Annotated in this window: 97 protein-coding genes and 1 pseudogene (1 of these 98 only partly in view); 57 read left to right on the forward strand and 41 right to left on the reverse strand. The window is 68.6% G+C overall.

Going from position 1 to position 96,732, the window contains the following annotated elements:
- The 4 genes from ACWEKS_RS15280 to ACWEKS_RS15295 form a co-directional block, all read left to right on the forward strand.
- Nucleotides 1–22 carry the 3' portion of an APC family permease gene (locus ACWEKS_RS15280; RefSeq protein ID WP_452340654.1) on the forward strand. Its footprint begins 1,418 nt before the window's first position, so 22 of the gene's 1,440 nt are visible here — the last part of the coding sequence; its start codon lies off the left edge, out of view; its stop codon occupies nt 20–22.
- A gap of 5 nt (nt 23–27) precedes the next feature.
- Nucleotides 28–756, forward strand: coding sequence for an IclR family transcriptional regulator (locus ACWEKS_RS15285; protein WP_452340655.1), 729 nt, complete (start codon nt 28–30; stop codon nt 754–756).
- Nucleotides 757–859: 103 nt separating this feature from the next.
- Nucleotides 860–1,918, forward strand: coding sequence for an ATP-binding protein (locus ACWEKS_RS15290; protein WP_452340656.1), 1,059 nt, complete (start codon nt 860–862; stop codon nt 1,916–1,918).
- A 3-nt stretch (nt 1,919–1,921) separates the two neighbouring features.
- Nucleotides 1,922–3,751 (forward strand): vWA domain-containing protein, encoded by a 1,830-nt coding sequence (locus tag ACWEKS_RS15295; RefSeq protein WP_452340657.1) that lies wholly within the window; start codon nt 1,922–1,924, stop codon nt 3,749–3,751.
- A 31-nt stretch (nt 3,752–3,782) separates the two neighbouring features.
- Here ACWEKS_RS15295 and ACWEKS_RS15300 read toward each other — a convergent pair whose 3' ends face one another.
- Nucleotides 3,783–4,835, reverse strand: coding sequence for an MspA family porin (locus tag ACWEKS_RS15300; protein ID WP_452340658.1), 1,053 nt, complete (start codon nt 4,833–4,835; stop codon nt 3,783–3,785).
- A 27-nt stretch (nt 4,836–4,862) separates the two neighbouring features.
- Nucleotides 4,863–5,135 carry a hypothetical protein gene (locus ACWEKS_RS15305; RefSeq protein ID WP_452340659.1) on the reverse strand — a complete coding sequence of 91 codons (273 nt, stop codon included), beginning with the start codon at nt 5,133–5,135 and terminating at the stop codon, nt 4,863–4,865.
- A 182-nt stretch (nt 5,136–5,317) separates the two neighbouring features.
- Between ACWEKS_RS15305 and ACWEKS_RS15310 the strand changes: the two genes are divergently transcribed.
- Nucleotides 5,318–5,938 carry a DUF5134 domain-containing protein gene (locus ACWEKS_RS15310; RefSeq protein WP_452340660.1) on the forward strand — a complete coding sequence of 207 codons (621 nt, stop codon included), beginning with the start codon at nt 5,318–5,320 and terminating at the stop codon, nt 5,936–5,938.
- A gap of 105 nt (nt 5,939–6,043) precedes the next feature.
- Complete coding sequence (locus ACWEKS_RS15315) at nt 6,044–7,270, forward strand: aminotransferase family protein (protein ID WP_452340661.1); 1,227 nt, start codon at nt 6,044–6,046, stop codon at nt 7,268–7,270.
- Between the two features lie 26 nt (nt 7,271–7,296).
- Here ACWEKS_RS15315 and ACWEKS_RS15320 read toward each other — a convergent pair whose 3' ends face one another.
- Nucleotides 7,297–8,829, reverse strand: coding sequence for an MFS transporter (locus ACWEKS_RS15320; protein WP_452340730.1), 1,533 nt, complete (start codon nt 8,827–8,829; stop codon nt 7,297–7,299).
- Nucleotides 8,830–8,980: 151 nt separating this feature from the next.
- On the opposite strand from ACWEKS_RS15320, the gene ACWEKS_RS15325 reads away from it, so the two are divergent.
- A complete protein-coding gene (locus ACWEKS_RS15325) occupies nt 8,981–9,346 on the forward strand; it encodes a VOC family protein (RefSeq protein ID WP_452340662.1) in 366 nt (121 codons plus the stop codon).
- 45 nt (nt 9,347–9,391) lie between these two features.
- Here the strand turns inward: ACWEKS_RS15325 and ACWEKS_RS15330 are convergent, their stop codons facing one another.
- The 3 genes from ACWEKS_RS15330 to ACWEKS_RS15340 all read right to left on the reverse strand — a co-directional run bounded on the left by ACWEKS_RS15330 (nt 9,392) and on the right by ACWEKS_RS15340 (nt 11,402).
- Nucleotides 9,392–10,084, reverse strand: a complete 693-nt coding sequence (locus tag ACWEKS_RS15330) for a PhzF family phenazine biosynthesis protein (RefSeq protein ID WP_452340663.1) — start codon at nt 10,082–10,084, stop codon at nt 9,392–9,394.
- Between the two features lie 167 nt (nt 10,085–10,251).
- Nucleotides 10,252–10,791, reverse strand: coding sequence for a carboxymuconolactone decarboxylase family protein (locus tag ACWEKS_RS15335; protein WP_452340664.1), 540 nt, complete (start codon nt 10,789–10,791; stop codon nt 10,252–10,254).
- A 23-nt stretch (nt 10,792–10,814) separates the two neighbouring features.
- Complete coding sequence (locus ACWEKS_RS15340) at nt 10,815–11,402, reverse strand: peroxiredoxin (RefSeq protein WP_452340665.1); 588 nt, start codon at nt 11,400–11,402, stop codon at nt 10,815–10,817.
- 108 nt (nt 11,403–11,510) lie between these two features.
- Between ACWEKS_RS15340 and ACWEKS_RS15345 the strand changes: the two genes are divergently transcribed.
- The 4 genes from ACWEKS_RS15345 (at nt 11,511) to ACWEKS_RS15360 (ending at nt 15,439) form a co-directional block, all read left to right on the forward strand.
- Nucleotides 11,511–12,419 carry a hydrogen peroxide-inducible genes activator gene (locus ACWEKS_RS15345; protein WP_452340666.1) on the forward strand — a complete coding sequence of 303 codons (909 nt, stop codon included), beginning with the start codon at nt 11,511–11,513 and terminating at the stop codon, nt 12,417–12,419.
- Nucleotides 12,420–12,532: 113 nt separating this feature from the next.
- Complete coding sequence (locus ACWEKS_RS15350) at nt 12,533–13,309, forward strand: MBL fold metallo-hydrolase (RefSeq protein ID WP_452340667.1); 777 nt, start codon at nt 12,533–12,535, stop codon at nt 13,307–13,309.
- Nucleotides 13,306–13,809, forward strand: a complete 504-nt coding sequence (locus ACWEKS_RS15355) for a gamma-glutamylcyclotransferase family protein (RefSeq protein ID WP_452340668.1) — start codon at nt 13,306–13,308, stop codon at nt 13,807–13,809. Before ACWEKS_RS15350 ends, ACWEKS_RS15355 begins: the two co-directional genes overlap by 4 nt.
- A 34-nt stretch (nt 13,810–13,843) precedes the next feature.
- Nucleotides 13,844–15,439: an acyl-CoA synthetase gene (locus ACWEKS_RS15360; protein ID WP_452340669.1), complete on the forward strand. Its 1,596-nt coding sequence runs from the start codon at nt 13,844–13,846 to the stop codon at nt 15,437–15,439.
- Here ACWEKS_RS15360 and ACWEKS_RS15365 read toward each other — a convergent pair.
- The 3 genes from ACWEKS_RS15365 to ACWEKS_RS15375 form a co-directional block, all read right to left on the reverse strand.
- Nucleotides 15,401–15,877 carry an RpiB/LacA/LacB family sugar-phosphate isomerase gene (locus tag ACWEKS_RS15365; RefSeq protein ID WP_364624435.1) on the reverse strand — a complete coding sequence of 159 codons (477 nt, stop codon included), beginning with the start codon at nt 15,875–15,877 and terminating at the stop codon, nt 15,401–15,403. The genes ACWEKS_RS15360 and ACWEKS_RS15365 overlap by 39 nt on opposite strands.
- A gap of 33 nt (nt 15,878–15,910) precedes the next feature.
- Nucleotides 15,911–16,894 carry an aldo/keto reductase gene (locus ACWEKS_RS15370; RefSeq protein ID WP_452340670.1) on the reverse strand — a complete coding sequence of 328 codons (984 nt, stop codon included), beginning with the start codon at nt 16,892–16,894 and terminating at the stop codon, nt 15,911–15,913.
- 112 nt (nt 16,895–17,006) lie between these two features.
- Nucleotides 17,007–17,591, reverse strand: coding sequence for a TetR/AcrR family transcriptional regulator (locus ACWEKS_RS15375; RefSeq protein ID WP_379436634.1), 585 nt, complete (start codon nt 17,589–17,591; stop codon nt 17,007–17,009).
- Nucleotides 17,592–17,688: 97 nt separating this feature from the next.
- On the opposite strand from ACWEKS_RS15375, the gene ACWEKS_RS15380 reads away from it, so the two are divergent.
- The gene (locus ACWEKS_RS15380) at nt 17,689–18,726 is read left to right on the forward strand and encodes a beta-ketoacyl-ACP synthase III (protein WP_452340671.1); all 1,038 of its coding nucleotides are present in this window, start codon (nt 17,689–17,691) and stop codon (nt 18,724–18,726) included.
- Between the two features lie 113 nt (nt 18,727–18,839).
- Here ACWEKS_RS15380 and speD read toward each other — a convergent pair whose 3' ends face one another.
- The 4 genes from speD to ACWEKS_RS15400 form a co-directional block, all read right to left on the reverse strand.
- Nucleotides 18,840–20,054, reverse strand: a complete 1,215-nt coding sequence (gene speD / locus ACWEKS_RS15385; RefSeq protein WP_354837098.1) for an adenosylmethionine decarboxylase — start codon at nt 20,052–20,054, stop codon at nt 18,840–18,842.
- Nucleotides 20,055–20,066: 12 nt separating this feature from the next.
- Complete coding sequence (locus tag ACWEKS_RS15390) at nt 20,067–21,167, reverse strand: type III PLP-dependent enzyme (protein ID WP_452340731.1); 1,101 nt, start codon at nt 21,165–21,167, stop codon at nt 20,067–20,069.
- A gap of 228 nt (nt 21,168–21,395) precedes the next feature.
- Nucleotides 21,396–23,864: a DEAD/DEAH box helicase gene (locus ACWEKS_RS15395; protein ID WP_452340732.1), complete on the reverse strand. Its 2,469-nt coding sequence runs from the start codon at nt 23,862–23,864 to the stop codon at nt 21,396–21,398.
- A gap of 88 nt (nt 23,865–23,952) precedes the next feature.
- Nucleotides 23,953–24,906 (reverse strand): proteasome assembly chaperone family protein, encoded by a 954-nt coding sequence (locus ACWEKS_RS15400; protein WP_354837060.1) that lies wholly within the window; start codon nt 24,904–24,906, stop codon nt 23,953–23,955.
- Between the two features lie 226 nt (nt 24,907–25,132).
- Here ACWEKS_RS15400 and ACWEKS_RS15405 point away from each other — a divergent pair, with 226 nt between their 5' ends.
- Nucleotides 25,133–25,840 carry a sensor domain-containing protein gene (locus ACWEKS_RS15405; RefSeq protein WP_452340672.1) on the forward strand — a complete coding sequence of 236 codons (708 nt, stop codon included), beginning with the start codon at nt 25,133–25,135 and terminating at the stop codon, nt 25,838–25,840.
- Between the two features lie 71 nt (nt 25,841–25,911).
- On the opposite strand, the gene ACWEKS_RS15410 is transcribed toward ACWEKS_RS15405, so the two are convergent.
- On the reverse strand, nt 25,912–26,463 hold the full coding sequence (locus ACWEKS_RS15410) for a hypothetical protein (protein ID WP_452340673.1): 552 nt from the start codon (nt 26,461–26,463) through the stop codon (nt 25,912–25,914).
- A 124-nt stretch (nt 26,464–26,587) separates the two neighbouring features.
- Entirely contained in the window at nt 26,588–27,538 is a 951-nt protein-coding gene (locus ACWEKS_RS15415) for a helix-turn-helix transcriptional regulator (RefSeq protein WP_452340674.1), read from the reverse strand.
- Between the two features lie 97 nt (nt 27,539–27,635).
- On the opposite strand from ACWEKS_RS15415, the gene ACWEKS_RS15420 reads away from it, so the two are divergent.
- Nucleotides 27,636–28,043 carry a VOC family protein gene (locus tag ACWEKS_RS15420; RefSeq protein WP_452340675.1) on the forward strand — a complete coding sequence of 136 codons (408 nt, stop codon included), beginning with the start codon at nt 27,636–27,638 and terminating at the stop codon, nt 28,041–28,043.
- 308 nt (nt 28,044–28,351) lie between these two features.
- The gene (locus ACWEKS_RS15425) at nt 28,352–29,554 is read left to right on the forward strand and encodes a DUF4192 domain-containing protein (RefSeq protein ID WP_452340676.1); all 1,203 of its coding nucleotides are present in this window, start codon (nt 28,352–28,354) and stop codon (nt 29,552–29,554) included.
- A 22-nt stretch (nt 29,555–29,576) separates the two neighbouring features.
- Here the strand turns inward: ACWEKS_RS15425 and galE are convergent, their stop codons facing one another.
- Nucleotides 29,577–30,557, reverse strand: a complete 981-nt coding sequence (gene galE, locus ACWEKS_RS15430; protein ID WP_452340677.1) for a UDP-glucose 4-epimerase GalE — start codon at nt 30,555–30,557, stop codon at nt 29,577–29,579.
- A gap of 3 nt (nt 30,558–30,560) precedes the next feature.
- Entirely contained in the window at nt 30,561–31,247 is a 687-nt protein-coding gene (locus ACWEKS_RS15435) for a metal-dependent transcriptional regulator (RefSeq protein WP_354837046.1), read from the reverse strand.
- Between the two features lie 219 nt (nt 31,248–31,466).
- On the opposite strand from ACWEKS_RS15435, the gene ACWEKS_RS15440 reads away from it, so the two are divergent.
- The 6 genes from ACWEKS_RS15440 (at nt 31,467) to ACWEKS_RS15465 (ending at nt 39,834) form a co-directional block, all read left to right on the forward strand.
- Entirely contained in the window at nt 31,467–32,741 is a 1,275-nt protein-coding gene (locus tag ACWEKS_RS15440) for an acetoin utilization protein AcuC (protein WP_452340678.1), read from the forward strand.
- Nucleotides 32,734–35,436 carry a bifunctional acetate--CoA ligase family protein/GNAT family N-acetyltransferase gene (locus ACWEKS_RS15445; protein ID WP_452340679.1) on the forward strand — a complete coding sequence of 901 codons (2,703 nt, stop codon included), beginning with the start codon at nt 32,734–32,736 and terminating at the stop codon, nt 35,434–35,436. Before ACWEKS_RS15440 ends, ACWEKS_RS15445 begins: the two co-directional genes overlap by 8 nt.
- A gap of 77 nt (nt 35,437–35,513) precedes the next feature.
- Nucleotides 35,514–38,276, forward strand: a complete 2,763-nt coding sequence (ppc, locus tag ACWEKS_RS15450; RefSeq protein ID WP_452340680.1) for a phosphoenolpyruvate carboxylase — start codon at nt 35,514–35,516, stop codon at nt 38,274–38,276.
- Between the two features lie 230 nt (nt 38,277–38,506).
- On the forward strand, nt 38,507–38,893 hold the full coding sequence (locus tag ACWEKS_RS15455) for a hypothetical protein (protein WP_452340681.1): 387 nt from the start codon (nt 38,507–38,509) through the stop codon (nt 38,891–38,893).
- Between the two features lie 117 nt (nt 38,894–39,010).
- Nucleotides 39,011–39,367 carry an ArsR/SmtB family transcription factor gene (locus tag ACWEKS_RS15460; RefSeq protein WP_354837038.1) on the forward strand — a complete coding sequence of 119 codons (357 nt, stop codon included), beginning with the start codon at nt 39,011–39,013 and terminating at the stop codon, nt 39,365–39,367.
- Entirely contained in the window at nt 39,364–39,834 is a 471-nt protein-coding gene (locus ACWEKS_RS15465; RefSeq protein WP_452340682.1) for an SRPBCC family protein, read from the forward strand. The genes ACWEKS_RS15460 and ACWEKS_RS15465 overlap by 4 nt, the downstream gene beginning before the upstream one ends.
- A 26-nt stretch (nt 39,835–39,860) precedes the next feature.
- Here ACWEKS_RS15465 and ACWEKS_RS15470 read toward each other — a convergent pair whose 3' ends face one another.
- Complete coding sequence (locus ACWEKS_RS15470; protein ID WP_452340683.1) at nt 39,861–40,712, reverse strand: SDR family oxidoreductase; 852 nt, start codon at nt 40,710–40,712, stop codon at nt 39,861–39,863.
- A gap of 86 nt (nt 40,713–40,798) precedes the next feature.
- Here ACWEKS_RS15470 and ACWEKS_RS15475 point away from each other — a divergent pair, with 86 nt between their 5' ends.
- A complete protein-coding gene (locus ACWEKS_RS15475) occupies nt 40,799–41,611 on the forward strand; it encodes a helix-turn-helix domain-containing protein (protein WP_452340684.1) in 813 nt (270 codons plus the stop codon).
- 210 nt (nt 41,612–41,821) lie between these two features.
- On the opposite strand, the gene ACWEKS_RS15480 is transcribed toward ACWEKS_RS15475, so the two are convergent.
- Together ACWEKS_RS15480 and ACWEKS_RS15485 are read right to left on the reverse strand one after the other, a co-directional pair.
- Nucleotides 41,822–42,790, reverse strand: coding sequence for a sigma-70 family RNA polymerase sigma factor (locus tag ACWEKS_RS15480; protein ID WP_354837030.1), 969 nt, complete (start codon nt 42,788–42,790; stop codon nt 41,822–41,824).
- 438 nt (nt 42,791–43,228) lie between these two features.
- Nucleotides 43,229–44,746: a DUF7782 domain-containing protein gene (locus ACWEKS_RS15485; RefSeq protein WP_452340685.1), complete on the reverse strand. Its 1,518-nt coding sequence runs from the start codon at nt 44,744–44,746 to the stop codon at nt 43,229–43,231.
- Between the two features lie 213 nt (nt 44,747–44,959).
- On the opposite strand from ACWEKS_RS15485, the gene ACWEKS_RS15490 reads away from it, so the two are divergent.
- The 7 genes from ACWEKS_RS15490 to ACWEKS_RS15520 all read left to right on the forward strand — a co-directional run bounded on the left by ACWEKS_RS15490 (nt 44,960) and on the right by ACWEKS_RS15520 (nt 49,637).
- Nucleotides 44,960–45,298, forward strand: coding sequence for a DUF485 domain-containing protein (locus ACWEKS_RS15490; RefSeq protein WP_452340686.1), 339 nt, complete (start codon nt 44,960–44,962; stop codon nt 45,296–45,298).
- Nucleotides 45,295–46,908, forward strand: a complete 1,614-nt coding sequence (locus tag ACWEKS_RS15495; protein ID WP_452340687.1) for a solute symporter family protein — start codon at nt 45,295–45,297, stop codon at nt 46,906–46,908. Before ACWEKS_RS15490 ends, ACWEKS_RS15495 begins: the two co-directional genes overlap by 4 nt.
- A 274-nt stretch (nt 46,909–47,182) precedes the next feature.
- Nucleotides 47,183–47,452, forward strand: a complete 270-nt coding sequence (locus tag ACWEKS_RS15500; protein ID WP_364618754.1) for a hypothetical protein — start codon at nt 47,183–47,185, stop codon at nt 47,450–47,452.
- Nucleotides 47,449–48,243: a F0F1 ATP synthase subunit A gene (gene atpB / locus ACWEKS_RS15505; RefSeq protein ID WP_452340688.1), complete on the forward strand. Its 795-nt coding sequence runs from the start codon at nt 47,449–47,451 to the stop codon at nt 48,241–48,243. Before ACWEKS_RS15500 ends, atpB begins: the two co-directional genes overlap by 4 nt.
- A 49-nt stretch (nt 48,244–48,292) precedes the next feature.
- Nucleotides 48,293–48,550 carry a F0F1 ATP synthase subunit C gene (locus ACWEKS_RS15510; RefSeq protein WP_040810042.1) on the forward strand — a complete coding sequence of 86 codons (258 nt, stop codon included), beginning with the start codon at nt 48,293–48,295 and terminating at the stop codon, nt 48,548–48,550.
- An 8-nt stretch (nt 48,551–48,558) separates the two neighbouring features.
- The gene (locus tag ACWEKS_RS15515) at nt 48,559–49,065 is read left to right on the forward strand and encodes a F0F1 ATP synthase subunit B (protein WP_354837020.1); all 507 of its coding nucleotides are present in this window, start codon (nt 48,559–48,561) and stop codon (nt 49,063–49,065) included.
- Nucleotides 49,062–49,637 carry a F0F1 ATP synthase subunit B family protein gene (locus ACWEKS_RS15520; RefSeq protein WP_379389935.1) on the forward strand — a complete coding sequence of 192 codons (576 nt, stop codon included), beginning with the start codon at nt 49,062–49,064 and terminating at the stop codon, nt 49,635–49,637. Before ACWEKS_RS15515 ends, ACWEKS_RS15520 begins: the two co-directional genes overlap by 4 nt.
- An 84-nt stretch (nt 49,638–49,721) precedes the next feature.
- Here the strand turns inward: ACWEKS_RS15520 and ACWEKS_RS15525 are convergent, their stop codons facing one another.
- Nucleotides 49,722–50,465, reverse strand: coding sequence for a VOC family protein (locus tag ACWEKS_RS15525; protein WP_452340689.1), 744 nt, complete (start codon nt 50,463–50,465; stop codon nt 49,722–49,724).
- Complete coding sequence (locus tag ACWEKS_RS15530) at nt 50,462–51,388, reverse strand: GlxA family transcriptional regulator (protein ID WP_452340733.1); 927 nt, start codon at nt 51,386–51,388, stop codon at nt 50,462–50,464. Before ACWEKS_RS15530 ends, ACWEKS_RS15525 begins: the two co-directional genes overlap by 4 nt.
- A 199-nt stretch (nt 51,389–51,587) precedes the next feature.
- On the opposite strand from ACWEKS_RS15530, the gene ACWEKS_RS15535 reads away from it, so the two are divergent.
- Nucleotides 51,588–52,886 (forward strand): MFS transporter, encoded by a 1,299-nt coding sequence (locus ACWEKS_RS15535; protein ID WP_452340734.1) that lies wholly within the window; start codon nt 51,588–51,590, stop codon nt 52,884–52,886.
- On the opposite strand, the gene ACWEKS_RS15540 is transcribed toward ACWEKS_RS15535, so the two are convergent.
- On the reverse strand, nt 52,883–53,323 hold the full coding sequence (locus ACWEKS_RS15540) for a DUF3099 domain-containing protein (protein WP_452340690.1): 441 nt from the start codon (nt 53,321–53,323) through the stop codon (nt 52,883–52,885). The two genes, ACWEKS_RS15535 and ACWEKS_RS15540, sit on opposite strands and share 4 nt — an antisense overlap.
- A 78-nt stretch (nt 53,324–53,401) precedes the next feature.
- On the opposite strand from ACWEKS_RS15540, the gene ACWEKS_RS15545 reads away from it, so the two are divergent.
- Together ACWEKS_RS15545 and ACWEKS_RS15550 are read left to right on the forward strand one after the other, a co-directional pair.
- The gene (locus ACWEKS_RS15545; protein WP_354837011.1) at nt 53,402–53,635 is read left to right on the forward strand and encodes a DUF3039 domain-containing protein; all 234 of its coding nucleotides are present in this window, start codon (nt 53,402–53,404) and stop codon (nt 53,633–53,635) included.
- Between the two features lie 184 nt (nt 53,636–53,819).
- A complete protein-coding gene (locus tag ACWEKS_RS15550; protein ID WP_452340691.1) occupies nt 53,820–54,059 on the forward strand; it encodes a hypothetical protein in 240 nt (79 codons plus the stop codon).
- Nucleotides 54,060–54,122: 63 nt separating this feature from the next.
- On the opposite strand, the gene ACWEKS_RS15555 is transcribed toward ACWEKS_RS15550, so the two are convergent.
- Nucleotides 54,123–54,782, reverse strand: coding sequence for a TetR/AcrR family transcriptional regulator (locus tag ACWEKS_RS15555; protein WP_452340692.1), 660 nt, complete (start codon nt 54,780–54,782; stop codon nt 54,123–54,125).
- A 137-nt stretch (nt 54,783–54,919) separates the two neighbouring features.
- Here ACWEKS_RS15555 and ACWEKS_RS15560 point away from each other — a divergent pair, with 137 nt between their 5' ends.
- The 5 genes from ACWEKS_RS15560 (at nt 54,920) to ACWEKS_RS15580 (ending at nt 61,869) form a co-directional block, all read left to right on the forward strand.
- The gene (locus ACWEKS_RS15560; protein ID WP_452340693.1) at nt 54,920–56,053 is read left to right on the forward strand and encodes a VOC family protein; all 1,134 of its coding nucleotides are present in this window, start codon (nt 54,920–54,922) and stop codon (nt 56,051–56,053) included.
- The gene (locus tag ACWEKS_RS15565; RefSeq protein WP_452340694.1) at nt 56,050–56,988 is read left to right on the forward strand and encodes a fumarylacetoacetate hydrolase family protein; all 939 of its coding nucleotides are present in this window, start codon (nt 56,050–56,052) and stop codon (nt 56,986–56,988) included. Before ACWEKS_RS15560 ends, ACWEKS_RS15565 begins: the two co-directional genes overlap by 4 nt.
- Nucleotides 56,985–58,901 (forward strand): acyl-CoA synthetase, encoded by a 1,917-nt coding sequence (locus tag ACWEKS_RS15570; RefSeq protein ID WP_452340695.1) that lies wholly within the window; start codon nt 56,985–56,987, stop codon nt 58,899–58,901. Before ACWEKS_RS15565 ends, ACWEKS_RS15570 begins: the two co-directional genes overlap by 4 nt.
- On the forward strand, nt 58,898–59,254 hold the full coding sequence (locus ACWEKS_RS15575) for a DoxX family protein (RefSeq protein ID WP_452340696.1): 357 nt from the start codon (nt 58,898–58,900) through the stop codon (nt 59,252–59,254). The genes ACWEKS_RS15570 and ACWEKS_RS15575 overlap by 4 nt, the downstream gene beginning before the upstream one ends.
- Before the next feature lie 404 nt (nt 59,255–59,658).
- On the forward strand, nt 59,659–61,869 hold the full coding sequence (locus ACWEKS_RS15580; protein WP_452340697.1) for an MMPL family transporter: 2,211 nt from the start codon (nt 59,659–59,661) through the stop codon (nt 61,867–61,869).
- A 132-nt stretch (nt 61,870–62,001) separates the two neighbouring features.
- On the opposite strand, the gene ACWEKS_RS15585 is transcribed toward ACWEKS_RS15580, so the two are convergent.
- Complete coding sequence (locus ACWEKS_RS15585) at nt 62,002–63,705, reverse strand: FAD-dependent monooxygenase (RefSeq protein WP_452340698.1); 1,704 nt, start codon at nt 63,703–63,705, stop codon at nt 62,002–62,004.
- 109 nt (nt 63,706–63,814) lie between these two features.
- Between ACWEKS_RS15585 and ACWEKS_RS15590 the strand changes: the two genes are divergently transcribed.
- Both ACWEKS_RS15590 and ACWEKS_RS15595 read left to right on the forward strand, forming a co-directional pair.
- Nucleotides 63,815–64,426: a TetR/AcrR family transcriptional regulator gene (locus ACWEKS_RS15590; protein ID WP_452340699.1), complete on the forward strand. Its 612-nt coding sequence runs from the start codon at nt 63,815–63,817 to the stop codon at nt 64,424–64,426.
- Between the two features lie 143 nt (nt 64,427–64,569).
- Nucleotides 64,570–65,964, forward strand: a complete 1,395-nt coding sequence (locus ACWEKS_RS15595) for an FAD-dependent oxidoreductase (protein WP_452340700.1) — start codon at nt 64,570–64,572, stop codon at nt 65,962–65,964.
- A 40-nt stretch (nt 65,965–66,004) separates the two neighbouring features.
- Here the strand turns inward: ACWEKS_RS15595 and ACWEKS_RS15600 are convergent, their stop codons facing one another.
- Nucleotides 66,005–66,436 carry a type II toxin-antitoxin system Rv0910 family toxin gene (locus ACWEKS_RS15600; RefSeq protein WP_452340701.1) on the reverse strand — a complete coding sequence of 144 codons (432 nt, stop codon included), beginning with the start codon at nt 66,434–66,436 and terminating at the stop codon, nt 66,005–66,007.
- Nucleotides 66,437–66,493: 57 nt separating this feature from the next.
- On the opposite strand from ACWEKS_RS15600, the pseudogene ACWEKS_RS15605 reads away from it, so the two are divergent.
- Both ACWEKS_RS15605 and ACWEKS_RS15610 read left to right on the forward strand, forming a co-directional pair.
- Nucleotides 66,494–66,785, forward strand: a pseudogene (locus ACWEKS_RS15605) (glycosyltransferase); the annotation flags it as partial.
- Nucleotides 66,786–66,819: 34 nt separating this feature from the next.
- A complete protein-coding gene (locus tag ACWEKS_RS15610; protein ID WP_452340702.1) occupies nt 66,820–66,966 on the forward strand; it encodes a hypothetical protein in 147 nt (48 codons plus the stop codon).
- Between the two features lie 7 nt (nt 66,967–66,973).
- Here ACWEKS_RS15610 and ACWEKS_RS15615 read toward each other — a convergent pair whose 3' ends face one another.
- The gene (locus tag ACWEKS_RS15615; protein WP_452340703.1) at nt 66,974–68,035 is read right to left on the reverse strand and encodes a YihY/virulence factor BrkB family protein; all 1,062 of its coding nucleotides are present in this window, start codon (nt 68,033–68,035) and stop codon (nt 66,974–66,976) included.
- A 122-nt stretch (nt 68,036–68,157) separates the two neighbouring features.
- Between ACWEKS_RS15615 and ACWEKS_RS15620 the strand changes: the two genes are divergently transcribed.
- Entirely contained in the window at nt 68,158–69,870 is a 1,713-nt protein-coding gene (locus ACWEKS_RS15620) for a DEAD/DEAH box helicase (protein WP_452340704.1), read from the forward strand.
- A gap of 10 nt (nt 69,871–69,880) precedes the next feature.
- Here ACWEKS_RS15620 and ACWEKS_RS15625 read toward each other — a convergent pair whose 3' ends face one another.
- The 5 genes from ACWEKS_RS15625 to ACWEKS_RS15645 form a co-directional block, all read right to left on the reverse strand.
- On the reverse strand, nt 69,881–70,180 hold the full coding sequence (locus ACWEKS_RS15625) for a DUF1905 domain-containing protein (RefSeq protein WP_452340705.1): 300 nt from the start codon (nt 70,178–70,180) through the stop codon (nt 69,881–69,883).
- Between the two features lie 362 nt (nt 70,181–70,542).
- Complete coding sequence (locus ACWEKS_RS15630) at nt 70,543–71,085, reverse strand: hypothetical protein (protein ID WP_452340706.1); 543 nt, start codon at nt 71,083–71,085, stop codon at nt 70,543–70,545.
- A gap of 1 nt (nt 71,086) precedes the next feature.
- Nucleotides 71,087–72,820: a DEAD/DEAH box helicase gene (locus tag ACWEKS_RS15635; RefSeq protein WP_452340735.1), complete on the reverse strand. Its 1,734-nt coding sequence runs from the start codon at nt 72,818–72,820 to the stop codon at nt 71,087–71,089.
- Between the two features lie 301 nt (nt 72,821–73,121).
- Nucleotides 73,122–73,316: a DUF7455 domain-containing protein gene (locus ACWEKS_RS15640; protein WP_033087939.1), complete on the reverse strand. Its 195-nt coding sequence runs from the start codon at nt 73,314–73,316 to the stop codon at nt 73,122–73,124.
- Nucleotides 73,317–73,791: 475 nt separating this feature from the next.
- A complete protein-coding gene (locus ACWEKS_RS15645; protein WP_452340707.1) occupies nt 73,792–75,618 on the reverse strand; it encodes an acyl-CoA dehydrogenase in 1,827 nt (608 codons plus the stop codon).
- Nucleotides 75,619–75,848: 230 nt separating this feature from the next.
- Between ACWEKS_RS15645 and ACWEKS_RS15650 the strand changes: the two genes are divergently transcribed.
- The 3 genes from ACWEKS_RS15650 to ACWEKS_RS15660 all read left to right on the forward strand — a co-directional run bounded on the left by ACWEKS_RS15650 (nt 75,849) and on the right by ACWEKS_RS15660 (nt 77,969).
- On the forward strand, nt 75,849–76,205 hold the full coding sequence (locus ACWEKS_RS15650) for a DUF952 domain-containing protein (protein ID WP_452340736.1): 357 nt from the start codon (nt 75,849–75,851) through the stop codon (nt 76,203–76,205).
- Between the two features lie 89 nt (nt 76,206–76,294).
- On the forward strand, nt 76,295–76,777 hold the full coding sequence (locus ACWEKS_RS15655; RefSeq protein ID WP_354836952.1) for a cation:proton antiporter regulatory subunit: 483 nt from the start codon (nt 76,295–76,297) through the stop codon (nt 76,775–76,777).
- A 4-nt stretch (nt 76,778–76,781) separates the two neighbouring features.
- Nucleotides 76,782–77,969 carry a cation:proton antiporter gene (locus ACWEKS_RS15660; protein ID WP_452340708.1) on the forward strand — a complete coding sequence of 396 codons (1,188 nt, stop codon included), beginning with the start codon at nt 76,782–76,784 and terminating at the stop codon, nt 77,967–77,969.
- On the opposite strand, the gene ACWEKS_RS15665 is transcribed toward ACWEKS_RS15660, so the two are convergent.
- Nucleotides 77,868–78,746: a rhomboid-like protein gene (locus ACWEKS_RS15665; RefSeq protein ID WP_452340709.1), complete on the reverse strand. Its 879-nt coding sequence runs from the start codon at nt 78,744–78,746 to the stop codon at nt 77,868–77,870. The genes ACWEKS_RS15660 and ACWEKS_RS15665 overlap by 102 nt on opposite strands.
- 149 nt (nt 78,747–78,895) lie before the next feature.
- Here ACWEKS_RS15665 and ACWEKS_RS15670 point away from each other — a divergent pair, with 149 nt between their 5' ends.
- From ACWEKS_RS15670 to ACWEKS_RS15680, 3 genes are all read left to right on the forward strand, one after another.
- Nucleotides 78,896–80,311 (forward strand): ethanolamine ammonia-lyase subunit EutB, encoded by a 1,416-nt coding sequence (locus ACWEKS_RS15670; RefSeq protein WP_452340710.1) that lies wholly within the window; start codon nt 78,896–78,898, stop codon nt 80,309–80,311.
- A 148-nt stretch (nt 80,312–80,459) separates the two neighbouring features.
- Nucleotides 80,460–81,299 carry an ethanolamine ammonia-lyase subunit EutC gene (gene eutC, locus ACWEKS_RS15675; RefSeq protein ID WP_452340737.1) on the forward strand — a complete coding sequence of 280 codons (840 nt, stop codon included), beginning with the start codon at nt 80,460–80,462 and terminating at the stop codon, nt 81,297–81,299.
- A gap of 158 nt (nt 81,300–81,457) precedes the next feature.
- Complete coding sequence (locus ACWEKS_RS15680; RefSeq protein WP_452340711.1) at nt 81,458–82,054, forward strand: YdcF family protein; 597 nt, start codon at nt 81,458–81,460, stop codon at nt 82,052–82,054.
- A gap of 7 nt (nt 82,055–82,061) precedes the next feature.
- On the opposite strand, the gene ACWEKS_RS15685 is transcribed toward ACWEKS_RS15680, so the two are convergent.
- The 4 genes from ACWEKS_RS15685 to ACWEKS_RS15700 form a co-directional block, all read right to left on the reverse strand.
- On the reverse strand, nt 82,062–83,642 hold the full coding sequence (locus tag ACWEKS_RS15685) for a Na+/H+ antiporter (RefSeq protein WP_452340712.1): 1,581 nt from the start codon (nt 83,640–83,642) through the stop codon (nt 82,062–82,064).
- A 126-nt stretch (nt 83,643–83,768) separates the two neighbouring features.
- Entirely contained in the window at nt 83,769–84,782 is a 1,014-nt protein-coding gene (locus ACWEKS_RS15690; RefSeq protein ID WP_452340713.1) for an MHYT domain-containing protein, read from the reverse strand.
- Nucleotides 84,783–85,032: 250 nt separating this feature from the next.
- A complete protein-coding gene (locus ACWEKS_RS15695) occupies nt 85,033–86,331 on the reverse strand; it encodes an FAD-dependent oxidoreductase (RefSeq protein ID WP_452340714.1) in 1,299 nt (432 codons plus the stop codon).
- A 22-nt stretch (nt 86,332–86,353) separates the two neighbouring features.
- On the reverse strand, nt 86,354–86,839 hold the full coding sequence (locus ACWEKS_RS15700; protein ID WP_379395668.1) for a MarR family winged helix-turn-helix transcriptional regulator: 486 nt from the start codon (nt 86,837–86,839) through the stop codon (nt 86,354–86,356).
- Between the two features lie 205 nt (nt 86,840–87,044).
- On the opposite strand from ACWEKS_RS15700, the gene ACWEKS_RS15705 reads away from it, so the two are divergent.
- Nucleotides 87,045–87,398, forward strand: a complete 354-nt coding sequence (locus ACWEKS_RS15705) for a VOC family protein (protein WP_452340715.1) — start codon at nt 87,045–87,047, stop codon at nt 87,396–87,398.
- On the forward strand, nt 87,395–87,676 hold the full coding sequence (locus tag ACWEKS_RS15710; protein WP_452340716.1) for a hypothetical protein: 282 nt from the start codon (nt 87,395–87,397) through the stop codon (nt 87,674–87,676). Before ACWEKS_RS15705 ends, ACWEKS_RS15710 begins: the two co-directional genes overlap by 4 nt.
- Nucleotides 87,677–87,871: 195 nt before the next feature.
- Here ACWEKS_RS15710 and ACWEKS_RS15715 read toward each other — a convergent pair whose 3' ends face one another.
- Nucleotides 87,872–88,891: a DUF6670 family protein gene (locus tag ACWEKS_RS15715; RefSeq protein ID WP_452340738.1), complete on the reverse strand. Its 1,020-nt coding sequence runs from the start codon at nt 88,889–88,891 to the stop codon at nt 87,872–87,874.
- Between the two features lie 219 nt (nt 88,892–89,110).
- Here ACWEKS_RS15715 and ACWEKS_RS15720 point away from each other — a divergent pair, with 219 nt between their 5' ends.
- On the forward strand, nt 89,111–89,545 hold the full coding sequence (locus ACWEKS_RS15720; RefSeq protein WP_452340717.1) for a VOC family protein: 435 nt from the start codon (nt 89,111–89,113) through the stop codon (nt 89,543–89,545).
- A gap of 90 nt (nt 89,546–89,635) precedes the next feature.
- Here ACWEKS_RS15720 and ACWEKS_RS15725 read toward each other — a convergent pair whose 3' ends face one another.
- Together ACWEKS_RS15725 and ACWEKS_RS15730 are read right to left on the reverse strand one after the other, a co-directional pair.
- Entirely contained in the window at nt 89,636–90,184 is a 549-nt protein-coding gene (locus tag ACWEKS_RS15725; RefSeq protein WP_452340718.1) for a chorismate mutase, read from the reverse strand.
- An 80-nt stretch (nt 90,185–90,264) separates the two neighbouring features.
- Nucleotides 90,265–90,597, reverse strand: coding sequence for a hypothetical protein (locus ACWEKS_RS15730; RefSeq protein WP_452340719.1), 333 nt, complete (start codon nt 90,595–90,597; stop codon nt 90,265–90,267).
- A gap of 60 nt (nt 90,598–90,657) precedes the next feature.
- Here ACWEKS_RS15730 and ACWEKS_RS15735 point away from each other — a divergent pair, with 60 nt between their 5' ends.
- The 5 genes from ACWEKS_RS15735 (at nt 90,658) to ACWEKS_RS15755 (ending at nt 94,926) form a co-directional block, all read left to right on the forward strand.
- Nucleotides 90,658–91,209, forward strand: a complete 552-nt coding sequence (locus ACWEKS_RS15735; RefSeq protein WP_452340720.1) for a dihydrofolate reductase family protein — start codon at nt 90,658–90,660, stop codon at nt 91,207–91,209.
- A 121-nt stretch (nt 91,210–91,330) separates the two neighbouring features.
- Nucleotides 91,331–91,981 (forward strand): ABC transporter permease, encoded by a 651-nt coding sequence (locus ACWEKS_RS15740; RefSeq protein ID WP_452340739.1) that lies wholly within the window; start codon nt 91,331–91,333, stop codon nt 91,979–91,981.
- A complete protein-coding gene (locus ACWEKS_RS15745) occupies nt 91,974–93,209 on the forward strand; it encodes an ABC transporter ATP-binding protein (RefSeq protein WP_452340721.1) in 1,236 nt (411 codons plus the stop codon). The genes ACWEKS_RS15740 and ACWEKS_RS15745 overlap by 8 nt, the downstream gene beginning before the upstream one ends.
- Nucleotides 93,206–93,958 carry an ABC transporter permease gene (locus ACWEKS_RS15750; RefSeq protein ID WP_452340722.1) on the forward strand — a complete coding sequence of 251 codons (753 nt, stop codon included), beginning with the start codon at nt 93,206–93,208 and terminating at the stop codon, nt 93,956–93,958. Before ACWEKS_RS15745 ends, ACWEKS_RS15750 begins: the two co-directional genes overlap by 4 nt.
- Nucleotides 93,955–94,926 carry a glycine betaine ABC transporter substrate-binding protein gene (locus tag ACWEKS_RS15755; RefSeq protein WP_452340723.1) on the forward strand — a complete coding sequence of 324 codons (972 nt, stop codon included), beginning with the start codon at nt 93,955–93,957 and terminating at the stop codon, nt 94,924–94,926. The genes ACWEKS_RS15750 and ACWEKS_RS15755 overlap by 4 nt, the downstream gene beginning before the upstream one ends.
- Before the next feature lie 151 nt (nt 94,927–95,077).
- On the opposite strand, the gene ACWEKS_RS15760 is transcribed toward ACWEKS_RS15755, so the two are convergent.
- On the reverse strand, nt 95,078–95,902 hold the full coding sequence (locus ACWEKS_RS15760; RefSeq protein WP_452340724.1) for an alpha/beta fold hydrolase: 825 nt from the start codon (nt 95,900–95,902) through the stop codon (nt 95,078–95,080).
- Nucleotides 95,903–95,989: 87 nt separating this feature from the next.
- Between ACWEKS_RS15760 and ACWEKS_RS15765 the strand changes: the two genes are divergently transcribed.
- Complete coding sequence (locus ACWEKS_RS15765) at nt 95,990–96,532, forward strand: helix-turn-helix domain-containing protein (protein WP_452340725.1); 543 nt, start codon at nt 95,990–95,992, stop codon at nt 96,530–96,532.
- The last annotated feature ends 200 nt before the right edge of the window (nt 96,533–96,732 follow it).

A 96,732-nucleotide genomic window follows, 5' to 3' on the forward strand; every position in this document is an offset into this window, starting at 1 on the left:
GCCCACCGCGACCTTCCGGTAGGCGCGATGAAGGACTCACGCCGCACCACCACCGTCTCCAACTCCATCGCCATTCTCGAGGCGGTCGCCGACTGCGGCGTGGGCGTCACCGCCAAGGAGATCGCCGAACGCCTCGGCATCGCCCCCGCCACCACCTACCGGCTGCTGAATTCCCTTGTCGCCGACGAGTATCTGGTACGCACTGCCGATCTGCGCGGCTTCGCGCTGGGTGCGCGGCTGCACGGATTCGCGGCCGCCATCCGGATGCCGGTGGTGCCTGCGGCAGCGAGCGGGCTGCTCGGCGAATTCCGTGCGTCCACCCGATTCGCGGTGCACCTCATGAACTTCCGACCGGCCGCGGTCCAGGTGCTCAGCGAGGACCCGGACCATCCGATTCCGGGCGAGCGGGAGTTGTCACGGCATCTGCACGCCTCCGCCGCGGGCAAACTACTGCTCGCCGCACGGACCGAATGGCGCACGCTGGTCGCACACCCGGTGCGTATCGCGGCGCGCACCAAGATCGATCACGCCGCCCTCGCCGAGGATCTGCGGACCGTCCGCGAGTCCGGATATGCCAGGGCCGCAGACGAACTCGTGCCCGGCGTCGCTTGTCTGGCCCTGCCCATCTACAACGCCCTGGGCAGCCTCGCGGGTGCGCTGTGCCTGAGCGGCCCCAGCAACCGCCTTCCGGCGCTCGAGACCCACCGCGATCCGGCCCGTGATTGCGCCGCCCGCCTGGGCCCGCTGCTCTACTGACTCGCCCCCGCTGCTCCATCGACGTCGGCCCGCGCCGAAAATCATTGGCCGCCCTCGAGTGTGCGCTCCTAACCTGGGTCCACATCCGACCTGAAAGGACGATTTGGAAGCGACTGTCACGGTGACCCCGGACCAGTTGCCGGAGCTGCTGCTGCACGTCGCGGTGGTGCGTCCGGTATTTCTGTGGGGTGCGCCCGGAATCGGGAAGAGCTCGCTGGTGCGCGGTTTCGCCGAGGCCCTCGGCCTGGACTGCGTCACCCTGCTGGGCACGCAGCTGGCCCCCGAGGACCTCATCGGCGTGCCGCAGATCGTCGAGAATCGCAGCCGGTTCGCGCCGCCGGAGATGATCGCCCGCGAGCAGCCGTACTGCCTGTTCCTCGACGAACTCAATGCCGCGCCCGCGGAAGTCCAGAAGTCGTTCTACTCACTGATTCTCGACCGGCGCGTGGGCGCCTACGAGCTGCCCGCCGGATCGGTCGTGATCGGTGCGGGCAACCGCGCCACGGACAACGCCCTCGCCCGCCCCATGGCCTCCGCGCTGGTCAACCGCATGGTGCACGTGCACTTGCGCTCCGACGTCGACGACTGGCTGAAATGGGCCGCCGGCAATGACATTCATGCCTGGGTGATCGAGTACGTCATGCAGCGCCCCGACCACCTGTGGGCGCAGCCGCCCAAGACCGAACAGCCGTTCTCGACCCCGCGCGGCTGGCACATGCTCTCCGACGCCCTGCACTCCTACGGCGACGACATCGACGACACCACCCTGGCGGTGCTGTCGTCCGGAATCCTCACCGCCGCACACGCTTCCGGCTTCCGCGCCTTCATCAAGACCGTCCGGCACGCCTACGACCTGGAGGCGGTCGTCAAGGGTGAGGCGGGCTGGCCCCGCAATCCCGCCGACCGCGACCTGCTGTACTTCCTGTCGGAGGCGTTCCGGGCCCGGCTCGTCAAGGAACTCCCCGCATCCCGCGAGCACGCGTCGCCCGGGGTGAAACGGTTCTCGCTGCGCGCCAAGACCATGCTCACCGAACTGGCCGAGATCTCGGTCGAGTGCGCGCAGCTGGTCATCGCCGCCGACGACGACGGGCTGCCGGTCCTGCCGTCCTGGTTCCTGGTCGAGGTCACCCGCGATCTGCCGCGGCTGGCGGCGCGGCGATAGCCCGTGGCCGGACGCTCGAATCGCAAGCGCGGCAGGGTGATCGACCCGTGGCGGGAGAATCTCGACACCGGGTGGCGGCAGGTGTGCCAGCATCCGATGTTCCGGCGGATCCAGAACGGGTCCATCGACATCGACGGCCGCCTGCCCGAAGATGTATGGGCGGTCGTATCGCCGTGGGGCACTGTCTATTACGACTCGAATCGGCGTGGCTCCGCCGAGGAATGGGCGTGGGTCTTCGCGCATCTGCTGCTGCATGCGGGGTTCGGCCACCTCGATCCACGCGTCCTGCCGGAGCGCGCCCTGGAGCCGAATGTCCACGCGCGCACCTGGATCACGGCGTCGAGTCAGCCCCATCCGGTCTATCGAGCCGCCTGCTGCACGGTGGTCGACCAGTATCTGCTGACCTTGAAGATCGGCCGCCCGCCGCACGAGTTGCCGCCCCCGCCCGGCGGGTCGGATGAACGTGGCCTGGCCGAGCGCTGGTGGCAGTCGAGCGTCCCGGAGCCCTACCGCCGCACCGAGTTCCCGGACTTCTTCGTCGACACACCCGAGACGGCCGCCAAGCGCGATCATCAGTCGCGCTTCGCCGCCGGTATCGGCGAGGCGGCCCGGGAGGCGCTGGCCGCGGCCGGCCGCGATGTCACGCGCGGGCAGGCCGCGACCCTTCGGGTCTGGGACCGGGCGCTCAACTGGTCCGTCTCGTCCTATCCACTGCTGGGCGCGCTGGCCGCGGGCATGACGATCGTCGCCGACGCGGATCTCGCGCGCGGCTGGGACATTTCGATCGCCGCGGTCAATGCCGAGGCGGCCGAGATCTACATCAATCCGTTCGCGGCGCTGTCCGCTGAAGAGTGGCGCTTCGTCCTCGCGCACGAAATGCTGCACGCGGCGCTGCGGCACAGTGACCGCGCCGGCTGGCGTGACCACTACCTGTTCAACGTCGCCTGTGATTACGTGATCAACGGCTGGCTCGTCGAGATGGGCGTCGGGGAGCTGCCCGCGGGGCTGCTGTACGGCCCGCAGCTCGAGGGTCTTTCGGCCGAACAGGTTTACGACCGCATCGCGACCGATCTGCGTCGCCTGCGCAAGATCGCCACCCTGCGCGGGCGCGGCAAGAGCGACATCCTCGGAGAACCGCTGCCGCACAGCCACACTCCGGGCCGCTACCTGGACCTGGACGAGTACTACCGCAATGCCCTGCACACCGGCCTGGCCTACCACCAGTCCAGCGGCCGCGGACTGCTCCCGGCCGGACTGGAACAGGAGATCCGCGCGCTCGATCAGCCGCCGCTGCCCTGGGATGCCCAACTGGCGCAATGGTTCGACGAGCACGTCCCGGCCGCCGAGAAGCGCCGCAGCTACGCCCGCGCCGCACGCCGCCAGTCCGCGACCCCCGACATTCCGCGCCCGGCCTGGGCGCGCCCGGATGAATCGGTGCGGCCGCCCACCTTCGGCGTGGTACTCGATACCTCGGGCTCGATGTCGGAGGAGCTGATGGGCAAGGGGCTGGGCGCCATCGCGTCCTACGCCCTCGCTCGCGACGTGCCGCGTGCCCGAGTTGTGTTCTGCGACGCGGCCGCCCACGATGCCGGATACCTGCCGGTCGACGAGATCGCCTCCCGCGTTCGCGTGCGCGGTCGCGGCGGCACCGTGCTGCAACCGGGCATCCGGCTGCTCGAACGCGCCGACGACTTCCCGGCCGACGGACCGATTCTGGTCATCACCGACGGCATGATCGATGTCCTGCGCATCCGGCACGAACACGCCTTCCTGATCCCCGCGGGCGTCGCGCTACCGTTCCGCCCCCGCGGACCGGTGTTCCGGATCCGCTGACCCCCAACACTTCTGGAATCGGCTCCGGGCCTCAGAAGGTGAACTGATCGCCGTAGGCGGTGGTCTGTACCACCCCCTGCACGGTACTCACCGTGGTCGTGACGAAGGGGACGGCCGACACCGGTGAGGCGCATTGGGCGACGTTCAACGCGGCGTTGTTGAACGTGATGCGATACGGGAACACGGTGGTGTTGTCCAGGGCCGACGTCGCCGTTGTCGCGATGGTGACCTGGCCGGGCCCCAAGGTGGCCGTCAAGACTTCTGTCAGGCCCAGCGCCCCGCCGACACTGGGTCCGAGGTCGATGCTGGGTGGAGTGGCACTGGTGGTCGTGGTCGTGGTCGTGGTCGTGGTGGTTGGAGTGGTCGGGGTCGTTGGGGTCGTTGGGGTCGTTGGGGTGGTCGGGGTGGTCGGGGTGGTCGGGGTGGTCGGGGTGGTTTGGCTGGCGCTGGCTGGGGTGGTTGGGGTGGTCGGGGTGGCCGGCGTGGTTGGGGTGGTAGTGGTTGGGGCGGCGCTGGCCGGGCTGGTAGTGGTCAAGGCGGCGCGGGCTGGGCTGGTAGTGCGTAAGGCAACGCGGGCTGGGCTGGTAGTGGGTGTGATGGCGCTGGGTGTGGTGACAGAGGCGATGGGCGTACTCGGGATGGGCGTGACCGTCGCGATCGGCGCGCTGACATCGCTCGCAGGGCTCGCAGGAGTTGCAGGGCTCACTGTCGGGGCGAGGGCGCCGGCCCAGCCTTGGTTGGGCTCGATTCCGACGGTGAAGCCGCCGGCCACACTGATCCCGCAGCCGAGGATGAACCCTGCGACGGCCTGACCGGCCGTGATCGGTTCACCCTCCACATTGACCGAGTAATCGCCGGACATCTGCGCGGCATGCGAGAACGTCATGAGATAGTTCGGAGTCCGGTTGCCGGGCGGATTCACCCCGACGCTGTCGACCGATGCCGTCACATGAACTCCTGAACCGGTTACATCGGCGCCGGGTGGCTGGGCTCTGCCCACATCGGCACCCCAGGCCCACACGCCCAGGACCCCCAGGGTTGCCACGGCCGTGCCCGCCGCGGCGACGATTAGTAGACGCCGCAAACCTGGATCCTTTCTCGAAGATGTGCGCTAGCGTTTCTTCCAGAGTTCGATATCGCAGGAACAGCCGCTAATGGCTGGCAAATAGAGCGTATCGGAGACATCGGGCCGGGTAGCGAACGCGGCGATAAGGCGTGTCGACCGGGGAATTCCTGCCTGCCGGGAAATACCCGCCACGAAATACATTGCCGGAAAAAGGTTTCGAGCTGCACTACTTCTTGTTCGCTGCGGGGTCGCCAGACCGGCCTCCATGGTGCTCAGTCGTGCGTCGAAGCTCCGCGTCTCGTGGAGGATCTCTTTCATTGCCTCGGTCCTCTGCTCGACCGAATAGCGCAGCAGATTCGGGTTCGCGCTCGGCCGGGTAATCGGTCACCCCAGTGGCGGTGCCCGGGCGGGGGATTCGGCAGGGGAAAGGCGGGGGCCCCGGGGCCGGACGGTGTCAGCATGGAAGGGGAGCCGGTCGCCGCGGTGAGAGGTGGTGGGGTGTGGCGGTATTCGTGGAGCAGTACGGGGCGGTGCGGTGGGTCGCGGTGATCGCCTTCTGCCTGGCCGCCGCCCTGGTGGCCGCCAGGCTGGGCACGGCGCGCCCGGGGCTGTGCGCCGGGATGCGCGCGGATCGGGAGTCGGATGCCGCGCACCTGGTGATGTGCCTGGTCATGCTGGGAATGCTGGTGTTTCCGACGGTCGCCGATCCGCACGCGGTGCGCGGGGTGCTGACGGCCATGGTGGTCGTGTACACACTGTTGCTGGGAGATCGGATGCTGCGGTGGCGCAGCGGGATTTCGGACCCGGACACCGGGGGCGGCACGGTCGGCGCGTTCGCGTATCACGTGCTGGGGGCTGCGGCGATGCTGTACGCGATGAGCGGGCACGGGCCGCACGAACACGGTGGGCACGGGCACGCGGGGCCCGCGCCCGGTCCGGTGCTGATGCTGGCGGCACTGTTCGCGGCGGACGCGGCGGTCATGGCGGTGCCGGCGCTGCGCCACCGGTTGCCACGGGTGTTCCCGCATCCCATGGGCATGGCCGGATCGCTGGCCGTGGTGCCGCACCTGGTCATGGATCTCGGCACCGCCTACATGCTCGTCGCCGTCGCTGCCGGGTGACCCGGGGGCCGTTCGACCTGTTCACCGTCGTGATGGTGAGATGGTGAAGAAAGGTCGGTTCGCCCGGATGGGCGTGGCCGATATCGGGTGATGGAGGTGCTCTGGATGGGTTCGCTGTGGCATGGCTTCGCCGATATGGGTGCGGTCGAGCGGGACGGGGCGTTCGTGGTGGCGCGCGGCGAGGGCGCGTACATCTGGGACGAGGGTGGGACACAGTACCTCGACGCCACCGGCGGTCTCTGGTTCGCCAATATCGGGCACGGCCGCCGCGAGATCGCCGACGCGGTCGCCACCCAGCTGACCCAGGTCGCGCACTACTCCAACTTCGGCGATCTGGCCTCACCGGTGACCCGTGATCTGGCCGAGCGGCTCTCGGCCCTGGCGCCGGTGCCCGGCAGCAAGATCTTCTTCACCTCCGGCGGATCCGACGGCGTCGACACCGCCGCCAAGCTGGCCCGCCGATACTGGCAGGAGCTGGGCCGCCCGGAGAAGACCATCCTGGTCGGCCGTCAGAAGGCGTACCACGGCATGCATGTCGGCGGCACCGCGCTGTCCGGCATCCCGGTCAATGCCGAGGGTTACACCGGTGTCCTCATGCCCGACACCCGCACCATCGAATGGGATCAGGCCAAGGCACTGACCGCCCTCATCGAGGAGGTCGGCGCGGACCGGATCGCGGCGTTCTTCGCCGAGCCCATCATCGGCGCGGGCGGGGTGTACCTGCCGCCGGAGGGCTACCTCACCGAGGTCCGGCGGATCTGCCGCGACAACGACATCCTCTTCGTCGCCGACGAGGTCGTCACCGGCTTCGGCCGCATCGGCGGATCCTGGTTCGCCTCCTCGCGTTTCGGCCTGGAACCCGACCTCATGACCACCGCCAAGGGCCTCACCTCCGGGTACGTCCCCATGGGCGCGGTCTTCGTCGCGCCCCGCGTCGCCGAGCCGTTCTTCGCCGGCGGCGTCTGGTGGCGGCACGGCTACACCTACGGCGGTCACGCCGGCGCGGCCGCCGCGGCCATGGCCAACCTCGACATCGTCGAGCGCGAGCACCTGCTGGATGCCAGCAAGAACCTGGAATCCCTGCTGCACCAGTACTTCTCGCCGCTGGCCGAGCACCCGCGGGTCGCCGAGGTGCGCAGCGGCCTGGGTGCGGTCGCCGCGGTCCAGCTGGCCGACCCGGCCGAGGCCCCCGCCATGGTGAAAACCCTGCGCGCCCACGGTGTCTCGACCCGCGCCGCCGGTCAGGGCGCCCTGCAGATCTCGCCGTCGTTCGTCATCACCGAGGCCCAGGTCGCGGAGATGGCCGACCGCTTCGCCCGCGCCCTGGGCTGAACCGGACCGGGCGCAGTGTCCGAACGCTAGTGCCCGTGCCCGCCGGAGAGTTCGCCGGCGGGCACGTGGCGCAGCTTGGCCACGGCCAGCACACCCACGAGGAGCGCGCCCACCGCCGCGACTCCCGCCGTGATGTGCACACCGTGGATGAACGCCGTGCGGGCCGCGGTCAGGACCGCGGCACCCATATCGCCGGGGAGGGTCGCGGCCACCTGGACCGCCTCGCCCAGCGTTTCGCGCACCGCGTCCGCGCCCGGCAGCTCGCGCGGCAGCGCGTCGGCCAGATCGGCGCGGTAGATGGCCAGGCTGATGCTGCCCAGGATCGAGATGCCCAGGGCGCCACCGAGTTCCGCGCCGGTCTCGGACACCCCGGAGGCGGCGCCCGCCTGCTCCGGCGGGGCGGAGCCGACGATGAGCTCGGTGGTGATGCCGAAGACCGGGGCCAGCCCCAGGGCGATGAGCAGCGAGGCGATCACCGCCAGGACCGGGCCGCCGTGCGCCGAAAGTTGGGTGAGCATGACCAATCCCAGTGCGGCCAGCACCATTCCGGCGCCGATCAGGTAGGCGGGCCGCACGACCCGCACGATACGCGGGGCCGCCTGCGAACCGATGATGAAGCCGACACTGGACGGCGCCATGGCCGCACCGGCCTGCATGGGCGTCATGTCCAGAACCAGCTGGAAGTACTGGGCCACGAACAGGAAATAGCCGAACGCCACGAAGATGGCGATCACATTGATGGCCAGCGCGGTGCGGAACGCGCCCAGCCGGAACAGCCGCAGATCCAGCATGGGATCGGGACTGGTGAGCTGACGGCGCACGAACAGCGCGCCCGCGAGCAGCCCGGCCACCGCGGCCACCAGCGGCACCGTCCCCGGTCCATCCTGCGCGACCTTCTTCATGGCCAGCACCAGCGCCACCATGGTGACCACACTGAGTGCGGCACTGGTCAGATCGAGCCGCCCGGCCTCCGGATCACGGAACTCCGGCAGCACCCGCGGCCCGAGCACCAGCAGCAGTGCCATGACCGGTACGGCCAGCAGGAACACCGAACCCCACCAGAAATGCTCCAGCAGTATGCCGCCCAGCAGCGGGCCGACCACGCCGCCCGCGGAGAACGCGCTCACCCAGGTGCCCACGGCCAGCGACCGCTGCCGGGGATCGCGAAACATGTTGAAGATCAACGACAGTGTCGACGGCGCGATGGTCGCGCCCGCGATGCCCAGCAGCGCCCGGCACCCGATCAGGAATTCGGCGGTGGGGGAGAAGGCCGCGACCACCGACACCACGCCGAACAGCGCCCCGCCGAGCAGCAGCAACCGCCGTCGCCCGATGCGGTCGCCGAGCGTGCCCATGGTGATGAGCAGACCGGCCAGCATGAACCCGTAGACGTCGATGATCCACAGCAGTGCGGTGCTGCTCGGATGCAGTGTCGCGCTGATCTGTGGCACGGCCAGGTGCAGCACGGTCAGATCCATGGCGTAGACCAGGCAGGCCAGCGCCAGCACCCCGAGGCCGATCCACTCGCGCCGTCCCGCCCGGTCGGACCGCTCGGGCACGGTCGGTGACTCGACGGAGGTGTCCACGGCGAAAGTCCTTTCCTGGGGTGATCAGCTGTGGCCGATGACTGCGGCGCGCCCCAACCATCTCACCGCCCACCGACAGCCGCGCAACCGAATTTTGCCGCGGCACCGCCGGTATGCTGCGGCAATGGCCGAGTTCGAGAGCTACCGCGCCAACCTCGAGGTGGCCGACCTCACGCCCGCCGTCGACTTCCTGCGCGATGTGCTGGGGTTCGTCGTCGAGGTCGACGAGCCCGCGATGGGGCTGGCGCTGCTGCGCCGCGACGGAGTGGGACTGGGCATCGTGCGGACGCCCCGGCCGGCCGTCAACGAGACCACCGCCGGATACGTCGGCGTGGACGATGTGGACGCGCTCTACGCGCACTGCGTGCGCCACGGCGGCGAGATCACCAGCGAGCTCACCGAACACCCGTGGGGGCTGCGGGATTTCGTGCTGCGCATTCCGGGCGGCCATCGGCTCGCCTTCGGGCAGCGCATCGGCCCGGCGGCCTAGGCCGTCCGGGCCGATCGGGTCACGGTGTGCCGAAAAGGATTGCCGTTAGATGAGGATCGGGTGATCGGCGACCACGCGGCCGCCGACCCGGGCCCAGCCGTCGGAATCCCATTCGGTGAAGATCTGGGAGCCCTCGCCCTGCGTGATGTTCAGCCCGCGGGTGAGCAGGGCGGTCAGCGCGATGGCGGCCGCGCCCGTGGCCTGGTCCTCGGGAACTCCCATGGCGGGGGCGAACATTCGCGCGCGGACCGCGCCGCGCGGCTCGTCGGTCCAGGCCCAGCAGTAGTGCTGGCCTGCCGGGAAGTCGGCCGGATCCAGGGTGGCGATCTCGGCCGGATCCTCGAACTGGTGGAATTCGAAGGCCGGGGCCCATTCGGCCCGGGCCCGGGCCCAGGTCAGGCCCTCGGAGAGGGTCACCTCGACCGGCCCGGCGGGCACGTCGATGATCTTCACGGGTTGCCGCTGGTCATTGAGCCACCACGCGGTGCCGACCGTGGGGTGCCCGGCGAAGGGCAGCTCGGTGGCGGGGGTGTAGATACGCATTTTCACTCGCCCGTCGGCCGGGTCGTCGACCACCACGGTCTCGCTGTAGCCCACGCGGGCCGCCAGCGCCTGATGGTCGGCATTCTCGACGGCGGAGCGGCGGACGATGCCGAGCGGATTGCCGAAACGCCCGGCCGCGTCGGTGAACACGCGCACGACTTCGATTTGAGCGCCATCACTTTCCGGAACGGTCATGTCAAGCGAGCTTACCGACAGTTATCGATTCGCGGGAGGCCCGCAGATACCGGCTCGTTGGCCAGGGCGCTTTCCGATCCGACCGGCGACCGTATTGCGGCAATCGACGAGCAAATGCAGAAAGGGCTGTACACCCGCAGGTGTACAGCCCTTTCGGCCGGACTCGACTAGACGGTGGCGGTGGCCAGCGCCTCGGTCGATGCCACGGCCTGGCCCACGCCCGCCACGATCGCGGCGGCGCGCAGCGCCTCGAAGATCACCTCGCGCGAGACGTCCGCCTCGCGCAGTGTGTGCTCGTGCGCCTCCAGGCAGTGCTGGCAGCCGTTGATCGAGGAGACCGCGAACGACCACAGCTCGAAATCGGCCTTGTCCACGCCCGGCGTGCCGATGATCTGCATGCGCAGGCCCGCGCGCAGATCGTCGTAGCGGCCCTCCAGGAACGCCTTGCCGCGGTAGAACACATTGTTCATGCCCATGATCGACGCGGCGCCGAGTGCGGCGTTGTACGCCTCGGCGGACAGCACGTCGGCCGCCTCCTCGGCGATCTCGCGCAGCGTGGTCGCCGAGCGGGTGGCCGCGGCCGACGCCAGCAGGGTGCCCCACAGCTGCTGCTCGTTGAGCACGGTGGTGCGCGCCAGCGAGGACAGGTTGAGCTTCAGATCCTTGGCGTACTCGGGTAGCGAGTTCTTGAGATTTTCGATGGTCACGACGAATTCCCTTGTGAGCCTTGTTACACCGACGCGGTCATGAGCTCGCCGGCCTGGATGGTCGGGTCGCCCTTCTTCCAGTTGCAGGCGCACAGCTCGTCGGACTGCAGCGCGTCCAGCACCCGCAGCACCTCCTCGACATTGCGGCCCACCGAACCGGCGGTGACGGACACGAACTGGATCTCGTTGTTCGGGTCGACGATGAAGGTGGCGCGGTCGGCGACGCCGTCGGCATTGAGAACGCCGGTGGCGGTGGCCAGTTCGCGCTTGAGGTCGCTCAGCATCGGGAACGGGAGGGTCTTGAGGTCCTCGTGCTGGGCGCGCCACTGGAAGTGGACGAACTCGTTGTCGACAGAGGCGCCCAGCACCTGCGCGTCGCGGTCGGCGAACTCCTCGTTCAGCTTGCCGAAGGCGGCGATCTCGGTCGGGCACACGAAGGTGAAGTCCTTGGGCCAGAAGAAGACGATGCGCCACTTGCCGGCGTAGTCGTCGCTCGAGATCTGGGTGAAGTAGTCGTCGGGCTGCTGAGCGTTCACCTTCGAGAGATCGCCGCCGATGACAGCCGTCAGGTTGTAGGCGGGGAACTGATCGCCGATGGTCAGCAGTGCCATGCTTGCTCTCCTCATATGTAGTCGTACCGATTGTGTCGAGACGTGTATACGATCATTGCCGAACTGCGGTGAGAGGTAAACGTGATCGGTCGCACTACACTGATAGGCGTGACTGATCAAACTTATCAGCCCACCCTGTCACAGCTGCGTGCGTTCGCTGCCATCGCGGAATACCGGCACTTCGGCACCGCGGCGACGCGGCTCGGGGTGAGCCAGCCCACGCTATCGCAGGCACTGGCATCATTGGAAAACGGACTGGGGCTCCAGCTGATCGAGCGCAGTACGCGGCGGGTCCTGGTCACCGCCGACGGCAAACGGCTACTGCCGCAAGCCATTGCCACCCTCGAGGCCGCTGACCGATTTGTCGCCTCCGCTGCAGGTGAGGGGCTGCGCGGCACCCTGCGGCTCGGCATCATCCCGACCATCGCGCCGTACGTGCTGCCCCGGCTGCTGCCCGAATTGCGTACGCGGGTGCCCGCTCTGGTGCCGCACGTCATCGAGGACCGGACCGCCCGGTTGCTGGACGGGCTGCGCTCGGGCGTCCTGGATGTGGCGCTGCTGGCGCTGCCCACCGATGTCGCCGGACTGGTCGAGATACCGCTCTACACCGAGGAGTTCGTGCTGGTGCTGCCGCGCGAGCACGAACTGGCCGGGCGCACCGACCTGACACCGGCCGACCTGGACGCGCAGCCGCTGCTGCTCCTCGACGAGGGCCACTGCCTGCGCGACCAGACCCTGGAACTGTGCCGGGCGCACGACGCGCAGCCGGGTGCGGTCGGCGACACCCGCGCGGCCTCGCTGGCCACGGTGGTGCAGTGCGTCGCGGGCGATCTCGGCGTCACGCTGATCCCGGCCATGGCGGTGGCCGCCGAAACCGCGCGCGGCACTTTGGACATCGCGACCTTCGCCGCGCCCGCGCCGGGCCGCACGGTCGGACTGGCGTTCCGCTCCTCCACCGTCCGGGGCGACGACTACGACCAGCTCGCCGAGATCATCCGGGAATGCCGGCCGCGCTGACCCCTCGTGCGGTGCACGGCGCTGACCCCTTGTGCAGTGCCGGCCGGCGACCCCGACAATTCCGGCAACCTGCGCGGTTGCGTCACCACAGGGTGTCTGAAACGCTCGGGCCTATGCGGATTCACCACCTGAACTGCGGCACCATGGGATTCGGCCTGATCGATCACTGCCTGCTCATCGAGACCCGGGACGCGCTCGTGCTCGTCGACACCGGGTTCGGGCTGGAGGCCGTGCGGCAGCCCGGCAAGATGGTGGGTGCCGGCCGTTTCCTGCTGGGGGCGAAGCCGGCCGAGGCCGAGACGGCGGTGCGCCAGATCCAGCGCCTGGGCTATGACCCGCGCGATGTCCGCCACGTCATCCTGACCCATCTCGACCTGGACCACTCCGGCGGGCTGTCGGACTTTCCCGAGGCCACCGTGCACGTGCACGGACCCGAATTCCGTGCCGCCACCGCCACACCGACCCTGTCCGAGCGGTTGCGCTACCGGGCCGCGCAGTGGGCGCACGGGCCCAAGTGGATGGTGAACGAGGTCGAGGACGGCGAGGACTGGTTCGGGTTCACCGCGGTGCGCGACCTGCCCGGGCTGCCGCCGGAAATCCTGGTGGTGCCGCTGGCCGGGCACACCCGCGGGCACGCCGGGGTCGCGATCGACCACGGCAACGGGTGGCTGCTGCACGCGGGTGACTCGTTCTTCGCGGAGTCCAGCATCCATCCCGAGGAGCCGTTCACGCCGTTCTGGTGGAAGGTGTACGAGACCGGAGCCATTGCGGGCGAGGCGTATCGGTCCAATCAGCGGCGGCTGCGGGAACTCAGGAAGCTGCACGGTCACCAGGTGACCATCATCAACTCGCACGACGCGGGCATTTTCGCCCGTACGGCCGGCAGATGACCAGCCCCGGCTCGCGGGAACTCCCCGCTCCGCCGCCCCGCGGTTCGCGGTGGAGCCGATCGCGGTTACCGGCGGCGGGTGAGCCCCTGTTCGTCTACGGGACTCTGCAATTCGGCCCGGTGCTGACCGAATTGATCGGTCGGGTACCGGCCATGGAACCCGCGCGCTCGATCGGGCGGCGGGCGGCCGCGCTGCCCGCCCGCGCGTATCCGGGACTGGTGACCGCGACCGGCTCCGTGACCGAGGGATACCTGCTCACCGGGCTGACCGCCGACGAGTGGCGGGTGCTCGACGCTTTCGAGGACGACGAATACGACCTGCTGCCGGTGTCCGTGCACGCGGGGGAGCGGGTCGGCTACGCGTGGACCTATGCCTGGACCGCCGAGGTCGAGGACTTCGAGTGGTCGCCGACGGCCTTCGCCTCCGAGCACCTGCCGCGTTACGTCGGGAAATGCGCTGCGTGGCGGCGAAATCTGATCCTGCTCAGCGAGACTGTATGACGCCGGACACAGTCGTGCGGTAGAAGTTGATCGCATGGATGCAGAGGGCACTGAGCCAACAGTGGCGGGCGCGCGGTCGCAGGCGCTCGGAGATCTCCTGCGGCGCAGCGCCGCCCGGGTCCCGGACAAGACCGCGCTGGTCTGGCGGGAGCGGCGGGAGAGCTACGCCGATCTCGACGCGGCGGTGAACCGGGTCGCGCACAGCCTGGCCGATCGCGGTGTGACGCAGGGCGATCGGGTCGCGATCTATTCGCACAACTGCCGGGAGTTCGTGCTCGTGTACTTCGCGCTGGCGCGGCTGGGCGCGATCTCGGTCCCGATCAACTTCATGCTCACCGCCGACGAGGTGGCCTTCATCCTCGAACACTCCGGGGCTGTCGCGCTGATCACCGAGGACGGACTGGCCGGGGAGGCCGAGGCCGCGGTGAAACAGTTGGGCGACAGCGAGATCCGGCTGTTCGGCTGGATCGGGCTCGGTGGGCTGCCCGCGACGGCCGGGTGGGAGGACGTGAGCGCGTGGGAGCACCATCCCGCCGCCTCGGCGCCGCAGGTGTTCGTCGGCGACGACGATCCCATCCAGATCATGTACACCTCCGGCACCGAGGCCCGCCCCAAGGGCGCGGTGCTGTCCAGCCGCGGGCTCATCGCGCAGTACACCAGTGTGGTGGTGGACGGGCGCATGAGCGCCGACGACATCGAGGTGCACGCGCTGCCGCTGTATCACTGCGCCCAGCTGCACTGCTTCCTCACGCCCGACCTGTGGCTCGGCGCGACCAGCATCCTGCTGCCGGGCCCCGATGCCGCGACGATCCTGCGCACCATCGAAACCGAGCGCGCCACCAAACTGTTCTGCCCGCCGACCGTGTGGGTGTCGCTGCTGCGGCATCCCGACTTCGACCGCTATGACCTGTCGTCGCTGCGCAAGGGCTACTACGGCGCCAGCATCATGCCCGTCGAGGTGCTGGTCGAACTCTCCGAGCGGCTACCCGGGGTGGGGCTCACCAACTTCTACGGCCAGACCGAACTCGCGCCGCTGGCCACGGTCCTCGCACCCGAGGACCAGCTGACCAAGCCCGGTTCGGCGGGCCGCCCGGCCCTCAATGTCGAGACCCGCGTGGTCGATGACGACGACATTCCGGTGGGCGTCGGCGTGGTAGGCGAGATCGTGCACCGCTCTCCGCAGGCCATGCTCGGCTACTGGAACGACCCCGCGAAAACCGCGGAAGCCTTCCGCAACGGCTGGTTCCACAGCGGCGACCTCGGCGTCCTGGACGCCGACGGCTACCTCAGCGTCGTCGACCGCAAGAAGGACATGATCAAGACCGGCGGCGAGAACGTCGCCAGCCGCGAGGTCGAAGAGGTCCTCTACGAGCACCCCGAGATCTCCGAAGCCGCCGTGGTGGGCATCCCGCACCCGCACTGGATCGAAGCCGTCACCGCGATCGTGGTGGCCCGCAATGGAACCGACCCCGACGCCGCCACCGTCATCGCGCACTGCAAGCAGCGGCTCGCCGGCTACAAGGTCCCCAAGTACGTGACGTTCGTCGAGGCGCTGCCCAAGAACCCGAGCGGCAAGATCCTCAAACGCGAACTACGCACCGCCCACGCCCATCTCGCCACCGAGGCCTGATCCCGCGATCCCGTCCAGGTGCGCGATATTCGCGCGATCGCCGGGGTCCGCACTCGGGGCCCCGGCGAACCAGGCATCCAGAATCTCGGCCAGCTGCGCCCGTGAGGTGAGCCGCAGACTCAATGCCAGCACGTTGGCGTCATTCCACTTCCGTGCTCCCTCGGCGGTATACGCGTCCACACACAGCGCCGCCCGCACCCCCGGCACCTTGTTCGCCGCAATCGAAGCGCCGGTCCCGGTCCAGCAGCACACCACCGCCTGCTCGGCCCGGCCCTCCGCGACATCCCGCGCCGCGGCCTCACTGGCCCAGGCCCAGTCGTCGCGTTCCGCGGGCTCCAGCGCGCCGTGCACGGTCACCTCGTGCCCGCGTGCCCGCAGCTCCTCGACCACGGCCGCGGCCACGCCGGTGTCCTCGTCAGCGGCAACCGAAATCCTCATGGATGCAGTATCGCCGCTGCGGCGAGCGGACGGTCATCGACCGGCCGCGCGCGCCAGTTCCTCGGGGTATCGGGCGCCCGCGACGGCGCCGGAGGGGGCGGCGGCCTCGATCCGGGCCAGGTCCTCGGCCGTCAGCGTGATCTCGGTGGCCGCGACGTTCTGCTCGAGGTAGGTGCGGCGCTTGGTGCCGGGGATGGGGACCACGTCCTGACCCCGGGACTGGACCCAGGCCAGCGCCAATTGACCGGGGGTGACGCTCTTTTCGTCGGCGAGGCTGCGCAGTGCTGCGACGATGGCGAGGTTGGCGTCGAAGTTGCCGTCGGCGAAACGGGGCAACCGGCGGCGCATGTCGTCGGCCGGGAGGTCGGCGGTCGAGGTGATCGCGCCGGTGAGGAAGCCCCGACCCAGCGGGGAGAACGGGACGATGCCGATGCCGAGTTCGCGGCAGGCGGGGAGGATCTCGGCCTCGATATCGCGGGTCCAGAGGGACCATTCGCTCTGGAGCGCGGTCACCGGGTGGACGGCGTGGGCGCGGCGGATGCTGTCCACCGAGGCTTCGGAGATGCCGAGGTAGCGGACCTTGCCCGCCTGGACCAGCTCCGCCAGGGCGCCCCAGGTCTCCTCGATCGGCACGTTCGGGTCGACGCGGTGCTGGTAGTAGAGGTCGATGTGGTCGACGCCGAGCCGCGCGAGGGATTCGTCGCAGGACTGCTTCACGTAGGCGGCGTCGCCGCGGGCGCCCATCGCGCCCTTGTCACCCCAGACGATGCCGAACTTGGTTGCGAGGACCACCTTGTCGCGGCGGTCGGCGATGGCGCGGCCCACCAGGCGCTCATTGGTTTCGGGGCCGTAGACATCGGCGGTGTCGAGCAGGGTGACGCCGAGGTCCAGAGCGCGATGGATGGTGGCGATGGACTCGGTGTCATTGTCGTGCACGCCGTAGGCGTGGCTCATGCCCATGCAGCCGAGGCCCTGCGCGCCGACGGTCAGTTCGCCGAGCTTCCTGGTCGCGATCATGCGGTGAATCCTCCTCGGTGGGACTGGAATTCGCGGCGGGAGCCGCGCACGGACACGACGCTACGACCTGGAGTGTGCTCCAGGTCAACCCGGAAACCGCGGAGTCGCACACTCACCGGCGGTTCGGCATGTGGTGGTGGAGCAGGACGGTGAGCTGGGTGCCCGCGTCGGTGAAGGGCAGGGCGGATTTCAGCGCCCGGCTCTGCACGATCGCGCCCTCGATCACCGACAGTGCGAAACCCGACAGCGAGCACGCCGTCGCCCGCTCGACCCCGGCCGCCACCAAGCCGTCGGCCAGCCGCGCGGTCCACTCGGAGAACGCCTGCCCGGCCGCCGACTGCAGCGTCGGGTCGAGTTCGTCGAGAGCGGCGGCCATCATGAACGAGCCCGCCCGGAACTCGCTCGTCTCCAGCTGGCCGCGCCAGAAGCCGAGTAGTTCGTCCACCCACGCCGCCAGTGAGGGCGCGCCCGGCAGCGCGTCGGACATGCGGCTCACGTGCGAGTAGACCATGCGGGACACGATGCGGGCGGCGGTCGCCACCAATTCGCCCTTGCCGGACGGGAAGTGCTGGTAGAGCGAGTTTCGGGAGGCGTTGCTGCGCTTGAGCAGCTCGTTCAGCCCGGCCGCGTGCACGCCGTGCTCCTGGACCGTGGTGATGGTGCTCGCGATCAATCGGGCGCGCGGTCCCGCCGTCATTGCAAATCCCTCCAGCCCTTGTGTGAACCGATCGGTCCATGTTAAACCTTTCCCATGTGGACCGATCGGTTCATATGGGAAAAGAGGAATTCCGCGCATGTCAGCCCAGATCGCCACCGCCACCCCGGTCGCCCACGCCGCGCTGCTCGGCCTGGGCGTGTACCGACCACGCCGGGTGGTCCCCAACGCCGAGATCGTCGACCGCATCAACTCCTCGGACGAATGGATCCGGACCCGCTCCGGTATCGAGGCCCGCCACTGGGCCGAAGCGGACGAGACCATCGTGAGCATGAGCACCGCCGCCGCCGTCGACGCGCTCGAGGCCGCGGGCGTCACTGCGCAGCAGATCGACGCGGTCATCCTGGCCACGTCCTCCCAGATGGTGCTGGGACCGTCGGCCGGCGCCGTGGTCGCCACCGAACTCGGTATGCACGACACCGCCGCCTTCGACGTCTCGGCCGGCTGCGCGGGCTTCTGCTACGCGCTGGCCAATGCCGCCAACCTGGTGCGTGCCGGACAGGCCCGGCATGTGCTGGTGATCGGGGTGGAACGGCTCTCGGACCTGCTCGACCAGGAGGACCGGACCTGCGCGTTCATCTTCGCCGACGGCGCGGGCGCGGTCGTGGTGGGACCGTCGGAGGCCGAGGGCATCGGGCCGGTGGCCTGGGGTTCGGACGGCAGTCAGACCGCGGCGATCAAGCAGGACAAGGACTTTCAGCAGTACTTCGCCGAGGTGGCCGAGGCCGAGGCGACCGGCGGCACCACGGTGCGGCCGTACATCCGGATGAATGGTACGGCCGTATTCCGTTGGGCCGTCACGTTCTTGGAGAAGGCGTGCCGCGACGCGCTGGATCAGGCGGGCGTCACCGTCGAGGATCTGGACGCGTTCGTGCCGCATCAGGCCAACAGCCGCATCACCGATGCGCTGGTGCGCACCCTGCACATGCCCGAAAGCATCACTGTCGCAAGGGATATCGCTGAGACCGGTAACACCAGCGCCGCGTCGATCCCGATGGCCATGGAGCAGTTGCTGCGCTCCGGTGCGTCCCGGCCGGGCGACACCGCGCTGCTGCTGGGTTTCGGTGCGGGCCTGGCCTACGCCGGTCAGGTGGTCAAACTCCCCGCCATCGCCTGACGATCGGCCAGCGGACAACGAAATCCGTTGTGTGAAGCGACGGAAACCGTAGCAATGAGAAGCGCCCCCGCACGGAAGTCCGTGCGGGGGCGCTCCCGGGTGGGGCTGATCGACTAGACGCTCACGCCCACACGCAGCGCGTGCGGCTCGATCGCGCCGCGGACCAGGGCCTGCGCGTCGATGGTCTCGGCCCGGTAGGGCAGGGTCGCCAGGGTGGCGGTCATCTTGGCCACCGGATCCGCGATCGCCTTCGGGGTGCCGAAGATGAAGGTCCACTCGTGCTCGTCGCTGACGTAGGGCACGACGGTCTCGAACAGGTTGTGGAACCGGGTCCACGAGCGCTTCAGGGTCTCGTTGCGCCACATGGTCTGACAGCCGGCCTGCGCGGCGAGCACGCCGCCCTCGGCCAGCAGCGCCTTACAGCGGTTGAGGAAGTCGTCCTCGTAGAGGCGGTTGTGCTGCGCGTCCTCGACCCGCTCGTCCGGCAGGTCGATGCAGATCATGTCGTAGCGCACGCCCGCGGCCTCGGCCTTGGCCAGGAAGTCCCAGCCGTCGGCGTAGTGCATCTTGATCGGGCCGGTCTGCGCGACCGCCTCGGCCAGATCGGCCTGGCTGTAGCCGTAGGGGAGGTGCTCGGCGCACAGCTCCACCTCCAGCTGGTCGATGTCGACGTGGTCGACGAGCGAGGCGCCCGCGGCCACCGACATCTGCGAGGCGACACCCTCACCGGAACCGATGATCAGCACCTTGTCCAGCTTCTCGGCCAGCGCATAACCCGGGACCAGCATGGCCTCGTGGTAGGTGAGCTGCGAGAACTCGGTGGACTGGCGGTCGTCGTCGGAGAACAGGGAGATGCCCTGCTCGGTGCGCGCGATCACCATGTGCTGGAACGGGGTGTTGGTGTCCACGATGGTTTCCGTGGTGTTCCACACCCGGGTCAGGCCCTCGCCGACCGGCTCGTGGATCCGGCGGGCGGTGTGGCCGCGCTGGATGACCTCGATGTTCACCGAACCCGGAGACAGCTCCTGCTGCAGCAGTTCGACGGCCTTGGTGGCGCCGGAACCGATACTGCCGCAAGTGAACACGTCGACGAAGATGTCGCCGGACTCAGGATAGGTGTGGATCGAGGCATGCGACTCGGCCAGGAGGGCCAGGATGGTGACACCTTGCGGCTCGAACTTCTTGCTCACGACATCGCAGATGGTCACCCCCGCGGCGACCAACGATTTTCGAAGCGCGGTTTCGAGTCGTTCGAGGTCGTCGCAGAGGCTGGCGTCGACACCACCGAACTCGGCCAGCACGTGCCAGCCGGTGAATTCTGCCGTGATCATGGCTAAAACTCACTCTCGCTCAGCGCCAGTGACATGGACAGTCAAAGGCGGAAAACCGTTGAAGGACACCGACGAATAGCTCGCCGTATAGGCGCCGGTCTCGAGGATCCGAACGGGATCACCGGCTCGCAACGTGGTCGGAAGGAGGACACGCGTGCGTTGATAGAGTACATCGTCGCCATCACACGTAGGACCGGCCACCACAGCCTCGTCCTTCGGATCCGCGTCCCGATCGGTTTGGAATCGGTAGGCGATGTACTCGTTCTCGGTCTCGGCCATGCCGTTGTAGCGGCCGATGTCGAGGTATACCCAGCGCCGCCCGTCCGGCGCTACGCGAACATTCACCACTTCGGCGTGGATCACACCGGTGTTGCCCACCAGGGCGCGACCGGGTTCCACGACGAGTTCGGTGTGTTCCGGGAGAAAGCGGCTCGCCGCCTCGGCGATGGCCGCGCCCAGCTCCGCGAGTCCGGGAGCCGGATCGGCGTACGAAATCGGAAGTCCCCCACCGATATTCACCGCCGTGACTGGAATGTCCTTGACCGCCAACGCTTCCGCGATGGCGCCTGCCTGCTCGATCCCGATGCCCCAGGCCTTCGGGTCCAGCTGCTGCGAGCCGACGTGGAAATAGGGGCCGACCACCGTCAGGCCGAGATCGTGCGCCCGCACCAGCAGCCGCTTGGCCTCACCCGGCGCGCAGCCGAACTTGGTCCCGAACGGCGTCTGCGACTGCGGAGCCGACGACAGGAACCGGCACTCGACCTCGGAACCCGGCGCGTGCTCGGCGATGCGTTCCAGGTCGTCCTCGGTGTCGAAGGCGTAGCGCCGCACGCCCGCCGCGTACGCGGTGGCGATCTGGGAAGCCTTCTTGATCGGGTTGCCGTAGCACATGACGGCCGGATCGACACCTTGCGCCAGGCAGAGCTCGATCTCACCGACGCTGGCGACGTCGAACTCCGCGCCCTCGTCGTTCAGCAGCCGGATGATCTCCGGCACGGGACTCGCCTTGACGGCGAAGCGAATTCGTGCCGCGGGAAGTGCGGCGTGCAGTGCGCGGTAGTTCGCGCGGACCTTGTCGAGGTCGATGACCAGACAGGGTGACTCGGGCAGGTTTCGACCGGGCAATCTAAGGGAACTCTTTTCTGTCGGCCGCAACGGCAGGGACTCAGGCAACCTGCGAGACGATACACGCGTTGAGCCTCGAAAAACGAACCGGTGGACGATCGATTACGTCACTCTAACGCCGGGATTCGTTCGGCTGCCCCGCGCGACGTCTTACGGGAGTGTGACCTCGGACCACCGGGAGCGGCCCGCCGCTCATCACGCGGTCACCGGGAGTCAGCCCGCGGTGACCGAAAGGTCGTCGAACACCACTTCACCCGCGGCATCGGACTCGGCCAGATCCACGATGGCGCCGATGGACCAGCCGTGGTCGCCGTTGGGGTCGTCGAGCACCTGCCGGACATCCCAGAATCCCGGCCGCTGCTCGACCCGGAACAGCTGTGGTCCACGGGCGTTCGGACCGGTCCCGATGGTCTCGTATTCGTCGAAATAGGGGCCGAGTTCGGCCGCCCAGTCCAGTTCGTCGCCCAGCTCGGCCAGCGCGTCCCAGCGCCGCAGCGCGGCCAGGTCCACCCGCCGGAACATGGCATTGCGCACCAGCACCCGGAACGCGCGCTCATTGGCGGTGATCGGCCGTACGGTCTCGGCCCCGAACGCCACCTGCTGATCGTCGGACTCCGCACCGGGATTGGTGAGCTGCTCCCACTCGTCGAGCAGGCTGGAGTCGACCTGCCGGATGAGTTCGCCGAGCCATTCGGTGATGTCGTCGAGTTCCTCGGTGCGCGCCTGCTCGGGCACGGTCCGCCGCAGCGCGCGATACGCGTCGGCCAGATACCGCAGCACCACGCCCTCGGAGCGGGCCAGCTCGTAACCCGACACCAATTCGGCGAAGGTCATGGACCGCTCGACCATCTCGCGCACCACGGATTTGGGGGAGGGCTCGAACTCCGACACCCAGGGGTGGCCGGCCTTGTAGGTCTCGAACGCGGGCTCGATGAGTTCGGTGGCCAGGGGCTTGGGCCAGGTGACTTCTTCGAGGAGTTCCATGCGCTCCTCGTATTCGATCCCGTCGGCCTTCATCTCCGCGACCGCCTCGCCGCGTGCCCGGTGCTGCTGGGCCATGAGCAGCTGGCGCGGATCCTCGAGGGTGGACTCGATCAGTGAGATCACATCGAGGGTGTAGGTCGGCGATTGTTTGTCGAGCAGTTCCAGTGCCGCCAGCGCGAACGGCGAGAGCGGTTGGTCGAGCGCGAAATCGCGCTGCAGGTCGACCATGAGCCGGGCATGTCGTCCGTAGCGGTCGGGTTCGTCGAGCTGCTGGACCACGCCCGCGTCCCGCAGCGCCCGGTACAGCCGGATCGCCTTGAGGATGTGCTTGCGCTGCGCGGCCCGCGGCTCGTGGTTCTCCTCCAGCAGGTGTCGCATGGCGTAGAAGCAATTGCCTTTGCGCGCAATCACATTCAGCAGCATGGAGTTGGTCACATTGAACCGCGACACCATGGGCTCGGGCGAGGCCGCCACCAGCCGGTCGAAGGTGTCCTCCGACCAGGACACGAAACCCTCGGGCGGCTTCTTCTTCTGGACCTTCTTCAGCTTCTTGGGGTCGTCGCCCGCCTTGGCGATGAGTCGCGCGTTCTCCACCTCGTGCTCGGGAGCCTGCACGACGACCGTGCCCAGGGTGTCGTAGCCCGCGCGCCCCGCCCGGCCCGCGATCTGATGGAACTCGCGGGCATTGAGCCGGCGCGTGCGCACGCCGTCGAACTTGGTGAGTCCGGTCAGCATCACGGTGCGGATCGGCACGTTGATGCCGACACCGAGGGTGTCGGTGCCGCACACCACTTTCAGCAACCCGTCCTGGGCGAGCTTCTCGACCAGCCGCCGGTACTTGGGCAGCATGCCCGCGTGGTGCACGCCGATGCCGTGGCGGATGAACCGCGACAGCGTCTTGCCGAAGCCGGTGGCGAAGCGGAATTCGCCGATGGCCGCGGCGATGGCCTCCTTCTCGGCCTTGGACGAGACATTGACGCTCATCAGCGCCTGCGCCCGCTCCATGGCCGCGGCCTGGGTGAAGTGCACGACGTACACCGGCGCGAGGCTGGTGGTCACCAGATCCTCGAGCGTCTCTGTGATGGGTGTGCGCACATACGAGAAGCTCAGCGGCACCGGCCGTTCCGAACCGGACACCACGGCGGTCTCGTGGCCGGTGCGCCGGGTCAGATCCTCGGCGAAGAAGTCGACCTCGCCGAGCGTGGCCGACATGAGCAGGAACTGCGCGCCGGGCAGCTCGATCAGCGGCACCTGCCACGCCCAGCCGCGATCGGGGTCGGCGTAGTAGTGGAACTCGTCCATGATCACCTGGCCGATATCGGCGGAAGCGCCCTCGCGCAGTGCCAGATTCGCCAGGATCTCCGCGGTGGCGCAGATGATCGGCGCCTCCGGGTTCACCGCCGCGTCGCCGGTCACCATGCCCACCCGGTCGGCCCCGAAGACGTCGCACAGCGCGAAGAACTTCTCGCTCACCAGCGCCTTGATCGGCGCGGTGTAGTAGCTGCGCTGGCCCCGGTTGAGCGCGGCGAAGTGCGCGCCCAGCGCGACCAGCGACTTCCCGGACCCGGTCGGGGTGTTCAGGATGACGTTCGACCCGGTGACCAGCTCCAGCAGCGCTTCTTCCTGCGCCGGGTACAGATTCAGGCCGGCCGAGCTCGCCCAGTCGGCGAAGGTCTCGTACAACCAGTCCGGGTCCACGTCGGATACGGCACGGTCGGGAACCAATTCGGACAGCTGCACGCCGCCCAACGTTACCGGTCGCCGCCGCGGGCGCCGGTAGCGACCACTACCGCAGCGGCGGGTTCTCCGGTCCGTCGCCGTCGGCGTAGCCGGCCTGCTCGGCCAGGAAGCGCTCGAACTCCGCGCCCAGCTCGTCGCCGGTGGGCAGGTCGTTCTCGCTGGCCAGCAGGCTGGACTGGCGTTCCTGGGCGGTGACGAAGCTGTCGTACTGGCGTTCCAGCGCCGCCACCACGGTCTCCACCTCGGAGTTGCCGGCGATCTGCTCGTTGACCTGTTCGCGCACCCGCGCGGCGGCATCGGTGAGCGCGGCCAGCGGTAGCTCGAGGCCTGCGTTCTCGGCGACGTTCTCCAGCAGCGTCTGGGCGGCCTCCGGGTAGGCGGTCTGGGTCAGGTAGTGCGGCACATGGACCGAGAAACCGACCGACTCGTGCCCGTGCTGGGCCATCCGGAACTCCAGCAGCGAGGACGCGCTGCCCGGTACCTGCAGCTCACCCGGCCAGCGCTGGTGATCGCCGATCAGATCGGAGTCGGAAGCGTGCGCGGTGACGCCGAGGGGACGGGTGTGCGGAATAGCCATGGGAATCGCGCTCAGACCGATGGTCCGGCGCACGCCCAGCTGCTCGGCGAGCAGGCGCACCGCGGTGACGAACCGCTCCCAGCGCAGGTCCGGTTCCAGCCCGGCCAGCAGCAGGAACGGCGTACCGGCGGTGTCCTTGAGCGCCCACAGGCTCAGTTCCGGCTCGGTGTAGTCGGAGAAGTGGTCGGTCTTGAAGGTCATCAGCGGCCGCCGCGAGCGGTAGTCGAGCAGTTCGTCCATGTCGAACGAGGCGACCAGTTCGTGCTCGAGGCTTTCCTTCAGATGCGTGGTGGCGAGGCGTACCGCGTGCCCGGCATCGGTGAAGCCCTCGAGACCGTGCACCAGCACCGGACCCGAGCCGTCAGCGGACGACAGCTGCGGAGCCGGGAACTCCAGCTCGTACATTCGCGACTCGTAGTCCATCGCGTACTCCTTCCTGCGTGGCCCACTTTCGCGACCAACCCACATTGTCCCTCATGCGCATGACAGGTGTGCACCACCCGCATTGGGTGTGCAACGCGCCGGGCCCGGACACGCATTCCCGGCCGTGTGCCGCGCGGCGTGGCATTCGGTGTGACGCGGCGTGGCATTCGGTGTGACGCGGCGTGGCATTCGGTGTGAACAGCCGATTTTCGGCATAGTGGGCGGAGTGATCGCGCCCTTCCGCACTCCCGCACGCAGCAGCCTCAGGACCGCGCGCACCGTGGGGATCGTGGCGCTGGGCGGGTTGCTCGCCGCCTGTGGGACCACGGTATCCGGTCATCCGATCGCCGCCCGCAATCCGGTGCCGGCGGCCGGCTCCGACACCGGTCTGACCAAACTGCTGCCGGATCCCTCGCAGTTCCCGTCGCGGTACCCCGCGATCGTGCTGCCCGCCGCGGCCGCGAGCCAGGCCGCCAATGATCTCGAGGGCTACCTGCCGGGGGCACAAGTGGATCCGAACACCTGCGCACCGGCCACGCCCACCGCGGGCCCGGCCGTGGCGGTCGGCACCGACGACACCACCCGCGCCACCCTCACCGTGGCGCTCACCCGGTCGGGTCGACCGCTGTCGGCACTGCGAGATCAGTTGCAGCGCTGCGGAACCGTGCGCGTCGGGCACTCCGGTGTCACCTCGGTGGTGACCACGCAGCTGGATCCGCCGCCGCCGATCGATGCCGACGACTCACTCGCGCTGCGCCGCACGGTCGGCACCGACAAGAGTGCGACCGGCCTCACCAGGACCATGCAGACGCTGGTGGGGCAGATCGGCGATGTGCGAATCGCCGTGACCTACATGACCTCCGGGTCCACCTCCGACAGCGAGGCCCTCGACGGCCTGTTCACCACTGCGGTACGCAAGGTCCGCAAGGGCTGAGAACCCGAAGGCGAGCTGCGGAACCCGGGAAAGGGAGCCGACCCCTGCCTTGTTTCGGCTCCCGGGCCCGATCAGCAGATGGGAAGCGGGGTGGCCGACCCCGATGCGGAACCGCTACCCGCCGAACCCGTTCCGGCCGAACCGCTGCCGCCCGAGCCGCTGCCCGCGGAACCGGAGCCCGCCGAACCGCTGCTCGACGAACCCGGGAAGAGCGAGGAGATCGACGGGCAGCCGCCGCCGCCCGCGCCCACCACGTAGAAGGTGGTCACGCTGGAGAACCCCTGGCGGACGCCGATGGTGTAGGTAGCGTCGGCGTCCGGGTGCCAGGGCATGTTCGCGACGGCGCCGGCCCAGGTGAGGGTCGGCGTGACAGTCCCGATGACCGTGCCGTTCACCAGGAAGTCGACCGGGGTCAGCTGGTCGTTGCCTGTCAGCCGCGCCTGGATGGTGCAACCGTCGGCGACAGAGCACGACTTGCCGCTGGCGAGGCCGGCGACGCTGACATTGTCGATGGACGCGTTGGCCGGGCCGGCCAGCATCGAGCCGGCGACGACGGCGAGCGCGACAGCCGCGCCCGCACCGGCGGCGGGCCGTCGGAGGTCTCGGTGGAGCTTATTTCTCATCAGGAGGATCCTTTCGGCGCGTTGATGGGGTCGCGCCGAGCGGACTGTAACAGTGAAGAACATCAAATATCGCGAAATCGCTTCTGCTGCAATATGATTCAGTAATTGCATGACCGGCCGTCGCTTACTGCCCCGTAGTCCGGTAGCGCTGTGCCAACTCGGCTCCCAGCCGGGCGAGTTCGGCGCGTACCGACTCCGGCTCGATCACCTCGAGGGCCGCGCCCCAGCCCGCCAGCTGCTGGGCGATCATGAGCGGCGTCGGCGCGCTGACCCGGGCCCGGACCCGCCCGTCGGCGGTCGTGCCGTCCAGAACGCAGTGCCGCCCTTGCTGTTTGCGCAGCACCGGCGCGAGCTCGGCTGGGATCAGCACGGTGGCCGAGAGGGCGGAGCGCTGCCGTTCGACCTCCTCGACCACCTCCGACCAGGCCGTCGGCAGGTCGAAATCCTCCGGCCGGTGGGCGATCTCGTCGGTGATCGCCAGGGTGGCGATCCGGTCCACGCGGAAGGTCCGCTGCCCGTGCTCGGTTCCGGCCACCAGGTACCAGTTGCCGTCCTTGTCGACCAGGCCCCACGGATCGACCACCCGCTCGGTCCGCCGCCCGGCCCGGTCGTAGGCGAACCGGATCCGGCGGCGGCGCACCACCGCTCGCTGCAACTCGTCCACCAGCGCGGGCGGCCGCTGGTCCGATTCGCCCCAGCGGGCCGGGTCCACCACGATCGCGCCCGCCGCCGCCTCGGCCTCGGTGCGGAAGGGCTGCGGCAAGGCGCGCAACAATTTCCGCAGGGCCGACTTGGTGGCGGGTGTGGCCGTCGCCACCGGGCCCAGCAGCAGGAACAGGGCCTGGGCCTCGGCGGCGGTGAGGCCGCTGAGATCCGTGCGTGCGCCGCCCACCAGGGCCCAGCCGCCGCCGCGTCCGGGCTGCGGGTAGATCGGAATCCCGGCCGTGGACAGGGCCTCCAGGTCCCGGCGCGCGGTAGCCACCGACACCTCGAGCTCGGCCGCGACCTCCGCCGCGGTCACCCGGCCCCGGGCCTGCAGGAACAGCAGGGTCGCCACCAGTCGATCCGCGCGCATATCCGGAATTCTGCCCGGAAAAGTGCTCATTCGGTGAGCACTTTGAGCGCGATGATGGATTCAGATCGAGAACCACCCCCGACCCAGGAGGACGACCATGCTGCGTGGAATGGCCACCGTCAACTACTTCGCCGACGATCTGGAGGCGGCCAAGGACTGGTACAGCGAACTGCTCGGTGTCGCACCGTATTTCACCGTGCCGGGCGGGTACTACGAGTTCCGCATCGGCGACTACCAGGCCGAGCTCGGGATCATCAACAGGAAGTTCGCGCCCTCCCACCCGGATGTCCCGGGCGGCCAGATCGTGAACTGGCACGTCGACGATGTGGCGGCCACCTTCGGGCGGCTGCTCGACATGGGAGCCACCGTCTACGAGCCGATCATCGAACGCGGCGAGGGAACCGGGTTCGTGACGGCCTCGGTGGTGGACCCGTTCGGCAATGTCCTGGGCATCATGTCCAATCCGCACTACCTGGAGATCCTCGGTGAGTCCCGGCCGCGATGAATCGTGCTCGGCATGGCGCGATACTCCTTCCGGCACTGTGCAGGGCACTCCTTCCAGCACTGTGCAGGAGCAGTGCCGAGGCGGACTGTAACAGCGTGACCGCGCCCGCTCGGTCAAAATGAAACGAATACATTTCAAGTTCGGGTCCGGCGGTCCGGGCGCACGGTAGCAGCGGGCACCGACAGCTCGCGGCCGTATCCGCCCGGGGCTCGCCGAGTAGTCCACGGCGCGCCGAAACATCCACAGCCTCAGCGAAACCCGAGGTCGGCCGCCCGGAGCGGTCCGCGGCGCGGCGCACTCTCGACGGCATGAACGCACCCGTCGAGCCCACGCCACCCGTCGAGCCCACCCCACCCGTCGAGCCGAAGTCGGCCGTCGAGCCCGAGCCACCCGATCGCCCCGAACCTGCCGCCGACCCGCCCTTCGAAGATCCCGGCGAGCCCGGGGCGCCGCTGCGGGCGCCCGGCGATCTGATCGCGGCCGTCCCGGCCATGCTCGGATTCATGCCCGCACGGTCGCTGGTGGTGGCGGTGCTCCGAGCGGATCAGGCGTCGCCGACTATCGCGGCGGTCGAGGTGGTGACCCGCATGGATCTCGACAATCCCGGGCGGAGCGCGATGGGGATGCTGGTCGAGCGGGTCGCGGGCATCTGCGTACGGCACCGGGCCGTCGCGGCGCTGGCCCTCGTCGTCGACGACCGGGCCACGGTGCCGACCCGCAAGCATCGCGGTGTGCGGGCGCGCAAGCACCACGATCTCGTTGCGGCGCTGGAACATCGGCTCGATGTCGACGCCGTGCCGCTGGCGGGGGCCTGGGCGGTGCAGGCCATCGGCGCCGAACTGCCGTGGTGGACGCTGTCCGGACCGTGGTCGCGCGGATTACAACCGGATCCGGCGGCCTCGATGGTGACGTTGCGGCATGTGCTGGCGGGCCGGCCGCTGCGCGGTTCCCGGCGGGAGCTGACCGATATCCTCGCTGTCGACCCGGTGGCACGCGACGCCACCGCCGCCGCCCTGGAGGTGGCGGTCGCCGCGGCCCGGCGGCCGGCCCGGGTTGTGCAGCACGGCGATCCGCGCCTGCAGCTGCGGCTCGAGGTGTGCCGGGTGCTGCGCTACCTGGAACGCGTCGGGGCCGGTGCCCGGCTCACGCCGGCCGAGGTGGCGGAGGTGGCCGTGGCCCTGCGGGATTCGGCGCTGCGCGACATCATGTTCGGGCTCGCCCCGGGCCCGCGCGCCGACGGTGCGGAGGCGTTGTGGCTGCAGCTGGCGCGGGCGCTGCCGGATCCGGATCGCGCCGAAGCGGCGGCACTGCTGGGCTATTGCGCCTACACGCGCGGGGACGGCCCGCTCGCGGGCGTGGCGCTGGACGCCGATCCGAAGCACCGCATGGCGATGCTGCTGGACCTCGGCTTACAGACGGGTCTGCGACCGGAGCGGCTGGGCCGCCTCGCGGACTCCGGCCGGGAGACGGCGGCCGAACTCGGCATCCACCTCGGGCCGGAGCCGCGATGACAATACGGCCGGCGCCGCGGACTCAGCGCGCGCTGTGCGCGCGGTCGCCCAGCGAGCGCAGGAAATCCCAGGCGTCGGAGACGATCTCGTCGAGATCGGTGTGCTCGGGTCGCCAGCCGAGTTCGGCGATGGCCTTGGCGCTGGAGGCGATCAGCACGGCGGGGTCACCGGCACGGCGTGGTGCGTCCACCGAATTGATCGGCAGGCCCGTCACCCGCGCGCACGCCGAAATGACCTCGCGCACCGAGAAACCGGTGCCGCTGCCCAGATTGAAGATGCGGTGCACGCCCGGCTGCGACTGCGCCAGCGCCCGCAGGTGCGCCTGCGCCAGATCGCGAATGTGGATGTAGTCGCGCACCGCGGTGCCGTCCGGCGTCTGGTAGTCGGTGCCGAACACCGAGATCGACTCACGATGACCGAGTGCGGTCTGCAACACCAGGGGGATGAGATGGGTTTCCACCACACGGTTCTCGCCGAGCCCGGCGTACGCGCCGGCCACATTGAAGTAGCGCAGGCTGGTCGCGGCCAGACCGTGCGCCGCCGCGTACGAGGTGATGGCGTAGTCGATGGACAGCTTCGACGCGCCGTAGGGGTTGGTCGGCTGCTTGGGCGCGTCCTCGACGATCGGCACCTGCTCCGGCTCGCCGTACACGGCCGCGGTGGAGGAGAACACCAGCCGCGGGGTGCCCGCGTCGCGCATGGCCTCGAGCAGGGCGAGGGTCTTCACCACATTGCCGTGCCAGTACTTCTCCGGCGCCACCACCGACTCGCCGACCAGCGACTGGGCCGCGAAATGCAGCACACCGTCGAAGGATTCGGCCGCGATGAGCTCGGCGCCCGCGGTGGCGATATCGCCCTCGACGAACTTGGCCCCGGCCGGGACGCCGTCGGCGTTGCCGGTGGACAGATCGTCGACGACCACGACCTCGTGGCCGTCCTCGAGCAGAACCTGCGCGCAGACGCCACCGACGTAGCCGGCGCCTCCGGTAACCAGAAGCTTCACGTATCAGACCAACTTCACTTGGACGGCGTGCGCCATCTCGTCGGACAGTTCGAATCCCTCATGGCCGGGCACCGAGATGATCACCGCACCCGGTTTGGTCTCCACGGTCACGCGGGCGTCGGGCACCACGCCCGCCTCCCGGAGCTGATTGATGGTCTCCGGATCGGTCTGGATGTGCTCCGAGAGCCGGCGCACCACCACGGCCTGCGCCTGCCCGGTCGGCAGATCGCTGAGCCGGACCAGCTTCTCGTCGGCGGAGGCATTGGCCTGCAGGCCCAGTTCGTCCAGGCCCGGAATGGGATTGCCGTAGGGGGAGGTGGTGGGGTGGTTGAGCACCTCGACCAGGCGGCGCTCGACCTCCTCGCTCATCACGTGCTCCCAGCGGCACGCCTCGGCGTGCACGTTCTCCCACTCCAGCCCGATGATGTCGACCAGCAATCGCTCGGCGAGCCGGTGCTTGCGCATCACGGCGACCGCCATGGCGCGGCCCTTCTCGGTCAGTTCGAGGTGGCGATCACCGGCGACGGTCAGCAGGCCGTCGCGCTCCATCCGCGCGACCGTCTGGCTCACCGTCGGGCCGCTCTGCTCGAGACGTTCGGCGATGCGCGCGCGCAGCGGCGTGACACCCTCCTCCTCGAGGTCGTAGATGGTACGGAGATACATCTCCGTGGTGTCGACCAGATCCTTCACCTGTTAAACCCCTTCGTCGGCACGAATTCTACCCATGCACGGCGGCTGCACCGGGCGACAGCTTATTTCGCGAACTCATTGTCAACACCCAGGACGGGCAGCGTGTTCCCTGCGGGTTCTCCGTGCGCACACAGCGTCGGCGATACCCTGCCATCCCGGTACGACAGCATTGCGGTGTCCAAAGCCTACGAACTCGTGCGACGCATTAGCGTGGCAGGTATGCCTGGCCGAGCTCGTGGTGACGGAACCCCCATCGGCGATGGAACCGTTGCCGGCGATGGAACCGTCGTCTGGTCCGATCGGTTCCTCGATTACACCTGGACCCCGGAGCATCCCATGCGGCCGGTGCGGCTGCAGTTCACCATGGCGCTCGCCGAGGGGCTCGGACTACTCGACGGAGTGGAGCTGATCACACCCGGGGCGGCCGCGGAATCGGAACTTCTGCGGGTGCACACCCATGACTACATCGAGGCGGTCAAGCACGCTCAGCAACCGCCCGGACCCGCTCCGACCGCACCGCCCTACGGACTCGGCTCGGCCGACAATCCGGTCTTCCCGCACATGCACGAGGCGGCCTCGGTGATCGTGGGCGGCACCCTGGCCGCGGCGCAGGAGATCGCGGCCGGGCGCACCCGGCGGGCGGTGAGCATCGGTGGTGGTATGCATCACGCCATGCCGGCCTCGGCAGCGGGGTTCTGTGTGTACAACGATGTAGCGGTGGCGATTTCGTGGTTGCTGGACAACGGGTTCGACCGCATCGCCTATGTCGATGTGGATGTGCACCACGGTGACGGTGTGCAGCGGGTGTTCTACGGTGACCCGCGCGTGCTGACCATTTCGGTGCATCAGCACCCGGCGACGCTGTGGCCCAACACCGGATGGCCGGAGGAGACGGGCTCGGGTCCGGCCGAGGGGACAGCCATCAATCTGCCCATCATGCCCGGCACCCGGGACCCGTTGTGGCTGCGCGGTTTCCATGCCGTGGTGCCGGGTGCGCTGGCGGCGTTCCGGCCGCAGATCGTGATCAGCCAGTGCGGGGTCGACACCCATCGCGAGGATCCGCTGGCGGATCTGGAACTCACGGTGGACGGTCAGCGCGCCGCCTTCATCGCCATGCGCGATCTGGCCGACCGATATGCCGAGGGCCGCTGGCTGGCGGTCGGCGGCGGCGGGTACGGGCTGATCCGGGTGGTGCCCCGGGCCTGGACCCATCTGCTGGCAACGGCTCTGGACCGCGCCATCGATCCCGCCACCCCGACGCCGCCGCAGTGGCGTGAGCAGGTGGGCGCCTACGCGCCCATGGTCGCCGTGCCCGAGAGCATGGGCGACGGCGCGGATATCGGCTTCGCGCGCTGGGACGGCCCCGGGGGCGGCCGCGAAACCGGCGACGAGCGCGCCGACCGCGCCCGCCGGGCTCTCGACATATCCGTATTGGCTACGCGCCGGGCGAGTTTCGGCCTGCTCGGCCTGGATCCGGAGGATCCCCGTGACTGACTCCGCCGCCCCGCCCCTGCCCTCGGACACGCCCGGCACACCCGTGAATCCGTCTCCGCCGCCGGAGCATTGGTTCGCCGACGTGCTGGCCTCCGACGGTGGCGTGGTGGGATTGCGGCCGATCACCCCCGACGACGCGGAGGCGCTGGAGCGTTTCCACGAGGGGTTGTCGGATCGCACCCGGTATCTGCGGTACTTCGGTCCGTACCCGCGCATGACGCCGAAGGATCTGTACCGGACCACGCACGTCGACTATCGGGACCGGGTCGGGCTGGTGACCGAGCTCGGCGACGAGATCATCGCGGTGGGCCGCTACGAGTACCTGGCCGATCGGCCGGGACCCCGTGCGGCCGAGGTGGCCTTCGTGGTCGCCGACGGCCATCAGGGGCGTGGGCTGGGTTCGATTCTGCTCGAGCATCTGGCGGGCGCGGCGGCCGAGAACGATTTCGAGACCTTCGTGGCCGAGGTGCTGGCCGAGAACAATGCCATGGTGCAGGTATTCCGGGACGCCGGATATCAGGTGCAGCGCAGCCGCGACGGGTCGGTGCTGCATCTGGAGTTCGCCATCGACCCCACCGAGGCGCTGCTGTCGGTGCGGGATTCGCGGGAGCGAGCCTCGGAGGCGCGCAGTGTCGGGAACCTGTTGTCGCCCAAGTCCATCGCGGTGATCGGGGCCACCCCGTCGACCAGCCGGGTGGGTGGCGCGGTGCTGGCCAACCTGCTGTCGGGTGCCTACCAGGGGCCGGTGTTCCCGGTGAACCGCAATCGCACGGCCGTGCGCGGGGTGCGGGCGTATCCGACGGTGCGCGACATTCCCGACGAGGTCGATCTGGCGGTGATCGCGGTGCCCGCCACCGAGATCGGGTCGGTACTCGACGATTGCATGGCCAAGGGCGTCAAGGGGCTGGTGGTGCTGACCGCCGGATTCTCCGAGACCGGTCCGTACGGCTATCAGGCCGAGCGGGAGCTGGTCGACGCCGCGCGGGCGCACGGTATGCGGGTGGTGGGGCCGAGCGCGCTCGGTATCGCCAATACCGATCCGCGGATCGCCCTGAACGCCACCCTCGCACCGGTGCTGCCCGGGCGCGGGCGCATCGGATTCTTCTGTCAGTCCGGACCGTTGGGCGCGGCCATTCTCGGTGAGGCGGCGGCGCGGCAGCTGGGACTGTCCACCTTCGTCTCCGCCGGCAACCGCGCCGACGTCTCCGGCAACGACCTGCTCCAGTACTGGGACAGCGATCCGGACACCGATGTGGTGCTGCTGTACCTGGAGACCTTCGGCAATCCGCGCAAGTTCTCCCGCATCGCGCGCCGGGTCGCGCACACCAAACCCATTGTGGCCGTGAACAGCGGCCGCAATGCCGCGCGGGTGGAGGGGGACCGGGACCTGGACCGGTCGCTGGTGCGCAATCTGTTCGCGCAGGCCGGGATCATCCAGGTCGATTCCATCACCGAGCTTTTCGACTGCGCCATGCTGCTGGCCTATCAGCCGCTGCCGGCCGGGCCGCGCCTGGCGGTGATCGGCAACAGCGCCGCGCTGAGCTGGCTGGCGGTCGACGCGGCGCGCGGGGAGGGACTCGAGGTCGATGAGCCCACCGACCTCGGGCCGCAGGCGAGTCCGGCGGACTACCTGACCGCGGTCGCCGCGGCGGTCACCGACCGGGCGGTGGACGCGGTCATCGTCATCTATTCGCCGCCGGTGCCGGCGGCGGTCGCCTCCTTCGCCGAGGCCATTCGCTCCGGCGCCCAATCCGATCCCGCCACACCGGTTCTCACCACCTTCGTCGCCGATCAGGGCATGCCCAACCTGCTCGCCACGCGCGGGCTGGGCGGAATTCTCGAGCGCGGTTCCATTCCCTCCTACGGGGATCCGGAACGGGCCGCGCGGGCGCTGGCCCGGGCGCGCCGCTACGCCGACTGGCGTACCCGGCCGCTGTCGCCGGTGGTCCGTCCGGGCGGCGTCGACACCGCGCGGGCACGGGAACTGGTGGCGGAGTGGATGAACGCGGACTCGGCGCACTGGCTCACCGACCTGCAGGCCGCGGAACTGCTGGGCTGCTACGGAATTCGCGTGGTGGAGTTCCGCGAGGTGCTCGATGCCGACGCCGCGGTGGACGCGGCCGAAGAGCTGGGTTTTCCGGTGGCGGCCAAGGCGACCGGCGAAATGTGGCGCAATCGGCCGGATCTCACCGGGGTGCGGCTGGATCTGTGGCGCCCGGACGCGGTGCGGCGCGCGTTCACCGACCTGCGCGAGATCTCGGGCAATCCGGTACACATTCAGCGCATGGCGACCAAGGGCGTGGGCTGTACCTTCCGGGTGCAGGACGACCCGTCGTTCGGCTCGGTCATCAGTTTCGGGCTCTCGGGCACCATCATCGATCTGCTCGGCGACCGCGTCTACCGGGCGCTGCCGCTGACCGAGGCGGAGTCGGCCGAACTCATCGACGCGCCCCGCGCCGCCCCGCTGCTGTCGGGCACCGTGGGCGGCCGCGATATCGGCAAACCGGTGGACAAGGGCGCGCTGGCCGAACTGGCGCAACGGATCTCGGCGCTGTGCGACGACCTGCCGGAGGTGCGGGAGCTGCAGTGCGAACCGGTACTGGCCTCGCCGGAGGGCGCGGCCGTGCTGTACGGACGGGTGCGGATCGGGCCGGAACCCAACAGGTTCGATATCGGTCCGCGCCGGATGGGTTGAGCAGCCGCCCCGACCCCGACTATGACAAGGGCGAGCGGCCGGGACACCAGAAGCAGTGCTTCGGAGAGGTGAACGTAGTGCAGGCAAACCAGATCGAGACAGCGACCGCGCCACTGCGCGACGACATCCGGTTCCTCGGCGGGATCCTCGGTGACACCATTCGCGACCACGAGGGTGCGGAGATCTTCGACCTGATCGAGCGGGTCCGGGTGGAGGCCTTCCGGATTCGCCGCTCCGAGGTGGAGCGCAGCGCGGTGGCCGACATGCTGCGCGATGTCGACATCCGCACCGCCATCCCGGTGATCCGCGCCTTCAGCCACTTCCTGCTGCTGGCCAATCTAGCCGAGGACCTGCAGCGGGATCGGCGGCGTGCGGTGCACGAGGCGGCGGGGGAGCCGCCCCAGGATTCCAGCCTGGCCGCCACCTACCGCAAGCTCGACGCCACCGGACCGGACGGGGACATGGTGGCAGACCTGCTCACCGACGCCCTGGTGTCGCCGGTCATCACCGCGCATCCGACCGAGACCCGGCGCCGCACCATCTTCGATGTGCAGGCCCGGATCACCGAGCTCATGCGGCAGCGGCAGCGCTACAACAAATACGAGCCGGAGTTCGCCGAGCTCGAGGTCGACATCCGCCGGCAGGTACTGCAGCTGTGGCGGGCGGCGCTGATCCGGCTGGCGCGCCTGCGGATTCAGGACGAGATCGAGGTCGGGCTGCGCTACTACGACCTGACGCTGTTCGATGTCATCCCGCGCATCAACGATCAGGTGCGGGCCGCGCTGCGGTCGCGGTGGCCCGGACACGAACTGCTGGCGCGCCCGATCCTGCGGCCCGGCTCGTGGATCGGCGGCGACCGGGACGGCAATCCCTTCGTCACCGCCGACGTGGTGCACCGGGCCACCCACCGCGCGGGTGCGGTCGCCTTCGACCGGTACCTGAAATCGCTGCTGGAACTGGAGAAGACGCTGTCACAGTCGGCGCGACTGGTGCCGGTGACCCCGGAGCTGTCGGCTCTCGCCGACGCCGGATTCGACGATTCACCGCAGCGCGCTGACGAGCCGTACCGCCGTGCCGTTCGCGGTATCCGTGCGCGGCTGAGCGCCACCGCGCGCCGGGCGCTGGGGGAGATCCCCACGGACGGCATCGATGTCGGCGCGCAACCGTACACCGCGCCCGCCGAGCTGCTGGCGGATCTGGGCGTGGTCGACGCCTCCATGCGCGCATCCGGCGACGGGCTGCTGGCCGATGACCAGCTGGCCACGCTGCGGGCCGCGGTGCAGACCTTCGGGTTTCATCTGCAGGGCCTGGACATGCGCCAGAATTCCGAAACCCACGAGCAGGTCGTGGCCGAGCTGTTCGCCTGGGCCGGAGTGCATTCCGACTACGCCTCCCTCGACGAGGCGCGGCGGGTCGAGCTGCTGTCCGCCGAATTGACCACGCGCCGGCCGCTGGTCGGACCGAACGCGGCGCTGAGCGAGCTCGCCGCCAAGGAACTCGGAGTGGTGCGCGCCGCCAGGGCCGCGCTCGACGATCTGGGCCCGGACACCGTGCCCAACTACATCATCAGCATGTGCACCTCGGTGAGCGACATGCTCGAAGCCGCCCTGCTCCTGAAGGAGGCGGGCATTCTCGATCCGGGCGACGCGGACACTCCACCGTCCAGTCCGGTCGGGGTGGTGCCGCTGTTCGAGACCATCGACGACCTGCGCGACGGCGCCGAAATCCTCGGCGCCGCACTGGAAGTGCCCGCCTATCAGCGGCTGGTGGCCGCGCGCGGCATGCAGCAGGAGGTCATGCTCGGGTACTCCGACTCCAACAAGGACGGCGGGTACCTGGCTGCCAACTGGGCGCTGTATCGCGCCGAGCTGAACCTGGTGGAGGTGGCCCGCAAGACCGGAATCCGCCTGCGGCTCTTCCACGGTCGCGGCGGCACCGTCGGCCGCGGCGGCGGCCGCAGCTACGACGCCATCCTGGCCCAGCCCGCCGGTGCGGTGCGCGGTGCGCTGCGCCTGACCGAGCAGGGCGAGGTCATCTCCACCAAGTATGCCGATCCCGGCACCGCCTACCGCAATCTGGAGGCGCTCGTCGCGGGCACCCTGGAGTCCACCCTGCTCGATGTCGAGGGCCTGGGCGCGGATGCCGAACCCGCCTACGAAATGCTGGACGAGCTGGCCGAATCGGCCCGCGCGGCGTACTCGAAGCTGGTCCACGAGACCCCCGGTTTCGTCGACTACTTCCGGGCCTCCACCCCGATCGCGGAGGTCGCCGACCTGAACCTGGGCAGCCGCCCCGCCTCCCGCAAGCCCACCAACTCCGTCTACGACCTGCGTGCCATCCCGTGGGTCATGGCCTGGAGCCAGTCCCGCGTCATGCTCCCCGGCTGGTACGGCACCGGCACCGCGTTCGAACAGTGGATCGGCGACGACCCGGCCCGCCTGGCCACCCTCTCCGACCTCTACCGCCGCTGGCCCTTCTTCCGCACCGTCCTGTCCAATCTGGCCCAGGTGATGGCCAAGGCGGACATGGACATCGCCGCCTCCTACGCCGGCCTGGTCCCCGATAAAGCCTTGCGCGACACCGTCTTCCACATGATCTGCGACGAGTTCACCCGTACCGCCCGCATGCACGCCGCCATCACCGGCACCGACGAACTCCTCGCCGACAACCCGGCCCTGGCCGAGTCCATCCACAACCGTTTCCCGTACCTCGAACCCCTCAACCAGCTCCAGGTCGAACTGCTACGCCGCCGCCGGGCCGGCGACACCTCCGAACTGGTCGAGCGGGGCATCCTGCTCACCATGAACGGACTGGCCACCGCACTCCGCAACTCCGGCTAGCCGCACTCGGCCCTGACTCGGCTGCCCCCGAAGGGACTCGGCTGCCCCGGAAAGCGTGGGCAGCCCAGATAAATGGAATCTCGATATTTCACACTCTGCGAACGTTAGTGTTCGTCGACCCCGTCGGCGGGGTCGACGAACAGGAGTTTCAAATGCGTGTGAGCAGAACGCTCCGTCGCCGAATCGGCTGGGGTGCAACGAGTTTGATGGCCGGGGCTGCTGTGGTCGCAATGACCGCGGCGACCGCTTCGGCGGACGGCCTGCTGCAGATGAAGATCATCCCGCCCAACGGTGGCTTCGTGGTCGGCGCGACCGCGGGCATCCAGGCGATGGCCGGTGGTTCGCTGTTCCCGACCGCGAGCTCGCGGGTGATCTTCCGCGACAACGGGGTTTGCTTCTATGCCTTCTATCCCGGGATGGACGAGGCCGGGTTCGGCGCCGAGTGGACGCCGACGACCGTGGGCACTCACACGGTCACGCTCTCGCAGGGTTCGGATTCGGTGACGCAGACCGTGGTGGTCGCTCCGGCGCCCGCCGGTGCCCCGGTCCCGACTCCCTCGACCACGGGTTGCGGCGGTGGTGGCGGCAGCATCGGCACCGGCAGTCTCGGGTTCTGAGTTCCGTCGTTTCGTTTCGATGGCCACGGTGTCCGACTCCGTGGCCGTCTTTCGGTCAATTGGGTAGGAGTAATCCTACGGTTGACGGGTAGGTAGTTTCCTACCTATCGTGTGGTCATGCCCTACCGCTTGAAGTCCGGGACCGCCGATCGGGTGTTCGGGGCGCTGGCCAACCCCACCCGGCGCGACATTCTCGAGCTGCTGCTCGAGGGAGAGCAGTCGGTGCAGGTGATCGCGGAGCGCTTCGATATGGCGCGGCCCAGTGTCTCGGAGCATTTGAAGGTGCTGCGGGATGCGGGGCTGGTGGCCGAGGACAAGCGCGGCAGGCAGCGGTTCTACCGGGTGGAACCCGAACCGCTGCACGACTTGCAGTCCTGGCTCGATCCGTTCGAACGGTTCTGGCGGGCCCGGCTGCGCGACCTGGGCGCGGTGCTGGATGCCATGCCCGACGATCCCGAGGAGAAGGACCGATGATGACCGACGACATCACCACGATCGAACTCGATCACTACTACCCGCATCCGCCGGAGAAGGTGTGGCGCGCGCTCACCACGCCGGAACTCATGGGGCAGTGGATGATGCGGCCCATCGGTTTCGAACCGGTGGTGGGCACGGTCTTCGAGATGAGGACCCAGCCGATGCCCGGTCAGAACTTCTCCGGCGAGATTCGCGGCGAGGTGCTGGAAGTCGTTGCGCCGCAGCTGCTCAGCGTCAGCTGGAACGACGCGAAGTCCGATCGGGACAGTGGCTGCGTGATCAGCTGGACCCTGCGGCCGGAGGGGCGCGGCACCCGAATCCTGTTCAGCCACCGTGGTTTCGATCCGGAGGATTCGGTCATGCAGCGGGCGCGCAGCATCATGGGCGGCGGCTGGAAGGGCATGCTGGACCGGCTGGAGTCCGTCCTCGCGGACGCCGAGCCGGTCCAGCAGACCCCGGAGTAGGCCCGGGAACGGCCGGGGCGGGGACGTCAGGCCGTGAAGGAGTCGGTGTGGTCGCGCACCCAGTCGGCGTAGCCGCGCGGCGCGCGGCCGAGCACCCGCTCGACGTCGCCGGTGATGATGGCGTTCGCGCCCGCGGCCACGTAGGCATGGCCGGCCAGTGCGCCGGCCGCGAATTCCTCGGACATGCCCGCCCCCAGCATGAACTCGCGTGCCGCGTCGTGCGCGATATCGGTGACCTCGATCGGGCTGCCGAGCGCGGCGGCGAGGACGTCGGCCTGCTCGCGCGTGGTCAGCCAGGCCGGGCCGGTGAGCGTGAGCACCCGGCCCGAATGCGCGTCGGAGAGCAGCGCTTCCACCGCCACCGCCGCGACATCACGCGGATCGACCACGCCCTGCGCGCCGGTGCCGGTCATATTCGGCACCGGCTGCCCCGCCTTGATCGCTGCGCTCCAGCTCAGGGTGTTCGACGCGAAACTGCTGGGCCGCAGGATGGTCCACGCCACGCCGCTGTCCCGGACCGCCCGCTCGCCGGGCGCGTGCCAGGTGCCGACCCGGCCCAGATCGGGGTCGCCGGTGCCGATGGCGGACAGCTTCACCAGGCGCTGGACGCCGGCGTCGCGGGCCGCCTCGATCAGCGCGCGATCCAGTTCGACATAGTCGGGTCCGAGCAGCCCGACCAGGAATGCGGCTTCGGCCCCGCTGAAGGCCGGGGCCATCGACGCGGTGTCGGCGTAGTCGCCGCGCACCACCTCGACGCCGTCGGGGACCTGGGCGCTCTCCGGATTCCGGGTCACCGCGCGCACTTTCACCCCGCGCGCCGCCAGCTGCCGGACGACTTCACTTCCGATGGTGCCCGTGGCACCGGTGATAACGATCATGGGAATCACCCTGCCGACCCACCCCCGTCCGGCTATAGGAAAAACCGGCACACCCGTGACCGCCGAAGCTGCCTAGAGTTGATCGGGTGACCACTGCGCAAACCCTGGCTCCAGTCGTGACCGCCGAGGATCTCGAACGCCGCCTGACCCCGCCTGCCGCGCTGCGTCCGTGGATCACCGAGATCGCCTGCATTCCGACCGTCCACCCCGGGTCCGCCGCCTTCACCCACATTCCCCAGGCGGTCACCTCGATCGTGCTGCGCACCGAGGAATCCGGCCGCCGGGACGCGTGGGTGCTGGGCCCGCGCACCCGCGCCACCTACTCCAGCCCGGACACGGCCGCGGGCTGCACCCGAATCCGCCTGGCTCCCGGTGCGTCCCAGCCCCTGCTGGGCATCGCGGCCGCCCAGCTGACCGACCGGATCGCCGTGCTGTCGGACTTGCCCGGCCCGGTCGCCGATCTGGCCGACCGGCTGCTCGAGCTCGATCCCGACGAGGTCGCCCCCTTCCTGGAAGCCGTGCTCCCGCACCGCCTCTCGGAGGATTCGGTTCGCCGCGACCACCGCCGGCTACTGGATTCGGCGGTCGCCGCCATGGACACCGCCGGCCCGGTCACCGCACTGGCCGCGGACCTGGCCGTCTCCGAACGCCAGCTGCGCAATCTGTTCGCCGCCGGAATCGGCGTGTCGCCCAAGCACTATGCCCGCATCACCCGGGTTCGTCAGGTCCTGGCCGCCGCGGGCAATACGCCGTGGTCACACGTGGCCACGGCCTCCGGCTACTACGACCAATCCCATATGACCGCAGACTTCCGCTCCCTCATGGGCGTTCCGCCCACCGCCTACTTCCGCGGCGATATCCCGGCCCCCAGCCCCTGCCAATCCCTGACCCGGCTCTGACCCTGGGCCGCAGGGGTGCGGACGCCGCTGCCCGGCAACCACATTCGCATCGGAGGACCCGGCGCATGGAAACGCCGGCCGACTCTGCGCGCCCGGAGGGGACGTTCGGGCAGCGGAATCGGCCGGCGGGAATCGGGCCAGCGCCTCGAAAGTGGCCCGACGATCAGAGAGTGCGGAGCCGGGCAGGGGGACCGGCTCCGCGGGTGTGAACTAGCTGGCGTAGGCGCGCAGGCGGTCGGCGCGCTCGCCCTTGCGGAGCTTGGACATGACCTCGCGCTCGATCTGGCGGACGCGCTCGCGGGACAGGCCGAAGAGCTTGCCGATCTGGTCGAGGGTGCGCGGCTGGCCGTCGTCGAGGCCGTAGCGCAGGCGGATGACCTGCTGTTCGCGCTCGTCGAGGGTGGCCAGCACGCTGCGCACGTCGCGGTGCAGCAGACCGGCGATGACGGCGCTCTCGGCGGAGGTGGCCTCGGAGTCCTCGATGAAGTCGCCCAGCGGGGCCTCTTCGTCATTGCCGACCGGCATGTCCAGGGATACCGGGTCGCGGCTGTGGTCGAGCAGGTCGGCGATCTTGTCGACCGGGATGCCCGACTCGTTGGCCAGTTCCGCGTCGGTGGCCTCCCGCCCGAGCTGCTGGTGCAGTTCCCGCTTGATGCGGGCCAGCTTGTTCACCTGCTCGACCAGGTGGACGGGGAGGCGGATGGTGCGGGACTGGTCGGCCATGCCACGGGTGATGGCCTGGCGGATCCACCAGGTGGCGTAGGTCGAGAACTTGAAGCCCTTGGTGTAATCGAACTTCTCCATGGCGCGGATGAGACCCAGGTTGCCCTCCTGGATCAGGTCCAGCAGCGGCATGCCACGACCGGTGTAGCGCTTGGCGAGGGAGACCACGAGGCGGAGGTTCGCTTCCAGCAGGTGCTGGCGGGCGGCCTGACCCTCGCGAACCAGGATCGCCAGATCCTTCTTCTTCGCGGCGGACAGACGCTTGCTCGTCTCCAGCAGGTGCTGAGCGTAGAGGCCCGCCTCGATGCGCTTGGCCAGCTCGACCTCGTCGGCCGCCGTCAGCAGCGCCGTCTTACCGATCCCGTTCAGGTACACACGTACCAGGTCGGCGGCGGGGCTCTGGGCGTCGAGGTCTTGTTCGCTGGTGCGCACGTCAGTGGTGGCGGGGCTTGTCATGACTTGCCTCCTGTCGGTGGTGTCTCGCTCCGTTCAACGGACCCGACTTCAGGAAAGTTCCCCGCCAGACCACCGGTAAACCGCGCTTGATCTGCGGTTTTTACGGCGCACGGCTGAGAAGTTCCTGAGAAGCGCGCATCGCCGGGAACACGCGCCACCGGCGGACGACCCTCGGTGACCGGGTGGTTGCCCACCGCCGCGCCCGAACTTCCTGACGCGACAAGCGAATACGTGTGTACGGGCCTTGCCCGGACGTCGTGATTCGAGCACGTGGTTGAACGAATCGCGGCTCGGGCGCATTCCCGCGGCCGCCCGGATCGGTATCTGGGCGACATGTGATCGTGACGGACCTCACCGCCCGTCAGCGGCGGTTTCCAGCGGAAATACCGACGGCCGCCGGGGCAGGCCCGGCGGCCGTCGGCGGGGGAGAGCCCTCGCTCAGCGCGGGTGGACGAGACCGTGCCGGACCAGTCCGGCCACCACGGTCATCGCCGCGCTCTCGAAGTCGGGGGTCGCGGCGTCGCCGGTTTCGCTGAAGGCCAGCAGTTCGAGGAGTTCGCGCAGGGGGAGGCCGTCGGGGCGCATCCCGGACAGCAGCGCGGCGGTGGTGTCGTCGACCTCGTGCTGCCAGCGCGGGCCGTCGCCGCGGTGCAGCCGCGCCACCGCCTGCGTCCAGCCCGCGTCGCCGGGGAGATAGACGCGTTCGAGCGCGGTGGCCGGATCGACCTGGTAGCGCGAGTCGAGGATGAGGTCGGGATCGGCGGCCGCGGCGCGCAGCCAGGCCGAGCGCTCGAAGTAGGCGATGGCCTCGGGGCCGAGCGGGTCGTCGAAGCTGTGGGTCAGATCCTCGGCGAGCAGTTCGGTCGGGCCCTCGGTGGCGCGCAGGTAGACGAAACCGAAGCCGATGCCCTCGACGTCGGCCTCACGGAAGGCGTCGAGCCAGCGTTCGGCGCGGGCCTGGGCGGCGCCCTCGCGCGGATCCAACCCGGCGTCGCGCAGCCAGGTACCGACATAGAGGGCCGGATCGGCGATGTCGCGCTGCACGATCCAGGCGTCGATACCGTGGTCGGGCAGCCAGCTCGCGACGCGGCTGCGCCAGTCCTGGCCGTCGAGGTGCACCCAGGAGGCGAGCAGTGCCGCGGTGCCGCCCGGGTTCAGCAGGTCCGGAATGCCGGAGATGACAAGTTCGCTCGCGCCGTCGAGGGCGAGGCCGGAGTCGCGGTAGGTGTGCTCGACGCGGGCCGGGCCCACCACGAACGGGGGATTGGCCACCACCTGGTCGAAGCGGCGGCCGGCCACCGGTTCGAACCAGGAGCCTTCCAGCAGTTCGATATCGAGGTCGTTGAGCGCGGCGGTGGCCCCGGCCAGCCAGAGGGCGCGCTTGTTCACGTCGGTGCCGGTGACGGTGCGGCCGTAGGCGGCGGCGTGCACGGCCTGCACGCCGCAGCCGGTGCCCAGATCCAGGACGGTGCCGACCGGGCGGGTCGGGGTGGCGCGCAGCAGCGACAGCGAGGCATGGCCGACGCCGAGCACGTGGTCGGCGTCGAGACTGCGGCGGCGCATGGAGTCGTCGAGGTCGGATAGCACCCAGCGGGTGCCCTCGCCGAGATCGAGGGGACGCAGATCCAGGGCGGCGCGGACCTCGTCGCCGTCGCGCTCCAGCAGCCCCGCCGCGGTGGCGCGGTCGATGCTCACCGGCGAAAGGGCCGCCGCCGCTTCACGTTCGGGGACCGGATCGCCGAGCAGCAGCAGGCGCACCAGGGTACCGAGCTCGCCGAGATCGGCGGCGGCGCGGCGGACGGGGACCGGTTCGCCGCGGCCGAGGGCGGCGTGGGCGGCGTCGCCCAGCGCCTCGAGCAGGGTGTCCGCGTCGTAGCGGACGCGGGTCAGCGCCGCGCGTAGGTCGGGCGCGAGGTCGGCGAGCAGGGACGAGGTGGTCGTCTGATCCGTCGGCATGACATCGAACTCTGCCACCGCTACCGATGGGCATCCGGCGGCGGGCCCGGTTCGCCCCATCGGATCGCGGGGAAACCGGTTGGTAGCTGGCCGCCGGACGCCATTAATTTCGGCTCACTTATCGATGAATTTGCGATCTCACCTGCGGTTATTCGACCCGCTCGCGACCACCTTCGTTGCTACTGTGACCGGGATCACCAGGAGGTATCGCAGTTGACAACTGAATCCAAGACCGGCCGTCCGGATCTCGAATGGACCGAGGTCTACGACAGCCCCGAGTTCCAGCGCCTGCGGCATCGCTTCCGGCGCTTCGTTTTCCCCATGACCGCTCTGTTCCTGTCCTGGTACGCGCTGTACGTGCTGCTCGCCGACTACGCGCACGACTTCATGTCGCACAAGGTGGGCGGGAACATCACCGTCGGGCTGATCTTCGGCCTGCTGCAGTTCCTTTCCACCTTCGTCATCACCGGTCTCTACGTGCGTTACGCCGACCGCACCCTCGACCCGATGGCCGAGCAGATCCGCGCCGAACTGGAAGGACCGACCCGATGACCGTGGATCTGGCAGCGGCCGTGGAGGGCAGCCGGCCCGGGCTCAACATCACCATCTTCGCGATCTTCGTGGTCATCACGCTGGGCATCGTGGTGTGGGCCAGCCGCGACAACCGCACGGCCGCAGACTATTACGCCGCCGGGCGCGCCTTCTCCGGGCCGCAGAACGGCATCGCCATCTCCGGCGACTATCTGTCGGCCGCCAGCTTCCTGGGCATCGCCGGGGCCATCGCGGTGTACGGCTACGACGGCTTCCTCTATTCCATCGGGTTCCTGGTGGCCTGGCTGCTGGCGCTGCTGCTGGTCGCCGAGTTACTTCGCAATACCGGCAAATTCACCCTCGGTGATGTGCTGGCCTTCCGGATGCGGCAGCGGCCGGTGCGGGCGGCGGCGGCCACCTCCACGCTGGCGGTGAGCCTGTTCTATCTGCTCGCGCAGATGGCCGGAGCGGGCGTGCTGATCTCGCTGCTGCTGGGCGTATCGGGCTCGGCGGGACAGAATCTGGTGATCGCCGTCGTCGGCGCGATCATGATCGTCTACGTGCTCGTCGGCGGCATGAAGGGCACCACCTGGGTGCAGATCGTCAAGGCGGTGCTGCTGATCGGCGCGGCCGCGGCCATGACGGTGTGGGTGCTGGGGCGCTACGACTTCAACTTCTCGAGCCTGCTGCACGATGCGGTGAACCATGGCGGCAAGACCGGTGCGAAGCTGCTCGAGCCGGGCTTCAAGTACGGCAAGAACGGCACCAGCAAGCTCGACTTCCTTTCCCTGGCACTGGCTCTGGTGCTGGGGACGGCCGGGCTGCCGCACGTGCTGATGCGGTTCTACACGGTGCCGACGGCCAAGGAGGCGCGCCGGTCGGTGGTGTGGGCGATCGGCCTGATCGGGGTCTTCTATCTGTTCACGCTGGTGCTCGGGTACGGCGCGGGCGCGCTGGTGGGGCCGGAGAAGATCGCCAAGGCGCCGGGCAAGGAGAACGCGGCCGCGCCGCTGCTGGCCCTGGAACTGGGTGGGCCGGTGCTGCTGGGATTCGTTGCGGCCGTGGCGTTCGCGACGATTCTGGCGGTGGTCGCGGGCCTGACCATCACGGCGTCGGCGTCCTTCGCCCATGACGTGTACGCCAACGTCATCAAGCGCGGGAGCGGCGACAGCCGGGACGGCGAGGTGCGGGTCGCGCGGATCACCGCGGTGGTGATCGGGGCGCTGGCCATCGTGGGCGGCATTCTGGCAAAGAATCAGAATGTGGCGTTCCTGGTGGCGCTGGCCTTCGCAGTGGCGGCCTCGGCAAACCTACCGACCATTCTGTATTCGTTGTGCTGGCGGCGCTTCAACACCGCCGGCGCACTGTGGAGCATCTATGGCGGACTGGCCGTCACGATCGTGTTGATCGTGTTCTCGCCAGCGGTCTCCGGAGCGCCCACCGCGATGATCAAATCCCATGACTTCCACTGGTTCCCGCTCGCCAACCCGGGGTTGGTGTCCATCCCGGTTTCGTTCGCTCTGGGCTGGCTGGGGACCGTGCTGTCGAGGGAACGTGACGACGCCAAGTACGCCGAGATGCAGGTGCGGTCGCTGACCGGCACCGGAGCGGAAAAGGCTGTGCAACACTGATGTCCGAATAAAGTGGCGGAAAGTTCGCTGAATAGCGTTTCAGAATTTCAAGATCAACAATTTGAAGATCAAAAATACTGCCCCGCAACGAGGTTGGGCTGTGTATGCTATTGATCATGCACGGCCCCACTACGAGGTGGGATGACGGCGAGGCGGTGTCGTATTGGACCTCAACAGGCTACGGATGCGTAGAGCGAGTGCTATTGCAATCGCTTTCGGCGTACTGGCATTGATGGTCACAGGGGCGTTCGATCGATTGTTGCTGGGTGTTTTCATGGCCACCGGGCTGACGCTCGGCTGGGTGAACGCCCGGCTTACCTGGATGTCCATCGTCCGTATCACGGATGCGGAAACACCCAGCAAACAGAAATTGGCGCTGTCCTCGGCGTCGCGGCTGCTCATTCTGACCGCTTTGTCGATTGTGGTGGCATTCCTGACCCGGCCCTACGGCGTCGGAATCTTCTTCGGGCTGGCGGCCTTTCAGCTGATTCTGGTACTCCATACCGCTCTGCCCGAGGTGAAAGGGCTTCGACAGCAGTCATGAGCATTCCCGTCGCTTCCCTCGCCCATTCGTCGGCGCCGGCGCTGCTGGCCGCCGAGGATTCCTCGGGGGAGTCCAAGATCCATGTCGGCGACCACGCCCAGGCGCATCTGCTGGGCATGACCTTCAATGTGGACACCATCGTGTCCACGGGGGTGGCCGCGCTGATCGTACTGGCCCTGGCCTTCTACCTGCGGGTGAAGATCACCTCCGGGGTGCCCAACGGGGTGCAGCTGTTCTTCGAGACCGTCACGGTCCAGATGCGCAGCCAGGTGGAGACGGCCATCGGCATGAGGGTCGCGCCGTTCGTGCTGCCGCTGGCGGTCACGCTGTTCACCTTCATCCTGCTCTCGAACTGGTTGTCCGTCTTGCCCGTTCAGTACGGTTCGGGGGAATTGATCGCGCCGCCGGCGTCCGATTTCAATTTCACGCTGTCGCTCGCGTTGTTCGTGTTCCTGCTCTATCACGCCGCGGGCGCGTGGCGGCGCGGCCCGGGCGGGCACGTGAAACAGTTGCTGAAGGGCCACACCGGCTGGGGCCCCATGGTTTTCATCAATGTGGTTGAGGAAATCGCCAAACCGCTGTCGCTCTCGTTGCGACTTTTCGGCAACATGTTCGCGGGCGGCGTCATGGTTTCGGTGATCACGTTGTTCCCCTTCTGGATCAGCTGGGGACCGAATGCCATCTGGAAGGTCTTCGACCTGTTCGTCGGAGCCATTCAGGCATTCATCTTCGCCCTGCTGACCATCCTCTACTTCAGCCAGTCGATGTCGCTGGAGAGTGAAAACCACTGAGCGGCTTCAGCTGTTCAGCGCTATAACCCTTTGTCAAAGGAAGTGAAAAATGGCAGACCCAGCAACCGCGAGTATCGTCCAGGGCGCTCTCATCGGCGGCGGCATCATTCTGGCGGGCGGTGCCATCGGCGCGGGTATCGGTGACGGTCTGGCCGGTGCCGCTCTGATCAACGGCGTCACCCGGCAGCCGGAGGCGGAGGGCCGCCTGCGCGTGAACTTCTTCCTGACCGTGGGTCTGGTCGAAGCGGCATACTTCATCAATCTAGCGTTCATGGCATTGTTCGTATTCGCTACTCCCGGTAAGTAGACGTCATCATGTCTCCCAGAACGGATGTGGAGGCCGCCGGGAACTTCCTGGTTCCCAACGGCACCTTCTTCGCTGAGTTATTGATCTTCCTGATCGTGCTCGGAGTCATCTGGTTCTTCGTGGTTCCGCCGATACGAAAGGTGCTGGCGGAGCGGGAGGCACGCGTCGAGGTCACGACGGCGACCGCCAAAGAAGCCAGCGAAACCTTCGCCGAAGCCGAGGCGCGCTACGAGTCCGCGCTCGAGAAAGCCCGTACGGAAGCGGCCGACATCCGCAACCAGGCCCGGGCCCAAGGGCGCGCGATCCTCGAGGAAATGCGCGGCGAGGCACAGAAAGAGGCCGACCAGATCGTGGCCGAGTCCACGGCGCACCTCCGCGCCGAGGCCGACCAGGTCGCCGCCGAACTACGCGAAGCCGTCGAACCACTCGCTCAGGACCTGGCCGGCCGGGTCCTGGGCGGGAACGATCGTGCCCGGACCAGCGCGGGCCAGCAGAGAGGACGGGGGTCTGCATGATCCTCACCGATACCCATCTCGCCGAGGGTATTTACAACATCACCTTCGATTGGCCCGTCTTCTTCAGCCAGCTGTTCGGCTTCGCTGTCATCGTGTGGTTCTTCGTGAAATACGTTGTGCCACCCGTGAAGAGGATCATGAACAACGCTCAGGACCAGATCCGGCGGCAACTCGAGGAGAGCGAGGCGGCGGCGCAGCGACTGGCCACCGCCAAGGCTGCCTACGACAATGCCGTCGCCGAGGCACAGGCCGAACTCGACCGCATGCGCGAAGAGGCCCGGGCCGACGCCGACCGCATCATCCTGCAGATGCGCGAGGCCGCTGCGGCCGAGGTGGAGCGGGTGCGCAAGCAGGGCCGCGATCAGATCCTGCAGTACCGCAGGCAGATGATCCGTGACCTGGAGCAGGATCTGGCCGCCGCCATGCTCGCTCTCACCGAGGAGAAGGTGCGCGAGCAGATCGGTTCGCCCCAGGCACGGGCCGACAGCATCGAGAAGTTCCTCGAGGATCTCGAGGCGCTGGCCAACTCCGGCGAAGCGGCACGCCGCCAGCCGCAGACCGAGCGCAAGTAGCAGGACCGGCTACGTCGAAGCCCCTGCGTGCTTCCCGGCTCCGAGGAGCCTCGAAGCACGCGGGGGCTTCGACGATCCCGCGCCTCAGGCCGGCCGGCGGCCGGTCAGGCAGTAGGGCTGGCCGGCGGGGTCCGTCATGACGATCCAGTGCTTGCCGAGTTCGGCGCGGTGTGCGCCCAGCCGCTCGTGCCAGGTCGCCGTGGCCTCGATGTCGGTGCAGGCGATATCCGGGTGCGCCGACGTGGGTCGGTCATCGCCGAGGCGTTGCAGCAGCAGGTCGATCGGAAGGCCGGGACGCGCGGAGAGGCGGGCGAATTCCGGCAGGGTGCTGGGGCGCCAGGACCATTCGGTCAGGTCGGTCCAGAAGCGGGCCTCGGTCTCGTAGTCGCTCGCGCCGATGTCGAGGCAGATCTGGTCGAGCCGGCTGCGGTCGCCGGCGGGTCCGGTCACGGTCGGGGTGAGCGGGCCCGCGGAATCGCGGAAAGGTGTGAAGCAGAAGGGCATTCCGGCGGGGGAGTGCAGGACGGCGTAGCCGATGCGCGAAGTGAGGATGTAGTCCGCGGCGAGGGTGGCGCCCAGCTGCTGGGCGCGCTCGGTGGCCGCGCCGACATCGTCGACATCGAGGTCCAGATGCACGCGCGCGGGGCCCTCGATCGCCTGCATCTTGACCGTCGCGGCCCCGGAATCCGGTAGCAGCGTGACGAATTCGTCGCGTTCGCCCCGTGGCGCCGAGAGCTCGGTGCCGGTGATCGTGGTCCAGAACCGGGCGCTGTCGTCGAATTGTGCTGCGGGACAGTCCAGGAAGGCCCACATCCAGCGAATCGTCATGCTGTCTCCAGGGTTTCGCGCTTGCGGAAGGTCTTGCGGTAGGTCAGCGGCGGCACGCCCAGCTCCAGGCGCATGTGGTGGCGCAGCGAGGCGGAGGTGCCCATGCCCGCGCTGCGCGCCACCTCGTCGACGGTCAGGTCGGTGGTCTCCAGCAGGTGCCGGGCGCGCCGGACCCGTTGCTGCAGGATCCACGCCCCCGGCGCCATGCCGGTTTCGGCCTTGAACCGGCGGGTGAAGGTGCGCACGCTCATATGAGCATGCGCGGCAAGGGAGTTCAGGTCCAGCTCCCGGTCCAGGCGGTCCAGTGCCCAGCGGCGGGTGGGCGCGGTGCCCTCGCTGCCCGACTCCGGGACCTGTCGCTCGATGAACTGCGACTGCCCGCCGTCACGCCAGGGCGGCACCACGCAGTAGCGGGCCGCGCCATTGGCGGCGGCGCTGCCGTGATCGGTGCGGATCAGATCCAGGCACAGGTCGATGCCGGCCGCCAATCCCGCTGAGGACCAGACGTTTCCGTCCTGCACGAACAGCAGGTTCTCGTCGAGGAGAACCTTCGGGTAGAGCGCGCGGAACCGGTCGGCGAACTGCCAGTGGGTGGTGGCGCGGCGGCCGTCCAGCAGGCCCGCCGCGCCGAGCACGAACGCGCCGGTGCAGATGGAGACGATGCGGGCGTCCGGCCGGATGGTGGCCAGCGCCGCGGCCACCCGGGGCGGCAGCGTGCCCTCCTGCCGCGGCTGGGTGATGCGGGTGCCGGGCACGATCACGGTGTCGGCCCGGGCCAGCAGCTCGGGGCCGAATTCCGGGATGACGGTGTATCCACCGGTGGCGACCACACCGCCGGTGTCGACGCCGCAGGTGTGCACCTCGTAGAGCGGGTTGCCGTCCTCGTCGACGGCGGCGCCGAGCACCACGGGCGGGATCGACATGTCGAAGCCGACGGTCGGTTCCAGGACGAGGACGGCGACCAGATGGGGTGTCGGCACGATGCTCCTCTCGTGATGGCTGGATCTTGACGCATTGTGTCATTCTGGCCACTCGTGGCGGAAGGGCTTTTCGGTCACCCTCGTTCGAGTGAGCGAACTGAAGGACGATCTCGGCCGGGAATCATCGGGTGGCACAGCCCCGTTGCACGCCGGCGCGGACGGCTCGGCCACGAGCGGCACACCGCTGCCCGACGCACCCGCGACCAGGCGGCCGGGGCCGCATCCGGCGTGGATCGTGGCGGTGGTGGGCTTCATCGCGCTGCTGGGCGCGGCCGGCTTCCGCTCGGTGCCCGGTGTGCTCATGGACCCGCTGCACGAGGAGTTCGGCTGGTCGCACGGCACCATCGGCGCGGCGGTGTCGGTGAATGTGCTGCTGTACGGCCTGATCTCGCCGTTCGCGGCGGCGCTCATGGATCGCTTCGGTATTCGCCGGGTGGTGGCGTGCGCGCTGGTGCTGATCGCGGCGGGCAGCGGACTGACGGTGTTCATGACCCGGCCGTGGCAGCTCATGGCGACCTGGGGCCTGCTGGTGGGCGTCGGCGTGGGCTCGATGTCCATGCCGTTCGTGGCCACCATCACCGGGCGCTGGTTCGTGAAGCATCGCGGCCTGGTGACCGGCGTGCTCACCGCCGCGGGCGCGACCGGGCAGCTGGTCTTCCTGCCGCTGATCGCGAGCCTGGCCCGCGATCACGGTTGGCGCACACCGTCTCTCGTGGTGTCGGCGACGGCGCTGGCGGTGGTGCCGCTGGTGCTGCTGTTCATCCGCGACTTCCCCAGCGACGCCGGGGTGCGGGCCTACGGCGCCGAGCCGGACAGCGGGGTCGGAGTGCGCACCTCGGCGCCGGGTGGCGCGGCCCGCGCGGTGACGGTGCTGGCGACCATCGTCCGCAAGCCCGTGTTCTGGCTGCTGGCAGGCGGTTTCGCCATCTGCGGGGCATCCACCAACGGCCTGATCGGCACCCACTTCGTGAGCGCCGCCCACGATCACGGCATGCCCGCCACCACCGCGGCCGGATTGCTGGCGACGGTGGGCATCTTCGATGTCGCCGGCACCATCGCCTCGGGCTGGCTCACCGACCGCGTGGACTCCCGCTACCTGCTGGTCGCCTACTACTCGCTGCGCGGCATCTCACTGCTGTTCCTGCCGATCCTCTTCGGACCCGACGTACACCCCAGCATGTGGGCCTTCATCATCTTCTACGGCCTCGACTGGATCGCCACCGTCCCGCCCACGGTCGCCCTGTGCCGCGCCCACTTCGGCGCGGACGGACCCGTCGCCTTCGGCTGGGTCTTCGCCTCCCACCAGATCGGCGCCGCCCTGGCCGCTTTCGGCGCGGGCGTCATCCGCGACGTGCAGGGCAGCTACACCTTGGCCTGGTTCATCGCGGGCGGGTTGTGCGGGCTGGCGGCCCTGCTGTCAGCGGGGATACGTCCGCGCTAACCGTCGATTGCCCGGTGCGGCCGTGATTCCAGCGCTGTCTGATCGCGTCGTCCGTCCCAGCGGCTGGGCTCGTCCTTGGTGCGGGGCGGGCGGTCGTTGGCGATGAGGACCGCGATCCACGGCAGCGGGACGGAGACGCCGATGATCAGCAGCGAGAGCCACCAGCTGTGCCACACGCTGTAGGCGACGGCCGCGCCGATCAGGCACGGGATGCGCAACGACATGATGGTGATGTACCGCCGCACCCGGTCGCGATGCTGCTGCTCGAGCGAGGTCGCGGCCTCGGTGATCAGCGCCGGATGCTGCTTCTCCTCGCCCGGGAAGTAGCCCTGCGACTGGCGCAGTGGTTTCGGGATGGAACCGGCGGGATGGAACTCGACGTCCGGGCGATCCTCACCGCTCATGCCGTCGGCCTGGGATTCGCCGTCACGCTGCATACCCCGAGTCTTCCACTACCGCGCGTCGGATGCACACGCCGCCCGCCCTGCGACAGGCCGACCTGGCATGATTGAACGGTGAGCGCAGACACCCTGGTCCGTCCGGACGAGACCACCGACGAGTCGACCGACAACGACACTCCCAAGGTCTTCCATTACGTCAAGAAGGAGAAGATCGCCGAGTCCGCGGTCATGGGCACCCACGTGGTCGCCCTCTGCGGCGAGGTCTTCCCGGTCACCCGTTCCGCCAAGCCGGGTTCCCCGGTCTGCCCGGACTGCAAGCGAATCTATGAAATGATGAAGCGGGACTGACCGGTCTGGTCGACAGGCATCCCGTGAACGGCTGGGCGCGATGACCACGGCACGTGAGGTTCCCGATCCGTGGTCAGGCTCGCGCAGCACTCCGCACTGGGTTCCCGCCCGCGGATTGGCCAATGGGCTGAACTCACAGTCCTGGGCAGTCCTCGCCGACTTGGCCGAGTCGCAGGTGTACCGAGTGCTGTTCGCGCTGATCGACGCGGGGATCGCAGCCTACGTCCTGCCTGTGCGCACGACCGTGCTGGAGCGCGGTGATCCGGAGGTCGTATGGCGGCTCTGGGTCGATATACCGCGGTATCGCGCGGCCGAGGATTTGTTGATGGAGTTGCTGCGCTACGGCCGCCCTCGGCGCCGGCCGAAACCGGTGGAGGGCCGTCGTCGGCGCCGGCGAGTGCCCCTGGTTCGCAAGCCGCAGTGAGCCCCCGGGCTGCACATGAAGCCAGACCGTCGCGTGCGCGGCGCGCGATTCCGACGGACGTGTTCAGGCTGCGGTGTCGGTGTGCGGCAGTGCGTCGAGCGACGGCAGGGGACGCCCGCAGATCTCGTGCGCGTCGTCTGCGGAGAGTCCGAACATGCGCAGCAGGTCTTCGGTGACCTGATCGGTCGCCTCGGCGTCGTCGCGTTCGGGCTGCTCGTGCAGGAGCTGGCCGAGGCAGATGGCGGCGCCGGTGACGATGGTCATCGCCAGCTCGGTATCGCGGACGTCGAATCGTCCGGCGCGGACACCGGCCTCGATATCGCGGCGGGCGCGGGGGGCGAGGCCCTGCTCGGAGCGCGCCAGCTGCAGGCCATTGTTGATCAGGACCTTGCTGAGCATCGGGTTGCGGCGGTGCAGGCGCCCGGTGAGCCGGAAGCTCTGGGCGAAGACCTGCGCCGGGTCGTCGACGTTGTCGCAGAGGGTGTCGAGCACGACGCCGTACAGGTCGAGCGCTTCCTCGACGGCGGCCTCGAACAGTTCTTCGCGGGTTTGGAAGTGGTTGTAGAACGACCCCATCCCGACGTCGGCGGCCTGGGTGATCTCCAAGATCGGCACGCTGAGCTTGCCCGCCGCGAGGAACGATTGCGCCGCCTTGACGAGCGCCGCGCGGGTACGCGCCTTCCGGCGCTCCAGGCGATTGGGTTGCCCGGATTGCGTGACCATCGCTGTCCACCTCTTCCCTGACACCGTAGGCCGCCCAGCATAGCGCCCCGGGTCAGTTCTGACGAAATTCTCAGAAGGTCTTGACTGACTTTTGGTTCGTGAGTGACGATATCGTCAGAATATGAAGGGAGCGGTCGATGAGCGGACATCACGACGTGCACAACGGCCTGCACAGTGCGCAGGGCGCAGTGCGGGGTGAGCACCCCGGCCGCGCCCGCAATCCGGTGGTGAAGGTGCTCGATCTGGCCTGGCTGGAATTCGAGAAGCCCGACCTGGAGCGCGCCGAGATCTTTTCTCGCGCTTTCGGTTTCACCACCGCCGCGCGGACATCCGAGGAATTGCACCTGCGCGGAACCGACGCCGGGTCGCCCTGTGTGCTGGTGCGGCGCGGTGATCGCTCCCGGTTCGTCGGCCCGGCTTTCCGGGCCGCCGAGACCGGCGATCTGCTGCGCCTGGGCGAGGAAACCGGTCGGCGGCCGCAGCCGCTGCCGGAGTCACTCGGCGGACTGGGTCTCGATCTGGCGGATCCGAGCGGGCTGCGGGTCCGAGTCGTCTCCGAAAACCACGAACTGCCCGGGCTGCCCGCGCAGCGGACGCAGGTGTTCAACAGCGGGCACGAGGTACTGCGTGTCAATGCCACCCAGCGGCCGCCCCGGGTTCCGGCGCAGGTGCAGCGCCTCGGCCATGTCGTCGTGCAGACCACCAGGTACCGGGAGACTCTCGACTGGTACCTGCGCTATCTGGGCCTGATCGTCAGCGACTTCCTCTTCTACCAGGGACAGCGGGAACGCGGGCCGGTGATGAGCTTCATTCGCTGCGACCGCGGCGCGACTCCGGCCGACCATCACACACTGGCGCTCACCCTCGGGCCGTCGAACCGGTATGTGCACTCCGCCTATCAGGTCGCCGATCTGGATGCGCTCGCCGCCGGCGGCGAGTACCTCCTCGACCACGGTTATCAGCGGTCGTGGGGAATCGGACGCCACATTCAGGGCAGCCAGATCTTCGACTACTGGCGGGATCCCGACGGTTTCATGGTCGAGCATTTCAGTGACGGCGACATGTTCGACTGCACCCTCGAACCGGGCTGGGCGCCGATGAGCGCGTCGGGGCTGGCGCAGTGGGGGCCGCCCGCCACCAAGGATTTCCTGGGTCTCTCCCCTGGGCGGGAATCGCTCAGAGAAGTGCGCTCGATCCTCGACGCACTGCGCGAGGACAACGAATTCGATCTCCGCCGCCTGCGCGGCCTGCTGAAAGTAGCCAACTCATGAGCATTTCCGTTCTCCGTACCGCGGACGCCTGGTGGGTCCGGACACCCGCCGGTGCGGCGCGCATCGATACCGCCGCGACCACGACGCGCGAACTGCTGGCGGATCGGGCGGCGATCGCCGCGGCCGCCGCGAGCCCGGATCTTGTTCCGGTCGAAAGTCTTTCGCTGATCTCTCCGGTGACCGCACCGTGCCGAGTCGTCGCGCAGATGACGAACTTCGCATCCCACGTGAAGGACTCGGGGCTGAACCCCGAGACCGTGCCGCTGACCTTCTTCCGCAAGAGCTCCGGATCGATCAGCGGTCCCTACGACGACGTGATCCGGCCCGCGCATGTGAAGCTGCTGGACTACGAGGTGGAGATCGGCCTGGTGTTCGGCCGCGAGATGCCGGTCGGCGCCGAGATCGACGATGACTCCCTCGGCGACTACATCGCGGGTCTGGTCGTGACGAACGACGTGTCGGCCCGGGACGTGCAGCTGCCGAAAACCCAGTTCTACGAGGCGAAGTCGTATCCGACCTTCACGCCCGTCGGCCCCGCACTGGTGCTGCTGGACGCCGACGAGCCGAAGCGGTTCACCGATCTACGCCTCCGGCTGTGGGTGAACGGCCGAGTACGCCAGGACATGACGGTCGCCGACATGATCTACCGGCCGGTCGAGACGCTGCGGGCCTTGAGCCGGTTCCAGCGCATGGACGCCGGAGACCTGCTGCTGACCGGAACTCCGATCGGCACCGCGCTGAGCGCTCCACCGAAGCCGGTCGAGATCATCGCGTCGCTGCTGCCGCCCAAGATGAAGTGGAAGCTGTTCTTCGAGGGCCAGGCCAAGAATCCGAAGTACCTCCAGGACGGCGATGTGGTCGAGGCGACCATCGGCACCGATGATGGTGTCCTCGACCTGGGCCGCCAGCGCACGGTCGTGAGGTACGCGCGGTGACCGGTAACCCGACCCTCGAGTCCGACGCCGAAGCCCTGCTGTGGCCGCGCTACAGCGGTCCGGAGGACCTGAGCGTCATCGAATCGGTGCCCCTGGCCGAGCGCGGGCTGCCCGAGTCGACCTACGCACTGCTGGTGCGCGCCGCGCGGCGGTGGCCGGACCGTACGGCGGTCACCGTGCTGCCCGATGCCTCGACTTGGCGGGAACCGGTGCAGCGCACCTACTCCCAGTTGCTCGCCGATGTGCACCGCTGTGCCAATCTGCTGCACGCACTCGGCGTGCGCCGCGGCGACGCGGTCGCCCTGATCGCGCCCAACTGCGCCGAGTCGATTCCCGCCACCCTGGGCGCACAGCTGGCGGGCATCGCCGCGCCGATCAATGGCGGCCTGTCGCGGGCGCACATCGCGGAGCTCCTGCACCGCTCCGGCGCTCGGGTACTGATCGCCGCCGGCCCCGAACTCGCCGCGGACATCTGGGAGTCGGCATCCGAACTCGCGTCCCAGGGTCTGCTGGATGCGGTGCTGATGCTCCGGCCGACCGCTGCCGCAACGGAGACCGTGCCGCTGCCTGTCATCGACGGTGTGCGCATCGGCTATCTCGATACCCTTGCAGCCGAACATGATTGGGCCGCTTTCGCCGGCGAGCCGCCCGCCGCAACGCATCTGGCGGCCTTGTTCCACACCGGCGGCACCACCGGTGTGCCGAAGCTGGCCGCGCACCGACAGTCCGGTGAGGTCGCCAATGCGTGGATGATCGCGGCCAACTCCCTGCTCGACGAGGATGCGGTGGTCTTCGCCGCGCTGCCGCTGTTCCATGTCAACGCGCTCGTCGTGACGCTGCTCGCGCCCTTGTTCCGCGGTCAGTCGGTGGTCTGGGCCGGGCCGCTCGGATACCGGGACTTCGCTCTCTACGGCGAGTTCTGGAATATCGTGGCGCACTATCGGATCGCGGCCATGAGCGCGGTGCCGACGGTGTACGCGGTGCTGGCGCAGTGCCCGATCGGCGCGGACATCTCGAGCCTGCGCTACGCGATGGTCGGCGCGTCCCCGCTGCCGGCCGCCGTGCGCGAGAACTTCCAGGCGCACACCGGGGTCACGCTGGTCGAGGGTTATGGCCTCACCGAGGCGACGTGCGCGACCGCCCGCAGTTTCCCGGATCTGCCGCGTCCCGGCTCGGTCGGGCAGCGCATGCCCTACCAGCAGGTCAAGGTCGTTCGCACGTCCGAGGACGGCGTCTGGACCGAACTCCCCGCCGGTGAGACCGGCATTTTGGTGATCGGCGGGCCCACGGTCTTCGCCGGTTACGTGACCGGCCGCAGCGAGCACGGGCACCTGCTGGACGGGCTCGGTGCGGTGGTCGACGGGTGGCTGAGCACCGGCGATCTCGCGCATGTCGATGCCGACGGATTCGTTCATCTGCACGGTCGCACAAAGGATCTCATCATTCGCGGCGGGCACAATCTCGATCCGGCGGTCATCGAGGACGCGCTCCTGTCCCACCCGCAGGTGACCTCGGTGGGCGCGGTCGGCCGCCCGGACGTCCACGCCGGGGAGGTACCCGTGGCCTATGTGACCCTGGCGCCCGGCGCGGAGGTGAGCGAGGCGGAGCTCGCCGCCTGGGCGGGGGAGCGGGTGCCCGAACGCGCCGCCACGCCGAAAACGGTGACGGTGCTGGATGTCCTGCCGGTGACCGACGTCGGCAAGCCGTACAAGCTCGGCCTGCGCGCCGACGCCACTCGTCGCGAGGTACTGGATGCGCTGGCCGGAGTCGAGGCCGTACTCGGTGTCACCGCGCAGGTCGAGGACGGCGCGATCGTGACCGTCGTCGAGCTCGGCCCCGAGGCCGTCGAAGGGGCCGTCGAGGCGATTCTCGGTTGCTACGCGATCACCTGGAAGGTCGAGGTGCACCGATGAAGATCCTGTCGACCATGCTGGCCGCGATGCTCACCGTGGCGTTCCTGTCGTTCGGTGCGGCCAAGACGCTCGCCCTCGCGCCGATGCGGGAACGTGCCGCGCGTCTGGGCTACTCCACCGCCGCCTACCGGGGCATCGGAGCGCTCGAAATCGCCGGCGCGGGTGGGCTGCTGATCGGTCTGGCCCGCCCGCCGATCGGGATCGCTGCGGGAATCGGCCTGGCACTGTTGATGACCGGCGCCGTGGTCGCACATGTCCGCAACGGCGACGGCGTGGCCGAGTACGCGCCCGCGGTGGTCACCGGACTGGTCACGCTCGGCTATCTGGCTGCGCTGTCCGGGGTTTCGCCGTGAGCACCGCGACGATCCCGGTGGTGATCGTCGGCGCGAGCCCGGCCGGTATCACCGCGGCCACGTTGCTCGCGCACCTTCGCCTGCGCCGGCGGCAGACGGGCCGGCTTTCGAGCAGCGCGGCGGGTTCATCGCCGTCGCGGAGCCGGGCACCGAGCTGCATCGTTGGGTGCGGCAGGGTCGCGCCGTCGCGGCTCTGGTCCGCCCGGACGGCACCGGCCAGTCCTGCGGAGATGTGCGGTCATTGTGCGCGGCATCGCCCTCTTTCCATCCGGGCGCACCGGCGTGAGGGTGACGAGCCGGTTGCTGACCATTGCGACGTTTATGAGGAAATCATCATCTGGCGTGTTACCGTACCGATAGGTCTGTGATTGCTGGTCGGATGGTGTCTCCACGAGAGGACCCGCATGTCCCGCTATCTGTACGCACTCGGCCAGGTCGCCGTCCGCCGCCGCTGGTGGGTGCTGGCGATATGGATCGTGCTGCTGGCCGCCGCCATCGGATTCGCCGCCGCGACGGGCGGAAAGACCAACGACAATTTCACGGTTCCGGGCACGGAATCGCAGGACGCGGTCTCCTTGCTGCAGCAGCGGATGCCCGCTTTCTCGGGTGCGCAGATGCAGGTCGTGTTCGCGACATCGAACCTGGCCAAGGTGACCGATCAACCGGTGACCGGCGAGATCGAGCAGATGATGGCCGAGTTGAAGGGGCTGCCGCAGGTCGCCGCGGTGGTCGACCCGTTCCAGACCAAAGCGGTCTCACCGGATCAACACGTCGCCCTGGGCAGCGTGCAGTTCTCCGTCTCGGCCGGCGAGGTCGAGCAGTCCACCCTCGACCAGGTGACCCGGGTCGCCGACCGGGCGCGCGACACCGGTCTGCAGGTCGAGTTCTCCGGTGCCGTCTATCCGGGCTTCACCGCGGAGGTCCCGCACACGCCCGAAATGCTCGGTGTCATCGCGGCCTTCGTCATTCTGCTGATCACCTTCGGCGCGGTGGTGGCGGCGGGACTGCCGATCATCACGGCGGCCGTCGGCGTGGGTATCGGTCTCACCGGCATCCTGGGCATCGCGGCCTACACCGACGTGCCGTCGGCGGCGACCTCGCTGGCACTGATGCTGGGTCTGTCCTGCGGGATCGACTACGCGCTGTTCGTCCTCTCCCGGCATCGCCACCAGGTGGTGCTGGGAATGGCTGTGGCGGAGTCGATTCCGCTGGCGGTCGGGACCGCGGGCAGTTCGGTGGTGTTCGCGGCGGTGACCGTGATCATCGCGCTGTGCGGGCTGGCGGTCGCGAACATCCCGTTCCTCACCGTCATGGGCCTGACCGCCGCCGGCGCGGTCCTGGTGGCCATGCTCGTCGCGCTGACCCTGCTGCCCGCGCTGCTCAGCCTCGCCGGTGGCACCGTCGCCAAATTCATCTCGCCGCCGCTGCACCCGGGAAAGCCGGAGGAGGTCGCGCGCATCGCCGCCTACGAGCCCGAGCGCACCGCGGGCCACGCCTGGGGACGGTTCGTCACCCGCTTCCGGATTCCATTGCTGATGCTGGGTATTGCGGTGCTGGTGGTGATCGCGCTGCCCGCCACCCGTATGGATCTCGGATTGCCCAGTGGCGCAACGCAATCGGAGTCCAGCACCGCCCGCAGGGCATATGACCTGGTGAGCCGGTCGTTCGGCCCCGGGTTCAACGGGGCGCTGCTGGTGGTGACCGACCTCTCGCACGCCACCGGCCCGGACGCGGCGCAGACCGTGATGGGCCGGCTGCAGCAGGAGCCCGGCGTCGCGGTGGTGCAGCCCGCGGGCACGGGCGACAACCTGGTCCTGATCCAGGTCGTGCCCAAGACCGGTCCCGACGACAGCGCGACCGCCGATCTGGTCAACCGCCTGCGCGATGACCGCGCGACCATCGAGAGCGGCTCCGGGGCAACGTATCTGGTGGGCGGCACCACCGCGGCGAACATCGATACCTCACGCCGCTTGGGTGAGGCGCTGCCGGTCTTCCTCGTTGTCGTCGTGGGTCTGGCGCTGGTGCTGCTGACCATCGCCTTCCGGACCGTCCTGGTACCGCTGTCCTCGATCGTCGGGTTCATCCTCTCGGTGTTCGCGGCGCTCGGCGCGCAGGTCGCGGTCTTCCAATGGGGGTGGGGCGCAAGCCTTTTGCATGTCACCAACGCGGAGACGCTGAGCTTCCTGCCGATCATCACCCTGGCCATCATCTTCGGGCTGTCGAGCGATTACCAGATCTTCGTGGTGTCCCGCATCAAGGAGGAGCACACCCGCACCGCGGACGCGACCGCCGCGGTGCGCAATGGGATCGCGCATTCGGCGCGCGTCGTCACGGCCGCGGCGCTGATCATGTTCGGCGTCTTCGTCGCCTTCGCCACCGTCGACAACCCGATCGTCAAACCGTTGGCGTTCACGCTCGCGGTCGGTGTGCTGCTGGACGCCTTCATCGTCCGGCTGACCCTGGTGCCCGCGGTCATGGCCCTGATCGGCGATCGCATGTGGTACCACCCGCGGTGGTTCGCCCGCTACGTGCCCGACTTCGACATCGAAGGCGCCGAACTCGAACGCCGCTTGGCGGACACCGAAACCGAAACGCCGCGGGTGGTTACCAACTGATCGGGACGCGGCTGACCGATCGTGACGTGCTCCTTGGTCGAGCTGCCGTCGCGCCGACCATGAAAGCCCTTCTCCAACTGGCGTTTTCAGGGGTGTTCACTGTCATCTTCTCCGTTGTTTGTCGGGGATCTTTCAAGCGCCGCGTACGCGGTCGATGACTGCCAGTGGCCCGGCGGGCGCGGCGTTGCCGCGCCAGGCCACGTGCTGGTCGGGACGAATGAGTACAAGGTCGCGTTCGTAGAGGGCGCGGGCGTGCGGGTCGCGGATATCGACGATGTCGAGCGGCACCTTTCGTTCAGCGGCCGCGATCCGAAAGCCGTCGACATCGTGATCCGCGAAGCACAGCAGGGTGAAGCCCCGGCCGAACAGGTCGAAGATGGCGGTGCCGTCGGCGAGCCGCACGCTGGGCGGCCGCGCTCCGGGCCAGGTGCCGGGCCGGTATTCGTCCATCCGCTGCCGCGGGGCCCGGTCCTCGGTGTCTCGGCACACGATGGGGGAGTGGTCGTAGCGGTAGCCGAGTTCGATTCCCAGCGCTTCGTTTTCGAGATTGCCCAGATCGCTGATCTCGCGGCCGATCCGCCGGCGGGTACGCGTGCCGAACCAGCGTTCGCTGTGCATGGTGGCGCGGGAGGTGGCCATGATGGCGCCGCGGACGACGGTGTGCCGGGCGGACGCCTCGCGGTTACGGAGGGCGACGGGGCGGCGTTCCCGCTCATACGCCTCGAGCAGGCGTGGTCCGCCCCATCCCTGCAACCGGGCCGCGAGCGCCCAGCCCAGCCCGACCGCATCGCCGACGCCGGTGTTCATGCCGTAGCCGCCCGCGGGCGTCACCTGGTGGGCGGCGTCACCGGCCAGCCAGACCCGGCCGCGGCCGTAGGACTCGGCGACGGTGAGCCGGGGCGTCCAGGCATTGGCGACCAGCACGGTCATCTCGAACCGGTATCCGAGACAGCGGAATACGAATTCGCGCGGGTCGATGCTGTCGGCGTCGGCGCTCATGCTCAGGGGAGCGTGCAGGGTCCAGGTGTCGCCGTCGTTCTGGGAGATGACGGTCCAGCCCTCGGGTGACTGCAGATGCCACACGGTGCCGAAGCGAGCGGCGATCTCGCGATCGGGAGTCGTGAAGTGCACCAGGTAGAACCGGCCGTCCGGGGGCCGCTGCCCGCTGGACAGGAATGTCCGCGTGAAAGTCCTTGCGAGCCAGGGAATTCCGAGCTCCCGCACCAGCAGCCGGCGCAGATCGATCTCGTCGAGACCGATCCCGAGGTGCCGCCGGACCCGGCTGCCCCCGCCGTCGCATCCCACCAGATAGCGGGCGCGCACGGTGCGGTGTTCGCCGGTCCCGGACACCAGCTGGGCTGTGACGCCCTCCGTGTCCTCGGTGAAACTGTCCAGCGCCCAACCATATTGCACCTCGACGTGCCGGGACCTCGCCTGCAGCTGGTCCCGAAGCGCGGGCTCGAGGATGATCTGGGACACGCGCATGGCCGGTTCCAGTGGGAGAGCGCCGTCGACGCGTCGGCCGATCGCCTCGAAGGACTCCTCGACGCTCGGGTACTCGAACTTCGCCAGTTCCCATCCGACCGCATTGCTGGCCCAGACCACGGTGGTCCGGTGATCGGGCGGCGTCGCCACCTTGCGCAGGTCGTCGGCAATGCCGAGCCGCCGGTACAACTCCATGCTGCGGCTGTTGGTGATGTCCATTTTCGGATGCCGCGTGGTGGTCGAATTGCGCTCTACCAGAAGGGTTTCCACGCCGTGAAAGTCGAGCTCCAGGGCCAGTGTCAGGCCTACCGGCCCCGCGCCGACCACGAGCACCGATGTGGTTTCGGTCATAGCTGTAGATTGAACAATAGTGTTCAATTTGAGTCAAGAGCGTCTCAAGAGTTTGGGGTTTGGCCCGCCTGGGACGGTTCTGTACTGTCGAGTTGGCGAAGGAGGGGTGATGAGTGCGACTCAGCGGCGGATCAACGCGGCGGCAATGCGGCTGTTCGCCGAGCGCGGCAGCGTGGACCTCACCATGAGCGAGCTGGCGACCGAAGCGGGTGTCGCCCGGGGCACGCTCTACCGCAATGTCGAGTCCATCGAGCAGCTCTTCGAGCAGGTCCGCGCCCAGCTCGCCTTCGAACTGCACAGTGCCAACGCGCGGGCGATGGATGCTCACGGTGACCTCGACCCGCCGCTGCGGCTGTCCACCGGTACCCGCATGATCGTGCGGATGGCGCACGAGAACCCCGCGGCGGGCCGCTTCGTCGTCCGGTTCGCGCTGACCGACGAGTCCTTGCGCGAGATGCTGACCGGCCCCCCGATGCGGGACGTGGCCGCCGGAATCGCCTCCGGCCGTTATGTCGTCGCACCCGGAATGGAGCTGAGTGTCGCCTCCATGCTGATGGGCACCGTGGTCAGCGCCATGTGGATGGTGCTGGAGGGCCACCAGTCGTGGCGCGACGCGGCCGCGGGGGCCGCCGAACTCATCCTGTGCGCCCTGGGGGTTTCGCACGACGAGGCACGCCGGATCGCCGCAAGTCCGTTGCCGGCCACCGCCTTCGAAGTCTGATCGGCTCCCTCGACGGCCTGTGGCGGCTGGCATGCCACCTCATCTCCTGATCTACTCATTCAAATGCGATGAGACTGTCAGTTGGCTGTGCATGATGCCGGGGCACCGGCCGGCAGTGCCATAACGCTCGTAACGTGTGAGGCATGGGCGAACGCGTGGTGATCATCGGCGGGGATGCTGCGGGTATGGCGGCGGCGTCACAGGCGCGCAGGTTGAAGGGCGTGGGGGAGCTCGAGATCGTCGTTTTCGAGCGGGGCCACTTCACCTCGTACTCGGCGTGCGGGATCCCGTACTGGGTGGGCGGGGACGTCGGTGGGCCGGACGATCTCATCGCGCGAACGCCCGCCGAACATCGGGCGCGGGACATCGATCTGCGGCTGGGAACCGAGGTCGTGGAGATCGATGTCGCCGGGCGGCGGGTGCGGTCTCGCGAGCCCGACACCGGTCGGGAGAGCTGGACCGGCTACGACAAACTCGTGATCGCCACCGGTGCGACGCCGATCCGGCCCGCGCTGCCCGGCATCGACGCGGCCGGTGTGCACGGGGTGCAGACGCTCGACGATGGACAAGCCCTCATCGCCACCCTCGAGTCGATCGCGGGCCGGCGGGCGGTGGTGGTCGGTGCGGGGTACATCGGTGTGGAGATGGCGGAGGCGCTACTCCGGCGGGGATTCCAGGTCACCATGCTCAATCGCAGCGCCGAGCCGATGTCCACCCTCGATCCGGATATGGGTGTGCTGATCCGGAAGGCCATGCAGGGCATGGGGATTCAGGTCATCGACAACGCGGAGCTGACGGCCGTCCACACCGATGCGCAGGGCCGGGTCACCGGCGTCGCCACGGCTGATGCCGAATACCCCGCCGATGTGGTGGTTCTCGGTATCGGCGTCCGCCCCGCCACCGACCTCGCCCGTGCGGCCGGTCTCCCGCTGGGGGAGTCCGGTGGTCTGCTGACCGATCTCGCCATGCGGGTGCGCGGACACGAGAACATCTGGGCCGGAGGCGATTGCGTCGAGGTGCTCGACCTCGTCTCCGGCTCCGAGCGCCACATCCCCCTCGGTACGCACGCCAACAAGCACGGCCAGATCATCGGTTCCGGCGTCGGCGGCGACTACGCCATCTTCCCCGGCGTGGTGGGCACCGCGGTCAGCAAGGTGTGCGACCTGGAGGTCGCCCGCACCGGCCTGCGGGAACGCGACGCCCGCGCGGTCGGACTGCAATTCGTCACCGTCACCATCGAATCCACCAGCCGCTCCGGCTATTTCCCCGGCACCGCACCCATGACGGTGAAAATGCTCGCCGAACGCCGCACCGGCCGCCTGCTCGGTGTCCAGATCGTCGGCCGCGAAGGGGCGGGCAAGCGCATCGACATCGCCGCCGTGGCTCTCACCGCCCGCCTCACCGTCGACCAGATCGTCGCCCTCGACCTCGGCTACGCCCCACCCTTCTCCCCGGTGTGGGACCCCGTCCAGGTCGCCGCCCGCAAAGCCGTCACGGCGGTCCGCCGCGACGCCATCGAGCGGAATCGCACGAAGTGATCCGACCTCCCACATCGAAACAGCGCCCTTTTGCGCGGGGTCAGCCGTAGAGCTGGACGAAGCGGTCGAGGGAGCGTTCGACGTCGCCGCGGAGGGCGCGGGCGACGGCCGAGCCGATGGGACCGAAGAGGGGCGCGCCGCCGAGGGCGAAGTCGGCGGTGACCTTGGAGCCGGTGGGGCTGGGGGAGACGCGGAGTTCGAGGCCGAATTTGGTGCCGCCGATGCCGGAACCGTTGAGGACCAGGCGGTTCGGGGGTTCGGCGGTTTCGACGATCCAGGTGACGCGATTGCGGAAGCCTTTGACGGTGGCTACGCCGATGAGGCGGGTGCCGGGGGTGAGCGCGTCGGGGACAGGGCCGCGCCAACCCTCGTGGAGGGTGAGCCACTTGTCGAGTTCGGGCAGGTCGGAGGCGTGCGACCAGGCCCGCTCGGGCGGGATCGGGACGTCTACGGAGACCTTCAGCTTAGCCACGAAGCAGATGGTATCTGTTACATGATGTAGCTCTAACGGTGGCGCTCGGCCGAGTTCGGGGCGTGGTTGTTCGACACCGTCTATCGTGAACCCGTCGCGGGCTTCCGGCGCGACCTGGGCCTGCCGAAGGTGTCCGCCAGGGAATTGCGCCGCCGCCGCACCGCGTCGGAATGGCCTGTGCTGCACGGATATTCACCGGCCTTTTCGCCACGTCCGGGGGACTGGCGGCCGGGTCTCGAGGTCACCGGCTATTGGTGGCCGCCGCGACCCATCGAACTGGGAGCCGCCCGCCGAGCTGGTGGAGTTCCTCGAGGCCGGACCGCCCCCGGTATTCGTCGGATTCGGTAGTCAGTCCGGCGACCATCCCACTCCAGAAGCTGTCGGTGGACGGCTTGGTCAGCGCCCTGCGGGCACTGACCGGTGACAACTCCTACCGTGAGAATGCCGCTCGGCCGGCGGCCCGCATCGCCGGGGAAGACGGTGCGGGCGCAGCGGTCGAAGCGATCGAGGCGCATCTCGGCACACGGTGATGTAGGCCTACGGGCTGGAGCGCAATGACCGCGACTCGGGCGCGGGCGGCGGGTCCTCCGGTTTCGGTGCGGTGGGCGCCGGGTCCGCGGGCCGGGACCGTTTGCGGGCGTTCCACCAGTGGCGGAACTGCGCCAGCCGGGTGGCGCGGGCGGGCCAGAATTCCTCGACGCTGGCATTGAATTCGGCGCCGAGGATGATGGCGAAACCCAGGAAGAACGTGAACAGCAGGAAGGCGATGGGGGTCGCCAGCGCGCCGTAGGAGATGCCGGTCCGGGTCACCCACGCCAGGTAGCGGCGAAGGCCCTCGCTGGCAGCCATGAAGAACACGCCGGCGACCAGCGCGCCGCCGAAGAGCCGATGCCAGGGGAGGGTGCGGTGCAGGGCGGTCTTGTAGAGGAAGGTGAGGCCGACGATCAGCAGCAGGCCGGTGCCCGGGTAGTAGAAGGCTTCGATGAGCCGCAGGCCCGGCTCGCGCCAGGTGTGCGGGAGGATCCGTCCGATGAGGGTGGGCCCCAGGGCGATCAGCGGCAGGATGAGCACCGCGATCACGAGGAAGCCGACGTAGAGCAGCAGCGCGAAGATTCGCTGCCAGACCGGATGGCGTGCGGTGGCCTGGCCGTGTGCTGCGGTGATGGCGTCGACGAAGGTGGCCATGGCCGAGGAGCCGGCCCACAGCGACAGCACGAACCCGACGGACACCACCCCGCCGTGGCCACGCTGCAGCACGTCGTTGACGGTCGGCTGCACCAGACTGTCGACCACGCTGGGGCTGAACGCCTTCCGCGCGAAGCTGACGATCTTGGACTGCACGATGTTCAGCGTGTTCGGGCCGAACCAGTGCCCGACATAGCCGAGGCTGCCGAGCAGTCCCAGCAGCAGCGGGGCCAGCGAGAGCGTCTGCCAGAAGGCGGCCGCCGCGGATTTGGCGAAAATCGCGTCGTTCCACGCCTTCGCCGCGACGTGGACGACGAGTTGCCGGATGCGGCCCCAGCGGGTGGCGGCGAGCACAACGGACGCCGTCGGCGCCGACGCGTCGGCGTGTTGCGGAGATTCGTCGTGCGCGTTCATCGTGGCCTAAGCATCGCCTACCAGCGCTTCGAATGGGACCGGACCCGCGATGTGGCGTGCGGCACTCCGCGGGGCTGTGTCGGATTGGAAAGCTGTCGGGTTCGATCGCTACTCTCTACCGAGTGACTTCGGGTGGTGGCGGTTCGTTACGTGCATGGCAGCGCAGGGCACTCACGAAGTATCTGACGACCAAGCCACGCGATTTCCTTGCCGTCGCCACCCCCGGCGCGGGTAAGACCACGTTCGCGCTGCGCGTGGCGGCCGAGTTGCTCAACGACCGCACTGTCGACCAGGTGACGGTGGTCGCACCCACCGAGCACCTCAAGCATCAGTGGGCTGCGTCGGCCGCGCGCAACGGGATTCAGCTGGATTCGAACTTCTCCAATTCGACCGGTTCCACCTCGTCGGACTACCACGGCGTGGTGGTCACCTACGCGCAGATCGCGTCGCATCCGTTCAAGCACCGGGTGCGCACCGAGAACCGCCGCACGCTGGTGATCATGGACGAGATCCATCACGCCGGTGACGCCAAGAGCTGGGGTGAGGCGGTCGAGGAGGCGTTCGGTGACGCCACCCGCCGGCTGGCGCTGACCGGTACCCCGTTCCGCAGCGACGACTCCAAGATCCCGTTCATCACCTACGAAGCCGACGAGTCCGGTTTCGAGAAGTCGCGCGCCGACCACACCTACGGCTACTCCGAGGCGCTCGCCGACGGCGTGGTCAGGCCCGTGGTCTTCCTCGCCTACTCCGGTGAGGCGCACTGGCGGGACAGCGCGGGCGAGGAGTACTCGGCCCGCCTGGGCGAGCCCCTCAATGCCGAGCAGACCGCCCGCGCCTGGCGTACCGCCCTCGATCCGGCCGGCGACTGGATGTCGAAGGTGCTCACCGCCGCCGACACCCGCCTGCGCCAGCTGCGCGCCACCGGCATGCCCGACGCGGGCGGCCTGGTGATCGCCACCGACCAGGAGAAGGCGCGCGACTACGCCGAACTGCTGGAACACATTTCGGGCACCAAGCCGACCATCGTGCTGTCCGACGATCCGGACTCCTCCGATCGCATCGGCGAGTTCAGCGAGAACACCGACCCGTGGATGGTCGCGGTGCGCATGGTGTCCGAGGGCGTCGACGTACCGCGCCTCGCGGTCGGCGTGTATGCCACCAGCGCCTCGACCCCGCTGTACTTCGCGCAGGCCATCGGCCGTTTCGTGCGTGCCCGCAAGACCGGTGAGACCGCGAGCGTCTTCCTGCCCTCGGTGCCGGTGCTGCTGGATCTGGCCGCCCAGCTGGAACTGCAGCGCGACCATGTCATCGGCAAGCCGCATCGCGAGGCGAACGCGCTCGAGGACGAACTGCTCATCGACGCCAATCGGCAGAAGGACGAGCCGGGCGAGGAGGAGAAGAAGTTCGTCGCCCTGGCCGCCGACGCCGAGCTCGACCAGGTCATCTACGACGGTGACTCCTTCGGCACCGCCACCTTCTCCGGCAGCGACGAGGAGGCCGACTACCTCGGCATTCCCGGCCTGCTCGATGCCGACCAGATGCGCGCCCTGCTGCGCGAACGCCAGTCCCGTCAGCTCCAGGAACGCAGCGCCGCCGCCGAGGCTCGCCCCTCGGGCGCCGGCGTGGAGGCCGCCGTCGAACGCGCCGCCACCGCAGACCGCCTGTCCGAGCTGCGCCGCGAACTGAACAGCCTGGTCGCCATGCACCACCACCGCACCGGTAAACCGCACGGCGTCATCCACGGCGACCTGCGCCGCGAATGCGGCGGCCCTCCAACGGCTCTCGCCACCGCCGACCAGCTCTCCCAGCGCATCGCGGCCCTGCGTCGGATCTGACCAGCGCGGACTACACCACCTGCAGCTCGACCTCGACCGGGTCGCCCGCGTTCAACCCCTCGGCGACCCGGACAGCCTTCTTCACCGGCAGCACATAGGTTCCGCGCTTGCCGTCGGGAAAGATCGAGGTCGACCACCGGCTGCCGCCGACCGCGACTTTCACCTTCACCGAGCCGAATCCGGCGGCGGTGTGCCCGAAGCGCTCCTCGATCTCGTCGGCGACCGACTCGGGCAGACTCACGAAATGCCAGGAGGCCTGTGCTTCCCATTCCCAGAGTTCGGCGGTGAACGCGTACGTGGAGATCGCCATGGGCCGACGGTAGCCGCCGGGTCCGACAAGGCCGGGGTCAGCGGGTGAAGTAGCGGGCAGGGGAGACGCCCACCTCGCGGTGGAAGGCGGCGATGTAGGCGCTCGAGGTGGCTTAGCCGACGCGGTGGCGATGGGGGCGACCGGCAGGCCCGAAGCGAGCAGTGGGAGCGAGGCGGCCGGGCGGACCTGGGTTCGCCACTGGCCTAAGGTGATTCCCGTCTCGGCGAGGAACCCGCGGGCCAGGGTGCGCGGACCGATGGCGACCGCGGCGGCCAGCTCGGCGAGAGTGCGCTGGTCGGACGGGTCGGCCTGCAGTGTGTCCGCGACGAACGCAACCGTATCCACGTCGGTGGCAGCGGCTGTCAGCCGAAGTAGACCGCCGGATCGAGCGCGTCGATAGGCGTCCAGCGGGGGACCGGCACCGGGGTGTCCGTGGCGGGCGGAGCGCTCCGATAGCCCTGGAGATCCAAGGCGAGCCAGGGATTTTCGTCGATCAGGCGGACCACCGCGTAGCAGGTGGCGAGCATGTGGAGGCAGCGGGCGTTGCGGGCGCGGCAGGAGCAGTCGGTGCTCGCGAGGATGGGCGTCACCGAGATCCCGGCGGCCATGACCGCGGCGTGCAGCTCGTCGCCGAGAGTGAGGGTGTCGGCGGGCACCACGGCGGCGATGGCGTCGATGGTGGCGCGCGGGAGCGACGTCAGCTCCAGGTGCGTGACCGATGCCTCCGACCCGCGATGAATGTGCGCCCGCACCACGGTGCCCTCGATCTCGGTCCGGACGCCGTTGTTGCGGACGATGCTGCGCGCGCGGGGGAGCAGCGGCTCGGGTTTGGTGAGGCTGAGCGGTTCCGCCAGCCGCACCCAGTCCTTGCCCCACGCCGTGTACCCGAATTCGTTGTCCGCCATCTCAGTTCCCCCGCTTCCGGCGCAGCAGCTCCAGCAGTCGTTCGTCGTCCAGTCGCGCCAGCTCCGCGACTCCGGCCGCATCGCCGAGGTCGGTGAGCGCCGACTTGCGGTCGTGCATGCCCGCGATGTGCTCCTCGATGGTGGTGCCCGAGGTCAGCGTGGTGACGGTGACGGTGCGGGTCTGCCCGATGCGATGCGCGCGATCCGACGCCTGCGCCTCGACCGCCGGATTCCACCAGCGGTCGAAATGGATGACGTCGGCGGCCCGCGTGAGCGTCAGCCCGGTACCCGCTGCCCGCAGGCTGAGCACCAATATGGGTGGGCCGTCCGTTGATTGGAAGTCCGCGACGATCTCCCCGCGCTGTTGCTGGTTCAGCCCGCCGTGGAAGAACGGCACCCGCACCCCGAATTCCTCGGCACAGTGCCGGACCAGCAGCTCACCGGTCTTGCGGTACTGGGTGAACACCAGGGTGGGCGCGTCCACGTCGAGGTTGTTGGCCAGAATGTCGGAGCAGACATCGAATTTCCCGGAGCGCCCGGCCAATTCGCCCAGCTCCCCGGTGATCAGCCCCGGATGGTTGCACACCTGCTTGAGCTCGGTCAGCACCGCCAGCACCCGCGTGTGCCGCTGCGCCCCGGTCCCGAACCCGGCCGCCTCGGCCCGATCGAGCAGCCGGTCGTAGAGCTGCTCCTGCTCCGCGCTCAGATCGCACACCAGATCGCAGTGGATCTTGGCCGGCAGCGCGGCGGCCACCTGGGATTTGCGTCGGCCCAGCACGATCGGCTCGACGGCGTCCCGCAGCCGCAGCACCGCGCTCGCCGATCCCTCGCTGATCGGCCGCACGAACCGCCGCCGGAACTGCGCCCGGTGCGTGAACTCCTGCGGCGCGATCAGATTCAGCAGCGCCCACAGCTCGTCGAGGTGATTCTCCACCGGCGTACCGGTCAGCGCGATCCGCGCCTCGGCCGGAATCGCCCGCGCCGCCTTCGCCACCTGCGTGTGCGGATTCTTCAGCACCTGCGCCTCGTCGAAAATCACGGTGGCCCACCGCTGCCCGCCCAGCGCGGCACCGTGCCCGCGCAGGGTGGGATACCCGGTCACCACAATCGTTCCCGGCTCGGCCTCCGGCGCCGGCCCGCCCCGCCAGGCCACCGCGCGCAGTCCGGGCGCGAATCGCTCGATCTCGTGCGTCCAGTTGCCCACGAGTGATGTTGGACACACTGTGAGTTGTGGCCCGTCTCCGGCCTTCCCGAGCAGGTACCCGATGGCCTGCACCGTCTTGCCCAGGCCCATCTCGTCGGCCAGCACCGCGCCGCCGTGTGCGGCGGTGGCCTCGCGCAGCCAGGTGATGCCGCGCGCCTGATAGGGCCGCAGCTCGGCCTTCAGCCCGGACCGCAGTTCGGCGTCGAGCAACACGGTGTCCCGCAGCGCCCGCAGGGTCCGCCCCGCCGAGGCGATGGCGGTCCCGGTGGCATTCGGGACGGCGTGCGCGGCCACCGGCAGCCGCCGCGCCTCGACCTCCGTCTCGAGGGCCTCGCGCAGCAGACGTATCGATTCCCCGGGATTGGCAATAGCCAGAGTGCATAACCGTTCTGGTTCCACCAGAGCGCATTCCACGTCCGTGACGCCGATGCCGTCCCGGCCCGGAACGGCGAGAGCGAGGTTCTCCACCTCGCCCAGGTCTCGCGGCGCGCTTCCGGTGGCGTGGCCGTTCCACGTCCAGAGCGCGACCATATGTCGATCCTGCAGGTAGGTGGCTTGTGAGGTCTGCGGCACCCGTCCGTTGTACCCGCCCGATCTCGCCGTGTGCACATGATGAATCTCGCGTTGCGTGCAACGGAATTCATGTGTCTCCGGCCACGGCTCAATTGGTGTGTCGCTGGTCACATTACGCGTCGAACGGTCCCGTACACAGCAGCAGCGGGCGACCTGCTGGTCGCCCGCTGCCGGGTTTTCTGTTGGGAAGATTCAATTGTCGAGCGGGCTCTCGGAGAACGGTGACTCCCGATCGAGTCTCTCCGAGGTGGAGGAGCTGTTACAGCGCCGGTGCCGACTCCGTGTCGATCACGGCCTCGAGCTCACGAAGGCGATCCATGTGCTCGTTGGCGTGATGCTGGCAGAAGAGCAACTCTCCACCGGCAGGAAGGGTTGCGCGCACGCGCGCAGCCGCCCCGCAGCGGTCGCAACGATCGACCGCGGTCAGTGGGGTGCTTGTCAGGGTTCCTGGCATGACTCCTCCGTCCTGGCTCTGGGTGCCTCACGCACCGTTCGCCTGGTGTGGGGCCCGCGGTCCAATCCGCGAACCTCGCTACCGCTACTTCCCAGCAGTGGTTGTTGACTACTCTCTCAGACGTTCGGCGCGAGCACTTTGTTCCCGTGCAGTTTCCCGTGTGTTTTCTGTAACACGACCTGCGATTTCGCTGAAAGCGAACAGGTCCTGAGGACTGCCCGTGGGGACTTCGCAACCTCCCGTTCGAACACGTTGATCGAGTTGTCTACCCGGAGACTACCCGGGCACACCGACACTCACACTCCGATTGGTCTCTGTGGCTGGGACGCCAGCAAACCGTAATCAAGGCGGCTGGATTGGAGACCGGTCCGCGACCGGCCTGACCTCGGCCCATGGCTGCGCGCCGGCACCGCGGTGACGCATCGGGTCACGGAGCCGTTCGCGCAGCGCGAACGGCGAATTCGCGCCCCGGGGCTCAGAACCAGGACTCGTCGAGTTCCAGCGTGGTGCGGTCGCCGGAGTCGAGCAGGTCGAATTGCGGTGTGGTGCGCGGAAGTTCCCAGCGGAAGAAGTAACGGGCGGCCAGTCGCTTCCCCTGGCGGAAGGTCTCCCACTCGGCCGCGTGCGGACGGTCCTGGGCGGACAGCGCGGTGGCGGTGACCGCCTGCTCGAGCCAGATCCAGGCCAGCACCACGTGGCCGAACGCCTCCAGATAGACCGCCGAATTGGCAAGGGCCGCCTCGGGATTGCCCGCGCGCCACAGGCCCGCCGTGGTGGCGGCCAGGCGGCCGGTGGCGGCCTCCAGGGCGGCGGCGTACTCGGCGAGCTCGTCGTCACCGGTCGCGCGGGCGGCGGCGATGGTGGCGGCCATGGTCTCCAGCAGCGCGGCCAGGGCCGCGCCATTGTCCAGGGTGACCTGGCGGCCGAGCAGGTCCATGCTCTGAATGCCGTGGGTGCCTTCGTGAATCGGGTTGAGGCGGTTGTCGCGGTAGTGCTGTTCGACGTCGTAGTCGCGGGTGTAGCCGGCGCCACCGTGGATCTGGATGGCCAGATCGTTGGCGGCCAGGCACCACTGGCTGGGCCAGGACTTGGCGATGGGGGTGAGGATGCGCAGCAGGGTGGCGGCGCGTGCCCGGTCGGATTCGCCTGCCGCGGTGCGGTGTTCGTCGATCAGTTTGCCGCAGTACAGCTGCAGCGCGAGTGCGCCTTCGGCATAGGACTTCTGGGCCAGCAGCATGCGCCGCACATCCGGGTGCTCGATGATCGGCACCTGCGCGCCGTTGCGGGCGCTGACCGGGCGGCCCTGTGGGCGGGTGCGGGCATAGTCGAGGGACTTGAGGTATCCGGTGTAGCCCAGCGCGGTGGAGGCCAGGCCGACGCCGATGCGGGCCTCGTTCATCATCGTGAACATCTGGGCCAGACCGTGATTCGGCGCGCCCACCAGATAGCCGATCGCGCCCGGCTCCCCGCCGGGGGTGAAATTGCCGTCGCCGAAGACGGGGGCGGTGTTGACGGTGCCGCGCCAGCCCATCTTGTGGTTGATGCCCGAGAGCACGACATCGTTGTGGACGGTCGGGTTGCCCTCGGCGTCGGGCAGGAACTTGGGGACCACGAACAGCGAGATGCCGCGGGTGCCCTCCGGTGCGCCCGGAATGCGGGCCAGCACCAGGTGCACGATGTTCTCCGAGAGGTCGTGGTCGCCGCCGGAGATCCACATCTTGTGCCCGAACAGACGGTAGGAGCCGTCGGCGGCGGGCACGGCGCGGGTGGTGATGTCGGCCAGGCTGGACCCGGCCTGCGGCTCCGACAGGGCCATGGTGCCGAAGCTGCGACCCTCCAGCATCGGGCGCACGTAGGCGTCGATCTGCTCCGGGCTACCGTGCGCGGCAAGCAGATTCGCATTGCCGGTGGTGAGCAGCACATAGGCGGCGGTGCCGACATTGGCGGCGTGGAACCACGACATGCACGCGGTGTAGACCGAGTGTGGCAGCTGCATGCCGCCGATCTCGTAATCCATTGCCGCGCCGATCATTCCGGCGTCGGCGAAGGCCTGCAGCGCCTTGCCGACCGCGGGGATGATGTGCACGCGCTCGCCGTCGAAGGTGGGCTCGTGCAGATCGTTCTCGCGATTGTGCGGCGCGAAGTAGGTGGTGGCCAGGTCCTGGCACAGCCGCAGCACCTGGTCGAAGGTGTCGCGGGAGTGGTCGGCGAAGCGGTCGCGGCCCGTCAGCGACTCCACCCGCAGCCAGTCGTAGAGCAGGAACTCGAGGTCGCGGGCGGACATGATGCTGGACGAATTCATGGTTCCTCGAGCGGTCGGGTACGGGGAGTCGTACCTGCCGGTCTACCAGATGGCGCGGGATCGTCCGATGGGGCGGGGGAGCATCGCCGGTCCGGGCTCGGGAACGCGCCGTCGGCGCTTCGCCCCCGCCCGGGTGGGCGTTGACGACATCTCCGTCCACGTGGCCCGGCCCGAACCGTTCTGAACCCGAGGCACTCACCTAGATTGGACGGGTGGGAACCGAACAGGACATGACGCCGCCGACCCTGCTGCACATCTGCTCCCGGGCGGAATGGGAAAACGCCCGCGCCGCAGGCGAATACCGCGCCCTCTCGCTGGCCGAGGCCGGATTCATCCACCTCTCCGCGCCCTACCAGGCCCACCTGCCCGCCAATCGCCTCTTCGCCGGTCGCGCCGATCTCGTGCTGCTGCACCTGGATCCGGCTCGGCTCGGTTCCCCGGTGAAGTGGGAGCCGGGCGTGCCCACCGACCCGGACTCCATGACCTTCCCGCACCTGTACGGTCCGCTGCCGCTGGCCGCGGTCGTCGAGGTCACCGATTTCCTGCCCGGCCCCGACGGATCGTTCGCGCCGCTCACCGCGGAGTGACCTGGCGCCCGCATCGAGCGACTCGTGCGCCGGGGTGCGCCGGAACATAGCTCCCCGGTATTCGCGCGGGTTGTCCTAATCTGGACTGCGTGAACGTCGATGTGACAGCGCTGCCCGGTATCGGTGTGCGGAAGGATTTCGAGGTCAGATCGGGGCGGCGGATCGGGGTGGTGGCGCACCGGGACGGCGGCATCGATCTCATCGTGTCGCAGCGGGACGACCCGGACGCGTGCCTGGCCCAGGTGCCCCTGACGACCGACGAGGCGGCGGTCCTGGCCAATCTGCTGGGCGCGCCCCAGCTGGTGCAGCAGCTCAAGGAAGAACACTCGGACCTACCTGGGATCACTACCAGACAGCTCACCATCGGCGGCAATTCGCCGTACCGGGGACGCATGCTCGGCGAGACCGCCATGCGGACGCGGACCAAGGCCTCCATCGTGGCCATCATGCGGGCGGGGCAACTGCACCCGTCACCGGGACCAGATCAGGTGCTCGACTCCGGGGACGTGCTCGTCGTCGTCGGCACGCCGCACGGGCTGGACGCGGCCGCTCGCATTCTGGCCGACGGCTGACCCTGTGGATTCGACCGGTCTAGCCCTGTTCGAACTCGGCGCGATCTTGTTCGCGCTCGGCATGCTGGGGCGACTGGCCGCCCGCTTCGGCATGTCGCCGATTCCCCTCTACCTGCTCGGCGGCCTGGCCTTCGGCGAGGGCGGCATCGTGAAGATGCACGCCGCCACCGAATTCGGGCACACGGCCGGCGAGATCGGCGTGGTGCTGCTGCTCCTACTGCTCGGATTGGAGTACACCGCAGCCGAATTGGTGACCGGACTGCGCCGCTCCTGGCTGGCCGGTCTGGTCGACATCGTCGTCAATGCCACGCCGGGCGTGGTGGTGGCGCTGATCCTGGACTGGGGCGCGGTCGGCGCGGTCACCATGGGCGGCGTCACCTACATCTCGTCGTCCGGCATCGTCGCCAAGGTGCTCAACGACCTGGGCCGCCTCGGTAACCGCGAGACGCCGGTGGTGCTGTCCATCCTGGTGTTCGAGGATCTGGCCATGGCGGTGTACCTGCCGATCCTCACCATGATGCTGGCCGGGCTGAGCTTCGCCAACGGGCTGCGCTCGCTGGCCATCGCGCTGGTGGCGATCACCGTGGTGCTCATCGTGGCGCTGCGCTACGGCCGCTACGTATCGGCCATCGTGGACAGCAACGATCGGGAAGTGTTCCTGCTCAAACTGCTCGGCGCGGCGCTGCTGGTGTCGGGCGCGGCCTCGACGCTGAACGTGTCGGCGGCGGTGGGCGCGTTCCTGCTCGGCATCGCCATCTCCGGGTCCACCGCGCAGGAGGCGGCGAAACTCCTCGAACCGCTGCGGGATCTGTTCGCGGCCCTCTTCTTCGTGGCCTTCGGGCTCAACACCGATCCCCGGGCGATCCCGCCGGTGCTGGGCTGGGCGATCCTGCTGGCCTTCGTGACCACGCTGACCAAGCTCGGCACCGGTTGGTGGGCGGCGTCGCGGCAGGGCATCCGCAGGATGGGCCGGGCGCGCGCGGGTGCGGCGCTGGTGGCGCACGGCGAATTCTCCATCGTCATCGCCGGCCTCGCGGTTTCGCTGGGCGGCGTGAGCAGGCGGCTGGCTGCGCTGGCCTCGGCCTACGTGCTAATGATGGCCGTGCTCGGCCCGATCGCGGCGCGCCTCGTCGAGCCGGTCGTCCGGTTCGCCCAGCGTGGGCGCGGCCGCGTCGATCCCGTCCCCGGCTGAATCACCGGCCGCGGCCGGATTCGTGGCCGCCCGGGCCGGCTTCGCCGCGGCCCTGCGCGCTTGCACCGCGACCAGGCGGTGGGAGAGCGCCACCGCGATCGCGCCCACCGTGAAACCGATGAGCAGCGCGAAGAAATGGCCGTAGTCGGTGAAGGTGCGGCCGTGCCAGACGCCGTAGGCGTACCAGACCACCATGGCCAGCGCCCACAGCCAGCGGGCCGGGCCGCGCAGCCGGAAGGTCAGCGCGGCCATCATGGCCGAGATGCCGTAGCTGGGGCCGACATCCGAGGCGAACGCCACCCGGGTCGGGATCAGCTGCTTGTCGAGCTTGTGGGCGATGCCGAGCACCGTGATCAGGGTGGCGCCGACATGACCGGTGGCCACCACCAGGATCCAGCGCAGCGACCCCAGCCAGCGTTCGGCGAGCGCCATCAGGGTGATGAGGATGAGAATGTCGCCCCAGGGGAAGCCGCCGTCGGTCCAGAAGGCCGAGGCCACCAGCACCTGGATCGGATCCCTCTGCATATTGCGCAGATTCGTGGAGGCGGAGAAGATCAGCCGCCGGCCCACGATGTCGCTGGCGCCGCGCAGCGTCCACCAGGTGATGAAAAGGGTGAAGGCGTAGGCGATGCATGCCGGGGTGACCGCCAGCAGATTCCGATAGGCGCGGACCGCGCGCCGCAACCGGTGCGGCTGCCGCCACCAGACACCGAGGGTGCGGAACCGCTCGCCGAGATCGACGGTGCGCAGCCAGGGCGGCTGATAGATGCCTGCCATGGCGCCATGGTAGCCCGGGGCCATCGGCCGACCTCCACATCGCGGGAGAGGAGGCCGGTCCTGCGGTAGTCCGGCACGCGTAACGCGCAGTAATGCCGGGGGAAAGCGGTGGTTACCGACCGGCAATATGGGCCCGGACCATCGGGAGGGTGATCTTCCATCAGCGCCTGGGCGGCAGCACCTACACCTTCGACGGGCTGGTCGAACTGCTGGCCAAGGCCACACCGCGGCGCAGCGGGGACGAACTGGCGGGGTGCGCGGCGCACTCCGACGCCGAGCGGGCGGCGGCGCAGTGGGCGCTGGCCGAGGTGTCGCTGGGCGTCTTCCTGGAGGAACCGGTGGTGCCGTACGAGACCGACGAGGTCACGCGGTTGATCATCGACGGGCACGATCGCGGTGCGTTCCAGGCGATTTCGCATCTGACGGTGGGCGGGCTGCGGGACTGGCTGCTCGCGGTCGCCGCCCGGCCCGATGCCGCGGCCACCCTGCGGGCCGTCGCACCCGGGCTCACGCCGGAGATGGCCGCGGCCGTCAGCAAACTCATGCGCAATCAGGACCTGATCGCGGTCGCGCGGGCGGCCGAGGTGCGCTCCGGGTTCCGGACCAGCATCGGGGTGCCGGGCACGCTCGCCACCCGATTGCAGCCCAACCATCCGACCGATGATCCGCGCGGAATCGCCGCGGCGGTGCTGGACGGGCTGCTGCTGGGGTGCGGGGACGCGGTGATCGGCATCAATCCGGCCACCGATTCGCCGCAGGCCACGGCGGATCTGCTGTACCTGCTCGACGAGGTGCGGCAGCGCTTCGAGATCCCGACGCAATCGTGTGTGCTCTCGCATGTCACCACCACGCTCGGGCTCATCGAGGCGGGGGCGCCGGTGGATCTGGTATTCCAGTCCATCGCGGGCACCCAGGGCGCGAATTCCGGCTTCGGCGTGACCATCTCGCTGCTGCGCGAGGCCAACGAGGCGGGCCGGTCGCTGCGTCGCGGGACCGTGGGCGACAACGTCATGTACCTGGAAACCGGTCAGGGCTCGGCGCTCTCGGCGGGCGCGCACCTGGGCGCCGGCGGTAAGCCGGTCGACCAGCAGACCCTCGAGGCCCGCGCCTACGCCATCGCCCGCGACCTGGACCCGTTCCTGATCAATACGGTGGTCGGTTTCATCGGTCCCGAATACCTCTACGACGGCAAGCAGATCATCCGCGCCGGCCTCGAGGACCACTTCTGCGGCAAGCTCCTCGGCCTCCCGATGGGCGTCGACGTCTGCTACACCAATCACGCCGAAGCCGACCAGGACGACATGGACACCCTGCTCACCCTGCTGGCCGCCGCGGGCTGCCCCTTCGTCATCGCGGTCCCCGGCGCCGACGACGTCATGCTCGGCTACCAGAGCCTCGCCTACCACGACGCCCTCTATGCCCGCCAGATCCTCGATCTCCGCCCCGCCCCCGAATTCGCCGCCTGGCTCGACGGTCTCGGCATGATGGACTCGACCGGCCGCGTTCTCCCCGTCGAGCCCCTGTCCTCCCCGCTGCGTGCACTGGCCGCCAAGGGGGCGGCGTGATCATCGGCGCCACCTCGCGGGTTACTCCTGCACGAAAACGATTCTGCGCGAACAGAAGTGGAACTCGAATCGCCGAGGCTCGTCCGGTGCCGTCGATCGGAATCGCCGACAACGCCGGCCCGTACCCGGAGGGAGACCAGTGAGCCCGATCGAACCCGTGCGCCCGATCCGCCGCACCGAGGACATTGCCGCGCAAGCGTTCTGGGACGGACTGCGGCGCAGTACGCAGGCGCGGATCGGGCTCGGGCGTACCGGGGACGCGCTGTCCACCGCAGAGGTGCTCGAGTTCCGGGCGGCCCATGCCGCGGCCCGGGATGCCGTGCACAGTCCGCTCGATAGCGCGGCCCTGGCCGCCGAGGTGAGGGGTCTCGGGCTCGGCGAGCCGGTGCAGGTGCGCAGCAGGGCGAGCGATCGCTCGGAGTACCTGCGGCGTCCGGATCTCGGACGGCTGCCCGAAACCGATGACCCGGCGGTGCCGCACAGTGGGGCGGACGTGGGTTTCGTTCTGGCGGACGGGCTTTCGTCGAGGGCGCTGGCCGATCACGGGGTTCTGATGCTCGCGGCGTTGCTCGCGGCGTTCGAGGGGCGATACACGCTCGCTCCGCCGGTGATCGCCACGCAGGCCCGGGTGGCGCTGGGGGATCACATCGGTGCGGCGCTCGGTGTGCGGACGGTGCTGGTGTTGATCGGGGAGCGGCCCGGGCTGTCGGTCGCCGACAGTCTCGGGATCTATCTCACCCATTGCCCGCGACCCGGACGATCCGATTCCGAGCGGAACTGCATCTCGAATATTCATCCGCCCGAAGGGCTCTCGTACGCACGTGCGGCTCAGGTCGTCACGGGGTTGGTCGATGGTGCCCGGCGGCTCGGCCGGTCGGGGGTCGATCTGAAGGACACGTCGGCCGACCGTACGCTCATCGATGCGGACACGCTCTCGGTGGAAGCGCCACGGCCCGTCGAGCCGGCGGACAGTGGGGCCGGCTGGTAGACCGGCGGTGGTGGGCACCACTCGGTGACGCCTTCGCGTTCTGCGCGAATCCGCTGCCGCCCGGCCTCGCCGCCGGCGCGGGAAGTACTGTTCACCCGGGCTTGTGGCAGGCCGCTCGAACAGTGCCGACGCGGCGCGGAGCAGGAGGTACAGGCGGGATGCGACGATGGCGAGTGGTGCCGGCGCTGGCGGGAACCGCGGTGCTGGTGCCGTTCCTCGGGTTCACCGGCTATACGGTCGGTCGTGCGCGGCTGTCCCCGCGGCCCGGCGCGGACGTGGTGGTCGTGCTCGGTTGCCGGCTGCGCCACGATCGGGTTGCGCCGATGCTTGCCAGACGGCTGAACCGGACGCTCGAGGTGGTGGGGGAGGAACGCCGCCGGGGGCGTACGCCGCTGCTGGTGGTGTCGGGCGGGCAGAGCGGGCGCGAAACCGTGGCCGAGGCCGAGGCGATGGCTGATTATCTTGTGGCGCAGGGCATTTCGGGCGACCTCATCCTGCGTGAGAACCGGTCCCGCAATACCGAGGAGAACCTGCGGTTCACCGTCCGGGAGTTACGCGGGCGCGGCATCGATCCGGAGCAGGTGCGAATAACCGTGGTCACCAGTGACTTTCACGTGTTGCGGACGGCCGGGCTGGTCCGGCGGCTGGGGCTGCGTGCTCAGGTCACCGGCGCGCGTACCTCCCGGCTGCTGACCCGAAAATCCTTCCTGCGGGAATTCGTCGCCGTCCTGGTGCAGCTGGGCCGGACCGGGTAGCGGTCGGTCACCGGCGCAGATCCAGCCGCCGCATGACGCGGTCCACCACATCGGGCGGGACTCCCGGTTCGCGGCGCGCGGCCAGCGCCTCGGCCCGGCCCGCCTCCAGCACCTCATTGGTGATGGACCGCATCTTGGTGGTGAAGGCCACCGTGCGATCGGTGTGGGTCCGGGGATCGTCCTCGGCGGCCTCCGGATCCGCCTGGGCCAGACGGCGTTCGAATCCCGTGCGCAGCCGGTCGTAGACCTCCTCGGGCAGGTGCTCGGTCTCCGAGATCTCCTTGAGCCGGGCCAGTTCGGCCTCCAGTACCCGGGTCCAGAGCTGGCGTTCGAAGGCGCGCTCGGTGCCGGTGTCGGCGTGCACGCCGGTCGCCCGCACCACGGCGGGCAGGGTCGGACCCTGTAGCAGCAGCGTGAACAGCACGACCGCGATGGCGGTGAACAGGATTTCGGTGCGGCCCGGGAACGGTTGTCCGCTGTCGGTGGTGAACGGCACGGCCAGTGCCAGCGCCACCGTGGCGACCCCGCGCATGCCCGCCCACCAGGTCACCATGGTCTCGCGCCAGGTGTGGGGCTCGTCCTTGTCGCGGGTGCGCCACCAGGATCGGAAGATCACGGTCGTGGTCAGCAGCCAGATCAGCCGCAACCCCACCACCACCGCGATGATCACCACCGCCCCGCCGATGAAGCGCGGCCAGTTGGGTCCGGCGTCGCGCAGCACCGTGCTCAGCTCTAGCCCGATCAGGCCGAAAGCGAAACCGGTGACCAGCATTTCGGTGATCTCCCAGAAGGAGTCGCCGACCAGCCGGTAGTCGCTGTCGCTGAAATCGGTTGCGGCTTCGGTGAGATACATCGAGCAGACCAGCACCGCCAGCACCGCCGACCCGCCTCGCGACTCCGAGAGCCCGTAGGCGGCGAACGGCAGCAGCAGTCCCAGCGCCACCCGCCACGGGGCCTCGTCGAGCCGCTGCATGAGTTTGCTTCCGGCCCAGCCGAACAGCAGCCCGACCACCGACCCGACCAGCGCCGACACCAGGAAATCGCGGAATGCGCCCCAGGCCGAGAAGGAACCGGTCACCACGGCCTGAATCGCGGCCGTGTAGAGGACGATCGCGGTCACGTCGTTGAACAGGCCCTCGCCCTCGAGCACCGCGACCAGACGCCGGGGCAGGCCCAGCTTGCCGGCCAGTGCCGAGACCGCCACCGGATCCGGTGGCGCGACCAGGGCGCCGAGCGCGACCGCGGCACCGATCGGCACGGCCGGGTACCAGAGGTGAAAGGCCCAGGCCACGGCCGCCGTGGTCACGATGACCAGCACCACCGCGCGCAGGCTGATGGCCACCCAGTTCTCGGCGAACTGCCGCCAGGAGGTGCGCCGCGCGGCCGCGTACAGCAGGGGCGGCAGCACCAGCGGCAGGATGAGTTCGGGATCGATCTCGATATTCGGCACCTGCGGAATCAGGGCCAGCACCACGCCGAAGGCGGTCATGAGGACCGCCGGGGCCTGGCCCAGCCGCCGTCCGAGCGGCTGGGCCAGGATGGTCGCGAACAGGACCGCGAAGATCAACTCCAGCTGGTGGTGTTCCACGGCAGTCAGTTTGCTGCCGAAGTGCCCCAAAGTCGAACACCGGAACCGGATTCTCAGCGAACCGGGTCGGCAATTCTCAGCCTGCCCGGTTGAGAATGGAGATTGCCCACAGCCGGGCGGGTGCGGCTATGAGTAGCGGGTACTGCGCTGCGGCGGAACCGGATTCCGGTCGGGGCGCGCCGCCGGGCCGCCGGCCGCCGGGTAGAACTGGTCCGAACGCCAGTCGCCGGGCGCGGACATCTCATGGCGGCCGGGCGCCTGATAGTCGGCGGCCGGTGCGTACAGGCCCGCGGTCCGGTAGTCGCGGGGACCGGGTTCGTCCTGGCCGGAGCCGCGGGTGTCGGCCGCCGCCGAGACCGCCCGCAGCGACCAGCCCGCGCGCGCCGCCGCTTCGGGCCGTTCCGGTTCGGGCATCATGGAGCGTTCGTCCACCTCGGTGAGGCCGACGTGAATGAGCAGGACGAGCGTCACCATGCTGACGCTGATCATCAGCGGGGCCAGCAATTCCATCGGGCCCGCGCCCTGCGGGGTGGCCGGATTGTCCATGTGGTGCGCGCTCATCGATGCCATGCCCGTGTAGTGCATGCCGCAGACCGCGACACCCATGATCAGGGCTGCGCCGATGGTAGCCCAGATACCGGTGATGACCAGCGTGAACCACAGTGCCACGGTGGCCGCGACCACCGCGATCACCATGGACAGCGTGACGATGCCGGCGTTGTAGTCGATCATGGCGTCGGACCGCATGGCGTACATGCCCGAGTAGTGCATGGCGCCGACGCCCAGCCCGGTGACCGCGCCGCCCGCGAACAGTGACAAGCGGCCGAATGGCTCGCGGGCCACGATGAACAGGCCCATCCACACCACGGTGACCGAGATGACGGCGCTGAGCAGGGTGAGCGGCACGTTGTACTTGATCACCGCACCGCGGATGGTGAAGCCCAGCATGGCGACGAAGTGCATCACCCAGATGCCGGTGCCGCCGATGGCCACGGCCGCCGAGATGAGCCAGCCGCTGCGTCCGTCCCCGGACCGGGCCCGTGCCGTACACCGCAGACCGAGCAGGGATCCGGTGACGGACATGACGTACGCCAGTACGGGGGTGATCCAACCGTAGCTGAAGTGGTGAATTTCCAGCACTCGAACTCCATTGCCAGAACAGGGGTTTCGCGATCGCGGAGGCGACGACGGCACACTACCGGGCAAGGTTCGGATTGGGAAATTGAAAGGGAATGTTTCATTCAAATTACTTCCGGCCGGGACGTCTCCGCCGGATCAGCAATCTGCGAGCCTTCTGAATGTCATGTGCGCGTAGGACTTTGGACATCGGAGGGTGGTGATCCGCATGTGCCACCCGCTCGGCACGCGAGCGGCACATGCACGGCAGCTATTACTCGGCACCCAAGTCGGCGAACATCTTTCGCTTCATGGCGGGCACCGCGTTGGCGGTGCGGAAGACGAGTTTGCCGGCGCCGCGCGCGAACCGGCTGTCGGACACCGACTGGGTGGCCGCGGTCAGCGAGGTCCGCACCGCCGCGAAGCCGTAGTCGATCATGTCCGTTTCGTATCGGTGGATGCCCTCGAGCAGTCCGAGCTCACGGCGTTCGGCGGCCACCAGTGCGCGGCACAGCCCCCGGGCGTCGCGCAGTGCGGTGTTCGCGCCGATACCGGCGAACGGGGTCATGCTGTGCACCGCATCGCCGAGCAGCGTGACATTCGTGGTCTGCCAGGCCGGGATCGGGACCGAGGTCTTGATCGGCAGCAGGGTGGCGGTCTCCGGATCGGAATCGGCTACCAGGGCCCGCAATTCGGGCGCCCATCCGGTGGTCATGCGCACCGCCAGCTCGTGCAGGCCGACGGGCGAGAGCTCCTCCAGATCGGCGCCGTAGCGTTCGCGTTTGGCCGCGAAGGCCCAGAACACGTACGGCTGGGTGTTGTCGAGGAGCAGCCCGGGGTCGAGGCCGGGCTGGTTCCCGGCGATGCGTTCCGCACCGGCGGGGATGTCGAATTCGTGTGGGGCGAGGAACATTCCGCAGCCGCTCGGCGGGATGACGCTGAGCGGATTGCGCAGCAGCCGGACGTCCAGGCGGGCTCGCGATTCCGGCGTCAGGCCGTATTTGCCTGCGATGGTGACGATTCCGGTGTCCACGCGCTCGGCGTGCGGGAGGTATTGCGCCCGTATCCGGGAGGTGCCGCCGTCCGCGCCGACCAGGACATCACCGATTTCGGAGACGCCGTTGCCGAAATGGGCCCGGATCCGGCCGTCGGGCAGGCGCTCATAGCGGTCGAACATGCTGCCGTAGTGCACGACGTCGCCCAGATCGGCGAGCAGCAGCTGCCGCAGCGTGATCCGGCTGATGCCGAAGTGTCCGCCGGCGGTGTGCGCACCCGCCTCCGGATCGATCTGGAGGAGTTCGCGAAATTGTTCCGTGACGAAACCGAACCCGTTGCCGCCCTGGCCCGCACACGCGACGAAGGTCGAATACAGCTCCGGCGACAACAGTTCCGCCAGGGCATTGCTGCCGTGCGGGTTGATGTGGATGCGGAAACCCTGCAGCCGGTCGGTGCGCTGGGTTTCGCGTTCGTGGACGCTGACGCTAACGCCGGCGCGGCGCAGGCCGTTGGCGAGCGCCAGCCCGCCGATGCCGCCGCCGGCGATGATCACGTGCAGGGGTGTGTTGGTGGCCATGGCAATTGGTCCTCTCCTGAGGTCAGATCCGGCTCCAGCCGAATCGGCCCGGGCGTTTGCGGCTCGCCCGCTGCTGCTGGTGTGCTCCCGCCGCGGCCCAGGCCTCGATCATGCGATCGAGCAGCCGGGTGAGCGTGTCGACATCCTCGGCGGACCAGTCGGCGATCACCTCGCCGAAGACCTGGTCGCCGATCTCCAGGAACTGCGCGAGCTCGGCCCGCCCCGCCTCGGTGGCCTCGACCAGCACCGCCCGCCGATCCGCCGGATCGGGGGAGGTGCTGACCAGCCCGGAGTCGATCAGCGCCTGGACATGCCGGGTGATGGAAGACGGCAACGCGTCCAGGCATTCGGCGATCTCCCCGGCCCGCAGCGGCCCGGACTCGACCGCGCACTGCAGCACGCCGACCCGGACTGGGTCGTAGGCGCGAGAAGTGCCCTGCCGCATGGCTTCCGCGAATCGCGCGGTGCTGCGGGCCAGTCGCGAAACCTGGTCTTTGTTTGCTTCCATGAATCAACTATAAAAGTTGATTCCGTGAAACAAAAGAGTGTGGCGGAAAACGGACACTCAACGGGCGGTAGCCGGCTCACATTTGCCCACTCAGTGGGCGGCGGCGTGTCGTTGGTGATCCCCGGCGGCGCGGAGCGGCCATCATGGTGGGCGACCGAACCCGGACATTCCGGGCGCGCCACCACTTCGCCCGCAGGAGGCAGCCATGAGCGATCAGGAAGTCAAGATGATCATCCTGTCGACCGACAACCTCGATGAATCCATCGATTTCTACACCGAAACCCTCGGCATGCCCCTGAAGTTCCGCGACGGCGCCCACTTCGCCGCCCTCAACGGCGGCCCCATCACCCTCGCCCTCGCCACCGCGGTCGACCACCCTATCCATGGACAGGTAGTCGTAGGCATCAAAACCGCCGACGTGGACGCCGCCGCCAAGGCCATCGAGGCCAGCGGCGGCGGCATCGTCGAGGGCCCCTACGACGACGCCCACGAACGCCGCGCCGTCGTCTACGACAACAAAGGCAACGGCTTGGTCTTGTACAGCCCCCTGTCCCGATGACCAACCCTCGAATCGCAGTCGAACCCGTCGTCGACCACGAATACCGAGTCCTGGTCGACGACGGCACCGACTCCGCCGAATCCCAATTCGTAGTCGCCCCGGACGTTCTCGCCGACCTCGGCGTCGCCGCAGCCGACGAGCACCGCGTCGTGGAACTGACCGCCGCCTTCCTGGTCGAGCACCAGCCGATCATCGACTTCCCTCAACTGGTCTACCTCGACGATGTCGCCGCCGCCTTCGCCGACTACCGCGCCGAGCTCCAACGCCGCCTCGGCTAGCCGCCTGTCGGCCGGATCTTGCGCATCGCCGGATCGATCCGGCACCGACGCCCCTACGGCGCACACCGATGACTTCCATTCCGCCGCAACGTTGTTCGAATCCTGGTGTGGTGCAATCCTGTTGCCCGACAATAAGATCGGGATTTGGAGAGCAAGTGGGCAGGTGCCTGGATCGTCTGCCGTGACCTGTGATGGCTAGCGGAGGTCGATGTACTCCATGTAGGCGGTTCCGGATACGGCGCGGCCGATGAAGATGCCGGTGTAGTCGTAGCTGCCGACGAATCCGGCGCCGAGGCCGTAGCTGAAGTCGTCGTTGCAGACACCGTCGATGGTGATCAGTGGGATGTTCCGGGAGTCGAGTACCTGCCAGTGCAGTCGCTTCGGAACGCGCATTGCTTTGCCGGTTGGTGTGGGGCGCGACCGATATTCGGTAACGGTGAAGTCGAAGCCGCGGGTGTGCACGCTGCCGTAGTCGTCGACTCCTCGCAGGTATACCCGACGTTGGATGGGCAGGTTCGCGGGTCCTAGCACTTGTACGAGCAGGACCTGTGTGGCCGGGTCGATATTGAGTACGTGATAGGTGAAGAACGGTACCGGCAGATTGCGGCGGACTCCGGGCGCGATGCTGTGCAGCCCGACGCCGGTGGCGTATTCGAAAGTGCAGAGGGTGTCGACCGGCAGGACCTGATGCTGGTCGCGGATACTGCCCTGGCAGCGTGCCAACAGGCTCCAGTGGTCGTAGATGCCGGGGACGTGGGCGAAATGGGAGATCACGTCCGTGGCACAGATGTCGAGTTGGACCTCGACCTCGTGATGGCGGCGATGCAGCGTGAACTTCGGGTAGCGGCCTTCGATCAGCAGCTCGTCGCCGTATCTCAGAAAGCTCCCGTCGGAACGGAATTCACAGTCGCGCTCGATGCTGTGGACGAGGAATTGCCCATCGGACATGGCCGCGGTGGCCGAACTGGTGTAGACGGTGTCGGCGGGCGTAGTGGTGATCGCATGGTCATTGGCGAAGATCGAAACGCCGGGTGTGCCCAGAATCGACATGACGCCGAAGAATCGATGCGGTGCGGGCAGTCCGGGCACCATCACCCCGTAGTGCGCCCAGTTGCGGCGGCGTCCCGCTGGGGTCCGGATCGGGGTGTGTTCGTCGAATGGGCGGCCGTTGCGGCCGGCGGTCCGGTTGATGCCGCCGACCAGCTGCTCGATCATGCTCACCCTGTCCACAACACCTCCAGTTTTGATGTAACTAATGGTAACGCATATGGTTGATCGTGCCCACTCGCCGCTCGGTGAACCCCTGAACAAGGCCGGCGCGATTCGCAGTTCGGTATCGACTGTGCAGACGTGATCCCATATCACGTTGTCAGCGTGAAGATTTCGAGGTCGGGCCGTGCGGAAGACGAAGGTCCCCGCCGCTATGGTGGACCGATGACGTCGGTCAAACAGATCCAGGTGACCTTCGACTGCGCAGAGCCTGAGCGTGTCGCTCGGTTCTGGTGCGATGTGCTGGGGTATGTCATTCCGCCGCCACCGGAGGGGTTTGCCAGTTGGGACGATTTCAATTCGTCCCTGCCGCCTGAGTATCAGGGTTCAGCGTTCGCATGCGTCGATCCGTCAGGTGTGGGTCCGCGACTGTTCTTTCAGCGTGTGCCCGAAGGGAAGATCACCAAGAATCGGGTGCATCTCGACGTGCGAGTCGGCACCGGGCTCGTGGGTGAAGAGCGCTTGGCCGCGCTGGAGGCCGAGTGCGCACGGCTGGTCGCGCTCGGCGCGGTACGCGTGCGACTACTGCGCGCCGATGGCGTCAACGAGTCGTGCCTCGTGATGCAGGACATCGAGGGCAACGAATTCTGTCTCGACTGAGTTGCCACGAACGCTGTTGCTCGGCAGCCGAATTCGGGTGCCGGTTGAGGCAGTACCTATCGGGGTGACGTCTTTGTGCTGGGGCATATATCAGCTCCCACACAATGGAGTCGACGCGCGCACGAGCGCCGCCGCGTGGAGAGCGTCGAGATTGTCGTGGCCGGCGACGGCGAGCACCCCGGCGGCGACTCGCGCCGGGCAGTCGGAGCGCGTCAATTCGGTCCGCTCGCTATCCAATTCGTCGACGATCGCGACATTGAGGCCATCGATCACCGGCCGCACCCCGGCCAGATCCGTCGCGGGCACCGGCGCCGTCGCCAGCCCATACCGCCACTCGGTCACCAGCCCACGCTGGACGATCTTGCTGGCCTCGATCTGACCTTCGAACACCTGCCGGACCAGCCCCGCAGGCAGATTCCGCTCCGCCCCCAGCTGAGCCATCGCATCATAGATCGCCTGTTCACGAACCGGATCGTCGATCACCGGCTCGCCCCCATCCCGAACCGCGCCCGCCCACTTGACGGCCGCGACAGTATCCGCAGTACCGAGCCGCTCGCTCATCAACTCCACCAGCCGATCCAAGGCCCCGGAATCGTCCTGCGCCGCACCCACCCCGAACTGCCCCACGGCCACCACCATGGCCGACCCCACCACAACCGCCAGCCGTCTCATCGATGCCATCCCTTCCACCGCCCGAACCCTACCGCCCCTGAGGTAGATCACACCTCGGACGCGCAGCGGATATGAAACCAGCGGCCGCCGTCATCGAACTCGCTGCACCCCAGCCGATTCGGTAACCACTCCAACTTCTTGCACTCATAAGGATCGGTGACGTGGAACGGCACCATGTCGGTGACGACCAGTGCTGTGCGTCGGGGATCGAAAGCGTTGTAGGCGAACCGGCGTCCACGGCGAGCTTCGTGGCGGGCGTACTCGCGGGCTTGGATGTGCCAATCGTGGGTTCGGTAGACCGGGGCGGTTTCCTGGTTGTCCACAACGTGGCAGTCTCTCACCACATACCGTCGACCGCTGCCGTTGCCGGTGGGATCCACAGCGACATAGCCGTCGATGACTACTGATGAGTTTCGAGCGCGTAGGAGGTCTACCCTGTCATGAGGAAACTGATCTATGGGTTCGGCGTGTCCCTGGACGGCTACGTCAACGACCGCGACGGCAGCATCGACTGGACCGACCCGGACGAGGAGTTGCACCAGTTCCACAACGACAGGTACCGCGAGATCGAGGTCTCGCTGCACGGTCGTCGGCTGTACGAGCTGATGGCCGCGTACTGGCCGCACGTGCCGGAGGACGCGCCACGCATCGAGCGCGAGTTCGGCGGGTTGTGGCGGGAGAAGCCCAAGGTCGTCTTCTCCCGGACGCTCACCGAAGTCCATTGGAACAGCACCCTGGTCAGCGCGAACGCGGTCGACGAGGTTCGCAGGCTCAAGGCCGCGGGAGATGGCGTCATGGAGGTCGGTGGTGCGAGCCTCGCGGCCGCGCTGATGCCACACGGGCTCATCGACGAGTACCAGCTGTTCGTCTCGCCCGTGGTGCTCGGCGGCGGCACACCGCTCTTCCCGGCACTGGACAAGCGCATCCAGCTTCGATTGGCCGAGACGAGGCACTTCGACACCGTGGTGATGCTGCGCTACCGCGCCGACTGAAGTCCGTTCGACCGCAGCGGCCTTCGTACCGCTGCTGATCGTCTCGGCGACAGTCGAAAAGGCTCGCGGCGGGGTTCGCGTCAATACACTGTGGGGTGAACTCCTAGGCAGGAGGGGGCTTCTGGGCACGCTCTGGAATTTCGTCGTCGATCATCGCAGGCAGCTGCTCACCGACTCGTATCTGCATGTATCCGCGGTGGTGCAGTCGATGCTGATCGCGACCGCGTTGGCGGTGCTGATCGGTATCGCGGTGCACCGCAGCCGGTGGGGGTCGGCGCTGGCGACCGCGCTGGCCAGCATCATTCTCACCGTGCCGTCGTTCGCGTTGCTGGGCTTGCTGATTCCGGTGCTGGGGCTGGGCGTGCGGCCGACTGTGGTCGCGCTGGTGCTATACGCGCTGCTGCCGATCCTGCGCAATACGATCATCGGGCTGGGCGGGGTGGATCCGGCGGTGTCGGACGCGGCGCGCGGGGTCGGGATGAACCGGCTGCGGGTACTGGTCGGCATCGAACTGCCGCTGGCGTGGCCGTCGATCCTCACCGGGATGCGGGTCAGCACCCAGATGATCATGGGGATTCTGGCCATGGCCGCCTACGCGAAGGGGCCCGGACTGGGGAACCTGATCTTCTCCGGGCTGGCCCGGCTGGGCAGCCCGACCGCGGTGCCGCAGGCCCTCACCGGCACGGTGCTGATCATCGTGCTGGCGTTGCTGCTCGACGCCCTGCTGGCCGGCGTCGGCCGGTTCACTACCCCGAGGGGGATTCGTGACTGAAACCGTCACTGCGGCAAAAGATTCCGCACACGCACCACATGGCGCGCGGATCGTGCTCGACGCGGTCACCAAACGCTATCCGGGGCAACGGGATCCGGCGGTCGACGAATTCTCGATCACCATTCCGGCCGGGAAGATCGTGGTGTTCGTCGGCCCGTCGGGGTGCGGCAAGACCACCATCATGCGCATGATCAACCGGCTCATCGAGCCGAGTTCGGGCACCATCACCATCGACGGGCGCGATATCGGTCGTCAGGATCCGGACCGGCTGCGCAGGCAGATCGGGTACTCGATCCAGCAGGCCGGGCTGTTCCCGCATCAGACGGTGGCGCGCAATGTGGCCACGGTGCCCGCGCTGCTCGGCTGGAATCGCGCGAAGATCAACGCCCGCGTCGACGAGATGCTCGACCTGGTCGGCCTGGATCCGGGCACCTTCCGCCGCCGCTACCCGCGCCAGCTGTCGGGCGGTCAGCAGCAACGCGTCGGCGTCGCACGGGCACTCGCCGCGGACCCGCCCGTCCTGCTGATGGACGAGCCGTTCGGCGCCGTCGACCCGATCACCCGCGGGCTCCTCCAGGACGAACTGCTGCGCCTGCAGGCCGAACTGCACAAGACGATCGTCTTCGTCACCCACGACTTCAACGAAGCCGTCAAACTCGGCGATCGAATCGCGGTGCTGGGCAACGGCTCCCGACTGTTGCAATACGACACCCCGGCCGCCGTCCTGGCCGCACCCGCCGACGACACCGTCGCCGGATTCGTCGGAGCGGACGCCGGGCTCAAACAGCTCACGCTCACCCGCGTCGAGGACGTCGAACTCGGGCAGTGCCCGACGGCCACCGAAACCGATGAGATGCAACCCCTGCGCAACACCCTCGCCGAGCGGGAATGGCACTGGGGCCTGGTGCTGGACGCGGAACACCGCCCCCTGCGCTGGGTTTCGGCCGAGGAGCTGGCCCACGCCCCCTCACTGCGCGAGGCCGGACACCCGGTCACCGGCACGGTCGCCCTGCGCTCGTCCCTGCAGGAGGCGCTGGAAATGCTACTCGCCGAGAGCACCGCCCACGCCGTGGTCACTGGCGATCACGGCGAATACGCAGGCTTGATCGCGATCGACACCCTCGTCACCCACCTCTCCACCACCCGCGCCGAGAGCGGCCGAGCCACCACGAAACCCGCTGATGCGGTACAGGATTCCAGCGCGGCGGAATCGGGCGAGCGGGCATGAGGGGGCGGAGTACCGAGCGGCGGTCGGAGCTGATTCGGTTGGTGGCGCAGCCGGCCTTGGCGGTCGGGCTGGGGGTGGCGGTGCTGGTGTGGGCGTTCGATCGGGATCTGACAGCCACCCAGCAGGCGAGTATGAATGCGGCGAATGTCGTGACCGTCACCCGACAGCATGTCGTGATCACGGCGACGGTGGCGGCCATCGTCGTCGCTGTCGCGGTTCCATTGGGGACCTTGCTCACCCGGCCCGGATTTCGCAGGCTGGCACCGCTTTTCGTGGGGATGGCCAATATCGGTGCGGCCGCGCCGGCCATCGGGCTCATCGTGCTGTATTACCTGGTGACCCAGCGGACGGGGTTCTGGGTCGGGGTGGCGCCGATCGCGTTCTACGGGTTGTTGCCGGTATTGCGGAACACCATTCTCGGGTATCAGCAGGTTGATCCGACGCTGGTGGATGCCGGGCGGGGACAGGGGATGTCCGCGGCTATGGTGTTGCGGCGCATCGAGTTTCCGCTTGCCGTGCCGTACATCCTCGCGGGTCTGCGGACCTCGCTGGTGCTGGCGGTGGGGACGGCGACGCTGTCGTTCCTGGTCAGCGCGGGTGGGCTGGGAATTCTCATCGATACCGGATACAAGTTGCGGGACAACGTGACGCTGTGGGTGGGGGCGATTCTGGCGGTGGCGCTCGCGCTGCTGGTGGATTGGCTGGGAGCCCTCGCCGAACAGTTCCTCGGCCCACGGGGTCTGCGATGAGGAGGCGATGGACGGCGGTGCTGGCCGCGCTCGGGCTGATGCTGGTGGCGGGATGCGGCCTCGAATCCGGCGGGGCGGTGCCATTGCCGGTCGGAGCGGGCAGCATCCGGCCGGATCCGGGGTTGCAGGGCGTGGCGATCACGGTGGGGTCCAAGGATTTCACCGAGCAGAACATTCTCGGCTATGTCATCGAATTCGCGCTCACCGCGGCAGGCGCGCGAGTGCGTGATCTCACCAATATCACCGGGTCCAACAGTTTGCGCGATGCCCAGCTGCACGGACAGGTCGACATCGCCTACGACTACACCGGCACCGGCTGGATCAACTACCTGGGCAACGAGACGCCGATTCCGGACTCGCAGCAGCAGTTCGAGGCGGTACGCGACGCCGACCTGGCCGCGCACGGCATGCTGTGGGCGGACGTCGCCCCGATGAACAACACCTACGCGCTGGTCACCAATGCGGCAAGCGCACAGCGGACCGGGACGAAGACGCTCTCCGACTACGCGCGGGCCGTGAACACCGAACCCGGCACCGGACCCACCTGCCTGGGCACCGAATTCAGTGTCCGCCAGGACGGATTCCCGGGCATGGCCCGCAAGTACGGCGTCGACACCGGCAAGGTGCACAAACAGATCATGCAGGACGCGCTGGTCTACACCTCCACCGCGAACGGCGGCTGCCAGTTCGGGTCGGTCGCCACCACCGACGGCCGCATCAAAGCCCTCGACCTGCGCATCCTGGACGACGATCTCGGTTTCTTTCCCAAATACAATGCGGCACTGGTGATGCGGAAATCCTTCGCCGACGCACACCCTCAGGTGGCCACGGTAATGGAGCCGATCTCGCGGCTACTGACCAACGAGACGATCACCGAACTCAACCGCAAGGTCGACCTCGAAGGCGCCGAACCCGCCACCGTCGCACGCGACTGGCTCGTTTCCCAGGGGTTCGTCACAGCCCGATAAGCCCGCCGACCCACCTCGGGTTGCGGAAGTACCGTCCATCCAGCTAGGCGGGTAGAGCACGCTCACTTCCAGTGCGATCGAATTGATCTCGTCAGCAACCGGCGCGTAGAGACCGGCCAGGTAGCTCGGCGGGGGAGTTTCGTTTTGTCCATCACGGTTCCAGCGATGCTTCAGCGTCTATCAGTCGGCGAACCGCGGCAGCGACTTGCTCGGGTCGCTCGGCGGGGATGATGTGCTCGGAGACGGCGTCCTCGAATTGCGCGCCGACCTGTTCGGCATATCGGCGCTGGTATTCGCGCATAAGGTCGAGATTGCGAGCCTGGTAGCGGGCGGCGTGGATCGCGGAGATCACGATGACGCCGGAGTTCGGCGGTTCTGGTGGGCGGCGGCGGAATTCGTCGATCGCCGCCGCGACGGCTGTTATCTCATGGCGGGTTGTGGTGAGCCCGGCGGACGTGAAGTCCTCGGCCAGCATGGTCGCATAGCTGTCGGCGGGGAACTTGCGGCCGTAGGAACTGGTCAAAAGCCGCATGAGCGGCGGGAAGTGGCTCAATGCCTGCTGCACAGCGAGGATACGGTCCGTCTTTCGGACCGTCGGCGCCCAATTGTCGTAGTTCGGAGCGTTTTCCGGTGTCGGGTCGATGAGGACGAGCCCGGCCGGCAACAGCGTTTCCGCGGCGCGGCGCACGATCAGCCCACCCATGCTGTGGCCCACCAGGATCACCCGCTCCGGCGCGAGCGCCTGGACCAACGCCACCAGGGTCGCCGCCATGTCGTCGATGGTCTGCGGTTCCGCGGGACGGCCACTGCGGCCACGGCCGGCTCGGTCGTAGGCGACGGTGCGCGCGGTGTCGCCCAGGAGCGGCACCACCGGATCCCAGAGCGTTCGCCCGGCGCCCGAACCGGATTCGAACACCACCCAGGTGCTCCCGGTGCCGGACTCCTCGAAGTAGATCTCGTTGCCGTTCAATGTCATTCGACGCCCAGTAACATCCCGCATCACGGTCACCCTTCCTATCAGTACCAACTTTGTGAACGGTACCAGATATGGGATAGTTGAGGAATGGACCCGACCGAGTTGCTGCTCCACCCGGTGCGATTGCGCATCATCCACGCACTGTCCGGCGGCCGATTACGCAGCGCCGGAGAGTTGTGCGACCGCATGCCCGATGTGCCCCGGACCAGCGTCTACCGGCAGATCGGCCTGCTCACCGAGGGGGGAATGCTCGAGATCGGCGATGAGCGACGCGTGCGCGGCGCGGTGGAACGCTCCTACCGACTGCGATCCGATCGCCCGACCATCTCCCCCGAGGCGAGCAGCGCGATGACCGCGGACGATCACCGCCAAGGGTTCGCGGCCGCCATGGCCGTCCTGATCGGGGAGTTCAACGCCTACCTCGATCAGCCCGATGCCGACCCCGTCGCCGACTCGGTCGGCTACCGCCAAGCCACGCTGTGGCTCAGCCCCGAGGAGCTGGACACCATGCTCACCGGCTTCCGCGACCTCGTCACACCTCTCGCGGCCAACCAGCCCGGCCCGGGCCGCAGACCGTACTTGATCAGCCCGATCCTTTTCCCCGGCGAGAAGCCGGCCTCGCCGAGCTGACAGCACTGCCCACGTTCGCCGCACCCGGAATGGTCAGCAGGGAAACGGACCTCCGACCGATGCAGCGCAATTCTGTTGCTGCCACCCAGAATCGAGAGCGGTGTGCTCGTGTCCGGATACGCCAGAACACCAAGTGGGTGGGTGCCGGCGCGTAGGTCACCAGCAGTCCGCAGGCCATCGCGCCCGCGGCCGATCCGGCT

This window comes from Nocardia sp. NPDC004711, assembly GCF_053601595.1.

Coding starts and splice junctions, on each gene's coding strand:
- ACWEKS_RS15285 (WP_452340655.1), top strand. CDS start 28: ATGAAGGACTCACGCCGCACCACCACCGTCTCCAACTCCATCGCCATT.
- ACWEKS_RS15305 (WP_452340659.1), bottom strand. CDS start 5,135: ATGAAAGAGATCCTCCACGAGACGCGGAGCTTCGACGCACGACTGAGC.
- ACWEKS_RS15315 (WP_452340661.1), top strand. CDS start 6,044: ATGGGTTCGCTGTGGCATGGCTTCGCCGATATGGGTGCGGTCGAGCGG.
- ACWEKS_RS15325 (WP_452340662.1), top strand. CDS start 8,981: ATGGCCGAGTTCGAGAGCTACCGCGCCAACCTCGAGGTGGCCGACCTC.
- ACWEKS_RS15330 (WP_452340663.1), bottom strand. CDS start 10,084: ATGACCGTTCCGGAAAGTGATGGCGCTCAAATCGAAGTCGTGCGCGTG.
- ACWEKS_RS15340 (WP_452340665.1), bottom strand. CDS start 11,402: ATGGCACTGCTGACCATCGGCGATCAGTTCCCCGCCTACAACCTGACG.
- ACWEKS_RS15350 (WP_452340667.1), top strand. CDS start 12,533: ATGCGGATTCACCACCTGAACTGCGGCACCATGGGATTCGGCCTGATC.
- ACWEKS_RS15355 (WP_452340668.1), top strand. CDS start 13,306: ATGACCAGCCCCGGCTCGCGGGAACTCCCCGCTCCGCCGCCCCGCGGT.
- ACWEKS_RS15360 (WP_452340669.1), top strand. CDS start 13,844: ATGGATGCAGAGGGCACTGAGCCAACAGTGGCGGGCGCGCGGTCGCAG.
- ACWEKS_RS15365 (WP_364624435.1), bottom strand. CDS start 15,877: ATGAGGATTTCGGTTGCCGCTGACGAGGACACCGGCGTGGCCGCGGCC.
- ACWEKS_RS15370 (WP_452340670.1), bottom strand. CDS start 16,894: ATGATCGCGACCAGGAAGCTCGGCGAACTGACCGTCGGCGCGCAGGGC.
- ACWEKS_RS15375 (WP_379436634.1), bottom strand. CDS start 17,591: ATGACGGCGGGACCGCGCGCCCGATTGATCGCGAGCACCATCACCACG.
- ACWEKS_RS15380 (WP_452340671.1), top strand. CDS start 17,689: ATGTCAGCCCAGATCGCCACCGCCACCCCGGTCGCCCACGCCGCGCTG.
- ACWEKS_RS15400 (WP_354837060.1), bottom strand. CDS start 24,906: ATGGACTACGAGTCGCGAATGTACGAGCTGGAGTTCCCGGCTCCGCAG.
- ACWEKS_RS15410 (WP_452340673.1), bottom strand. CDS start 26,463: ATGAGAAATAAGCTCCACCGAGACCTCCGACGGCCCGCCGCCGGTGCG.
- ACWEKS_RS15415 (WP_452340674.1), bottom strand. CDS start 27,538: ATGCGCGCGGATCGACTGGTGGCGACCCTGCTGTTCCTGCAGGCCCGG.
- ACWEKS_RS15420 (WP_452340675.1), top strand. CDS start 27,636: ATGCTGCGTGGAATGGCCACCGTCAACTACTTCGCCGACGATCTGGAG.
- ACWEKS_RS15425 (WP_452340676.1), top strand. CDS start 28,352: ATGAACGCACCCGTCGAGCCCACGCCACCCGTCGAGCCCACCCCACCC.
- ACWEKS_RS15440 (WP_452340678.1), top strand. CDS start 31,467: ATGCCTGGCCGAGCTCGTGGTGACGGAACCCCCATCGGCGATGGAACC.
- ACWEKS_RS15455 (WP_452340681.1), top strand. CDS start 38,507: ATGACCGCGGCGACCGCTTCGGCGGACGGCCTGCTGCAGATGAAGATC.
- ACWEKS_RS15460 (WP_354837038.1), top strand. CDS start 39,011: ATGCCCTACCGCTTGAAGTCCGGGACCGCCGATCGGGTGTTCGGGGCG.
- ACWEKS_RS15465 (WP_452340682.1), top strand. CDS start 39,364: ATGATGACCGACGACATCACCACGATCGAACTCGATCACTACTACCCG.
- ACWEKS_RS15470 (WP_452340683.1), bottom strand. CDS start 40,712: ATGATCGTTATCACCGGTGCCACGGGCACCATCGGAAGTGAAGTCGTC.
- ACWEKS_RS15480 (WP_354837030.1), bottom strand. CDS start 42,790: ATGACAAGCCCCGCCACCACTGACGTGCGCACCAGCGAACAAGACCTC.
- ACWEKS_RS15485 (WP_452340685.1), bottom strand. CDS start 44,746: ATGCCGACGGATCAGACGACCACCTCGTCCCTGCTCGCCGACCTCGCG.
- ACWEKS_RS15495 (WP_452340687.1), top strand. CDS start 45,295: ATGACCGTGGATCTGGCAGCGGCCGTGGAGGGCAGCCGGCCCGGGCTC.
- ACWEKS_RS15500 (WP_364618754.1), top strand. CDS start 47,183: ATGGCCACCGGGCTGACGCTCGGCTGGGTGAACGCCCGGCTTACCTGG.
- atpB (WP_452340688.1), top strand. CDS start 47,449: ATGAGCATTCCCGTCGCTTCCCTCGCCCATTCGTCGGCGCCGGCGCTG.
- ACWEKS_RS15510 (WP_040810042.1), top strand. CDS start 48,293: ATGGCAGACCCAGCAACCGCGAGTATCGTCCAGGGCGCTCTCATCGGC.
- ACWEKS_RS15515 (WP_354837020.1), top strand. CDS start 48,559: ATGTCTCCCAGAACGGATGTGGAGGCCGCCGGGAACTTCCTGGTTCCC.
- ACWEKS_RS15520 (WP_379389935.1), top strand. CDS start 49,062: ATGATCCTCACCGATACCCATCTCGCCGAGGGTATTTACAACATCACC.
- ACWEKS_RS15525 (WP_452340689.1), bottom strand. CDS start 50,465: ATGACGATTCGCTGGATGTGGGCCTTCCTGGACTGTCCCGCAGCACAA.
- ACWEKS_RS15530 (WP_452340733.1), bottom strand. CDS start 51,388: ATGTCGATCCCGCCCGTGGTGCTCGGCGCCGCCGTCGACGAGGACGGC.
- ACWEKS_RS15540 (WP_452340690.1), bottom strand. CDS start 53,323: ATGCAGCGTGACGGCGAATCCCAGGCCGACGGCATGAGCGGTGAGGAT.
- ACWEKS_RS15555 (WP_452340692.1), bottom strand. CDS start 54,782: ATGGTCACGCAATCCGGGCAACCCAATCGCCTGGAGCGCCGGAAGGCG.
- ACWEKS_RS15560 (WP_452340693.1), top strand. CDS start 54,920: ATGAGCGGACATCACGACGTGCACAACGGCCTGCACAGTGCGCAGGGC.
- ACWEKS_RS15565 (WP_452340694.1), top strand. CDS start 56,050: ATGAGCATTTCCGTTCTCCGTACCGCGGACGCCTGGTGGGTCCGGACA.
- ACWEKS_RS15575 (WP_452340696.1), top strand. CDS start 58,898: ATGAAGATCCTGTCGACCATGCTGGCCGCGATGCTCACCGTGGCGTTC.
- ACWEKS_RS15580 (WP_452340697.1), top strand. CDS start 59,659: ATGTCCCGCTATCTGTACGCACTCGGCCAGGTCGCCGTCCGCCGCCGC.
- ACWEKS_RS15585 (WP_452340698.1), bottom strand. CDS start 63,705: ATGACCGAAACCACATCGGTGCTCGTGGTCGGCGCGGGGCCGGTAGGC.
- ACWEKS_RS15590 (WP_452340699.1), top strand. CDS start 63,815: ATGAGTGCGACTCAGCGGCGGATCAACGCGGCGGCAATGCGGCTGTTC.
- ACWEKS_RS15595 (WP_452340700.1), top strand. CDS start 64,570: ATGGGCGAACGCGTGGTGATCATCGGCGGGGATGCTGCGGGTATGGCG.
- ACWEKS_RS15615 (WP_452340703.1), bottom strand. CDS start 68,035: ATGAACGCGCACGACGAATCTCCGCAACACGCCGACGCGTCGGCGCCG.
- ACWEKS_RS15625 (WP_452340705.1), bottom strand. CDS start 70,180: ATGGCGATCTCCACGTACGCGTTCACCGCCGAACTCTGGGAATGGGAA.
- ACWEKS_RS15630 (WP_452340706.1), bottom strand. CDS start 71,085: ATGGCGGACAACGAATTCGGGTACACGGCGTGGGGCAAGGACTGGGTG.
- ACWEKS_RS15635 (WP_452340735.1), bottom strand. CDS start 72,820: ATGGTCGCGCTCTGGACGTGGAACGGCCACGCCACCGGAAGCGCGCCG.
- ACWEKS_RS15640 (WP_033087939.1), bottom strand. CDS start 73,316: ATGCCAGGAACCCTGACAAGCACCCCACTGACCGCGGTCGATCGTTGC.
- ACWEKS_RS15645 (WP_452340707.1), bottom strand. CDS start 75,618: ATGAATTCGTCCAGCATCATGTCCGCCCGCGACCTCGAGTTCCTGCTC.
- ACWEKS_RS15650 (WP_452340736.1), top strand. CDS start 75,849: ATGACGCCGCCGACCCTGCTGCACATCTGCTCCCGGGCGGAATGGGAA.
- ACWEKS_RS15665 (WP_452340709.1), bottom strand. CDS start 78,746: ATGGCAGGCATCTATCAGCCGCCCTGGCTGCGCACCGTCGATCTCGGC.
- ACWEKS_RS15680 (WP_452340711.1), top strand. CDS start 81,458: ATGCGACGATGGCGAGTGGTGCCGGCGCTGGCGGGAACCGCGGTGCTG.
- ACWEKS_RS15695 (WP_452340714.1), bottom strand. CDS start 86,331: ATGGCCACCAACACACCCCTGCACGTGATCATCGCCGGCGGCGGCATC.
- ACWEKS_RS15700 (WP_379395668.1), bottom strand. CDS start 86,839: ATGGAAGCAAACAAAGACCAGGTTTCGCGACTGGCCCGCAGCACCGCG.
- ACWEKS_RS15705 (WP_452340715.1), top strand. CDS start 87,045: ATGAGCGATCAGGAAGTCAAGATGATCATCCTGTCGACCGACAACCTC.
- ACWEKS_RS15710 (WP_452340716.1), top strand. CDS start 87,395: ATGACCAACCCTCGAATCGCAGTCGAACCCGTCGTCGACCACGAATAC.
- ACWEKS_RS15715 (WP_452340738.1), bottom strand. CDS start 88,891: ATGATCGAGCAGCTGGTCGGCGGCATCAACCGGACCGCCGGCCGCAAC.
- ACWEKS_RS15720 (WP_452340717.1), top strand. CDS start 89,111: ATGACGTCGGTCAAACAGATCCAGGTGACCTTCGACTGCGCAGAGCCT.
- ACWEKS_RS15725 (WP_452340718.1), bottom strand. CDS start 90,184: ATGGTGGTGGCCGTGGGGCAGTTCGGGGTGGGTGCGGCGCAGGACGAT.
- ACWEKS_RS15735 (WP_452340720.1), top strand. CDS start 90,658: ATGAGGAAACTGATCTATGGGTTCGGCGTGTCCCTGGACGGCTACGTC.
- ACWEKS_RS15750 (WP_452340722.1), top strand. CDS start 93,206: ATGAGGGGGCGGAGTACCGAGCGGCGGTCGGAGCTGATTCGGTTGGTG.
- ACWEKS_RS15755 (WP_452340723.1), top strand. CDS start 93,955: ATGAGGAGGCGATGGACGGCGGTGCTGGCCGCGCTCGGGCTGATGCTG.
- ACWEKS_RS15760 (WP_452340724.1), bottom strand. CDS start 95,902: ATGACATTGAACGGCAACGAGATCTACTTCGAGGAGTCCGGCACCGGG.
- ACWEKS_RS15765 (WP_452340725.1), top strand. CDS start 95,990: ATGGACCCGACCGAGTTGCTGCTCCACCCGGTGCGATTGCGCATCATC.